The 115,343-nt window shown below is 36.9% G+C and carries 121 protein-coding genes, 2 tRNA genes, 1 riboswitch and 1 other annotated feature (1 of these 125 running past the window's edge); of the genes, 17 read left to right on the forward strand and 106 right to left on the reverse strand.

Annotated elements, in window-relative coordinates; genetic code table 11:
• Window positions 1-2 precede the first annotated feature (2 nt).
• Both GA0061074_RS03085 and GA0061074_RS03090 read left to right on the forward strand, forming a co-directional pair.
• A tRNA-Glu gene (locus tag GA0061074_RS03085) sits at window positions 3-74 on the forward strand.
• 85 nt (window positions 75-159) lie between these two features.
• Window positions 160-248 (forward strand) — tRNA-Ser (locus GA0061074_RS03090).
• Between the two features lie 212 nt (window positions 249-460).
• Here the strand turns inward: GA0061074_RS03090 and GA0061074_RS03095 are convergent.
• The 4 genes from GA0061074_RS03095 to GA0061074_RS03110 form a co-directional block, all read right to left on the reverse strand.
• The gene (locus GA0061074_RS03095) at window positions 461-661 is read right to left on the reverse strand and encodes a hypothetical protein (protein ID WP_092461771.1); all 201 of its coding nucleotides are present in this window, start codon (window positions 659-661) and stop codon (window positions 461-463) included.
• Window positions 662-740: 79 nt separating this feature from the next.
• Entirely contained in the window at window positions 741-1,049 is a 309-nt protein-coding gene (locus GA0061074_RS03100; RefSeq protein ID WP_240005857.1) for an ArsR/SmtB family transcription factor, read from the reverse strand.
• A 16-nt stretch (window positions 1,050-1,065) separates the two neighbouring features.
• The gene (locus GA0061074_RS03105; RefSeq protein WP_092461775.1) at window positions 1,066-1,629 is read right to left on the reverse strand and encodes a cadmium resistance transporter; all 564 of its coding nucleotides are present in this window, start codon (window positions 1,627-1,629) and stop codon (window positions 1,066-1,068) included.
• 108 nt (window positions 1,630-1,737) lie between these two features.
• Window positions 1,738-2,577, reverse strand: a complete 840-nt coding sequence (locus tag GA0061074_RS03110) for an SDR family oxidoreductase (protein WP_092461777.1) — start codon at window positions 2,575-2,577, stop codon at window positions 1,738-1,740.
• A 164-nt stretch (window positions 2,578-2,741) separates the two neighbouring features.
• Between GA0061074_RS03110 and GA0061074_RS03115 the strand changes: the two genes are divergently transcribed.
• Window positions 2,742-3,347: an NAD(P)H-binding protein gene (locus GA0061074_RS03115; RefSeq protein WP_092461779.1), complete on the forward strand. Its 606-nt coding sequence runs from the start codon at window positions 2,742-2,744 to the stop codon at window positions 3,345-3,347.
• 89 nt (window positions 3,348-3,436) lie between these two features.
• The gene (locus GA0061074_RS03120; protein ID WP_092461781.1) at window positions 3,437-3,832 is read left to right on the forward strand and encodes a MerR family transcriptional regulator; all 396 of its coding nucleotides are present in this window, start codon (window positions 3,437-3,439) and stop codon (window positions 3,830-3,832) included.
• Window positions 3,833-3,910: 78 nt separating this feature from the next.
• Here GA0061074_RS03120 and GA0061074_RS03125 read toward each other — a convergent pair whose 3' ends face one another.
• From GA0061074_RS03125 to GA0061074_RS03140, 4 genes are read right to left on the reverse strand one after another with little or no spacing between them, the layout of a single operon-like run.
• Window positions 3,911-4,780 carry an aldo/keto reductase gene (locus GA0061074_RS03125; RefSeq protein WP_092461782.1) on the reverse strand — a complete coding sequence of 290 codons (870 nt, stop codon included), beginning with the start codon at window positions 4,778-4,780 and terminating at the stop codon, window positions 3,911-3,913.
• Window positions 4,781-4,798: 18 nt separating this feature from the next.
• Window positions 4,799-5,485, reverse strand: coding sequence for a dihydrofolate reductase family protein (locus GA0061074_RS03130; protein WP_092461783.1), 687 nt, complete (start codon window positions 5,483-5,485; stop codon window positions 4,799-4,801).
• Window positions 5,486-5,503: 18 nt separating this feature from the next.
• Entirely contained in the window at window positions 5,504-5,917 is a 414-nt protein-coding gene (locus GA0061074_RS03135; protein WP_092461784.1) for a cupin domain-containing protein, read from the reverse strand.
• Between the two features lie 32 nt (window positions 5,918-5,949).
• On the reverse strand, window positions 5,950-6,267 hold the full coding sequence (locus tag GA0061074_RS03140; RefSeq protein WP_092461786.1) for a carboxymuconolactone decarboxylase family protein: 318 nt from the start codon (window positions 6,265-6,267) through the stop codon (window positions 5,950-5,952).
• A 146-nt stretch (window positions 6,268-6,413) separates the two neighbouring features.
• Between GA0061074_RS03140 and GA0061074_RS03145 the strand changes: the two genes are divergently transcribed.
• The 3 genes from GA0061074_RS03145 to GA0061074_RS03155 all read left to right on the forward strand — a co-directional run bounded on the left by GA0061074_RS03145 (window position 6,414) and on the right by GA0061074_RS03155 (window position 8,883).
• Complete coding sequence (locus GA0061074_RS03145) at window positions 6,414-6,848, forward strand: MerR family transcriptional regulator (RefSeq protein ID WP_092461788.1); 435 nt, start codon at window positions 6,414-6,416, stop codon at window positions 6,846-6,848.
• Between the two features lie 118 nt (window positions 6,849-6,966).
• The gene (locus GA0061074_RS03150) at window positions 6,967-8,286 is read left to right on the forward strand and encodes an ABC transporter permease (RefSeq protein WP_092461790.1); all 1,320 of its coding nucleotides are present in this window, start codon (window positions 6,967-6,969) and stop codon (window positions 8,284-8,286) included.
• 15 nt (window positions 8,287-8,301) lie between these two features.
• Complete coding sequence (locus GA0061074_RS03155; protein WP_159426646.1) at window positions 8,302-8,883, forward strand: TetR/AcrR family transcriptional regulator; 582 nt, start codon at window positions 8,302-8,304, stop codon at window positions 8,881-8,883.
• A gap of 74 nt (window positions 8,884-8,957) precedes the next feature.
• Here GA0061074_RS03155 and GA0061074_RS03160 read toward each other — a convergent pair whose 3' ends face one another.
• The 3 genes from GA0061074_RS03160 to ccpA form a co-directional block, all read right to left on the reverse strand.
• The gene (locus tag GA0061074_RS03160; RefSeq protein ID WP_092461794.1) at window positions 8,958-10,298 is read right to left on the reverse strand and encodes an aspartate aminotransferase family protein; all 1,341 of its coding nucleotides are present in this window, start codon (window positions 10,296-10,298) and stop codon (window positions 8,958-8,960) included.
• A 33-nt stretch (window positions 10,299-10,331) separates the two neighbouring features.
• Window positions 10,332-11,804 carry an APC family permease gene (locus GA0061074_RS03165; protein WP_092461796.1) on the reverse strand — a complete coding sequence of 491 codons (1,473 nt, stop codon included), beginning with the start codon at window positions 11,802-11,804 and terminating at the stop codon, window positions 10,332-10,334.
• Between the two features lie 421 nt (window positions 11,805-12,225).
• Window positions 12,226-13,230 (reverse strand): catabolite control protein A, encoded by a 1,005-nt coding sequence (gene ccpA, locus GA0061074_RS03170; RefSeq protein ID WP_092461798.1) that lies wholly within the window; start codon window positions 13,228-13,230, stop codon window positions 12,226-12,228.
• Window positions 13,231-13,487: 257 nt separating this feature from the next.
• Here ccpA and GA0061074_RS03175 point away from each other — a divergent pair, with 257 nt between their 5' ends.
• Window positions 13,488-14,588: a M24 family metallopeptidase gene (locus GA0061074_RS03175; protein WP_092461800.1), complete on the forward strand. Its 1,101-nt coding sequence runs from the start codon at window positions 13,488-13,490 to the stop codon at window positions 14,586-14,588.
• Between the two features lie 77 nt (window positions 14,589-14,665).
• Here GA0061074_RS03175 and GA0061074_RS03180 read toward each other — a convergent pair whose 3' ends face one another.
• The 12 genes from GA0061074_RS03180 to GA0061074_RS03235 all read right to left on the reverse strand — a co-directional run bounded on the left by GA0061074_RS03180 (window position 14,666) and on the right by GA0061074_RS03235 (window position 24,413).
• Window positions 14,666-15,229, reverse strand: a complete 564-nt coding sequence (locus tag GA0061074_RS03180; RefSeq protein WP_092461802.1) for a prolipoprotein diacylglyceryl transferase — start codon at window positions 15,227-15,229, stop codon at window positions 14,666-14,668.
• Between the two features lie 24 nt (window positions 15,230-15,253).
• Window positions 15,254-15,652 carry a DUF948 domain-containing protein gene (locus GA0061074_RS03185; RefSeq protein ID WP_092461804.1) on the reverse strand — a complete coding sequence of 133 codons (399 nt, stop codon included), beginning with the start codon at window positions 15,650-15,652 and terminating at the stop codon, window positions 15,254-15,256.
• A 117-nt stretch (window positions 15,653-15,769) separates the two neighbouring features.
• Entirely contained in the window at window positions 15,770-17,587 is a 1,818-nt protein-coding gene (gene pepF / locus GA0061074_RS03190; RefSeq protein WP_092461806.1) for an oligoendopeptidase F, read from the reverse strand.
• Between the two features lie 97 nt (window positions 17,588-17,684).
• Complete coding sequence (locus GA0061074_RS03195; RefSeq protein WP_092461808.1) at window positions 17,685-18,695, reverse strand: competence protein CoiA; 1,011 nt, start codon at window positions 18,693-18,695, stop codon at window positions 17,685-17,687.
• 143 nt (window positions 18,696-18,838) lie between these two features.
• Window positions 18,839-19,597 (reverse strand): adaptor protein MecA, encoded by a 759-nt coding sequence (locus tag GA0061074_RS03200; protein ID WP_092461810.1) that lies wholly within the window; start codon window positions 19,595-19,597, stop codon window positions 18,839-18,841.
• Between the two features lie 164 nt (window positions 19,598-19,761).
• A complete protein-coding gene (gene spx / locus GA0061074_RS03205) occupies window positions 19,762-20,160 on the reverse strand; it encodes a transcriptional regulator Spx (RefSeq protein WP_092461812.1) in 399 nt (132 codons plus the stop codon).
• 134 nt (window positions 20,161-20,294) lie between these two features.
• Window positions 20,295-21,314 carry a toxic anion resistance protein gene (locus GA0061074_RS03210; protein ID WP_092461814.1) on the reverse strand — a complete coding sequence of 340 codons (1,020 nt, stop codon included), beginning with the start codon at window positions 21,312-21,314 and terminating at the stop codon, window positions 20,295-20,297.
• A gap of 83 nt (window positions 21,315-21,397) precedes the next feature.
• Entirely contained in the window at window positions 21,398-21,868 is a 471-nt protein-coding gene (locus GA0061074_RS03215; protein ID WP_092461816.1) for a phosphate-starvation-inducible PsiE family protein, read from the reverse strand.
• A gap of 207 nt (window positions 21,869-22,075) precedes the next feature.
• A complete protein-coding gene (locus GA0061074_RS03220) occupies window positions 22,076-22,582 on the reverse strand; it encodes a hypothetical protein (RefSeq protein WP_092461818.1) in 507 nt (168 codons plus the stop codon).
• A gap of 68 nt (window positions 22,583-22,650) precedes the next feature.
• Window positions 22,651-23,379, reverse strand: a complete 729-nt coding sequence (locus GA0061074_RS03225; protein WP_092461820.1) for a CPBP family intramembrane glutamic endopeptidase — start codon at window positions 23,377-23,379, stop codon at window positions 22,651-22,653.
• Complete coding sequence (locus GA0061074_RS03230; RefSeq protein WP_092461822.1) at window positions 23,366-23,572, reverse strand: hypothetical protein; 207 nt, start codon at window positions 23,570-23,572, stop codon at window positions 23,366-23,368. Before GA0061074_RS03230 ends, GA0061074_RS03225 begins: the two co-directional genes overlap by 14 nt.
• Window positions 23,573-23,576: 4 nt before the next feature.
• Entirely contained in the window at window positions 23,577-24,413 is an 837-nt protein-coding gene (locus GA0061074_RS03235; RefSeq protein ID WP_092461824.1) for a Cof-type HAD-IIB family hydrolase, read from the reverse strand.
• A 163-nt stretch (window positions 24,414-24,576) separates the two neighbouring features.
• Between GA0061074_RS03235 and mscL the strand changes: the two genes are divergently transcribed.
• Together mscL and GA0061074_RS03245 are read left to right on the forward strand one after the other, a co-directional pair.
• Window positions 24,577-24,966, forward strand: a complete 390-nt coding sequence (gene mscL / locus GA0061074_RS03240) for a large conductance mechanosensitive channel protein MscL (protein ID WP_092461826.1) — start codon at window positions 24,577-24,579, stop codon at window positions 24,964-24,966.
• A gap of 194 nt (window positions 24,967-25,160) precedes the next feature.
• Window positions 25,161-25,796, forward strand: coding sequence for a deoxynucleoside kinase (locus GA0061074_RS03245; RefSeq protein WP_092461828.1), 636 nt, complete (start codon window positions 25,161-25,163; stop codon window positions 25,794-25,796).
• Between the two features lie 65 nt (window positions 25,797-25,861).
• Here GA0061074_RS03245 and GA0061074_RS03250 read toward each other — a convergent pair whose 3' ends face one another.
• The 8 genes from GA0061074_RS03250 to rimM all read right to left on the reverse strand — a co-directional run bounded on the left by GA0061074_RS03250 (window position 25,862) and on the right by rimM (window position 33,607).
• Window positions 25,862-27,319 carry a C40 family peptidase gene (locus GA0061074_RS03250; RefSeq protein ID WP_092461830.1) on the reverse strand — a complete coding sequence of 486 codons (1,458 nt, stop codon included), beginning with the start codon at window positions 27,317-27,319 and terminating at the stop codon, window positions 25,862-25,864.
• 228 nt (window positions 27,320-27,547) lie between these two features.
• Window positions 27,548-29,059 (reverse strand): glycerol kinase GlpK, encoded by a 1,512-nt coding sequence (gene glpK, locus GA0061074_RS03255; RefSeq protein WP_092461832.1) that lies wholly within the window; start codon window positions 29,057-29,059, stop codon window positions 27,548-27,550.
• A 118-nt stretch (window positions 29,060-29,177) separates the two neighbouring features.
• On the reverse strand, window positions 29,178-29,363 hold the full coding sequence (locus GA0061074_RS03260) for a 2-hydroxymuconate tautomerase (protein ID WP_092461834.1): 186 nt from the start codon (window positions 29,361-29,363) through the stop codon (window positions 29,178-29,180).
• Window positions 29,364-29,373: 10 nt separating this feature from the next.
• A complete protein-coding gene (locus GA0061074_RS03265) occupies window positions 29,374-30,339 on the reverse strand; it encodes a YitT family protein (protein ID WP_092462024.1) in 966 nt (321 codons plus the stop codon).
• Window positions 30,340-30,513: 174 nt separating this feature from the next.
• On the reverse strand, window positions 30,514-31,800 hold the full coding sequence (locus tag GA0061074_RS03270) for a dicarboxylate/amino acid:cation symporter (RefSeq protein ID WP_092461836.1): 1,287 nt from the start codon (window positions 31,798-31,800) through the stop codon (window positions 30,514-30,516).
• A 91-nt stretch (window positions 31,801-31,891) separates the two neighbouring features.
• Window positions 31,892-32,245 (reverse strand): 50S ribosomal protein L19, encoded by a 354-nt coding sequence (rplS, locus tag GA0061074_RS03275; RefSeq protein ID WP_092461838.1) that lies wholly within the window; start codon window positions 32,243-32,245, stop codon window positions 31,892-31,894.
• 108 nt (window positions 32,246-32,353) lie between these two features.
• Window positions 32,354-33,097, reverse strand: coding sequence for a tRNA (guanosine(37)-N1)-methyltransferase TrmD (trmD, locus tag GA0061074_RS03280; RefSeq protein WP_092461840.1), 744 nt, complete (start codon window positions 33,095-33,097; stop codon window positions 32,354-32,356).
• A gap of 3 nt (window positions 33,098-33,100) precedes the next feature.
• A complete protein-coding gene (rimM, locus tag GA0061074_RS03285; RefSeq protein WP_092461842.1) occupies window positions 33,101-33,607 on the reverse strand; it encodes a ribosome maturation factor RimM in 507 nt (168 codons plus the stop codon).
• A 128-nt stretch (window positions 33,608-33,735) separates the two neighbouring features.
• On the opposite strand from rimM, the gene GA0061074_RS03290 reads away from it, so the two are divergent.
• Complete coding sequence (locus GA0061074_RS03290; RefSeq protein WP_092461844.1) at window positions 33,736-34,398, forward strand: histidine phosphatase family protein; 663 nt, start codon at window positions 33,736-33,738, stop codon at window positions 34,396-34,398.
• A gap of 43 nt (window positions 34,399-34,441) precedes the next feature.
• Here the strand turns inward: GA0061074_RS03290 and rpsP are convergent, their stop codons facing one another.
• The 54 genes from rpsP to GA0061074_RS03555 form a co-directional block, all read right to left on the reverse strand.
• Window positions 34,442-34,714 carry a 30S ribosomal protein S16 gene (rpsP, locus tag GA0061074_RS03295; protein ID WP_042493385.1) on the reverse strand — a complete coding sequence of 91 codons (273 nt, stop codon included), beginning with the start codon at window positions 34,712-34,714 and terminating at the stop codon, window positions 34,442-34,444.
• Window positions 34,715-34,804: 90 nt separating this feature from the next.
• Complete coding sequence (ffh, locus tag GA0061074_RS03300) at window positions 34,805-36,253, reverse strand: signal recognition particle protein (RefSeq protein WP_092461846.1); 1,449 nt, start codon at window positions 36,251-36,253, stop codon at window positions 34,805-34,807.
• A gap of 4 nt (window positions 36,254-36,257) precedes the next feature.
• Window positions 36,258-36,599: a putative DNA-binding protein gene (locus tag GA0061074_RS03305; RefSeq protein WP_092461848.1), complete on the reverse strand. Its 342-nt coding sequence runs from the start codon at window positions 36,597-36,599 to the stop codon at window positions 36,258-36,260.
• Between the two features lie 4 nt (window positions 36,600-36,603).
• Window positions 36,604-37,791 carry a signal recognition particle-docking protein FtsY gene (gene ftsY, locus GA0061074_RS03310; RefSeq protein ID WP_092461850.1) on the reverse strand — a complete coding sequence of 396 codons (1,188 nt, stop codon included), beginning with the start codon at window positions 37,789-37,791 and terminating at the stop codon, window positions 36,604-36,606.
• 12 nt (window positions 37,792-37,803) lie between these two features.
• Window positions 37,804-41,358 carry a chromosome segregation protein SMC gene (gene smc, locus GA0061074_RS03315; protein ID WP_092461852.1) on the reverse strand — a complete coding sequence of 1,185 codons (3,555 nt, stop codon included), beginning with the start codon at window positions 41,356-41,358 and terminating at the stop codon, window positions 37,804-37,806.
• A 9-nt stretch (window positions 41,359-41,367) separates the two neighbouring features.
• A complete protein-coding gene (gene rnc, locus GA0061074_RS03320; RefSeq protein WP_092461854.1) occupies window positions 41,368-42,066 on the reverse strand; it encodes a ribonuclease III in 699 nt (232 codons plus the stop codon).
• 188 nt (window positions 42,067-42,254) lie between these two features.
• Window positions 42,255-42,497: an acyl carrier protein gene (gene acpP, locus GA0061074_RS03325; RefSeq protein ID WP_092461856.1), complete on the reverse strand. Its 243-nt coding sequence runs from the start codon at window positions 42,495-42,497 to the stop codon at window positions 42,255-42,257.
• Between the two features lie 47 nt (window positions 42,498-42,544).
• The gene (gene plsX / locus GA0061074_RS03330) at window positions 42,545-43,579 is read right to left on the reverse strand and encodes a phosphate acyltransferase PlsX (protein WP_092461859.1); all 1,035 of its coding nucleotides are present in this window, start codon (window positions 43,577-43,579) and stop codon (window positions 42,545-42,547) included.
• Between the two features lie 97 nt (window positions 43,580-43,676).
• Entirely contained in the window at window positions 43,677-45,713 is a 2,037-nt protein-coding gene (gene recG / locus GA0061074_RS03335) for an ATP-dependent DNA helicase RecG (protein WP_092461861.1), read from the reverse strand.
• A 126-nt stretch (window positions 45,714-45,839) separates the two neighbouring features.
• Window positions 45,840-47,534 carry a DAK2 domain-containing protein gene (locus GA0061074_RS03340; RefSeq protein ID WP_092461863.1) on the reverse strand — a complete coding sequence of 565 codons (1,695 nt, stop codon included), beginning with the start codon at window positions 47,532-47,534 and terminating at the stop codon, window positions 45,840-45,842.
• A gap of 24 nt (window positions 47,535-47,558) precedes the next feature.
• Window positions 47,559-47,921, reverse strand: coding sequence for an Asp23/Gls24 family envelope stress response protein (locus tag GA0061074_RS03345; RefSeq protein WP_092461865.1), 363 nt, complete (start codon window positions 47,919-47,921; stop codon window positions 47,559-47,561).
• Between the two features lie 135 nt (window positions 47,922-48,056).
• On the reverse strand, window positions 48,057-48,257 hold the full coding sequence (gene rpmB / locus GA0061074_RS03350) for a 50S ribosomal protein L28 (RefSeq protein ID WP_003609111.1): 201 nt from the start codon (window positions 48,255-48,257) through the stop codon (window positions 48,057-48,059).
• Between the two features lie 119 nt (window positions 48,258-48,376).
• Window positions 48,377-49,045, reverse strand: a complete 669-nt coding sequence (locus GA0061074_RS03355) for a thiamine diphosphokinase (protein WP_092461867.1) — start codon at window positions 49,043-49,045, stop codon at window positions 48,377-48,379.
• Complete coding sequence (gene rpe / locus GA0061074_RS03360; protein ID WP_092461869.1) at window positions 49,045-49,704, reverse strand: ribulose-phosphate 3-epimerase; 660 nt, start codon at window positions 49,702-49,704, stop codon at window positions 49,045-49,047. Before rpe ends, GA0061074_RS03355 begins: the two co-directional genes overlap by 1 nt.
• A 26-nt stretch (window positions 49,705-49,730) precedes the next feature.
• Entirely contained in the window at window positions 49,731-50,645 is a 915-nt protein-coding gene (gene rsgA / locus GA0061074_RS03365; protein ID WP_092461871.1) for a ribosome small subunit-dependent GTPase A, read from the reverse strand.
• 23 nt (window positions 50,646-50,668) lie between these two features.
• Window positions 50,669-52,627 carry a Stk1 family PASTA domain-containing Ser/Thr kinase gene (gene pknB / locus GA0061074_RS03370; RefSeq protein WP_092461873.1) on the reverse strand — a complete coding sequence of 653 codons (1,959 nt, stop codon included), beginning with the start codon at window positions 52,625-52,627 and terminating at the stop codon, window positions 50,669-50,671.
• Window positions 52,627-53,367, reverse strand: coding sequence for a Stp1/IreP family PP2C-type Ser/Thr phosphatase (locus GA0061074_RS03375; protein ID WP_092461875.1), 741 nt, complete (start codon window positions 53,365-53,367; stop codon window positions 52,627-52,629). The genes pknB and GA0061074_RS03375 overlap by 1 nt, the downstream gene beginning before the upstream one ends.
• Window positions 53,368-53,405: 38 nt before the next feature.
• Window positions 53,406-54,779 carry a 16S rRNA (cytosine(967)-C(5))-methyltransferase RsmB gene (gene rsmB / locus GA0061074_RS03380; RefSeq protein ID WP_092461877.1) on the reverse strand — a complete coding sequence of 458 codons (1,374 nt, stop codon included), beginning with the start codon at window positions 54,777-54,779 and terminating at the stop codon, window positions 53,406-53,408.
• A complete protein-coding gene (gene fmt / locus GA0061074_RS03385; protein ID WP_092461879.1) occupies window positions 54,772-55,722 on the reverse strand; it encodes a methionyl-tRNA formyltransferase in 951 nt (316 codons plus the stop codon). The genes rsmB and fmt overlap by 8 nt, the downstream gene beginning before the upstream one ends.
• A gap of 66 nt (window positions 55,723-55,788) precedes the next feature.
• Window positions 55,789-58,209, reverse strand: coding sequence for a primosomal protein N' (priA, locus tag GA0061074_RS03390; protein WP_092461881.1), 2,421 nt, complete (start codon window positions 58,207-58,209; stop codon window positions 55,789-55,791).
• A 148-nt stretch (window positions 58,210-58,357) separates the two neighbouring features.
• A complete protein-coding gene (locus GA0061074_RS03395; protein WP_092461883.1) occupies window positions 58,358-59,545 on the reverse strand; it encodes an acetate/propionate family kinase in 1,188 nt (395 codons plus the stop codon).
• A gap of 106 nt (window positions 59,546-59,651) precedes the next feature.
• A complete protein-coding gene (locus tag GA0061074_RS03400; protein WP_092461885.1) occupies window positions 59,652-60,659 on the reverse strand; it encodes a class I SAM-dependent methyltransferase in 1,008 nt (335 codons plus the stop codon).
• A gap of 65 nt (window positions 60,660-60,724) precedes the next feature.
• Window positions 60,725-61,021, reverse strand: a complete 297-nt coding sequence (locus tag GA0061074_RS03405; RefSeq protein WP_092461887.1) for a hypothetical protein — start codon at window positions 61,019-61,021, stop codon at window positions 60,725-60,727.
• On the reverse strand, window positions 61,014-61,406 hold the full coding sequence (locus GA0061074_RS03410) for a hypothetical protein (RefSeq protein ID WP_159426647.1): 393 nt from the start codon (window positions 61,404-61,406) through the stop codon (window positions 61,014-61,016). The genes GA0061074_RS03405 and GA0061074_RS03410 overlap by 8 nt, the downstream gene beginning before the upstream one ends.
• Window positions 61,407-61,414: 8 nt before the next feature.
• Window positions 61,415-61,624, reverse strand: a complete 210-nt coding sequence (locus tag GA0061074_RS09065) for a hypothetical protein (protein ID WP_143699429.1) — start codon at window positions 61,622-61,624, stop codon at window positions 61,415-61,417.
• On the reverse strand, window positions 61,599-61,991 hold the full coding sequence (locus GA0061074_RS03415; protein ID WP_092461891.1) for a type II secretion system protein: 393 nt from the start codon (window positions 61,989-61,991) through the stop codon (window positions 61,599-61,601). The genes GA0061074_RS09065 and GA0061074_RS03415 overlap by 26 nt, the downstream gene beginning before the upstream one ends.
• A gap of 1 nt (window position 61,992) precedes the next feature.
• Window positions 61,993-62,325 carry a competence type IV pilus major pilin ComGC gene (locus tag GA0061074_RS03420; protein ID WP_092461893.1) on the reverse strand — a complete coding sequence of 111 codons (333 nt, stop codon included), beginning with the start codon at window positions 62,323-62,325 and terminating at the stop codon, window positions 61,993-61,995.
• Window positions 62,322-63,317, reverse strand: a complete 996-nt coding sequence (locus GA0061074_RS03425; protein WP_092461895.1) for a type II secretion system F family protein — start codon at window positions 63,315-63,317, stop codon at window positions 62,322-62,324. The genes GA0061074_RS03420 and GA0061074_RS03425 overlap by 4 nt, the downstream gene beginning before the upstream one ends.
• The gene (gene comGA / locus GA0061074_RS03430) at window positions 63,289-64,206 is read right to left on the reverse strand and encodes a competence type IV pilus ATPase ComGA (protein WP_092461897.1); all 918 of its coding nucleotides are present in this window, start codon (window positions 64,204-64,206) and stop codon (window positions 63,289-63,291) included. The genes GA0061074_RS03425 and comGA overlap by 29 nt, the downstream gene beginning before the upstream one ends.
• A gap of 101 nt (window positions 64,207-64,307) precedes the next feature.
• Window positions 64,308-65,759, reverse strand: a complete 1,452-nt coding sequence (locus GA0061074_RS03435; RefSeq protein ID WP_092461900.1) for an NCS2 family permease — start codon at window positions 65,757-65,759, stop codon at window positions 64,308-64,310.
• A gap of 248 nt (window positions 65,760-66,007) precedes the next feature.
• Window positions 66,008-66,730, reverse strand: a complete 723-nt coding sequence (locus GA0061074_RS03440) for a YebC/PmpR family DNA-binding transcriptional regulator (RefSeq protein WP_092461902.1) — start codon at window positions 66,728-66,730, stop codon at window positions 66,008-66,010.
• Window positions 66,731-66,782: 52 nt separating this feature from the next.
• Window positions 66,783-69,320, reverse strand: coding sequence for an SF1B family DNA helicase RecD2 (gene recD2, locus GA0061074_RS03445; protein WP_092461904.1), 2,538 nt, complete (start codon window positions 69,318-69,320; stop codon window positions 66,783-66,785).
• Window positions 69,301-69,969 carry a tetratricopeptide repeat protein gene (locus tag GA0061074_RS03450; RefSeq protein WP_092461906.1) on the reverse strand — a complete coding sequence of 223 codons (669 nt, stop codon included), beginning with the start codon at window positions 69,967-69,969 and terminating at the stop codon, window positions 69,301-69,303. Before GA0061074_RS03450 ends, recD2 begins: the two co-directional genes overlap by 20 nt.
• 17 nt (window positions 69,970-69,986) lie before the next feature.
• Entirely contained in the window at window positions 69,987-70,649 is a 663-nt protein-coding gene (locus GA0061074_RS03455) for a histidine phosphatase family protein (RefSeq protein WP_092461908.1), read from the reverse strand.
• A gap of 95 nt (window positions 70,650-70,744) precedes the next feature.
• Window positions 70,745-73,537: an isoleucine--tRNA ligase gene (gene ileS / locus GA0061074_RS03460; protein WP_092461910.1), complete on the reverse strand. Its 2,793-nt coding sequence runs from the start codon at window positions 73,535-73,537 to the stop codon at window positions 70,745-70,747.
• A gap of 285 nt (window positions 73,538-73,822) precedes the next feature.
• On the reverse strand, window positions 73,823-74,470 hold the full coding sequence (locus tag GA0061074_RS03465; protein WP_092461912.1) for a DivIVA domain-containing protein: 648 nt from the start codon (window positions 74,468-74,470) through the stop codon (window positions 73,823-73,825).
• A 14-nt stretch (window positions 74,471-74,484) separates the two neighbouring features.
• On the reverse strand, window positions 74,485-75,270 hold the full coding sequence (locus tag GA0061074_RS03470) for a YlmH family RNA-binding protein (RefSeq protein WP_092461914.1): 786 nt from the start codon (window positions 75,268-75,270) through the stop codon (window positions 74,485-74,487).
• A gap of 8 nt (window positions 75,271-75,278) precedes the next feature.
• On the reverse strand, window positions 75,279-75,542 hold the full coding sequence (locus GA0061074_RS03475) for a YggT family protein (RefSeq protein ID WP_092461916.1): 264 nt from the start codon (window positions 75,540-75,542) through the stop codon (window positions 75,279-75,281).
• Between the two features lie 11 nt (window positions 75,543-75,553).
• Window positions 75,554-76,003: a cell division protein SepF gene (locus GA0061074_RS03480; protein WP_092461918.1), complete on the reverse strand. Its 450-nt coding sequence runs from the start codon at window positions 76,001-76,003 to the stop codon at window positions 75,554-75,556.
• 11 nt (window positions 76,004-76,014) lie between these two features.
• A complete protein-coding gene (gene ftsZ, locus GA0061074_RS03485) occupies window positions 76,015-77,274 on the reverse strand; it encodes a cell division protein FtsZ (protein ID WP_092461920.1) in 1,260 nt (419 codons plus the stop codon).
• Window positions 77,275-77,303: 29 nt separating this feature from the next.
• Complete coding sequence (ftsA, locus tag GA0061074_RS03490) at window positions 77,304-78,692, reverse strand: cell division protein FtsA (protein ID WP_092461922.1); 1,389 nt, start codon at window positions 78,690-78,692, stop codon at window positions 77,304-77,306.
• A 108-nt stretch (window positions 78,693-78,800) separates the two neighbouring features.
• Entirely contained in the window at window positions 78,801-79,784 is a 984-nt protein-coding gene (locus GA0061074_RS03495; RefSeq protein ID WP_092461924.1) for a cell division protein FtsQ/DivIB, read from the reverse strand.
• A 30-nt stretch (window positions 79,785-79,814) separates the two neighbouring features.
• Entirely contained in the window at window positions 79,815-80,912 is a 1,098-nt protein-coding gene (gene murG, locus GA0061074_RS03500) for an undecaprenyldiphospho-muramoylpentapeptide beta-N-acetylglucosaminyltransferase (protein WP_092461926.1), read from the reverse strand.
• 11 nt (window positions 80,913-80,923) lie between these two features.
• Window positions 80,924-82,276 carry a UDP-N-acetylmuramoyl-L-alanine--D-glutamate ligase gene (gene murD, locus GA0061074_RS03505; RefSeq protein WP_092461928.1) on the reverse strand — a complete coding sequence of 451 codons (1,353 nt, stop codon included), beginning with the start codon at window positions 82,274-82,276 and terminating at the stop codon, window positions 80,924-80,926.
• Window positions 82,277-82,338: 62 nt separating this feature from the next.
• Window positions 82,339-83,334 carry a phospho-N-acetylmuramoyl-pentapeptide-transferase gene (gene mraY, locus GA0061074_RS03510; protein ID WP_092461930.1) on the reverse strand — a complete coding sequence of 332 codons (996 nt, stop codon included), beginning with the start codon at window positions 83,332-83,334 and terminating at the stop codon, window positions 82,339-82,341.
• A 35-nt stretch (window positions 83,335-83,369) separates the two neighbouring features.
• Complete coding sequence (locus GA0061074_RS03515) at window positions 83,370-85,553, reverse strand: penicillin-binding protein (protein ID WP_092461932.1); 2,184 nt, start codon at window positions 85,551-85,553, stop codon at window positions 83,370-83,372.
• Between the two features lies 1 nt (window position 85,554).
• Complete coding sequence (gene ftsL, locus GA0061074_RS03520; protein ID WP_092461934.1) at window positions 85,555-85,944, reverse strand: cell division protein FtsL; 390 nt, start codon at window positions 85,942-85,944, stop codon at window positions 85,555-85,557.
• Between the two features lie 23 nt (window positions 85,945-85,967).
• Window positions 85,968-86,912 (reverse strand): 16S rRNA (cytosine(1402)-N(4))-methyltransferase RsmH, encoded by a 945-nt coding sequence (gene rsmH / locus GA0061074_RS03525; RefSeq protein WP_092461936.1) that lies wholly within the window; start codon window positions 86,910-86,912, stop codon window positions 85,968-85,970.
• Window positions 86,913-86,951: 39 nt separating this feature from the next.
• The gene (mraZ, locus tag GA0061074_RS03530; RefSeq protein WP_092461938.1) at window positions 86,952-87,386 is read right to left on the reverse strand and encodes a division/cell wall cluster transcriptional repressor MraZ; all 435 of its coding nucleotides are present in this window, start codon (window positions 87,384-87,386) and stop codon (window positions 86,952-86,954) included.
• A gap of 280 nt (window positions 87,387-87,666) precedes the next feature.
• The gene (locus tag GA0061074_RS03535; RefSeq protein WP_092461940.1) at window positions 87,667-88,047 is read right to left on the reverse strand and encodes a hypothetical protein; all 381 of its coding nucleotides are present in this window, start codon (window positions 88,045-88,047) and stop codon (window positions 87,667-87,669) included.
• Window positions 88,048-88,066: 19 nt separating this feature from the next.
• The gene (locus tag GA0061074_RS03540; RefSeq protein WP_092461942.1) at window positions 88,067-88,810 is read right to left on the reverse strand and encodes an RsmE family RNA methyltransferase; all 744 of its coding nucleotides are present in this window, start codon (window positions 88,808-88,810) and stop codon (window positions 88,067-88,069) included.
• Window positions 88,810-89,763 carry a 50S ribosomal protein L11 methyltransferase gene (prmA, locus tag GA0061074_RS03545; RefSeq protein WP_092461944.1) on the reverse strand — a complete coding sequence of 318 codons (954 nt, stop codon included), beginning with the start codon at window positions 89,761-89,763 and terminating at the stop codon, window positions 88,810-88,812. Before prmA ends, GA0061074_RS03540 begins: the two co-directional genes overlap by 1 nt.
• Window positions 89,764-89,942: 179 nt before the next feature.
• Window positions 89,943-91,364, reverse strand: coding sequence for a pyruvate kinase (gene pyk / locus GA0061074_RS03550; protein ID WP_092461946.1), 1,422 nt, complete (start codon window positions 91,362-91,364; stop codon window positions 89,943-89,945).
• A gap of 253 nt (window positions 91,365-91,617) precedes the next feature.
• Window positions 91,618-93,093, reverse strand: coding sequence for an amino acid permease (locus GA0061074_RS03555; RefSeq protein WP_092461949.1), 1,476 nt, complete (start codon window positions 93,091-93,093; stop codon window positions 91,618-91,620).
• 93 nt (window positions 93,094-93,186) lie between these two features.
• Window positions 93,187-93,365, reverse strand: a riboswitch (Lysine riboswitch).
• Between the two features lie 192 nt (window positions 93,366-93,557).
• Here GA0061074_RS03555 and GA0061074_RS03560 point away from each other — a divergent pair.
• Window positions 93,558-94,205: a phosphatase PAP2 family protein gene (locus tag GA0061074_RS03560; protein WP_092461951.1), complete on the forward strand. Its 648-nt coding sequence runs from the start codon at window positions 93,558-93,560 to the stop codon at window positions 94,203-94,205.
• Between the two features lie 63 nt (window positions 94,206-94,268).
• Here the strand turns inward: GA0061074_RS03560 and GA0061074_RS03565 are convergent, their stop codons facing one another.
• The 5 genes from GA0061074_RS03565 to mreD all read right to left on the reverse strand — a co-directional run bounded on the left by GA0061074_RS03565 (window position 94,269) and on the right by mreD (window position 99,139).
• A complete protein-coding gene (locus GA0061074_RS03565; RefSeq protein ID WP_092461953.1) occupies window positions 94,269-95,930 on the reverse strand; it encodes a formate--tetrahydrofolate ligase in 1,662 nt (553 codons plus the stop codon).
• A 121-nt stretch (window positions 95,931-96,051) separates the two neighbouring features.
• Entirely contained in the window at window positions 96,052-96,885 is an 834-nt protein-coding gene (locus GA0061074_RS03570; RefSeq protein WP_092461955.1) for an amino acid ABC transporter substrate-binding protein, read from the reverse strand.
• The gene (locus GA0061074_RS03575) at window positions 96,882-97,532 is read right to left on the reverse strand and encodes an amino acid ABC transporter ATP-binding protein (protein ID WP_092461957.1); all 651 of its coding nucleotides are present in this window, start codon (window positions 97,530-97,532) and stop codon (window positions 96,882-96,884) included. Before GA0061074_RS03575 ends, GA0061074_RS03570 begins: the two co-directional genes overlap by 4 nt.
• A gap of 11 nt (window positions 97,533-97,543) precedes the next feature.
• A complete protein-coding gene (locus GA0061074_RS03580) occupies window positions 97,544-98,188 on the reverse strand; it encodes an amino acid ABC transporter permease (protein WP_092461959.1) in 645 nt (214 codons plus the stop codon).
• A 53-nt stretch (window positions 98,189-98,241) separates the two neighbouring features.
• Window positions 98,242-98,470, reverse strand: a binding site (T-box leader).
• A gap of 48 nt (window positions 98,471-98,518) precedes the next feature.
• On the reverse strand, window positions 98,519-99,139 hold the full coding sequence (mreD, locus tag GA0061074_RS03585) for a rod shape-determining protein MreD (protein WP_092461961.1): 621 nt from the start codon (window positions 99,137-99,139) through the stop codon (window positions 98,519-98,521).
• A gap of 150 nt (window positions 99,140-99,289) precedes the next feature.
• On the opposite strand from mreD, the gene GA0061074_RS03590 reads away from it, so the two are divergent.
• Window positions 99,290-99,916, forward strand: a complete 627-nt coding sequence (locus GA0061074_RS03590) for a carbonic anhydrase family protein (protein WP_092461963.1) — start codon at window positions 99,290-99,292, stop codon at window positions 99,914-99,916.
• A 71-nt stretch (window positions 99,917-99,987) separates the two neighbouring features.
• Here the strand turns inward: GA0061074_RS03590 and mreC are convergent, their stop codons facing one another.
• The 3 genes from mreC to GA0061074_RS03605 form a co-directional block, all read right to left on the reverse strand.
• Window positions 99,988-100,833 carry a rod shape-determining protein MreC gene (gene mreC / locus GA0061074_RS03595; protein WP_092461965.1) on the reverse strand — a complete coding sequence of 282 codons (846 nt, stop codon included), beginning with the start codon at window positions 100,831-100,833 and terminating at the stop codon, window positions 99,988-99,990.
• A 188-nt stretch (window positions 100,834-101,021) separates the two neighbouring features.
• Window positions 101,022-102,026, reverse strand: a complete 1,005-nt coding sequence (locus GA0061074_RS03600; RefSeq protein ID WP_092461967.1) for a rod shape-determining protein — start codon at window positions 102,024-102,026, stop codon at window positions 101,022-101,024.
• Window positions 102,027-102,110: 84 nt separating this feature from the next.
• Window positions 102,111-102,545, reverse strand: a complete 435-nt coding sequence (locus GA0061074_RS03605) for a JAB domain-containing protein (protein ID WP_092461969.1) — start codon at window positions 102,543-102,545, stop codon at window positions 102,111-102,113.
• Between the two features lie 111 nt (window positions 102,546-102,656).
• On the opposite strand from GA0061074_RS03605, the gene GA0061074_RS03610 reads away from it, so the two are divergent.
• Window positions 102,657-103,001, forward strand: coding sequence for a VOC family protein (locus tag GA0061074_RS03610; protein ID WP_092461971.1), 345 nt, complete (start codon window positions 102,657-102,659; stop codon window positions 102,999-103,001).
• Window positions 103,002-103,075: 74 nt separating this feature from the next.
• On the opposite strand, the gene GA0061074_RS03615 is transcribed toward GA0061074_RS03610, so the two are convergent.
• From GA0061074_RS03615 to nrdH, 9 genes are all read right to left on the reverse strand, one after another.
• Window positions 103,076-103,903 (reverse strand): hypothetical protein, encoded by an 828-nt coding sequence (locus GA0061074_RS03615; RefSeq protein WP_092461973.1) that lies wholly within the window; start codon window positions 103,901-103,903, stop codon window positions 103,076-103,078.
• Between the two features lie 103 nt (window positions 103,904-104,006).
• A complete protein-coding gene (locus GA0061074_RS03620) occupies window positions 104,007-104,375 on the reverse strand; it encodes a fluoride efflux transporter FluC (protein WP_092461975.1) in 369 nt (122 codons plus the stop codon).
• Window positions 104,363-104,752 carry a fluoride efflux transporter FluC gene (locus GA0061074_RS03625; RefSeq protein ID WP_092461977.1) on the reverse strand — a complete coding sequence of 130 codons (390 nt, stop codon included), beginning with the start codon at window positions 104,750-104,752 and terminating at the stop codon, window positions 104,363-104,365. Before GA0061074_RS03625 ends, GA0061074_RS03620 begins: the two co-directional genes overlap by 13 nt.
• A 12-nt stretch (window positions 104,753-104,764) precedes the next feature.
• The gene (locus GA0061074_RS03630) at window positions 104,765-105,535 is read right to left on the reverse strand and encodes an ABC transporter ATP-binding protein (protein WP_092461979.1); all 771 of its coding nucleotides are present in this window, start codon (window positions 105,533-105,535) and stop codon (window positions 104,765-104,767) included.
• Window positions 105,536-105,541: 6 nt separating this feature from the next.
• Complete coding sequence (locus GA0061074_RS03635; protein ID WP_092461981.1) at window positions 105,542-106,429, reverse strand: ABC transporter permease; 888 nt, start codon at window positions 106,427-106,429, stop codon at window positions 105,542-105,544.
• Window positions 106,430-106,436: 7 nt separating this feature from the next.
• Window positions 106,437-107,423 (reverse strand): tryptophan ABC transporter substrate-binding protein, encoded by a 987-nt coding sequence (gene trpX / locus GA0061074_RS03640; protein WP_092461983.1) that lies wholly within the window; start codon window positions 107,421-107,423, stop codon window positions 106,437-106,439.
• Window positions 107,424-107,734: 311 nt separating this feature from the next.
• Entirely contained in the window at window positions 107,735-108,694 is a 960-nt protein-coding gene (nrdF, locus tag GA0061074_RS03645; RefSeq protein WP_092461985.1) for a class 1b ribonucleoside-diphosphate reductase subunit beta, read from the reverse strand.
• 32 nt (window positions 108,695-108,726) lie between these two features.
• Entirely contained in the window at window positions 108,727-110,898 is a 2,172-nt protein-coding gene (gene nrdE / locus GA0061074_RS03650; protein ID WP_092461987.1) for a class 1b ribonucleoside-diphosphate reductase subunit alpha, read from the reverse strand.
• Between the two features lie 84 nt (window positions 110,899-110,982).
• Window positions 110,983-111,219 (reverse strand): glutaredoxin-like protein NrdH, encoded by a 237-nt coding sequence (nrdH, locus tag GA0061074_RS03655; RefSeq protein ID WP_042493263.1) that lies wholly within the window; start codon window positions 111,217-111,219, stop codon window positions 110,983-110,985.
• 262 nt (window positions 111,220-111,481) lie between these two features.
• Between nrdH and GA0061074_RS03660 the strand changes: the two genes are divergently transcribed.
• The 3 genes from GA0061074_RS03660 to GA0061074_RS03670 are packed head-to-tail and all read left to right on the forward strand — an operon-like array spanning window position 111,482 to window position 112,871.
• The gene (locus tag GA0061074_RS03660; RefSeq protein ID WP_092461989.1) at window positions 111,482-111,934 is read left to right on the forward strand and encodes a class Ib ribonucleoside-diphosphate reductase assembly flavoprotein NrdI; all 453 of its coding nucleotides are present in this window, start codon (window positions 111,482-111,484) and stop codon (window positions 111,932-111,934) included.
• 11 nt (window positions 111,935-111,945) lie between these two features.
• Entirely contained in the window at window positions 111,946-112,599 is a 654-nt protein-coding gene (locus GA0061074_RS03665) for a hypothetical protein (protein WP_092461992.1), read from the forward strand.
• Window positions 112,600-112,616: 17 nt separating this feature from the next.
• A complete protein-coding gene (locus GA0061074_RS03670) occupies window positions 112,617-112,871 on the forward strand; it encodes a hypothetical protein (protein ID WP_092461994.1) in 255 nt (84 codons plus the stop codon).
• Between the two features lie 94 nt (window positions 112,872-112,965).
• Here the strand turns inward: GA0061074_RS03670 and GA0061074_RS03675 are convergent, their stop codons facing one another.
• The 4 genes from GA0061074_RS03675 to GA0061074_RS03690 form a co-directional block, all read right to left on the reverse strand.
• Window positions 112,966-113,640 (reverse strand): LysM peptidoglycan-binding domain-containing protein, encoded by a 675-nt coding sequence (locus tag GA0061074_RS03675; RefSeq protein ID WP_092461996.1) that lies wholly within the window; start codon window positions 113,638-113,640, stop codon window positions 112,966-112,968.
• A 451-nt stretch (window positions 113,641-114,091) separates the two neighbouring features.
• Entirely contained in the window at window positions 114,092-114,433 is a 342-nt protein-coding gene (locus GA0061074_RS03680; RefSeq protein WP_092461998.1) for a cysteine desulfurase, read from the reverse strand.
• Window positions 114,434-114,462: 29 nt separating this feature from the next.
• Window positions 114,463-115,158 (reverse strand): 5'-methylthioadenosine/adenosylhomocysteine nucleosidase, encoded by a 696-nt coding sequence (locus GA0061074_RS03685; protein ID WP_092462000.1) that lies wholly within the window; start codon window positions 115,156-115,158, stop codon window positions 114,463-114,465.
• Window positions 115,159-115,180: 22 nt separating this feature from the next.
• On the reverse strand, window positions 115,181-115,343 hold the 3' portion of the coding sequence (locus tag GA0061074_RS03690) for a hypothetical protein (protein ID WP_092462002.1). The gene runs 116 nt beyond the window's last position; the window shows 163 of its 279 coding nt (coding positions 117-279); its start codon lies off the right edge, out of view; it ends in the stop codon at window positions 115,181-115,183.

Below are 115,343 nucleotides of genomic sequence, written 5' to 3' on the forward strand. Positions count from 1 at the left end.
ATGGCTCATTGGTCAAGCGGTTAAGACTTCGGTTTTTCACACCGACATCCAGGGTTCGACTCCCTGATGAGCTATAATTTATTACTAGGGTATTTGAATACCCTAGTTTTTTTATGCTTGAAATACCTTTTAAATATCGGTATAATATTTAGTTGTTATGGAGCTATGGCAGAGTGGTAATGCAGCGGACTCGAAATCCGCCGAACCGGTGTTGAGCCGGCGCACGGGTTCAAATCCCGTTGGCTCCTTATTGTGTTTTTGAGACTTTCTTTATAAACGCAAAAATACCCCTATTCAACTTTTGTAAGTTGTTATCTCCATATTATTGACAAGAGAAAAATTTATCTTGTCAATAATATGGCTTTTTTATAGCATAAGATACTTTGATTATCTAAAAACACATGACTAATTTCTAAACTCAAAAAGCGCTGCTCATCATCGAACAGCGCTTTTAAAATCTTTATTTTTTGTGTCTAACTATTACCCATAAAATTGAAAATACAATCGACAGCATTAATGACCAACCAAAAATTCCATGAATACTATTATGTGCAATAATTGGTGTCAGTCCCCATAAATCATGATGCATGAAAGCATTTATAAAAATACCAATTGTAACCACCCACAAAATTATAGATAAGATGGGCAAAATTTTTTTCACCGTTAATCTCCTTCCTAGCTAATCAAAAGTTATTATTTCTCCTATAAATTAATGAATATCCTTTTGCGTTCTTTAGAAATCATTCACCATGCTTTTTACCTCGTAACACATGATCCGCATGCTCAAAAGTCTCATTAATCACATCCAAAATATGCGGATCATTTAATCGATAATAATTATATTTACCAATTCTTTCACTTGTCACCAACTGGTGATGACGTAATAGAGCCAAATTGTGAGAAACAACCGATTGCTCAATGCCTAATATTTCACTTAATTCTTTTACATTTAGAGTCCTATCCTCTAAATAATACAGCATATTGATTCTAATACGATTACTTAACAGTTTCATAATGCTGGTCATTTCCGTCAAATGTTGATCGTCCATCACACACCGTGCTCCTTTATAAATATGATAAAACATGATGAATTAAGCCGCTATCCCAAAATACATATAGGCCAATTAAAATATAGCAAATTTTCATCATGATTTCGCCATATCTATTCATTAATTTTACAATAGATTTAGTCGTTAGCAATAATTTAATTATAAAAATAATCAGAACAGTCAGTACTGCGATCGTCAAGATAGTTAATAATAATTCACGAATACTTTTACCAATCAAAATCGGTAAAAAAATTGCTAATACACACCCGGAACATACTGATAAGTAAGTCAATAAGACCATTACAATAGGTTGCTTGCGCCATTTAGGTCCGCCGTCATCATCATTATCATGAAAAGCCATATATATCGGTAGTATTCCTAACAGACCCAAAAGCCACTCTGGTAAAAATATGCCTAATGTTGCACCAACTAAATAACTACCCACTAATAACAGCATAACACCTACTAGATAGCCTACTAAAACTTCCACCACATTATATTTTTTTAGTAAAAATAACAACATGAAGAAAAAATCTATATTAACCCCTAAAAACGTTATAACGATAACACCTATATTCATTTCAGCCTCCAACAAAACATATGTTATTTTTGACATATGTTTTATATTAACATGTTCTAGATAACGCACACAAAAAAACACCAATTATAAAAAATTGGTGTTTTATCATTATTCTTCAGGTTGTAATGGACCATAATAATATGATGCCGTTGCTCCACCATCAATTAAAAAGGTTGAGCCACTGATATATTGTGCTCGCTCACTCATAATCAACTCTGCAACATCCGCAACTTCATCTGCAGTTCCCGGCCGTCCAGCTGGAGATTTCGCAAACATATTTTTATAAAAGTCACCTCGTTCACCATTAAATTCATCACGTGCTAATGGTGTCACAATAATACCCGGTGCAATGTCATTCAAACGTGCTTGGCGTTCACCCCACTTAACAGCTTCATACATTGTTCGTTTTTCATTGCAGCGTTTAGCCAACTGATAAGCATGCAATGAATCTTTAATATTTTCAGGCTGTAAGAAATCCAAATCCAACAACTCTTCAGTTGGTGCCATTGCTAATTGACGATCCTGTTGTGGCGTTAATGCTGGCATTCTAAAACCAGATTGGCTGGAAATAACAACACCGACACCACCTGGTGCAATAACTTGACGAACTTCTTCTAACAAAACTGCCGTACCATACAAATCAACCGCCAAAATTGTTTCAATTGATGCTTGGGACGGTAAAACACCTGCACCATTAACTAGCATTTTAATTTGCCCAAAATTTTGTGCAAATTCAATCATGCTCTTAATAGATTCACGAGATGATAAATCCATCTGATAAGTTGTCACATCAAAGCCAGCATCTTGAAGTACTTCACTGATTATTGCTAAATTTTCGTTGCTACGATCACCCAAAATAATTTTCTTACCATAACCAACTCTACGCGTAATAGCTAGTGACAATTGGCCAGCGCCGACAACTAACATAACATCTTTTTGTTGTAACATTTTCGCACCTCCCTTATGTTATTTTTACTATAAGGCTTGGAGTGCACTTCAAGTCAAATCAGTTTGCGTTAAAGTTCACTCCAAGGTGTATATTAAATACAATCTTTATATGAGAAACGGGTTATTTAACACAAACAGATAACTAGAAAGAAGGGTACAATTTTATGAAAAACGTTCTGATTATCGGTGCCACCGGAACAATCGGTCAGGCCACTCGCCATCTGTTATTAACAAAAACAGACTATCATTTAACTTTATTTGCCAGAACTGCTAACCAACTAACACTCAATAATGACAGAGAAACCAGCATTAGTGGTGATCTCAATCATACAACGGAATTATTTAAAGCAATGCAAAATCAAGACGTTGTCTTCATTGCATTAAGTGGTGATTTGCCAAAGTACGTTAAAAACATCATAACAGTTATGCAAGAAGTACAAGTTATGCGCATTATTTTTATTGCATCAATGGGTATTTATAATGAAATACCTGAAAGCATTGGTATAAGTGGTAATCTTCAACACAATCCATATTTAAAGAAGTATCGTCAAGCCGCTGATTTAATTGAAGCATCATCGTTGGCTTATACAATTATTCGACCTGGTTGGTTTGAACACGGTTCAGAAACATATGAGATTACAACTAAGGATGAGCCTTTTGGTGGCCATGATATCGCCATCAATAGCATTGCAGATTTTGCTGTGAAATTAATAACTGATGATTCACTTGGTATCAATCAAAATTTTGGTATTAATCGACCAAATTCATAAACAAGATTAAAGCAAAACAAATAACCACAGTCACTTGTCTTGGAGCTGACTCTAAGGTATAGAATAATTAACATTAGGAGGATGGTAAATTGAACATTAAACAAGCAAGTGAAATCAGTGGTCTTTCGGCGGATACCATCCGTTATTATGAGCGAATCGAAATTATACCGCCCATCAAACGTCATGAAAATGGTATTCGGGATATTGATGAAGAGGACCTACGTTGGCTACAATTTAGTCGTCAAATGCGTGATGCTGGTGTCTCCATTGAAGTGTTAATTGAATATATTAAGCTATTTCAAATGGGTGATCAATCAATCCCTGCTCGTATCAAGCTATTAAACGAGCAAAAGGAACAATTACAAGCAAAGATTAATACTTTATCACAAGCAAAAGATCGTTTGTCTTATAAAATAGACAATTATGAAACCCACACTATCCAAGCTGAGGATAAATTGCGACCTTTTCCTGGTAAAAATGATTAAATTTTTAATATTTGATAATTCAAAAAGCGTAGCGCCAAAATTTATTGCGCTACGCTTTTAATTTACTGCGATATTGTTTTACTTATCGGTCTTATCATAAACTGGGAATGAATCTGACTCCCCGTAATTATCAATGTGATCAACCTGCTTTAAAGTGGCCATATCGCTATCACTGATTGTGAATGCTAATTCAGTATTACTAATAATATGACTTGGTGTTTCTGCCTTTGGCAATGGTAGCATCCCCAACTGCAAGCAATATTGCAAGCACAATTGTGCAACACTAACACCATAGTTATCAGCCATCTTTTGTAATTCTGGATTATGCAAAATTTCACCATGAGCAACTGGTGAATATGCTTCAACTAGTACATCATTATCCTGGCAATATTTAATTAAATCAAATGGTGTATTAGATACATGCGCCAAAATTTGGTTAACGGCTGGTTTAATGCGACCATTTTGTAAAATGTTATCTAAATCAACTTGTTCGAAATTCGAAACACCGATAGCCTTAATTTTACCAGCATCATAAGCCTCTTCCAAAGCTTGCCATGCTGCTAAATTACCTTCAAAATAATGTTCAACATTTCTAAAATCAGCCCATGGTTGTGGAGCGTGAATAATCATCATATCCACATAATCTAACCCTAAATCTGCAAGTGACTGATCAACGGCAGCGACGGCTTCGTCATACGACTTAATTTCAGCCGCTAATTTAGTTGTCACAAAAATATCTTCACGTGGTACTGAAGACTGACGTAGTGCCAAACCCACGCCCTTTTCGTTACCATATGCTTGCGCTGTATCAATGTGTCGATAACCAGCATCAAGCGCTACTTTAACGGGTTCAACGACCTTATCATTATCAATTAACCAGGTACCAAAGCCCAACTTTGGAATTTTGACACCATTTGATAATGTAAATGTTTCATCTAAAACTGTCATTTAATCCTCCTTTTATAACTACCGTTTATTTTTGAAAATTAAGTGGACACCACCATCTGACAATTTCTTTGCTTGATCAAAAACAAATGTATCATCAACATATTGACCCACTGTTTCAAAACTGGCTTTTTTCTTTTCATCCCCATTAACATGAGGTGCTACAACTAATGAAATCTCATCCACAACATGTGCTTTCAAAAAAGCACCATTAATCATGGCCCCACCACAAACTGCCAAAGTTTCAATATCAAAATGTGCACGTAATTTTTCTAATACCATTTCAAAATCAAATTCTGTTTCACCACCGATAATATATGGAATGTTCATTGATTGCAAAAAGGCTAAATAGGCTCGACTTGCTTGTTTCGTAACAATTTCAATGGCATGCATTTGATGCCCATTGTACTCAAAATAATTTCTAGTCCAACCACACTTACCTTGACGATCAAATGATACAGACCAGGTATCAGATACAATTTCTGGTAACCAATCTTCATACGGTACTTGTGTATCTTCAAAATCACTTAAATCAGGAGTTACAGGAGCTGCATACATCTGAATTGTCTCGCGCCCATTTGCATCAGCGTTACTCATTCTAAATAATTCATCCGAATAGTATGCACTTGAGACTCCACTACCATGCGGTCCATCGATTTTTCCATCGATTGAAACATACATATGAATAACCACTTTACTACGCATCATAACTACCTCTTGTGAATCTTATTTTTCTAATTGATTATAAACATCGTCTTCAACAGGTTCTAGCCATTCTGACTCGCCAGTCGTAATTGCCAAATGACTAAACCAGCTATCTCTGGTTGCACCATGCCAATGCTTGACACCGTCATGAGCAATAACAACATCACCAGGATTTAATAGTTGTGCAGGCTTTCCCTCTTCTTGATACCAACCTTGTCCACCAGTAACCAACAAAATTTGACTACCATTGTGATGAATATGCCAATTATTACGACATCCTGGTTCAAAGGTCACGTTACCAACTGGTACACTCACATCGTCTCCTGGCGTAACCAATGTTTGATTGTAACTTTGACCAATAAAATATTGTGCGAAAGCATCATTAGTTGGGCCAGTTGGAAAAACACCTGGTTGTTCAACTTTTTGATTTGTCATATTATTTTCTCCTTAATTCTAAATAATCTAATTTATTGCCAAATTTCTTTAGCACGATTAAAAGCTGACCATGCTTTAGGCCAACCAACATAAAATGCAAGGTGTGTAATCTCAGCTACAATTTCTTCCTGCGTAATACCATTAGTTTTACCAATTTGTAAGTGCGTCGCTAATTGTTCAGTATTTCCCATTGCAATAAGTGCTGCAATTGTTACTAGTGAACGATCGTGTGCACTTAATTCATCTTCTTTATCCCAAACTTCGCCAAACAAAACATCATCATTTAAATGAGCAAATTGTGGTGCAAACTCACCTAACTGCTCTTGCCCCGCCGTTTGTTTCTTAGCCATAATGGCGCCTCCCTAATTAATATTTATTCAACAAATTTATTGTAAGACCTAAAGTGCACTTTAAGTCAAATATTTCGCTTAATATTACTTAGATATATTTTTTCTGTATAATAATACTTAAAGTTAACTATAAGGAGAATCTATTCATGCCAATTACTCAAAAAACTTATAATATTGGTGAATTTAGTCAATTAACCGGCATTCCGACATCAACTTTACGTTATTATGAATCTGAAAACTTGATAAAACCACAACGGTCAGCTAATGGTCATCGTTACTACACTAGTGATGACTTTGATTGGTTACGTTTCTTAAATCATCTCAAGGGAGCGGGGATGAGTATCGCCGATTTAAAACAATACATCACCCTACGCGAACAAGGTGATCAAACAATTCGACAACGTCTATCCCTCTTAAAAACAACCAAAGCCAATTTCTTAAAAGAGTTAGCAGAAATTCAACAACATCTACAAATTTTAAACGATAAGATTAACTGGTATGAAGCTAAAGATGCTGGCATTATTTCTGAAAGTGAAAAATTCAAAACCTATCTAGAACACTTAGGTCACGAAAATTATTAACTACCCAAAAATTTTCTATTATTAGGAAATTTGCACTTCACAAAAAGCAAGTGCTTGCATGCATTTTGCGTTAGCCGTATAATAACCACGTAAATAAAATCATGCGGAGGTTTCAATAATGAAATTTAAACAATTTATCTCAAGTAAAGGCCCTATCCTAGCCTTAGTAGTCGGATTACTATACGGTATCATCGTTTTCTTTATTTACTATTCAGGTTATAGTGCTGTACCAAATAATGTAGATGAACTTCCTGTTACAATGGTTAATCAAGATCAAAAGAGTAATACCTTAACAAAACAAATTAAAAAAGCCTTACCTTATAAGCACATCAAATCAACAACCAATCTATCCAACGCAAAGAAAGCATTAAATAATCGTGATACCTTCTTAATTATTAATATTCCCAAAAATTTTGCTAACGACATTTCAGCAAATAAACAGCCAAATTTGAACTTTTATATTAATGAGTCAAATCAAACTTCAGTAGTTAGCGCCATGAAATCAACTGCTACAACTATCGGTAACACTGTTCAGCAACAAATTGGTGTTCAAAAAGGTACTTTATTAATTGCTAAGCCACAATTAGAATCCTTACAGCAGCAACTTAAGCAAGATCAAGCAACTGCTAAAGCTAAAATTAATCAGCAAAAACAAGTAATTAGCACTGCTCCAGCTGAACAGCAGGCAGCATTGACGCAAAAACTTGAAGAGCAGACTAATCAAGCACAGGTTAAAGCACAACAAACGGCTACTGAGAAAAAAGATAAAATTATAAGTAATGCACAGTCTCAAGCACAACCATTAATAAATAACATCAATATTAATATTGAACGTCAAAACAAAGTTGATACTGGCTTAAATAACTCACTAGCACCATTCTTTGCTAACTTGTCAATTTATCTTGGATCTCTAATTGGTGCATTAATTCTCTATAATACTTATGCTAAATTCGCTCCGCAAATTGGTCGTTTTAAAGCTTTTGCCAATCTTGAACTCACTATGTTCCTTGAAGCAATCATTATTGCAGGTGTCGTTTCTTGGGCAATTTCAGCAATGATTGGTACTGGTAATTTCGGTGAGCTTTGGTTATCACATCTATTAACTATCTTTGCGGCTTATAATTTTAATTCAATAATGCTACTAATACTCGGTCAGGTTGGAACTGCATTAAATATTTTCCTAACAATGTTACAGGTTGTGGCCGGTGCCGGTATGGTCCCAGTAGCGACAATGAATACTTTCTTTAAATCAATACATAGCTTTACCCCTATGTATTATGGTATTACAAACGATTTTAACGCTATGTATGGTGGCACAACAACATCATCACTATGGTATAGCTTTATCGCCCTAATAGTTGGTATCATAGTAATTAACCTGATCATTGTTACTTTCAAGAAGCAACAAACGATGTTAAGATTTGATAAACTGGGTTAATGGAGGTTTATACTCGTGTCAAATGACAACCACGTTCAAGAAACAATTTTAAAAGCATTTTCAGACCTGATTCGCCAGTATGGTTATCGGGGCACAACAACTAAAAAAATTGCTGCAGTTGCTAATGTTAATGAGAGTACAGTTTTTAGACATTTTAAAAATAAAGCTGGTATCTTAAAAGCGTTAACACAAGACTATCTACTTGATGTGAAACAGGCAGCAAACGATTTTGAATTTCATAATGATATTGAAACAGACCTAGTGCAAGCTGCCAGTATTTATCAACAATTCATTAAACAGCATCAATCAATCTTTCTACTTTCACTACATGAATCAGCAGAATTTCCAGAAATTGAATCAGTAATAAATCAGTTACCACAGTATTTTCACGACTTATTAATGGACAAATTCCGTGAGTTGATGCAAACAGGCGAAATAAGTGCCGAAATTGATATTGCCACTGAAGTTGATAGTTTTGTCACTCTCTGTTTCGGTAATGCTGTGGCATCGTTCGTCTATCCTAATTCAGCGTTATTCATTAAATCTGAACAGTTTTTAGAAAACAATATCCGTACTTTTGCCAAACACTTAAAATAAAATTTACTATAACAGTAAAAAAATAGCAGGTTGCCGGTTCAACAAACGGCAATCTGCTATTTTTATAAATTCATTTACCAACCAATGTGATGGCGACCATTCGGTTCTGACAACTTACCTTTAGCAAAATCATCAAATACCTGGTGCATTATTGTAAACGCACGTTGTAAATCATCTTCCTCAATAACTAGAGGTGGTTGAAAACGCAATGTACTTCCACGTAGTGAAATCATTAACACCCCATTTTTGAACAAGTTATAAATAATTGTATTTGTTACTTGTTCATCGCCTAAGCCTGTTTGAGGATCCACAATGTCGATACCACCATTTAACCCATACAAGCGGACGTCCCCAATAAAGTCAAATTGCTCTTTTTCATGATTAAAGAACTTTTGGGCAACTTCACCTAACTTTGCAGAGCGTGCAACTAAGTCTTCTGACTTAATAACGTCCAATGTTGCCAATGCTGCTGCAGCACTCACAACATTTCCAGCTGTCGTATAAACATTTGCTGGGGCTTCCAGACTCTGCATGATTTCACGTCGACCTAAGACTGCACTTAATGGCATTCCCGAAGCCATTGACTTCCCCATTGCAATAAGATCTGGTTCCAAACCAAAGTGCTCGAATGACCAAAATGTTCCAGTACGGCCATAACCTTGATTAACCTCATCAACCGCTAATAAAATACCATGCTCATGAGCAAATTCTGCAACCTTTTGCCAATAGCCGGCTGGTGGCGCCATAATACCGCCATCCCCTTGAATTGGTTCAACCATAATAACAGCTGTTTCTTCAGCCGGTAGATAATTTTCAAAAGGTTCTTTAAAAGCTACAAACATCCGCTCTACAAAGTCTGCGTCACTTTCACCTGCTAGACGCTTCTCTGGTGATGGAAATGGCACTTTATAAAATCCAGGCAACAATGGTCCTATTTTACGACTCATATTTAGACTAACCGCGGAGGCAGAAATTGAGCCATAAGTTGATCCATGATAAGCGCCCACAAACGATACAACATTTGGTCGTCCGGTATAACCACGGGCAAACTTAATAACTGCGTCATTTGCATCCGAGCCCGAATTACCATATACAACCATCCAATCATCTGGATTACCTGGTGCTAACTTAACTAGTTCGTTAGCTAATTTTGCTTCCGTAGCAGATGCAAAATATGCAGCCGTATAGTGAACTAGCTTTTCAGCCTGATCCTGAATTGCCTTAACAATCTTAGGATGCGCATGACCTGTATTAGTAGCACTAGCACTAGCTAATAGGTCAATATATTCATTACCATCAACATCTGTTAAGATAGCACCTTTTCCTGAATCAATGACCACATCAAAATAGTAAACACGACCTGCACCAGCAAAATGTTGCTCCTCTTCACTTAAAATTTCATCATTTTTAACCATAGTTATTTTCTTTCCCCCTTAAAAAAATAACAATTAATTGTTTGTCTTCTTTCTTAATACTGAATGATTTGCCCCATATGCAAAGTAGACAATAATACCGATGATAAACCAAACTAGTGCGTAAATCTTAGCTTCTGCACTTAGACCCCAGAAGACCCAAGCTGACAAAATTGCACCAATAGCTGGTGTAACTGGATATCCTGGCATTTTAAAGCCTGCTTCAGGCAAATCTTTACCTTCACGCTTATGTAGGCTATACATTGCCAATGACACGAAAATAAAGGCAATTAATGTTCCAGCAGAAATCAATTCTGATAAGAATGAGAATGGGAAGAATGATCCAACAATAATGGCAATAATAGTCAAAATAAGCAAACCACGATTTGGTAATCCCTTATCTGGCGTTACTTGACCTAACCACTTAGGAAGCATACCATCACGACCAAATGAGTAAAGAAGTCGTGAACCAGCCATCATCATTCCAATTAGAGCTGTTACCATTCCAATAACCGCAATCGTTGAAGTTACAGCGGCAACAATTGGATGACCTGATTGACGCAATGCCCAACCAACTGGTTCAGCATTATCAACATATTGTGTGTATTTAAACATACCAACCAACACAATTGAAACACCAACAAACAAAACAACCGCAATTAACAATGAACCCAAAATACCACGAGGCATTGTCTTTTGTGGATTAACGGCTTCAGCTGAATTAGAAGCAATTGAATCAAATCCAACATACGCTAGGAAAATACCAGAGACACCAGCCCAAATTCCTTGGAAACCACCCATTGTCGCACCACTTGGATTATATGCTGGTACAAATGGTGAATAGTTTGCTGGGTGAATAGCCGTCAAACCAACAAACATGAATAGTAGAATAGCAAATACTTTAACAACAACTAAAATAACTTCAATACGTGATGCCTCGTGCACCCCGCGTGATAGTAACAAAGCAACCAAAGCAATCGCAATAAAAGCGACAATATCAATCACACCACCTTTAGGACCACTAACTGCTTGTGACCAACCAAATAAAGTATGTGTATCTAATGCTCCAGATAATGAAGCTGGTAATTGCACGTTAACTTGCGACAATAAACCTCTGAAATTCGCAGATAAACCGGACCCAACAAAGGCAACGGCAATAATATACTCCGCCAACAAAGCCCAACCAGCAATCCAGCCGAATCCTTCACCGAACAATACGTTAATCCATGAGTAAGCAGATCCAGCAACTGGTAAAGTTGATGCCATTTCAGCGTATGCTAATGCCACAAATCCGGCCACAATTGCTGCCAACAAAAATGAAAAGACAACTCCAGGCCCTGCGTATTTAGCTGCCACAACCCCCGGCAATGTGAAAATAGCTGTTGAAACAATCGTCCCAACTCCTAATGCCAAGAAATCCTTGGTATGCAAAACACGTGGCATTTCCGAATCTTTACTAATATATGTTGAAGCGTCTTCGCGCTCCATAAATTTTGACCATAGCCCCATATAATTACTCCTATCTTGGGTGACCTTATTAATAACCATAATCGATTAATTTATTAACTGTTTTCATCTAACAATTAAAAACAACGATAAAACATAATAAAACCGATTCAAAAATTATTATTTTATTCTCTATAATTGCATTAATAAACTCTATAAATGACAGAAAAATACAATAATCTAAAAACCAGTTATTATCCATAATATCTTATTAGTTATAAAAGTCAATATTTTTCTAATTTTTTTATCATTTAACGTGCTAAAGCACTATTATAATAGGGTTAAAAAATAAAATAAAAAGACGTTAGGGTACAAAAGATGTCCCCAACGTCTTTTAGTTAAATTTGCATTAATTATAAAGCTGAAAGTTTTACCGCATAAACGACTTTTGTCTCGTTCTCTTATCAAACTTTATTTTTAACGTTTATTTTTTTGTTGACTCACGATCAATGTAACCATGAGGCAAAATAATATCATTAGCGGCAAGTTCTTCACGATTCATTAACTTTGTTAACATACGCATTGCTACCGCACCAATATCATAGATAGGTTGCGTAATTGATGACAACTGTGGTCGTGTAATAACTGTCAATTTTGAATCATTACTTGTAATCATTTCAAAGTCGTCAGGAACACTAACACCAGCATCTGTTAATCCATTTACTAATCCAGCGGCCATTTCATCGTTAGACACGACTGCGGCAGTCGCATTTGAAGCTTTTACAGCCGCAGCTAGCTCATAACCAGATTGGTAATCATAGTTGCCTTGGAAGACAAGTTTCTCATCATATGGAATATCATATGTTGCCAAAGCATCTTGGTAACCTAGCAAACGATGACCTTTGTTCATATAATGATTCAAATCACCTGTAATAAAGGCGACATTTTTGTGTCCTGCCTTTAATAAACGAGTCGTTGCGTCAGTCATTGCTGCGCGATAAGCGATATTTACTGATGGCTGTTCTTCCTGCTCATCCAATAAGCCAGCCAAAACAACCGGAACATCTGCCTTCTTAAATTCATCACGAATCACGTCGTTAACAATATTCCCCATAAAGATAATACCATCAACTTGCTTTCCCAAAAGATTTTCCATAACTTGAACCTCTTTGGTATTTGATTCATCTGAATTTGCCAAAATAATTTGATAATGATACATTGCAGCAACATCATCAATTCCACGAGCTAATTCTGCAAAATAATGATTAGTAACATCTGGAATGACAACGCCAATAGTTGTCGTGCGACGCGATGCTAATCCACGCGCAACTGCATTTGGTCGGTAGCCAAGACGCTCAATAACAGCCTTAACTTTATCTTTCGTTTCTGACTTAACATTAGCATTTCCATTAACAACACGTGAAACGGTAGCCATTGATACCTTCGCTTCCCGTGCAACATCATAAATTGTAACTGTTTGCTTATCCATTACTATTCTCCTGTCGATACAAATATATTCAAGTTCCATTACTAACAAAGTTGCTTACGCTAACACACTACTAGTAAAAAACACGTGCATTATGAAACCGCTTTCGAAGTGATTGTACCATGTTTTCATGATTTGTTTCATCTTTTAATAATAATTTCACACAATGATTAATTGTAACATAACTTTTCCGCATAGATAGGCATTTTTTAAAAATGAGCGTACAATTAATCATATAATTATTAAAGGAGAATTTTTTAATGACTGATAAACTTACTTCAATCCAAAATTGGCTTGATGAACAACAACTTGATGTTGCGTACTTCTCAGACTTCCATTCAATTGACTACTTAACTGGATTTAATTCTGACCCAATTGAGCGTGTCTTAGCATTGTTTGTCTTCCCAGAAGATGAACCATTTATTTTCGCCCCTGCTCTTGAAGTTGAGGCCGTAAAAAATTCTGGTTGGCAGCATCCTGTATATGGTTACCAAGATCAAGAAAACCCTTGGGCCTTGATTGGTGAACATCTACATGCACACACAACTCATACTGAAAAGTGGGCTGTTGAAAAAGACCAATTAACTCTAAACCGTGCTTCATTTATTCAAACAGCAGTACCCGAAGCAAAGTTTATTGGTAACTTATCACCTTTGATGACTGAAATGCATCTTATTAAGACTCCTGACGAAATTGTTAAACTACATAAAGCAGGACTTGATGCCGACCGTGCTTTTGAATTTGCTTTTGCTGCACTTCAAGAAGGTGTTTCTGAATTACAAGTCATGGCAAAGCTAGAATATGAGCTAAAATCTTCTGGTGTTACAGGTATGTCTTTTGAAACATTAGTACAATTTGGTGCCCACGCTGCTGAACCTCATGGTGACACTAGCAACAACACACTAAAATCTGGTGATTTAGCCCTATTTGACTTAGGTACAATCTATGATGGTTATGTTTCTGACGCTACTCGTACAGTTGCTTTCCAATCAGTATCTGACCACCAACGTGACGTTTACAACGTTGTTTTAGATGCACAATTGACTGCCCAAAACGCTGCTAAGCCTGGTATGACGGCTGGCGAATTGGATGGTATCGCTCGTGACGTTATTACTAAGGCTGGTTACGGTGAGTACTTCGTTCACCGTTTGGGTCACGGAATTGGTTCATCTGTTCATGAATCAATCCAAATTGCTCAAGGTAATGATCTTGTTTTGCAACCTGGTATGTCATTCTCAATTGAACCAGGTATCTACATTCCTGGCGACTTGGGAATTCGTATCGAAGACTCAGTTATCGTTACTGAAAACGGTGTTGATCCATATACGCATTCATCTAAAGAACTACGAATCATTGATTAATATTATTAACAATAAAAGCGCTAGCCTGATACATTTCATATCAAGGCTAGCGCTTTTATTAATACTAATAGTTTATTTTATTTTTCAGAAAGATCAGACAATCCCTTTTCACCTGTTTGTGATAACCCAACATTTGGGTTCAAAACTTCAGGTTCTGCAGATGCTTCTTCTGTTAATTCTTCAAATGTTTCTGAATCCAAAGCATCATCAGCTGGTGATAGAACAATATCTTCTTCTGTCACTTCCGCTGCGCCTGACTTAGCCTTATTCTTCAAATCATTGGCTTGACTACGTAAATCATCTGCTTTTTCCTGTGCTGAGGCAATTAAGTCATCTGCCTTTTCACGCAACTCAGCTGACTTATCTTCAGCTGAAGACTTCAAATCAGCTACCTTTGAATCAAAAGCATAACTTTTATCTGAAACAAAATCATCTGCCTTTTCACGGACAGAAGCAACCGCATCAGTGGCTGCATAACTGTAATCAACAACCTTATCACGTACGTCTGCAATAGTATCATCAAACTTAGCCTTTAAATCAGCTTGTTGTTCAACCGTCATCATCTTGTAATAACCATATCCGGCTGCGGCTACTAAACCACCAAAGATCGTTCCTGCTAAAAATCCTTTTGTTTTTGACATAATCTGACCCTCCTATTTTATCAACTATTCTGCTGTTTTATTTGCTTTCTTATTTTTCTTATGGTTCTTACGTGCTGTATTAGCAGCAAAGACAGCGGATGCTACCTTTGTCGTATTAGAGCTTGCTGAGCCCTTGACTTTGCTAGTCAAATTAGCTGTTGCCGCATTCAAATCTGAAACTGACGTTCCCAAGTCAGCAATTGCTTGGAAAGCAGGATCAATTGTTGCAACTTTACCGTTAACATCACTTAATAGTGTATCAACATTAGCCAATATATCATTAGCGCCACGAGCAATTACATCAACATCCTTTGTTACCACACCCAAAGTTTGCGTTAATTTAACTAAGAACAATCCGATAAATAGAACTAATAACAATACAGCAATTGCTAAAATTATTAGTGCAATTTGTCCACCTGACATATATTCATTCCCTCCTATTTCTCCGTATAACCTTTATTTTACAGTTTTATAACGATACTGGCAATTATCATACTTTAATTAATCATTATATATGGAATATATTCGCTTTTGAAATATTTATTTATCCAATGATAATTCGTCAACTAATGCTTCAAATTCATTCAATCGTTCTTCAAAGACTGCAAAGGTTTCGCGTAAGTAATCGGGCTTTGTCATATCAACACCTGCCTTCTTCATTACATCGATTGGAAAGGCTGATGAACCAGCCTTTAAGTAATCTTTGTAATCATCAACAGCCGTGGTTCCTTCATGCAAAATTTTATCCGCTAACGCTGTAGCAGCTGCAAAACCTGTACTATATTGGAAAACATAATAATCGTAATAGAAGTGTGGAATACGTTCCCATTCATGTGCGATTTCTTCATCGAACGTTAATGCCGGACCGTAATAACGTTTGTTTAATTCTCCATAGGCTTCATTCAAAATATCTGCCGTCAAAGGTGTTCCTTGTGCGTCAGTTTCATGCATCCATTGTTCAAATTCTGCAAACTGTGTCTGGCGGAACAAAGTTCCCTTGACACCATCCAAGTATTGATTCAATACATAAGCCTTTAACTTTTTATCTTCTACTGTACGTAACAAATAATCAGTTAATAGGTTTTCATTTGTTGTTGATGCAATTTCAGCTAAGAAAATTGGATAATCACCATATTGGTATGGTTGATTTTCTCGTGTTAGATATGAATGGACAGAATGCCCCATTTCATGAACTAGCGTACTTAAGTTATTAAGGTTATCAACCCAATTTAACAAAATATATGGATTTGTGTCATATGCACCACCTGAATATGCACCGGAACGCTTACCTTTATTTTCGATAACATCAATCCAACGATTATCAAATGCTTTTTGTACAATATCAAGATAATCTTCTCCTAATGGTGCCAAAGCCTTTAATGCCTCTGCTTGCGCACTAGGATAATCAATATCATAATCAGGTTCCCCAAGGATTGGTGTGTATAGGTCATATGAATGTAGTTCTGATAAGCCCAATAAGCGCTTACGCAAAGCCATATAACGATGCAACAATGGCAAGGCCTTATTTACCTCTTCAACCAATGTATCATACACTACCTCTGGTACATTATTAGCTGCTAATGCTGCTTGTCTTGCTGAATCATAATGATGTACATTTGCTAAATAGTTATGTCCTTTAACATGACTACCAATCAAAGAAGCAAACGTATTATCTAAAGCCATGTATGATGCATAAAATGTCTTAAATGCATTCTTTCGAACTTCAGGTTTAACAGACTCTAACAAACGTGAATAAACACCATCTGATAATGTTTCTAATTCGCCCTCGTCATTTTCCACTGCATCAAAAGTAATATCAGCATTATCTAACATACCAAAAGTACGTTCAGATGCACCAAAAATATCACCAGCTGCAGCCAAAAGTTTCTCCTGATCTTCTGACAAAACGTGTCCCTTTTGCGTTAGAATATCTTCAAAATAGTGCTTATATTCTTGCAAACGTGGTTCTTCCTCGAAAAAGGCCTTTAATTGCTCTTCAGAAAGTGACAAAACAGCAGGATCAAAAAAAGCGATTGCAGCAGATACCTTAGCTGCCAATGATTCCGCTTTGTTATTTAGACCTTGATAAAAGCCATTTGCCGTATCCTGATCTGATTTCATCGATGCATACACGTATAAAGTCTCTAAGTCACGCATAAGACCTAAACCATATTGCAATGCATTATAAAGTTCTTTACCTGAATTGATTGCAGTTTGTGCAAAAAAATCAGCAGTTACTAGTCGTTCATTTAACTCATCATACGCTGCTTGCCAATCGGCATCACTTGCGAAAATTTTTGATAAATCCCAAGTGGCTGATTCTGGTAAGTCATCGCGTAAAGGTAATTCTTTTGCCATCATTTTTCCTCATTTCAGTCTAATATGTTCTTCATTTTAACATATTTCTAGCACGTTATCAGAAAATTTCATACTATTCACTTACTGTACTAGTAAGTTATGGTTTTAATTGTAATTTTTCTTGATATGTCTCATACCATTCCAGAGGTTTAACTAATACCATTTTATCGGCTACTTTCTTTAACAACTTGTTTGACATCAAATCAGCTAATAAGTAGTTTAACCACATTTCTTGCACTGCCTGAATTGAAACACAACCAAATTGTCGCCAAGTCTGCTTCGTTAAAATTATTATCAATTGTGCGATGGTTAATGGTTGTTTTTCTAGTGCTAACAAAATATAAACAATAACTTGCCATTGTGCACATTTCAACCCTCCAGGTAACGGATATTGTGGGTGACACGCCCATGGTATACCAATAACAAATCGTTTCATATGATAAAGTTCATTCTGAATTACACGAATTTCTGGTTTTGATTGTATAATCGCTTGTTGTAATTTCAATAATTGTTGCTCTTGATTATGAATTACTTGTCGCTTTAAAAGTTTCGTTTTACCATCAATTTGCCACCAAGCATGCCAGATAATGCCTTTTTCTTGTTGCCAAAAAGCAATTTGTAGCTGTCGTTCGCGTATGACTGCAAATTTAGCAAGCGTTCCCGCCTGCAGCCGCTTTTTTTGATAAGGTTCACCCAAAATCCAAATAACTTTAAGTTTTAACTGTTGATACCCTTTTGTACGTTTCTGAACGTTCTTTATTGAAATAGTTGCACATTGAAATTCAATAACAAACCACTGATTTCCTTTTCTGAGCATTAAGTCTGGTCGTTGCTTAATTTTAGACAGCCATGGTTCTAGCCTAACCTCATCATATTGTTTCCTAAATAACTCAAATAATGCTAATTTGCCTTGCAAATGAATGCTTGTTTCCCCTTCTGAACTAGCACTACAGAAGCTTCCAACTATATGTGCAAAGTGCGGAACATTAATCTCACCTTTTTTTAAACGCACACGCTCATTGCAAGCCGGACAATAATAGCTTTGTAAATGGTTTGCTTGTGTTGCTTCAATTAAGTGGTTATCCTCTTTAGTTTTGGCAATAAACATCTTCAAAAACCTCCATACAATAAAGAGTATTTAAATAACCATTATGTCCAAAAGATACTAATATGCGAAACTACTTTTATACGCATCAAAAAAATCGTAAATCCGACAAAATTATGTCGAATTTACGATTCTTTATAAATATATTAGCCAAAATAAGTAACAACATTAGTCATTGCATCATTCTTAAAAATCATCTGACCATGTTCGATCAAAACATCAGGTGAAATATCAGCAGCTTGGGCAAATTCATAAGCCATTGCCTTTAAATCCGCCATTGTATAGTTATATTCCAAGAAATTGCCATCAATATTGACAATGTAGAAAAACTTACCTTGATACTTAACTAATTTACTATCAAGCGCAAATTGTTGTTTTGACATGCTTAATGAAAACTGAATAACAGCTTCAAAATCATCAAACTGCAAAACTAAACTTTGATCAGCCGGCGTTTTTACAAAGCCCGCAGAATCAGAAAGATTTTGTTGTTGTGTAGCTTTAATTGACTGTGCCTCTCCATTCGTCAATTTTTGCGTATTACGTGATTTAGAATCATCGTTGTCTAACAATGCATCTAGAATATCATCTGATACATCATCCTCAGCATCACTTACATCACGTTTCCCCAAAACTGAATTAAGCATTCCCTCCATAACTGATTTATCATCAATATTTTTAGAAATAAACAATTCTAAACCATTTTGATTAGGTAACACCTGGAAAGTTACTGCTTCATTATTTTCAAAGTCACCCTCAATATCAATTTCTTCTAAAATGCTATAAAAGAATTCCTCAATTTTATCTTGGTTGCCCAACAAATCAACAATTGAAATATCCCGCTCTGCTAAATCATCATTGGTGACCACAACTCGGATTGTATCATCATTTATTCGTTCCATTTCCATAATGGGCACCCCTTTCTTCTCACTAAGATGAGAACACTTCCTAATAAGACATTATACCAAATTCTCACTATTTTAGTTTAATACATTAGAAAAAAGTTGATGTATTTATTATTACATCAACTTTATCCTAAATTATTATCATATATTATAAAATAACGTGTTTACTATAAATCAACCATAGCAGTGACACGGGCCAATTCTTCTTGGCGCATTTCGTGTGGTAAGAAACGACGAATTTCGTCTTCATTATAACCAACTTGCATCCGCTTTTCATCCATAATCAATGGTCGCTTCAACAATGCAGGCTCTTCATGTAATAAATCAATTAACACACTTAATGACATATCGTCTAATTTAACGTCTAATTTAGTAAACAACTTCGATCGCGTCGAAATGATTTCTTCCGTTCCGTCCTCAGTCATCCGTAAAATATTCTTAATTTCATCTCGTGTTAATGGCTCTTTAAAGATATTTCGTTCTTGATAAGAAATTCCATTTTCTTTTAGCCATGCACGGGCCTTTCGGCATGAGGTACAACTAGGTGATGTATATAACGTTACCATAATGGCCTCCTCTCGGCACTACAATGATTCGACTATTCCTTATAGACCTATTATAACGGTATCACCCTCAACATGTAACCCTTTTTTGTTAAATTCCTGTAATAAATTAAAAAAATCTCATTATAACAGACAAACTATGCATCAATAGTATTATTATTTATCATTTCATTTAGTTGTTCATTCAAATCATGCATTTTTCTTTTGATTAATTTTCGCTTTTTATTACTATTTCTTTGATCAAGTAACACAGCTGAAATAATTGCTAACAAATGCTGTTGTATCTGTTGCAGTTGCTTAACATTTTCTATACCTTCAGATACTTGTATCAAAGCATCTTTTTTATGAACACGCCCTGTTTGTTTTCGATTAAACGTTGTTAACGTTAAAATAAATTGATTCTGCCATGCAGCCAAGCCAGTATTAATATTAACGTTAATTTCATCAATCAAATTTTGATTATTAATTCGTAACGACTGTAAGTTATCTTCTTGCCACATAATTACATTTTCCGTTAACTCTAAGTCCTTCACTCTTGAAAAGAGTAACTGTTTAAATTGTGCTAAATTTTGAATTTTAACCTGATCTTGTGAAACACCAGTCACTTTAACAGCGAGTGGTAATTCTCTTTTTTCAACATCTGCTAATTTCATATTCGCACCGGCTTGATACATACTCATTTCTTGAAAAAATAATTCGTTTTTTTGTGATAGATTATACAGCCATTTATTTTCCTTAATTAAAGTTTCACGTAAATCTTGTAGTTGGTCCGAAAGTTCTGCGATTTCACCACTTACTTGTTGATAATTAGCAGTAAGATTTTCAATCATTGACTGCATATTATTAAAAATATGGGCAAACCGGTTCTGCTGAACAGGTATTAACTTATCCGGATTGACCTGTTCCAAGGTTGGCTTTAATGCATTTAACGTGTCATTAACTGCCGCTCTAATCTCTTCTACTTGACTATGTTCTAGGATTTCTTGATAAAAACGAAATAATTTCTGCTGTGTTATAAGCCCATATACCGATATTGTTTTTTGATTATCAACATCTAAATATTGTGCTAACTCCAACGCTTTAACCCGTTCTTTAGGTGTTAAATTTTTATAACTAACAGCCCCATCTTTTATTGGTGAGGAATGTTTTTCCAACATACTTAACCCCCACACCTTATGCTATTTAACCCAATAACACTGGGTTATTTTCTATCTTTGCTTTACCAATTACTGATAACGGTTTAGTCGTTATCTATCTTTTTACTTATTGCATGTTCTTCAGCAAATATATATTCTGTTCGCTCTTCTTGATGCTCTAAATCTGCCAAATGACGACGTGACCAACGATATGCAATCAAAACTAAAATCATCAATCCAATAGCAACAGATTGAATCAGTATACCAATAGTATCATCATGATAAACCAACAGGTTACGTAACATCGCTGTAATACCAATATACATAAAATTTTCTAATGAAATATGGTTTTTCAAAAAATATTCCTGTGTCAAAACAACAAATTCAAAAAACAAAAAAGTTTCCAGAATTAAACGTGTGATGGCATAAAAATTATCTGTTAGATTGGCTGTCCACAGTAATTGCGCTAACTGCCATACGTCTTTCAAAAAAAAGCCAAACATAATAATGCCCAGTACTAACATCCCTGCACCTAACACGACATTATAACTCTTTTCAAGATGATTATTTTTCATTGCACAACCCCCGTTGTTTATTATTTTATACGATCAAACACCAGCGTTTTGTACTACTACAATCCTGACCAAACAAAAACTCTAGTGTCCTTTATGTTAGGGTACTAGAGTCATCAAGATGTCATTTATAGCAATCCATCTCAGTTGATACTAATATCAACTTCCAACTGCCTTAATTATATCAGAAAAGTTTGATTAAAATCTAAATTAAATGTTTTGTTTTGTAAAAGCAGCAAAACTTAATTGCTTTGTTCTTAGATTGTATTGACTATGTTCATAACGCTTTAATGAAAAGTTACTATTTGCTTGCCAATCGGTCCAATTTTTCTTTAATTGCCACGTTGATAAGATAACAATTTCATGATTATTATCAGCTCGTTGTAAAACATACGAACTAATGAAACCTTGCGTACCAATAGCAAATGTTTCATTATTATAGCGACGTAAGAAGTTATCTCGCTCTAAATCATTTAAAGTAAGCGAAGTAAAGTTCATCCATCCACGCAATTCCTCAGTTTCGCCATGACTTGAAAGTATTTTATAAGTAGTTGGCATTGCAAAAACTGATTGTTCATCCGTTGTTTTTTCCAATAACTCATATCGTTGACGATCTGCATCATCACGCATCAGCAATAATTCCCGTTGTAAATTTTGATTCCTAATATTCTGTAGCACTGCTCGAGATCCAAAAGTTTCGTGTATATACTCAGTCATGATAATTTCCCCCTGTCATCATTTATTATATGACATTTCTAAACGTTAGTATCAAAAAAATTAATCAATTATGCTCCTAGTGCAATATTAATCAGTCCAATTGCTGCAATACCATTATTTAGCATATGTAGAGCCATTGAATACTGAATTTGCTTAGTCTTTTTATAAACGATTGCCAAGGCGACTCCCATCAATGAATACTGCAAAAGTGCAAACCATTGAAATTCTTGAAATACATGGAAATACCCAAACAAAAGGCCAGACAATATCACATTTAGCCACCAAGGCCCCTTCTTAAAAAAGTAATTAAGCACAACCCCTCTAAAAATAAGTTCTTCTACTAATGGTGCAACGAATACCGCTAATACAACAACAAATACTAATGCTGCACCACCTTTACCAGCCATCTCTTCCAATTCTGCTTGATTACTAGCGGTCATTGATTGATGTGTTATAAGCGTCTGTAACGCTAACGTCAATAATCCTGCCCCTAATATCATCAAATATCCATAACCTACCCAAACTAATTTATCTGCTCGGAAAGGATGTAAACCCGTTTTAGGAGATTTTTTTCTGACAGCATAAACTAATATTTTTACCGTCAAAATAGTTAATATCGCTGCAACAACAACCATTGTAATAATTCCTAATGGATTATTACGGTCAACGTGTAACCAGTTTACTACGCCTTGTTTACTATAGGTACTAGCTAATTGAATAATAAAATCTAAAATTATACCAACTATTATCCAGATAATTCCCATTATAAACGTACTAATTCCTTCAATCTTCTTCATCTTCATCCTCCCGCTTTTTATTTTGTAAGGCTAAGGATAAAGCCGTTATCAATCCAGTTGCTAATATAAATAATATAAACAGTGCACCGTAAGTCAACCATGTTGGCCAATTAGCAATTTTAGCAAGCCAAACAAAACCAACAAAAATAAATATAACAATTACGCTAGCACCAATTTGAATTACAAACCGCATTTTATCATTCACCCATCAATACAAATTGGTTTAATACCTCAGCTATCGCACCTTCATTGTTTGTACGCGCTGTAACCACATCAGCTGCCTCTTTTATTGCGGGAATACCATTGGCAACACTAATGCCAAGTCCTGCGGCCTGTATCATCTTTAAATCATTATTATTATCGCCGATAGCCATAATCTCGTCTTGTGTGATGCCTAGTTTTTCACCTAACAATAATGAAGCAGTTCCTTTATCAACACCCTTGAAATTAAATTCAACATATCGATCAGAAGAATAGGTTGCTTCGACTTGATCAGCGCCCACACTAGCAATAACAGCATCATGAATTTGATGACGTACTTGCATATCCGGATGTTCAAAAATAACCTTCATAATGGGTTGTGCCGTATCTAAAAACGATAAATCATCAGACCTTAGATTCTCATAAGTAGCCCCACGTGTTTCTAAATATTTTTTATCTGAATCACTGACATTATAAATAAATAATTGATTAAGGGTGTAAATATGCACATCAACAGCATCATTAATCAATCCAGCTGCAAAGATCTGCTTTGCCAGGGATATTGGCATATCTTGCGTTGCAATAACACGATTATTTTTATTCTCAACAATTGCTGAACCGTTAAACGAAATAACATATTGGCCAGCCTGATTATATAAGTCCAGTTTCTTTAACATTTCCTGCACAGATTCAAACGAACGCCCCGTATTTGGTACAAATTTAAATCCTTGGGCCACGGCTCTTTTTACCATTTGAACATTTTCTTCATGAATCGTTCCATCATCATTTAAAAATGTTTCATCTAAATCTGATACTAACATTTTATAAGTCATTGGTTTCCCCTTCTTTTATGCATGTTGTCTTTATTTTAACAGAAAAGCTTATCTAACCAATAATTATATTTTTTTTAAATTGTTTTGCATCTATTTCTTATGTTTTGACTTCATTAGTAACCTATGTCAGTATATATACAAGTTTAATAAAGGAGATAGTTTTATGCGTAGTTTTATAAATGAATTCCGTGATTTTATCATGCGCGGTAATGTAATGGATCTTGCAGTTGCTTTCATTATGGGGGCTGCTTTCCAAACTGTTGTTAAATCAGTTGTTGATGACTTGATTATGCCATTAATTGGTATTGTTACGGGGTCAATTTCATTTTCTAATATCGTCTGGCATGTTGGTTCAGCAAACATTAAAGTCGGTGCATTTATTGGTAGTTTAATCACATTCTTGTTGACTAGCCTTGCCATTTTCATAATTATTAAGGCCATTCATAAAGCACAAACTATTGTGCACAAGGATGCTGAAGAAGAAGCAGTTCCTGAAACTGAATTGGTTGTCCTACAAGAAATTCGTGATGCCTTGGCTGAAAAGAAAAATTAATTATCTGTATTTATTAGGTAAAAAGAACGCACTTATATCAGCATTTGTTTGAATAAGTACGTTCTTTTTATTTTGTCAACCGTTGAATTTATTCCCGATATTGGCTAATATAGTTATCAGCTGATAAGCTCACTCATGTACTTTATAAGATGAGTATTTAGAGAAAATATAATCCTGAAGGAAGAAGGACTACCATGGTGATTATCACAGCTGGTATGATCGGTGTTGGAAAGACAACACTAACTGATTTGATTGCAAAACATCTTAACACGCAGGCCTTTTTTGAACCTGTTGGTGAAAATCCCGTGTTACCCCTTTATTATGCGGATCCCAAGCAATATGGTTTCCTATTACAAATTTACTTTTTAAATAAGCGTTTCGCCATGATAAAGAAAGCTTTATCTGACGATAACAACGTATTGGATCGTTCAATCTACGAAGATGCTTTATTTACACAAGAAAACCATCGTGAAGGTAATATTTCTGATGCTGAATTAAAAGTTTATATGACTTTACTAGACAATATGATGTCTGAAATTCAAACAATGAAAAAAGGACGTCCTGATTTGATGGTCTTTGCTAACGCAGACTTTGATACGATTCTATATCGTATTAAAAAACGCGGCCGTGATTATGAGCAGTTCGAAGATAACGCTGAACTACGTCAATACTACTTTAAGATGTGGTCAGCTTATCAAAAATGGTACGAAGAATACGATGCATCACCTAAGATGACTATTGATCTACAAAAGTATGATTTAGAAGATGCTGAGAGTCGTAAAATTGTCCTACAGCAAATTGATGACCGCTTAGCAAGCTTATCTGAATAATAATTTTATTAGTATATAAAAAAGTCGAGGAACAATTAAAATTGCTTCTCGACTTTTTTGTGTAATTATTTGAAACTATACTCACCAACAAAATTAGGCAAAACATCAGTGTCCGAAAGAGACATGATTTCTGTTCGTTGATCAGCTTGCGAAGCGATTGCATATTGATCATTACCAATATATATAGCAACTTGCCAAGATGCACCATGACCACCCCAGAAAAGCAAGTCTCCAGGCTGTGCTACTTGCATGACATCAGCATCCGATTGAACATCTGTTGTTGTCATATGTGCTTCTTGCGAAACAGTATATCTTGGAATATTAACGCCTGCATCATGGTATACTCTGGCAGCCAAACCAGAAGCATCCAAACCAGTAACGTTCTTACCACCCGATACATATGGAACTTGTTGCGTTGCATACTTTTGGGCAGACGAAACAATACCAGCACGCTGGTCAGCCGTTAATGACGTTGCTGTCTTAGTTTGAACAACTTTTTGTGTATCAGAATTAGTCTTATCCGCTGAGTTGTTATTGTTTTGCACTACCGTATCATCCAATGAATTTAAAACAACATCCCCATTAGACATTATCGTTGCCTGCGAGTCCTGCTTAGGTACTGCAGTGCCCAATGACTTAACGGTTGCTTTACCAGTTGCACGATTCAAAGTAGCATCCTGCATTCCCACCGTTGTATCACTAAAAGATTGTTGTACAGGTTCACTAGCAATCGACTGATCAGCCACACTATTACTATCAGTAGCATACGTTGCTGTACCGTCAAAAGTCTGCGGCGTCTGATCAGTATAATTTTGGTCAGGCACAGCAGTTGTTGCATCAGCACTTGTTGTTGTGTCAGCAGCCACTGTATCCGTAGTTGTCGTATCCGTATTAACGTATCCACCACCAGGTATCGACAATGACTGACCAATAGTCAACATTGTTGTATCAGCATTGGGGTTAGCAGCCTGCAAATCAGCCACTGAGACCCCCGTATTAGCTGCAACAGTCGCTAATGTATCACCATCTTTAATGGTGTATGCGCTCATTGCATCATCATTCTTATTAGCTGCGTCTGATTCAGAAACAACTGCATCCTCAGCAGGTGTAGAAGACTTATCAGTATCTGCTGATGTAGCAGAATCATCATAATATGCAGATGTCTCTTCTGTAGCATCTGACTGCACATTCGATGCACTAATAGCGTCTGTCATTGCATTAGACGCAACGGTATTAATATCACCCTTAGACTTTTTTTCTCGTTTCGTGTCTTCTTTAAAAGTTGCCAACTTTGAATCCTTCGTGTGCTTTTCACGTAGAATATCTGATTTAAGTGTTACTTCGCTAGACTTATTATGAATAAACGTTGCGACATTAGAAAATTTCCCAACTTGCTTTCCATTAGGTGTTACATTAACTGCTGCATTAACAGCGGCTTGCACATCAGGGATTTGTGTTGTTGCCACGACTCCTGCTGCACCAGCAATACCAGTGAAAAACAACTTAGTTGAAGCCTTTACCATAGGTCCAACTCCTCTCAAATTATACTTGTTAAAAGCTAATCTAAATACACATTCCCCAATTTATATTTAAATGAACTTAACAGTTATATCATACCTTATATTTATCTAAATTTTTAGGGGAACGTACGTTCTTTTTTAAAATAAAACAAAAAATCAAAATAACACTAATAAAATTAGCTAATTTATCAATAATATTTTGATCTCTATTTTTTGATTTCAAGTATTGAACTACGCTTCATTTAACGGAAAAAGACGTGTTGCTTTCACTGCACGTTGCCATCCCTTATAAGCTTTTTGTACTTGTTCACGATGTTGCGTAATTGGTTGCTTTACTTCCAAATTATTTGCTGCTGGCAAACTAGCCAAATCTGACCAGAAGCCAACACCCAATCCTGCTAAGTATGCGGCACCTAAAGCTGTAGTCTCTAATTGCTGAGGTCGCTTAACCGGTTGATTAATTAAATCAGCCTGGAATTGATGAATATAATCATTAGCAGCAGCACCACCATCAATAACTAGACTTGTAACTTCAATATTTGTATCATCTTGCATGGCCTCAAGTACATCACGCGTTTGATAAGCAATCGATTCTAGTGTAGCACGTACTAAATCGCCTTTAGTTGTGGCACGTGTTAAGCCAAACATCGCTCCGCGAGCATTTTGATCCCAATAGGGTGCACCTAATCCCGTAAACGCTGGTACTAGATAAACAGGTTCAATATGTTGTTCACGTGCAATTGTCGCAATCTGTGCTGTTTCTTTGGCATTATTAATTAATTGTAATCCATCTCTTAGCCATTGAATAGCTGCGCCTGCCACGAAAACAGACCCCTCTAAAGCATATGTCACCTGACCATCAATACTATACGCAATTGTCGTTAATAAGCCATTGGTTGAACGTGAAATATCCTGTCCTGTATTCATAACAATAAATGAACCAGTACCATAAGTATTTTTAACATCACCCTTATTAAATGCTTGGTGTCCAATTAAAGCTGCTTGTTGATCACCTGCAATTCCAGCAATAGGTACTTGTAATCCAAAGAAAGCATATTCAGCTGTATATCCAAATATACCAGATGAATCGCGCACTTCAGGCAGTAAGGAAGCTGGAATATTAAATTCAGCCAGTAAATCCTTATCCCATTCTTGCGTATGGATATTAAAGAGCATCGTACGTGATGCATTTGAATAATCTGTCGCATGCACTTGACCGTTGGTTAATTTATACAATAGCCAACTATCAACCGTACCAAACAACAATTCTCCTTTTTCAGCCCGCTCGCGGGCACCAGGAACATTGTCTAGTAACCACATAATCTTCGTTGCCGAAAAATAAGCGTCAATCCACAAACCAGTTTTTTCATAAATATAACTGGTTAACCCTTTCTTTTGTAGATTTTCTGCAATCTTATCACTCTGTTTAGACTGCCACACTACAGCTGGTGCAATTGGTTCACCCGTTTCACGATCCCAAATAATTGTCGTTTCACGCTGGTTAGTCAAACCAATGCTAACAACCTTATAAGGGGGTATATTTGCTTGTATAACTACTTGTGAAATAAGTTGACGTGCATCATCCCATATAGCCATCGCATCATGTTCTACCCAACCCGGATGCTTAAAAATTTGTGGCAATTCCTTTTGCGCAGTTGCTACAACTTGCCCTTTTTCATCGAACAACATGGCACGCGTACTTGTTGTTCCTTGATCAAGCGCCATTACATATTGATCAGTCATGTTTCTCCATAAACTCCCACTATTATATTTTGAATATTATCAATTTATGCCCGATAATACTCAAGATTTGATACAAAAAAAGACGGAACGTCAATTGCTCCATCCCTCTCATGCAAAACTATTTTTCAGAACGTAGAACGCCGCCGTCCATAAAACGATTAGGTTCCATTTCATTAACAACCACTTTAACATTTTCACGTGGCACACCGATGTGCTTTTCAAGAGCTGTTGTGACATCCGTCATCATCGCCTTCAATTGCTCATCACTACGGCCAGCTACTAAATCAATATGAACTAATGGCATTTTAGTTTCCTCACTTTTTTTCTTCTTTACTTATATCAATTTTATCAGCTTCTGCATCGATATTCAACGCATCAATAATTTGGTTCTTTGCAACCACACGTTCACGTTTAATTTGTGACTGTAAATCTTCATTCCAAAAATTATTAGATACTTCAATTGTGCTGACAATATTAATGAATGAATCTTTATCAACTGACTTAACCAAATTTTGCATTTCCGTCAATTCATAACGTGACAATACCATCATTAACGTCGTATTGGGTTCCTGTGTAAAGGCACCACGTGAAGGCAAAACCGTAATACCACGTACCAAAGCTTCCTGTAATGCCTGAATCACTTCATCAGGATGTGTCGTCACAATAAAGGCTGTTAGCTTCTGATGGCGTGTATGGATTGCATCCACCGCTGCTGAAGTTGCATAGATACCAATGATTGTGTACATTGCATTTTGCCAACCAATAAAGGCCCCTGCAACGACCACGATAAAGACATTGATAAACATGTTAATCGAGCCAATTGACTTACCCGTAGTTTTTTGGACGATCATCGCAACAATATCCATACCACCTGTTGAAAATCCAACTTTAAATGTTAATCCTATCGATATTCCTAACAATAAACCACCAAATAATCCAGCCAAAATTGGTTCATGAGTCACTAGCGTTGTTTTAGGTAAAATAATTTGCATGAATGATGCCGCAAAATTATTTAGAAAAGACAAAATTGTAAACTCACGTCCAGCATATATCCAACCAGCTATTGCTAATGGAATATTACTAGCCATAATGATGGCACCGACTTCAACGTGTAACCCAAAAACTGAATCAAAAAACAAACTAATTAACTGGGCTACCCCGTTAAATCCACCAGAAAAAATATTATTAGGAATAAAAAAGTTATTCATCGAAATAGCTACTAAGACAGCTGCTATAACGAACACAATCGTTTTGATACTATATTCCTTTACTCGCTCCATTGCCAACATTCATGCCTCCAATCCCAATCCAAAATCATTTTATTATTATCACATAAACAAAAATATTATTCTATATAAATTCAAAATTTCAAATGTTTCTTTACTTATTTTATAAAATAATGGTCGCATATCGATATTAATTACTATCTATACACAACCATTATGTGAGCTTAATTATTTAATACTTTTTAAATATGCTGTATTTTTGCTATCATCAAAGTCATGCTCGGATTTCGCAATGACAATCGATGCCGTTGAATTTCCCACAACATTAACAACAGTACGTCCCATATCTACCAAACGATCAACACCTGCAATGAAAGCCAGTCCTTGTGCAGGAACACCAATTGTGGCAACCGTTGCTAACAGAACCACGAATGAGGCTCCTGGCACACCAGCCATTCCCTTAGAAGTAATCATTAACACTACCAAAAGGGTTATTTGTTGTGCCAATGATAAATGAATATTATAAGCTTGCGCCATAAATAAAGCACCAATTGCTTGGTAAATTGCTGAACCATCCAAATTAAACGTATATCCAGTTGGGACAACAAATGATACAACTCCTTGGCTTACACCAAATTTTTCCATTTTGCTAACAATTCGAGGCAACGTTGCTTCAGAAGAAGCTGTTGTAAACGCCAAGATAATTTCTTCACGTAAAACTCTAAATAGATCAAAAATATTAGTATGATAAATCTTTAACACAATTCCCAAAATAACCACGATAAAAATAATCATTGTCAAATATGCCACGAAAATAAAATAACCTAATGACTTTAATGAACCTAATCCCATTTGAGCAACAGTGGCACCAATTAGGGCACCAACGCCAATTGGTGCTAGACGCATGACCCAATTAGTTACTTTAAACATTACTTCTGCAATAGCATCTAGCAAATCAATGATGACCTGTCCTTTAGGTCCAATGGCAGCTGTTCCTAAACCAAAGAACACTGAAAACAAAATAACTTGCAACATTTTATTCTCAGACAATGAAGAAAATATATTTGTTGGTACAATGTCCATAACCGTTTCCCAAAGGCTACCTGTACCAGCAGACTTAGCAGTTGAAAGATAACTACTAATATTAGTTGCCTGAAGATTATGAATATTAACATGCGCTCCTGGTTCAAAAACGTTACCTGCAATCATACCTAAAACAATCGCAATAGTTGATAAAATTTCAAAATAAATCAGTGTTTTTAACCCAACTCGACCCAATTTACGCATATCACCCATCTTTGCAATACCAACTGTCAAACTAGAAATTACAATTGGTAAAACAATCATTTGGATTAAGCCAATAAACATGGTTCCAATATTTTGCATTGCTGTAATGGCCATTTTATTTTTATAGAAAATAACCCCAAGGATAATACCCACAATTAATCCAATAACAATTTGCCAACCTAAACTAAGTCTATGCTTTTGCTTACTGGTCTGACTAACCGAACTCATTTTTAAAATGCCCCCTAAAAATTATTTATATACAATAAAAAAGCCAACCGCTCCTATGAGCGGTTGGCTTTTTACTAACAGTTTACCCTTGTTAGCGGCGTGCTTCTTGGATACGAGCAGCCTTACCGTGCAATGCACGCAAGTAGTACAACTTAGCGCGACGTACACGACCATGACGGATTACTTCAATTTTATCAACACGTGGTGAGTGCAATGGGAATGTACGTTCCACACCAACACCACTTGACATCTTACGAACAGTGTAAGTAGCTTGGATACCAGTACCCTTACGCTTAATTACAACACCTTCGAAGATTTGGATACGTTCGCGTGAACCTTCGACGATACGTGCGTGAACACGAACTGAATCTCCGGCACGGAATTCTGGAATATCTGTACGTAATTGGTCAGCAACCAATTTTTCTAGCAAAGCGTTTTGACGCATAATTAATTCTCCTCGTCGACAATCAATTCACCACTCGGCCAGCGGATTATCGGATTTTATTTAGTACCCTTGGGCACTAAACAGTATATTAACACAATATCACGCGTATCACAAGTTATTTTCTCTTTCTTCTTGCTCAACTTCTTTTAACAATTTCCGCTCATCCGCAGTGAATTCATAATTTTTTAACAAATCAGGTCGGCGTTGATAGGTACGGCGTAAGGCCTCTTTTTGTTTCCAAGTAGCAATATTGGCATGATGACCTGATAACAAGACGTCCGGTACTTTCAAACCTCTAAAGTCAGCAGGTCGCGTATATTGTGGATACTCTAACAAACCAGTCGAGAATGATTCATCAACTGCAGAACGATCATCACCCAATGCTTCATCAAGTAAACGAACTGTCGCATCAACAACTACCATTGCCCCTAATTCACCACCAGTTAACACGAAGTCTCCTAATGAAATTTCATCATCAACTAATGAGCGAATACGTTCATCGTATCCTTCATAATGTCCTGCAATAATCGTTAAATGTTCTTCTTTTGCTAACTCCTCAGCCATTGGCTGATTAAAAGTCTTACCAGCTGGATCCATTAAAATGACCCGACCACGATTACCTGCCTCTTTTTCAACAGCATCCATTGCATCAAATAATGGTTGTGGCATCAAAAGCATTCCTTGACCACCACCATAAATTTCGTCATCCACTTTATGATGTTTATTTTCCGTATAATCTCGAAAGTCGGTAACATTAAAATCTACCAAACCACGTTCAACAGTTTTACCAATAATTGATTCACGCATGGGCGCAAACATATTAGGAAAAAGACTCAATACATCAATTCGCATATTTTAAATTTCCTCTAACAAATTAACTTTTGCAATACCTTGTTCTAAATCAACTTCAACTACCACATCTTCAATAAATGGCAATAAAATATCGTCATGACCTTTAGCTTTAATTACCCAAACATCATTGGCAGGCATTGGTAAGATTTCACTAACTTTACCAATAATTTCTTGCGTTGCATTATCAACAATTTGTAATCCAATAATATCATGGTAATAGAATTCGTCATTAGGTAACTCTTGTTGTAAGTCATCGGCAACCATTAACTCACAGCCTTTAAACTGCTCAACATCATTAATATTTTGCATATTAACAAAACTTATTAAAATGAATTGCTTATGCTCACGTACGGTAGCGATTTGAACTTCAATATTGCTAGGCTTTGCCGCAATAATTAACTTATTATTTTTTTTGAAGCGTTCCATAGGAAAATCAGTTGTAGGTACAACTCGCACTTCACCTCGAATACCATGAGTATTCACAATTTTACCAACTTTATAAAGGGGCATGTTTTCTTCCTTCTCATTTATTATATTAATTGTAAGTATACCAGTAAAATAAAGGCAACTAAATAGGTTTTCATATTGTTATCTGATAAAATTTAACGTATAACAATTCGCATATAGGAGAAAACTTTATGAGCATTAATTTATACATTGTGCGACATGGTCAAACTTACATCAATAAGTATGATCGTGTTCAGGGCTGGACAAACGCACCATTAACACCTAAGGGAATTAACGATGGCGAACAGGCTGGTGAGCGCTTAGCTAATCTTACCTTCAATAACGTCTACAGTTCCGATTTAGCACGTGCTGTTGAAACCGCTAATATCATATTAACTCATAATGATAGCACTGCCCAATTACAGACTTTAACCGATTTTCGTGAATTTTTCTTTGGCTACTTTGACGGTATATCAAATAGTGTTGCAGCTAACGCCATTGCTAAGGATCGCCAGCTACCGGCTGACATAACATTTAATGAAATTTCCGACACGATGTCACCATTCGCTTTAATGGATGCTATTCATGATGTTGATCCGACTGGGGATGCTGAATCAGCAGACATTTTTTGGCAACGTTTAATGCACGGTTTTGCTACTATTGCTCAAGAAAATAATGACGGCGACAATGTTTTATTGATTGCTCATGGACAACTGCTTAGTATTTTAGGGCAACATTTTGCCCAACTGACAGCTTCCCAATCAGAGCCTAAAAATGGTTCCGTAAATCTTTGGCAACTAACGGATAACCAATTGGAGTTAAAAGCGTTTAATGATTTAACAACTTTCTGGTAATAAAAAAGGAATCCAATAATGGATTCCTTTTTTTACTATCAAATTACTTTGAGTACTTTGCAGTATGGTACTTTTCCATGATGCCAGCGTTTGACAACAAGTTCTTAACAGTATCTGATGGTTGTGCACCATTGTTCAACCATGACAAAACTAGTTCTTCATCTAGCTTTACTTCTGATGGTTGTACTAGTGGGTTGTAAGTTCCCACAGTTTCAATAAAACGACCATCACGTGGTGAACGTGAGTCTGCAACAACGATACGGTATACAGGGTGCTTCTTTGAACCCATGCGCTTTAAGCGAATTTTAACTGCCATATTTTTATAATTCCTCCAGTCGATTTCTACATGTATTACTATAACAAACTATTCAATTGCTGTAAAGTGTTTTCCCTTTACACTTTACAATTAACGTCTCTTCTTTTTGTTTTTTCGCATTTTACGGGCCATCTGCTTCATGGCAACATTAGCCATTTTACCCTTCATGCCGCCACCAGGGAAGCCAGCACCACTGCCGCCACCCATAGCATTCATCATTTGCTCCATGCCAGCCATGTTACCGTTCATCACACCGCTCATCATCTTCTTCATTTGATTAAATTGCTTAACCATGCGATTAACTTCAACAATTGGACGACCGGCTCCTGCAGCTAGACGACGCTTACGTGAAGGATTCAAAATATCTGGATTTTCACGTTCAGCGGGTGTCATTGACATGACGATTGCCTTAATATGTGCCATATCTTTAGGATCAATTTTAACGTTCTTCAAAGCTGGATTATTAGCCATCCCCGGAATCATCTTCATGATTTCTTCCATTGGCCCCATATTTTGCAATTGATCCATCTGATCAATAAAGTCGTTGAAATCAAAGGTATTTGATTTCATCTTTTCCATGGTTTCAGCGGCTTGTTTTTCATCATAATCTTTTTGGGCTTTTTCGATCAAAGTCAATAGGTCACCCATACCAAGAATACGACTAGCCATACGATCTGGATAGAAGATATCCAAATCGGTCATTTTTTCACCTTGACCAACAAACTTGATTGGCTTACCGGTTACAGCACGAATTGACAAAGCAGCTCCACCACGTGTGTCACCATCTAACTTAGTCAAAACGACACCCGTAATATCAAGGCGATCATTGAATCCTTCTGCTGTCTCCACCGCGTTTTGTCCGGTCATTGCATCAACAACCAACAAGATTTCGTCAGGGTGAGCAATGGCTTTAACATCAGCTAATTCTTGCATTAGCTCTTCGTCAATTTGTAAACGTCCAGCCGCATCAATAAAGACGTAATCCGACTTTAATTCAGCCGCTTTTTCCATTCCGGCCTTAACGATATCACGTGGATTGACATCCGTTCCCATTTCAAAAACAGGAACATCAATTTGCTCACCTAATGTTTTCAATTGCTCAATGGCTGCTGGACGATAAACGTCGGCCGCAATCATCAAAGGACGAGCATTTTGTTCATTCTTCAACTTAAGTGCTAATTTACCAGCAGTCGTTGTTTTACCAGCACCTTGAAGACCAACCATCATAATAACAGTTGGAATTTTAGGTGATTTATTTAATGGTGCATCTGACTCCCCCATCATTTCTGTCAATTCATCATTAACAATTGACACAATTTGTTGGGCTGGATTCAAGCCATCCAGTACCTTAGCACCTGCTGCTTTTTCACGAACATTGCGCACAAAGTCTTTTACAACTTTAAAATTAACGTCGGCTTCTAGTAATGCCAAACGAATTTCACGCATCGTTTCGCGCAAATCAGCATCTGTAACTTTTCCTTTACGTCGTAAACCACTTAAGGCTTTCTGTAGTCGATCTGTTAAACCTTCAAAGGCCATTGCTTTACTCCTCTTCTAATGTGACTAAATGCGTTGCTAAACGAATTAATTTATCGTCATTAGGATATGTTTTTTGAATATACGTATTTAAACGATCAGCCGCTTGCTGCCTATTTTGATAATCATCATAAAGGTGCAATTTTTCTTCATAACTTTCTAAAAGTTGCGTACTTCTTTTAATATTATCATAAACAGCTTGGCGTGAAACCTGATGTTCTTCGGCAATTTCACCTAAAGAATAATCATCAGCATAGTACAACTGTAAGTAATCATTTTGTTTTGCTGTTAATAACGGTTCATAAAAATCACACAGCATATTCAAACGCATGCTTTTTTCTAATTCCATGATATTACTCCGTTAATAAACTACCAAACAAACTCTTGGCAAAATCATTTGCCTCAAATGGTTGAATGTCAGTTACCTTTTCACCTAATCCAACCCACTTAACTGGTAAATGAAGTTCATTACGAATAGGCAAAATAATACCACCCTTAGCAGTACCATCCAACTTAGTCAAAATAATACCAGTGACATCCGTTGAATCCTTGAACAGTTTAGCTTGCTGAACCGCGTTCTGACCTGTAGTTGCATCAAGTGCCAGCAAAACTTCCTGTGGTTCATTTGGCAACTCACGCGTAATAACACGCTTCATCTTTGCTAACTCTTGCATCAAGTTGACGTTGTTTTGCAAACGACCAGCTGTATCAACAAACAAGATATCAGCTTCTGTGTCGATAGCTGTTTTAACACCATCAAATACAACTGAAGCAGGATCGGCCTTTGCAGCACCTGTTACAACTGGCACATCATTACGTTCACCCCAAGCAACTAATTGCTCAGTAGCTCCCGCTCTAAACGTATCAGCAGCAGCCAAAACTACTTTCTTACCAGCATTTTTATAATAAGCTGATAATTTACCAATCGTTGTTGTCTTACCAACACCGTTTACACCAACAAGCAAAATAACCGTTGGTCCTTGTTCTGCAAAATGCATTGAAGCATCTTCATCAATTCCTTGGCTGCGATACAACTCAACTAACTTATCAACAATAACCTTTGAAATTTCTTGCTTGTTTTTAGCGTTTTTTAACTTAACCTCATCACGCAATTCTTCTGTTAGCTGAATAGCCGTCTGAGCACCAACATCAGCGCCAATCAAAGTTTCTTCTAAGTCATCAAAGAAGTCTTCATCAACGGAACGGAAGTTAGCCATAAATGAATTCCAACGCTCTGACCACGTCTTCTTCGTTTTAGTTAGACCTGAATCTAATTTTTGACTAGCATCCTCTGTTTCTGTTTCTGTTTCTGTTTCTGTTTCTGTTTCTGTTTCTGTTTCTGTTTCTGTTTCTGTTTCTGTTTCTAAAGTATCGCGGCTTGGCAAGACAATGTCAATTGCTTGACCAGGTGTTGGTTGCAAAACTTCAACGGTAACCACTTTGATTGGTGGCACACCATTTTCCCAGCTACTTGGGTATAATACTTCAACCTCAACTGTCTCCTCAACAGACTTCTTTTTAAAAAAATCAAATAAACCCATACTTGTCTCCCCTTAATTTTCTATGAGTGTTTCATCCAAGTCGGTTAAATTAACTGACACCATTTTCGAAACCCCTGGTTCTTGCATTGTCACACCATAGAGAACATCTGCATGCGTCATTGTTCCCTTACGGTGCGTAATCACAATAAACTGTGTTCGCTGGTTAACTTCATGCAAATAATTAGCAAAACGATCAACATTTGCTTCATCCAACGCCGCTTCTGTCTCGTCCAAAATCGCAAACGGAACCGGACGAACAGCTAAAATTGCAAATAACAAACTTATTGCTGTTAACGCCTTTTCACCACCTGAAAGCAAACTCATTTGTTGGAATTTTTTGCCAGGCGGTTGTGCCTGAATATCTATTCCACTAGTTAACAAATTGTCAGGATCTGTTAAAACTAATGAGGCCCTTCCACCACCAAACATTTTGACAAATATTTTTGAAAATTGCTCTGCAATTGCATCAAAAGTCGTTTTAAAGCGTGTTGCAACTTCCGTATCCATTTCAGACATTGTCTCTTGCAGATTATCTTTAGCAGCAATTAAATCATTTTGTTGCCGTGTTAAGAAGTCATAGCGTTCTTTAACATCTTGGTATTCCTCAATCGCATGTATGTTAACATGGCCAATCTCAGCTAAGCCTTGCTTCAATAATTTTAGCTTAGTGCGAATAGTCGTGATATCCAAATTAAGTAGTTCTGACTTAGCAAATTCAAATGATGTATCGTAAGTCGTTTCCAAAACATGTTCATTATTATTAATTAACGACTTTAATTCACCTAAACGACCATTAAGTTGTGAAACTGTCGTCATAGCATCATTCAAAGTATCTTGGATGGTATTTAAATCATCATTTAAATCAGTTTGCGTTGACTCAACACGTTGTAATTCTGCTTGAATATTAGCTAGTCTCTGTTCAGCGGCTTGCTTCTTTTCCTGATGTGAATTGATTTGTTCGACCAAACGTTGTTTTACATCATCCTCATCTTGGGTAAAATCTTCAAGTTGTTGCTTAAAGTCAGCTATCTGCTTTTGCTCTGCATTCTTTTGCGCCAATAAATCTTTTTCACGTACCTGTAATGAAGATAACAACGCCTCCGCCTTAGATAGCGCAGATTTATCATCACTCAATTGCTGGTCTGCTTGACTAATTTCAGATTGCAAATGCGTTTGCTCTGCTAAAGCATCATCTAGTTGTTGCTGCAAACGTTGCTGTTTGTCAGTCAAATCAACAATTGCTTGCTCATTTTCTGCAACCATAGTTTGTTTATCTTGTTGATCAGCAGCTAGATGATAATCATATTGTAGCGCAGTTTGCTCTTTATTTAACTGTTCAAGATTTGCTTGAGCCAATTGCAAATTGGCTCTTTGTGTTTGTGCTTGCTCATTCAATGTTAGTACTTGCTGCTGGTAGTCATTAAATGTCGTAGTTGCTGATTCTAAACTTTGATCGATTTGCTTAACTTGAAGCTCTAATGTTAGCACTTCTTGATGCAACTCTTTTTCTTGGTGCGTTAATTTATCAATCTCCGTTTTTTGTGACAGCAAGCCGTTACCATGTTGCCGATTAGCACCACCTGTCATTGACCCGCCGGCGTTCATCACCTGACCATCTAACGTTACCAAACGAACCCGATGTTGCAGCTGCTTAGCAATAAAAATTGCTGCGTTCATGTCCGTTACAATTACAGTAGTTCCTAACAAATTTGCGACGATATTTTGATACTCAGCATCAGTGGTTACCAAATCTTTAGCAACTCCTACCACACCATCTATATCTGATAGCGTTGCTAACTGATAGTCTGATAAATGACGTCCTTTAATTGTCGATTGTGGTAAAAAGGTAACTCTACCCAATCGATGTTGCGCTAAATAAGTAATTGCTTTTTTCGCGACTTGCTCATTGGTAACAACAACATGCTGCAAGGCAGCACCCAAAGCCGTCTCAATGGCAATCTTATGTTGCTCTTGCACTGTAATTAAATTAGCGACAACACCTTGAATACCAGAAAAATTATTCTGTGCCTTCATCAGGTTTTTAACACCTTGATAATACCCATCATAATTTTCAGCAACATGTTGTAATGATTGCAAACGGGTAGTCAAGCGTTGTTCCTGCGCCATCTTGGTAAACCAAGTTTCCCTAGCATCATGACGTTGTTGCTCTAATTTTTGGCCTGTTTGCTTAGCCTTTTCAAAAGATTGCTGTGCTTCTTGTAAAGCCTGCTCACTTTCTGTGGCTAGATGCTTTTTCTCATCAACTTGGGCTGTTAATTCTGCCAAACGTTGTTTAAGTTGCGCAGCGCGTTTGTTTAGTCGTAATGATTCCGCATCACTACGTTCACTTTCTTGTGCCAAATAATTTTTTTCATTTTTAGCACTCGTCAATGCCTGCATCGTTTCAATCAAGGCTTGTCGTTTTTGTTCTATATCCGAATCAAGACCATTTAATTTTGTACGGGGATGTGTCTCGGTTGCTTCTTTAATTACCTCTTGATAATGCTTATATTCTGCTTTTTGAACTGATAATTCATGTAAGCATTGCTCATAAGCTTTATCAATATTAGCTAATCGTTCAGTTGATATTGCCAAACGTTCTTGCAAATCTTTAGTTGTTTCAGCCCGATTTTTATGCCGCTCAACTTGTAGATTTTGCTTACCTGTCAATTGTTCAACTTGCTGAATATGATTTAACAAATCTGCTTGCGTTGTTTGCTGTTCTTGATTTAAAGCAATCTGTTGTTGCCTCAACTGCTCAATCGCTTCATTCTTATCACGCACGAGCTTTTTTTGTTGGTCATAATTTGCTTGATTGTCTGTTATTTTAGTAGCTAAAGATTCTTTTTCCTGATACCAATCTAACAACTCTAATACAATTCGAGATTGATCTAATTTATCATACGACGCTTTAGTTGAAATGTAGTCCTGCGCCTTAGCAGATTCTTGGGCTAATGGTTCCACACGTCCCTGCAATTCATATAAAATATCAGCTACACGAGTTAAATTATCATGAACATCAACCAATTCTTTTTTGGCTTTGTCTTTATTTTGTTTATACTTATAAACACCCGCAACGTCTTCAATGATGCTGCGTCGTTCAACCGGTTTTTCACTAAAAATACTCTCTACCCGGCCTTGCGAAATAATTGAAAAACTTTCACGACCTAAACCAGAATCCATAAACAATTCATGTACATCTTTTAGTCTGACATTAACACCATTAATCTGGTAATTTGAATCACCATTTCGATACAGGCGCCGAGTAATTGTGATTTCTGAATAGTCTGAATGCAAGTAATGATCAGTATTATCAAATGTTATTGACACTTCAGCTCGATTTAATGGTGCTCGCTGTGTCGTACCACCAAAAATGACATCAGCCATTTTATCACCACGAAGCCCCTTGGCTGACTGTTCACCCATAACCCAGCGAATTGCCTCAATAATGTTTGACTTTCCTGATCCATTGGGACCAACAACCCCGGTAATACCTGGCATAAATTCAATTTTTGTTCGTTCGGCAAACGACTTAAAGCCAGTTATTTCCAAAGTTTTTAATTTCATTTTATATTCCTAATCGTTCATTAAAGATTGGTAAGCTTTACGTGCAGCCATTTTTTCTGCATCTTTGGTAGACTTACCAGTACCAGTTGCCAACGGTTCGCTATCAACAGCCACTTGAACTGTAAAGATTTGTTCATTATTTGAAACAGGCTGCTCATCTAACTTAGTATAAGTAATCTTAACAGAACCATCTCGTTGCAAATATTCTTGTAATTTTGACTTATAATCGATAAATTGATCATAGAAGCCTTCATCAATTTTTACAAACATGATATCTTCCAAAAAGCGCATAACCGTGTCTTGACCTTGATCCAAGAATAGGGCACCAATAAATGCTTCCCACAAATCTTCTAACAACGAATCACGATTACGTGCACCAGATAATTCTTCTCCACGTCCTAATTGCACATATCGATCTAGATGCAACTCACGTGACAAAGCTGCGAATGCTCGTGTCTGGACCATTGAAATTCTCAACTCTGTCAATCGACCTTCATCCCAATTTGGAAAACGTTTAAATAAATAAACAGCGGTTGACTGTTGCATAACCGCATCCCCTAAAAACTCAAGCCGTTGATAATCATTACCGGTATAGCCAGGATGTTCATTGATATAATTAGCCTGCGTTAAAGCTTCTTCTAACAGTTTTATATTATTAAAGTGGATATGATGATCCGCTTCTAAATCTTGTTGTAGTTGTTTAAACATATTCCTACCTTCTTTTTTGTATACACTAATCTATTATACCAGACCATTATCCTTCTATATTAGTTTTTAGGATAATATTAAAAAAAGAGGATGGACAAAAAATATCCCATCCTCTTTTTTATTATAAACTTACAAGTTTTGTAGCATAAACGCATTCCAAAACGACTTTTGTCACGCCCTGCTCTTTTTTACTTAGTATGTGAAGCAATATAATCAACAGTATTATTAACTGTAATCAATTTTTCAGCATCTTCGTCTGAGATTTCAGCACCAAATTCATCTTCCATCTCAAGTACTAACTCAACAAAATCAATTGAATCGGCATCAATATCTTTGGTAAGGTTTGTTTCACCTGTAACCTTGGCTGGATCTAATTCAAAATGATCTGCAACTAGTGTAATAACTTTATCCAAAATTTCTTGTCGTTCCATAACTATCTAACTTCCTCTTCTAAAAATGATAACTTTAAATAATTAATTTAGTCAGCCGACTTTGACAAATCAGCTTTATGTTCGGCAACGAACGCTTCCGTCTTCGCAACCAAGTTAGTCTCTAACATTGTATGAATCTGCTTCATTGTATTAGCAACAGCGCTTGCTCCGGCTGAACCGTGTGTCTTAACAACAGGTGCCTTAACACCAATAACAACAGCACCACCGTGTTGAGAATAATCTAGACGTGATTGAATATCCTTCATAGCTGGCTTTAGCATTAACCCAGCTAACTTTGTTTTGATATTACCATCTAGAATTGTGTGCTTAACCAAGCGTAGCATTGACAAAGCAGTTCCTTCAGTGGCCTTTAATGCTGCATTACCTGAAAAGCCATCTGCAACAACCACATCAGCTGGTCCTTGTAAAATGTCACGAGATTCAACATTACCAATGAAGTTAACGTACTTCTTCTCACCACCCTGCTTTAACAACTGATGAGCTTCCTTGTGAACTGGGTCACCTTTATCTTCTTCAGTACCGTTATTTAGCAATCCAACACGTGGACTTTCATAGCCAAGAACTTCTTGGGCATAAAATGACCCTAAGATACCGTATTGATATAGATGTGTTGATCTGCTTTCAGCATTAGCACCAACGTCCATCATTGCAAAAGCATCATGCGGACCATCTAAAGCAGGCAAAACAGTCAACAAAGCCGGACGATCAATACCACGAATACGTCCTACAGTAAAAATACCAACTGCTAACAATGCACCAGTATTTCCAGCTGAGAAAATTGCATCTGCTTCGCCGTCTTTAACTGCTTGAGCTGCCATTACTAATGAACTTTGCTTTTTACGACGAATAGCTTTAACTGGTTCTTCACCCATTTCAACTACTTCATCAGATTGGATTAAAGTTAAGCGTGTTGTATCTTTTACTAATGGCTTTACTTTATCAAGTTGACCAAATAGTAAAAATTCAGTATCAGGCATATTATCGCGTGCCTGTTCAATACCAGCTACAATCGCTTCTGGGGCGTTATCGCCACCCATTGCATCAACAGCAATCTTATACATAATTAACTCCCTTACGGATTTTTTAAACTTTTTCTATAATTGCAATACTATAAAATGTAACACATTTTAGCAATTTGGTAAAAACTTATCTGTCATTTTAATCAAAATTACGATAACGATCCATGGTTTCAGACAACATTTCTGCCAATCCTGCCATTTCAGGTGTTTTGTCCCAATCTGGCGTATCAACAATTTCAATAGCCTCTTCCTGTGCAATATTCATCATTGTTAAATCAGCGACCGGATCACCCACTCTAAATTCTGGTACACCTGACTGCCGATTTCCTAAGACATCACCCGCACCACGTAGTTCCAAATCTTTTTGCGCTAGCACAAATCCATCTGTTGTCGCCACCATTGCTTCCATACGATCAATACCATATTGCGTTTTTGGATCACTAACCAAGAAAGTATATGCTTGGCGAGATCCTCTACCAACTCGACCACGTAACTGGTGAAGCTGTGACAAGCCAAAACGATCAGCGTCTAAAATCATCATTGCCGTTGCGTTAGGAACATCCACACCAACCTCGATTACTGTCGTTGCCACCAACACCTGAAATTCATTTGCTTTGAACGCTGTCATGATACTATCTTTTTCATCATTTGAAAGACGCCCATGTAACAAACCAACTTTAAAATCAGGCGCAAAATATGCTGACAACTCTTCATAAACAGCTTGCGCATTTTGAACGTCTAACGTTTCGGATTCTTCAATTAATGGCGTAACCACATATGCTTGAACACCACTTGTTAGTTGTTTTTTAACAAAATCAATCGCTTTTTCAAATTGATTATGGCGTAACCAATACGTCTTAACTTGTTTACGTCCCGCAGGCAACTGATCAATAATTGAAACATCCATTTCACCATACGCTGTAATTGCTAAGGTTCTTGGTATTGGTGTTGCTGTCATCGCTAAGATATCTGGATTCATACCAACTTGTCGTAATGCTGCACGTTGTTGGACACCAAAACGATGTTGCTCATCGATAACTGCTAATCCCAAATTATGAAAAGCAATATCAGGTTGAATTAACGCATGTGTCCCAATGATAATATCAATATCACCCGCCACCAAATCCGCTAATATTTGCCGACGTGCTGCTGCCTTAGTAGAACCCGTTAGAATCTCCACTCGAACTTCATTTGGATCAAAAAAATTACCGATTGTTTGGGCATGTTGTTGTGCCAAAATCTCAGTTGGTGCCATCAGTGTTGCTTGCATACCTGCTGTAATAGCAGCATACATCGCTAAAACCGCTACAACAGTTTTACCAGACCCCACATCTCCTTGGAGTAAACGATTCATGTGAACCGGTCGACGCATATCACGAACAATTTCATTAACAACTTTCTTTTGCGCATTCGTTAATTCAAACGGTAACTTCTTAATAAACGCTTTTAATTGATCGTTATCATAAGTAATTGCACGTCCCTGATTATGTCGATCCATTTGTTTAATTACCTGCAAACGCATTTGAAAAATGAAAAATTCCATAAATGATGCCGTTCTTCTTGCGGCTGCAGCCACTTGCTCATCAGCAGGTGCATGCATACCAAAAATAGTATCATGATAATTCATTAAACGATAACGTCGCCGAATGTCTTCAGGAATAATTTCTTGTGATAATGCATCTTTATATTTACCCAAGGCTTGTAAAATTAAATCCTTAATCGTGCCCGCCTTAATTTCTTTAGAAGATGGATAGATTGCCTCTAACTCATCTTCACTATTTTTAGGCATCATCTTAATGGCAGCTAAGCTCTGTCGCATTTTACTATATGTACCATAAATCGCAACTTCATTACCTACTTCAATATTTTTACCGAGCCATGGTTGATTGAAAAAGGAAACTTGAATTGTGTCATGTTCAACGGTTAATCTAAAATTTAAACGAGTTTTTTTGAAACCCATACGACTAATTACAGGTGGGGATGTTACCAATCCCTTAAAAGTAACCTTCTCACCATCTAATGTTTGTGAAGGTAATTTTTGTGCTAAATCATTGTAACGACGTGGATAATAAGTTAGTAAATCACCAACAGTAAAGACGCCTAATTTATTTAAGGCTTGTTCTCGTTTTGGACCAACACCTGATAATTCTGCAATACTATCAAGTAAACTAGGCATACTTTCCCTCCAATCACTTATAACTTAATAAAAGGTCTCTAGTAGCTAAGCACTAAAGACCTTTTCATAATTCTGACATACTTTTGTAGCTCATTTATGTCAATGTGCTAACCCACGTTAGAACTTTTATTCAACTGAAATCAAAATTGGATATAGTGGTTGTCCACCATCATGAATTTCAAATTCTAATTCATCATCCAATGACTCACCAACTTGTTGTAATGCTTCAGCATCTGCAACAGTAGCATCTTGACCATAGTAAATTGTGACAAGTTCTGAATCTTCATCTGTCATCTTGCCAAGCAATTCCGCTGCTGCTTGATTAACGTTAGCATCTGGAACAGCAACCACAATTTCACCATCTAACAAACCGATAGCATCCCCTGCTTGAATAGCAAGACCATTAATTGTTGTGCTACGGACTGAAGTCGTCACAGATCCTGACTTAACGTCAGCCAATACTGAACCCATTGCGGAAACATTATCATCAAGTGACTTCATTTGATCATATCCTAGAACTAATGCCGTTAGTCCTTGCTGAATTGTCTTAGTTTTAACAACCTTTACTGGTACGTCAGCTAGCTCAACAGCTTGTTCCGCCGCCATTACGATATTACCATCGTTAGGTAGAATAATTGCCGAAGATGCGTGGCTATCAGTAACTGCCTTTAGTAAATCCTGCGTTGAAGGCGCTTGTTGACTACTATCGATAACTACGGTTGCACCAGTAGAAGCAAAAATTTCTTTAATACCTTCACCAGCAGCTGTCGTAATAACAGCTACCTCTGGTGCTGACTTTGTTGCTTTTGCATCATCACCATTTTGTGCTTTTTGCTCAGCAGCAACAGTTGCAGCTTCTGCTTGTTGATTACGCATATTATCAACTTTTACTTTACGAAGTGAACCGAATTGCGTTCCCCAGTTAATAACATTACCTGGGTCTTCAGTATGCACGTGCACCTTAACGACATCGTCATCATTAATGACAAGCAAAGAATCACCTAATTTAGCTAAATGATCATAGAAAGTATCATAATCAAATTTTTGCGTATAGGTTGTTCCTTTAGCAATATCTACCATGATTTCAGTACAGTAACCATACTTAATATCATCAGGATTCAATTCACCCTGGACACCTGCATTGTGCAATGACAAAACCATGGCATCTAAGTTAGCATTATCTAGTTCCGTTTTAACTTCTTGTCCTGATAGAACAGCATAAAAAGCACTTAAAACAATAACTAGTCCTTGACCACCTGAATCAACAACGCCAACCTCTTTTAATACAGGCAATAAATCAGGTGTAGATGCCAATGCCTTTTCAGCAGCTTCCAAAGCATCTGCCATAACTTGAGTTGCATCATCAGTTTTTTTGGCTGTACGATTTGCCGCAGCAGCAGCCTCACGAATAACTGTTAAAATAGTTCCTTCAGTAGGCTTCATAACTGCTTTATATGCTGTTTCAGCACCACCCATTAATGCATCTGCTAAATCACGTGCTGACAAATTTTCTTTATCGGCAATTTTAGCAGCAAAGCCACGGAAAATCTGTGACAAAATAACACCAGAATTACCACGGGCGCCCATTAACAATCCTTTAGCAGTTGCCTTAGCTAATTCACCAATGTGCGTATTAACTTCATTACGCTCATATTCAGCACCACTTGCCATTGACAAAGTCATATTTGTACCGGTATCACCATCGGGAACCGGGAAAACATTTAGTTTATTAATTTTTTCCGCATTACTTTTTAACGCATCAGCTGCTGCGTTAATCATTTTACCAAATTCAACATTGGTAATTGTCGTTACAACTTCCACTGTATTCAACTCCTTATAACCAGGCTAATCTCCTAGCATACGCACGCCTTGAACGGTTACATTAACACTGCTAGCAACAATACCTAACATCACGTTCAAGTCATTTTTCACTCGTGCCTGTACACTCTTTGAAATTTCGGAAATCTTCATGCCATACCCAACAATAATATGAACATCTACTGTGACGCCACCATCTTGTTGACGAACAACAACACCCTTTGAGAAGCTATCACCATTTAATATTTGATTTACACCGTCACGTAACGGATTTTGACTAGCCATACCAACAACACCATAATTATCAGTTACTGCTCCGCCAACAATCGTTGCGATAACATCATTTTCAATTTCAATTGCACCCTGTGCTGTTTGGATCTTTACTGTCATTAGAATGACCTCCACATTAAGCTATATACCATTCTACCACATGCTGCGCGCCAAAATTTGTTTGCTAATCATGTTTCTTACATAATATAAAGGCTATATAAAAGAAAAAAGCCACCAACCGGTAGCTTTAAATTCTTATACACGCTCAATTGAACCGTTCTTCAAACCAGCCTTCAAAGTACGAGCTGATAGGTACACCTTCTTAGGTGCTGAACCATTAATCTTAACCGTCACTTTTTGCAAGTTTGGCTTCCAGCTACGACGACTTGAGTTAAGGGCGTGTGAACGTTGGTTACCGAAACGAGTACGCTTTCCATTGACTGCATCAACTGCCATATGTTTACCCTCCAATCTTAAGCTCTTTTAATTCAGTGCTTTTATTTACTTGAATAATAATACCAAACCCTCACACAATAAGCAAGGGTTTTGTGTAAAGTATTTTTACTTTACACTTTTTATTGCTCAGCTGTCTGACCAATTAAGTCCCGACTTTGTATTGCAGCAACAATACCACTTTGAAAAGAAAAATGATTCTCTTCCCCTACAAATTCATTAGATGAAAATGAAAATGGGTTACCTGACCAATCCTTTAAGTGATATTTTTCATCAATTAAAGTTAAACCGGTAACAGGTGTTAATGGCATAAAGCCGAGATACTTCATAGTCTTATCTTTAACAATTTTATGCATGCCTGGTAGATAAAAGTCAATACGATTAATACGATCTATAATCGTTACCTTCTGAACGATGTCTCTAAATCTAGGTTGCGTAAAAATCCAAATATTAGATAATAGTTGATCAATACGGCCCCCAGTAGCGCCATAAATTTCAATTTTGTCAGGATTATATTGTTCTTGAATCAAAGTTAGTAATAATTCAGTATCCGTATCATCCTTTTCTGGTTTAACACTAACAATATTTGACAATTTTTCTATCACATCCTGACGTTCCTTTGGCGTAACAGAATCGAAATCACCGACTGTCAAAATTGGCGTTTGCCCCAAAGCCAATAATCGTAATGAACCTCGATCTGCGGCCGCCCATGGGCCATCTAATTGACCATTTTTTAAGTCATCAGGCCATTCAGAAATTGGACCACCAACTAATAAACGCACACGTTCCATTAATCAGTTGTAACTTCCTTTAAACGGGCAATTTTAGCTGCTGGATCAACCTTATCGTAAACATATGAACCAGCCACTGCAACAGTTGCACCAGCATCATAGGCTAGCTTAGTAGTCTCATCATTGGCGCCACCATCAATTTCAATATCAAAATCATAACCTTTTTCAGCCTTAATCTTTGCTAATTCAGCAATCTTAGCAACTGTTTCAGGCAAGAATTTTTGACCACCAAAGCCTGGATTAACAGTCATAACTAACACTTGGTCAACCATGTGCAATACCGGCTCAATCAACGCAACAGATGTACCTGGGTTAATAACAACTTCAGCCTTAACACCATGTCCTTTGATTTGTTGTAATGCACGATGGATATGATTAGTTGCTTCATAGTGAACACCGATAATATCTGCTCCAGCTTCAGCAAATTCATCGATATAGCGTTCAGGATCAACAGCCATTAAATGAACGTCTAATACCAAATTAGTTTTTGGACGTAATGCTTTTACCCAATTAGGACCATATGCAATTGATGGCACAAACAATCCGTCCATAACATCAATATGTAACAATTCTGCCCCAGCTTCTTCAACTGTATGGACATCACGTTCCAAGTTTAAATAATCTGCAGCTAAAATTGATGGCGCTACCTTAATTGTCATAACTAATTCCCTCTTTAACTTATTGTTTAATGTTTTTTATCATGTTTATTATAAACCGGGCGACGACCTGCAATCAAATCATAAAACAATTTATAATTTTCATAACGTGATGGCATTATTTTTTCTTGTGCCACAGCTTCCTTAACAGCGCAGTTAGGTTCATTTAAATGAACACATCCTCTGAAACGACAATCACTGGCGTAATCATTTATTTCTCGGAAATATTGACCTAACTCACGTGCAGGCATATCAAATACCTCAAAAGCAGAAAATCCAGGCGTATCGGCAACTAGACCGCCGTACAAATCAATTAAGGATACCTGTCGAGTAGTATGTTTTCCACGACTTAAAGCTTGTGACACTTCACCCGTTTCTAAATTAAGTGATGGTGAAATATGATTCAAAAGCGTACTTTTACCAGCACCAGTCTGTCCCATCAAAACCGTCAATTTATCTGCTAATTGACTTTTAATAGCATCTAAGCTTTCATCATCAAATGCTTTCTCTGGCCAAATAACTTGATAGCCAATTTCTCGATAGCCAGCAACTATATCTGAAAAATAGTTAGACTCTGCTTCCGTTAATAAATCTGTCTTCGTAAAATAGATAACAGGCTCGATATTTTTTTCTTCCAAAGCAACTAATTGACGATCTAACAAATTGCTTGACCAATCTGGCATTTTAACTGCCGTCACAACAATCACTTGATCCACGTTTGCAACAGGTGGTCTTACAATACTATTTTTGCGTTGTTCAATTGACAAAATATAACCCTCATTAGGGGTATCAGCACTAAAAGTAACCCAGTCACCAACTAAAGGTTTTAAATCTTTTTTTCGAAAATTACCTCGTGCTCGTGTTCGAAATAGTTTACCATCAGTTGTTAAAACATCATAAAAGCCAGCTAATGCTAACTGAATTTGTCCATGGTATTGTGCCATCAATTCTCCTATTCTAAATACTTTTAATCATCATCTTTTTCAGTAGAACTAGACGATTGTGAGGCTGATGATGTCGATGTGCTGTCTTGTTCAGCTTCAGATGACGTTTCACTGCTTTGTGAAGATTCGCTTGACTCTGATGGCTTTTCCTCATCATCATCGTCATCATCAGAACTTGTTGAAGATGGCTTTGACGTTGATGAATGTCCACCCTCAGATTCTGAAGGCTTTTCTTGTTCTGAACTTGGTGCTGCCACAGGTCCTTGCGATAAGGTAACCAACATCGTCTCATTTTTAGCTACCTTAGCGCCTGGCTCAATTGATTGAGAAACAACGTTACCACTTGGGATGCTATTAGAATTGACAGTATCAAAATTAATCATCACACCATTATTTTGGGCCCATACCAAAACTGCATTTTGTGATTTACCAGTAAAGTCAGGAACGGTATGCTTTTTAGGACCTTTTGAGACACTAAACTTAACCTTTGTTTTACCCGGCACAACACGATCTTCTGCATTAACATTTTGTTCAACAATATAGCCCTTAGGGACAGTATCATCAGCAACTTTCTTTTGTGATACCTTATACCCCTTGTCACGCAATTGCTCACGAACAGAGCTATACTTCTCATTTACATAATCGCCAAAACGAACTTTAGCCGAGCCTTTAGAAACAACTAAATTAATCACTGTATCAGTTGGTACAGATTTATTTCGCTTAGGGTCAGTTTTAACAACTTTTCCTTGCTCAATCGTATCAGAACGTGTCTCAGTGACTTCACCAACCTTTAAACCATCTTCACGAATAGTTTTTTTAGCATTAGCTTGCGACATCCCTGTTACGTCAGAAACATGTACCATATCTGGTTGCATAGCCCCGTAAACAAAAAATCCTACTAATAATGCTAAAACAGCAACAATCGCTGCAATCAAATAGCGTCGCTTTTTCTTACCTTTTTTGGGCTTTGGTGTAGTCTCAGCTAGCGTTGCTTGTGACTTCACTGGTTTCTGCTGAGCCGTCGTGCTTAAATCAGACTCACTTGTTTCAGCAGGGCGTTGATCAGCCATTGCTTGTATATCTGCTAATGGAATAACCTTTGTTGCCGTATTATCTTCTGCGGCAACGTTTGAATCATGCCAACGAGGTTCGTTAATCCGATTTGCAGACAATGCCGTTGCTAAATCTTCTGACATTGCTTCTGCAGATGCATAACGACTCATTGGATTTTTAGCCGTTGCTTTAAAAATAACATTTTCTAAAGCTTGCGGTACACGTGGATCAACGTCACGTACTGATGGCATTGGACTCTGTGTATGCTTAACTGCAATCGCAACGGCCGTTTCACCATCAAATGGTACATGCCCCGTAATCATTTCAAACAACATAATTCCTAATGAATAAATATCACTACGATTTGAAGCAGAATCTCCACGTACTTGTTCTGGCGCCATATAATGAACAGACCCAATCGCTGTATTTGTCTGGGTCATCCCAAACGAACTTTGAGCACGAGCAATTCCAAAATCAGAAACTTTGGCTTCACCATCGGTACTAATCAAAATATTCTGTGGTTTTAAATCACGATGAATAATACCTGCCTGATGTGCAACAGCTATTCCAGCTAAGATTTCACGCATAATATCAATTATCCGGCTTACCGGAATAGGCCAATTTTGCGCGATATAGCGCTTTAAATCCATACCCTCAACAAATTCAGTAACTAGATACTGTGAGCCGCCTTCTTCACCATAATCATAAACTTCAATAATATTAGGATGTAAAATTGACGAAGTCGCAGCAATTTCATTACTAAAGCGACGACGCGTCTTTTCATCATCACGCATGTCGAAACGCATCAATTTCAAAGAAACATCACGATCCAAAATAATATCATGTGCGCGATATACATTAGCCATGCCACCTTCACCAAGTGGTTCAATAATGCGATACCGTTCACCAATTAACTGACCATTTCGCATTAGTTATCCTCACTTTCTTGATGACCAATAAGCACAGTGACATTATCTGACCCACCAGCTTCATTAGTAAGCGTAATTAATTGAGATACAGCCTGTGAAATATCCGGTGCTGATAATATTGTTTGCAAGATTTTCTCATCTCGAATATGCTTTGGCATGCCATCCGTTGTCATTAAAATATAATCCCCCGGATAAATGTTAATCGCAAATAAATCTGCTTTTGAGTCATCAGTTACACCTAGCTGTCTTGTAATCAAATGGCGTCCTGGATGAGTAATAGCTTCATCCGGCGTAATCGCTCCTTCTTGTAACAGTTCATTAGCTAAATTATGATCAACTGTTAACTGCCGCATTTGATGCTGACGAATTACATAAGCTCTCGAATCACCAATATTGGCAACTACCATTTCATTAGCAAAGATAACAGCTACGACTAAAGTAGTCGCCATGCCATTTAAAGTACGATAGCGATTGGCCGTTTGAACGATTGTATCATTTTCACTATTAATATGATCTACCAACCACTGCTTGACGTCATCTACTGAATTGATGCTTGACTGTTCCCATTGATTACCAATATGTGATACCGCCATCGTAGCGGCAACATCACCGCCATTTTGACCACCAACACCATCAGCAACAATTGCTAGTTGTGTTCCAGATTGATTAATAAAAACACTGACATAATCTTGGTTGTCGGTACGCATACGCCCAGTATCAGATGCATAAGCTATTTTCATATTTTATCATCCCTTCGTAAATACACTAACCATCATCATTATTGCTTAACTAATGTTGCAACGAAAAAGCCATCAGAACCAAAATCATCTGGATAGATGTGCAACATACCACGAGCATCTAGTACGTCCAAGTCAAATGATGTTTGCGTTGGCACTAATTTAAAATCATCATGATCTGCTAAAAACGCATCAATAACATCTTCGTTTTCAGTCTTCAGTATTGTACATGTACCGTATACTAAACGACCATCTTTTTTTAGTTTACTTGCAACGGCATCTAAAATATCCTTTTGTATTTTTTGTAACTGATAACTATCATTTAGTGATTTTTCATATCTAATTTCAGGCTTTCGTCTTAGCAAACCAAATCCTGAACATGGTGCATCTACTAAAATACGATCAAAAGTTTCATCAGTAAATTTTTCATCAACTTTTCTTGCATCCAAAACTTGAGTTTCAACCCGATTAATAACATGTAATCGCTCAGCATTCTCTCTAATCAACTTTGCCTTGTGATCATGAATATCTAAGGCCGTTACCTTACCACCCTGTGAGTTATCTAAATACGTTGCAATTTGCGTTGTTTTACCACCAGGTGCAGCCGCTGCATCTAATACTTGATTAAATGGCTCTAATGCCAAGCTAGGTACCATTAACATAGCTGATTCATCTTGCAAGGTTAACAACCCATCTTTAAATAATTGTGAACTTGCAACATGCCCACCTGACACCAATAATGCGTCTGGCGTAACCTGCGATGGCACTACAGTAAAACCTGCATCTGTTAATTGACTTGTAACATCATCAACTGTCGTAACTGCCTTGTTAACACGAACTGATTGTGCAGGTGCTTCATTAACTGACTTAGCAATTGAGACAGTTTTCTCCCAACCCAGCTGATCTTGTAACGTCTGAACAAGCCATGTTGGCAATGATGATTGCACTGACAATTGTTCAACCGGATTATCAATCTCTTTAAAATCTAACGACAAACCTTGTCGTTGAACAGTATGTAGAACACCCGTGACAAACTTACGAATACCATCGTGACCACGACGCTTGGCAATATTAATTGCTTCATCAAAAATAGCATGGTCTGGAATTTTATCTAAATATTGCAATTGGTACAAAGAAATAAACAACAATTCGCGCACCCAAGGCTCTAACTTTTGCGGACGTTTAACAAAAGGTGTCAACCAATATTCAATGGTTAAACGGTGCTGAATCACACCATAAACCATTGTCGTCATCAAATTAACATTCTTCTCTGATAGACTAGATTGCTTGATAACGCTATTTAATTGTAAATTAGAATAAGCACCGTTACGAACCTTTTCTAGTACACGAACAGCTAAAGCGCGGGGATTCGTTTGCTCCCAGTTCGCGATTTTTTGGTTAGTTTTCTTACTCATGTGTAATTACTTGATCTCCTTGTGCAAATTTAGCATGCCCATTTAAATAAGCTGTAATTGTCATTTTAGGTTTACCCGCTGGTTGAAGTTCATCGATAGCAATTACTTTACCATCCCCTGCAGCTAACCATAATTCATGTTTACCTTTTTTAACCACCGTGCCTGGTATAGCTGACGTCGTCTCATCTACCAAATGTGTTTGTTGAATTTTTGTTCGGACACCGTTAATCGTTGTATGTGCAATTGGAAATGGATTCAATCCACGAACATGGTTATGAATTGTCTGTGCAGACTTGGTAAAGTCCAGCACTTCCTCTTCAGGTTTAATATTAGGTGAAAATGTAACTTCATCTGGGTTTTGTGCGATTGGTTTAATTTTACCAGCAATCAAATCAGGCAAAGTTTCTAATAGTAAATCACGACCAACAATACTCAACTTATCAAATAATGTTCCTGTATTATCATCTGCTAAAATTGGTAACTCTCTTTGCGAGATAATATCACCAGCATCCATTGCCTTAACCATATACATAATCGTGACACCTGTCTTCTCATCACCATTTAAGACAGCGTAATGAATAGGTGCCCCACCACGGTACTTTGGTAATAACGATGCGTGTACATTGATTGCCCCAATCTGAGCAGCATTCAACAATTTAGTTGGTAAGAATTGACCATAAGCAGCAGTAATAATTAAATCAGGTGCCAAATCAATAATTTGCTGCATTTCTTCTGAACCAGATAGTTTATTAGGTTGCAAAACAGGAATACCCGCTTTTACAGCAACTTCTTTTACGGGTGTTGGTGTCAAAACGTGCTTACGTCCCACTGGTCGATCTGGCTGTGTTAATACTGCCTTCACATCATATTCAGCATGATCTACTAGGCTTTGTAAAATTGGGGCTGAAAAATCAGGTGTTCCCATAAAAACAATACTTGTCATTTTTTAAACTCCTCTGTTATATGTATGATAATACCATTTCATTAATGCGTATTACCTTATTTTTACTTACATAAAATTAGTTGGTTCACGGTCAATCATAAGTGTTACGCCTTGTCGCTGTAATTGTTGCCCTTTATGCATTAATTCAGTCAACGCCTGCATTAAATTCTGGTCATAACGATACTTAATAACGACACGATAATAATATTTATTTTTGATTCGTGAAATCGTACTAGGCGCTGGTCCAAGCATAATAGTTTCTTTATCTACAATATTCTTCAACCAGTTAGTCGTTTCAAAAGCAATTTTTGCCGCCTCATTAACCTGCTCATGAGCAAATTTTATTTGTACAGTGAAATAGTATGGTGTATAACGCCAAGCATGTCTAAGCGACATTTCCTGACGATAAAATGCTTCATAATCTTGATCCTTTGCTAACTGAATAGCATAGTGCTCTGGATTAAAGGTTTGCAAAATCACATTACCAGGCTTGTCCGCACGACCTGCACGGCCTGAAACTTGCGTTAATAACTGAAAAGTTCGTTCAGAAGCTCTGAAATCAGGCAATGTCAAAGTTGTATCAGCATTAAGGATACCAACTAAAGTTACATTTGGAAAATCCAGTCCTTTTGCAATCATTTGCGTTCCCAACAAGATATCAGCTTTATGGTCGCCAAATGCTGTCAATAACTTATCAACAGACCCCTTTTTACGTGTCGTATCTACATCCATTCTTAGCACGCGAGCTTCAGGTAAAATTTCATTCAAATGCTCAACAACTTTTTGAGTACCTGTTCCAAATTGACGAATCCGCTTAGATCCACAAATTTTACATTGTCGTGGAATAGTTTCACTGTAGCCACAATAATGGCAAACCAATCGACCGACATCTTTGTGAACGGTTAATGCAACATCACAATTGACACATCGCGGCGTATAACCGCAATCACGACAAATAATAAAATTTGCATAACCGCGACGATTTAACATCAACACAATTTGTTCTTGGCGTGCTAATCGTTCCTGCATACTAGTTAATAATTGCGGTGACAACACATCATCGTTATTATATTTTATTGCCTCACGCATATCCACAATTTCAGTTGTTGGTAAAGCCCCTCGTGTCGCACGTTGCGTAAGTGTCAAAAGTTGGTAAACACCCTTTTGCGCACGTGCACGACTTTCTAATGATGGTGTTGCTGAACCCAACAACAAAGTAGCATTATGATAGTCTGACCGCCATTGAGCAACATCCCGCGCATGATATCTTGGATTATCATCTTGTTTATATGAAGTTTCATGTTCTTCATCGATAATAATCAAGCCTATATTTATAAGTGGTGCGAAAACTGCCGAACGAGCCCCCACAACAACGTGTACTTCTTGACGTTGAATGCGACGCCATTCATCATAACGTTCGCCATCAGATAAACCAGAATGCATAACAGCAACATCATCGCCAAAACGACTTTTCACGCGACGTACCATCTGAGGCGTTAAGGTAATTTCAGGAACTAGCATCAAAGCTGTTTTTCCAATCGATAACGCCTTCGCAATAGCTTGTAAATAAACTTCAGTTTTACCAGATCCAGTAACACCCTCTAATAAAAATGTTCGTTTCTCTGGTTCAACGATATTTGCTGTAATGGCATCATATGCCTTTTGTTGTTCAGCATTTAATTCTAGCGGTTGACTAGGTTGAACAGGTGTCTGCAATTTAGGAATACGATATGATTCCATCTGATCCTGCACCAACCATCCTTTAGTCTCAGCCTGATTAATAACCGCATAATCCAAATTATAACGTTTAATAACATCTTTTACAGGTACAAATTTTGATGGTGCATGCATCAAAAAGGATAATAATCGGGCTTGTTTAACAGCCGAAGAACGTAATTTTTGTAGTTGTTCTTGGTAAAAACTCATGTCCTTAATTGATTTTAAAACATTTACCATCTTTACTTTGGCTCGATTTTTAACCAAATAACCAATTTCAATTACATTTTGTTTTTGTAATTTCAATAATTGAGGTAGTAACTCATGATCGACATTATCATTATCAAAAGGAACTTCCTTACGATCAGCAAACATTAATGCCACTTGTGGCCAATCACGTAATTTTTCAGGCTCTAATACACGTAACACTTTGCCATATTTTGCTCGCATAACATTTGGTAACATCGTTTGCAGTACACTAATTTGAAAAGCAAAATTATAATCAGCCAACCACGCTCCTAATTGCAATAACTCTTCATTCAATACTGGTTCAATCTCAACTACTTGAATAACTTCTTTTAATTTTTCTACTTGCTCTGCATTTTCTTTAATAGCAACAACAAATCCTTGCACCAATCGATTACCTTTACCAAAGGGAACAACCACGCGCATACCACGTTGTAATATTTCTTTCATGGCTGCGGGTACACGATAAGTATATGGTCGATTGGTTTGCATTGTTGGCACATCAACAATTACTTGCGCATACATAGATAGTCTCCTTTCCTAAAAATAACTGACTCAAAAGAAAATCACATACTTCATTTTACCAGAATTATTGATGTCATGGCTTTTAAATACCCCAAATAAAAAGCCAGAACTTTTCAGTTCTAGCTTTAATTGTTTATAAATTATCTACTTATTTTGCTTGTAGTGCTTGTACATCACGAGCAATCATCAATTCTTCGTTAGTAGCAACCTTCAAAACCTTTGCAGTTGAATCTTCAGATGAAATAATTACTTCATCATCACGTAATTCATTTTGCTCAGCATCTAACTTAATACCCATAAATGCCAAACGATCAATAATTGCTTCACGAACGTTAGCTGCGTTCTCACCAATACCAGCAGTAAATGTCAAAGCATCAACACCACCCAATTCAACATAGTATTGACCAATGTAACGAACAACACGATCGATAAACATTTCAATGGCAAGTGCAGCATGATCATTAGTATCTTCAACTTCTTCCAAATCACGCATATCTGAAGAAATTGTTGAAATACCTAGCAAACCTGACTTCTTATTCAAAATATCAAGCATTTCATCGTTTGATAGTCCTTCACGGTTTTGAATATAGTAAACAAGAGAAGGATCAATATCACCCGTACGAGTAGCCATAGTTACACCGGCCAATGGTGTGAATCCCATTGAAGTATCAAATGACTTACCATCTTTAATTGCTGTTACTGATGCACCAGCACCCAAGTGTAGTGTGATAAGCTTTAGGTCTTCTAACTTCTTACCAAGAAGATCAGCTGTACGTTGTGCAACATACTTATGTGATGTTCCGTGTGCACCGTACTTACGTGCTCCATACTTTGTGTAGTACTCATATGGCAATGAGTAAAGGTAGTTCTTCTTTGGCATTGATTGGTGGAATGCTGTGTCAAATACAGCAACTGACAATGCATTAGGCAACAACTTTTGGAATACGCGGATTCCAAGTGCTTCAGAAGCATTGTGCAAAGGTGCATAATCAGCTAAACGCTCAATCTTGTTAAGAACCTCGTCATCAACAACAACTGACTTGTTAAACCATTCCCCACCTGCAACGATACGGTGACCAACACCAGTGATTTCTGCAAGGTCTGCAATAACTTCGTGTTCTTTCAATTGAGCAAGCAAAAGATTGATTGCAGCTTCATGATCCGCAATATCTTGCACAAGTTCAAATTTTTCTCCATTATACTTCAAAGTAAAGATTGCATCGCTCATACCGATACGCTCTACTTGTCCTTTTGCAATCACATTTTCTTCTGGCATTTCAAATAATTGAAACTTTAGTGATGATGATCCAGCATTAATCGCCATTGTCTTAACCATGTACAGTTATCTCCTCTTCCCTAACGGAACTCATAATTATCTTATATTGAGTATATCATAAAATTACCCAATTCGTTAAGAATAACATTAACAGAAAACCCTGTTACTAGTGCATGTAGAGATGATTTGCTTTCATCCAAGCTGTCAATTCTGTCACAAAGTTTTTATTTTCTGCACTCTCAGATAGTGATGGTGCTTTAGCTAACATGACAGGTTTAGCTTGACGTGAATTTTCACCCGACCGTTGCAATACCAATATTACTTTACCCATTTTAGGATCTTTAAATAGATTACTTGGTAGTTGAATTAATGCTTGGAAATACACATTGTCAGTTTGTAAATAACGTAACAAAGATTTACTCTGATCACTTTCAAATAAATTAGTAGGCACAGTTAAAATAACTAAACCATCCGGCTTCACTGCAGCAATACTTTGCTCAATTAACAAATGATGGACAAATGTTAATCCCTCAGTAACACTCGTTTCAAATTTTTCAGAAGCAGTTTTTGGATAATATCCAATTGGTAAATCACCAATAACGACATCAGCATCGTCTTGCATTGATGTTGCAACACTATCAGCTAATGTAATATGCCAATCTTCTTCTAATAATGCAGCAACACCACTGGCAACCGTCAGCATTGTATCATCGTTTTCAAAACCAACGACTTCTATATTCTTATTATTTTCTTGCAATGCTTGGCTAACCGTTGCCACCAAATTTCCAGTTCCAAGAGCTAAATCTTTAATGCGAATATTGTCTTTTTGGCCAACAAAAGCATTTGTAATGAATGTTACCCACATGCCAATAGCATCTGGCGTTACCTGATAATTAGCTTGCAACCCATCTTGATGGATTGTACCTACAAGTAAAAATTGTAAAACTTGTCGTTTGTCTGTTTTACTCAATGTATCAAAATCGGCCATTTTGATATCAGCTAATACACTTTGCTTTTGTTCATCTGTCAAACTTTCTACATCTTCATCAGTTTGACCTAACATAATTTCAAACAAGATAATTAAAGCTTCGATTGATGCACCATCAATAAACTCTATTATTTTTTGTTGCGCAGTTTGCAAGCTCTTTACGCTATTTTCAATTGCTTCATACATTTAAATTACCTCATCTTTCATACAGAGACTAGTTTAGCTAGTTTCTCACGGGCTGACAAGGTACATTAATTACTTAATTTTGGCACTCTTACAATTTGATATTCACTAACCCTGACATAATAACCTTTATCCTCAATCCTAATGACCCTTGGAAAGGTCTTTCCCTGCCTATCAACTTTCAAATTTTTAGTAGTTCGTACGTAATGAACAGCTTGCGATTTACGTAACCAAAAGAGATACTCACGCTTTTGCATCGTCTGATAGTGTACCTGACTACCCATCCAAAGCATTGTTGCACCAAGCAGTCCAAAGCTTAACACTACAATTTGACTAAGAATAAATGCCCGACGTTGTTTATTCATTAATATATATTTCTTCCTTGAATACTGCTTCATTAGTGAATTTTAGCGTTATTTGATATAAATGCGGCGCGATTTCCTTAAAATTAAGATACTTAACACGCAATAAGTAAGATATAAATTTACCATCTGAACGATACAAACATAAACAGTATCCTTTCAAACCTAGTAAATAATGTTTGTTAGTCCTAGTATTAAATATTGCTAATGCATCCTCGCTAACCCCTGTTACGCGATAATGATGGGCATCATTTTCTAAGCGCTTTATAAACTGATTAACTAAAATTACTTGCGTATCATTTTCTTGCTGTTGTTTAACACGTTGCAACCCTTGCGATGAAATAGCAAAGGCGAGCAAAATACCACTAAAAACAACTAAAGCAACCATACACTCTACTAGTGTAAATCCTCGCCGTTTAACCATGCCTTTTGTTCCCGATAGTATTTTTGTTTAACTTGAGCAATACTTTCTTCATTCTGATGACTTTGTTGTTGAACTGCTTCAATGATGCCTAATAAAATCGTAACCATCCCCACAACAATCGTCAGACCAACCATCGCCTCCACTAACAAAAAACCTTTACGTCGTAAAGCGATATGTGCCACCCCCTAATTGGAAAATCAAACTAGCTTTTTCCCGCGTCTTTATATTCACAAATCGAATGGTACCAGCAGTGACGTATGATTTCTGCCACCGAATATTGCCATAATTACACGCTTGCCAATCAGCAGGTAGCACAACCTCTTCATCACCAACATAAATTGATTGTTGCCAACCGCGTATAGTGAATTCGGAAAAATATCCTAAATTAACCTGTTGTTGTTTTAATAAGTATTTTTGTTGGAACTCATTTTTCACCTTTTGCCAATCACGCTCCGAGTCCTCATGCGTGAGTGTAAATGGCATTGAAATTACTAATCCTATTATTAAAACGACCATTGTTTCTAGTAAAGTTATCCCTTTACGAATCATTTTACTTACCTTGAATTACTCGATCACCTTTTATTTCAAAATGTGCGCGCGCCATTTGTTGTGCTTGCGTAGTAGTTAAAAAACCATTATTCATTAAACTTGAAATTGTAATTTCCTGTTGCCTTGCTTCATCGTGGGCAATACGATACATATTCACCTGATTTTGCAGTGTATTAAATAATACCGTTTGTTGCTTTTCTTCAGCCATTTTACGAATACTAAAAACATTTGGATAAATCAAAACTACTAATAGCCCGACAATAAATAATGTTGTAACAACTTCAATTAATGTAAATCCCTTGCGCTTACGTACATTACGGTTTTTTTTAATCATTGAATGATATCTCCCATATTTTGATACATTGGTACAAGTGTTAAATAATACATACCAATCACTACCACCCCAATTACAGCAAAACAAATTGGCTGAATGAACGTCATATACTTTTGAATTAGTTCATCAAGTACTTGAAATTTACGTTGTGCTAATATCTGAAATTCTTCGCCAACCTTATGTTGTGGCTGACCACGTGTAAACAACAGCGTACATTCTTTCGGAAGCAATTCTAAATCCATAATAAATTGATCGATTGTTCGTCCATTATTCAATGCTTTCCACGCCTTGTTTCCGATATAAGCCGTTAACTTATCCTGCGTTGACTGACGTGCTCGCTGAACGATTGTTGATAATTCAACACCGCTGGTCAACAATAAACCAAGCTGTAAACAAATGTAATATTCAATACTTAGTTTAACTATTTTACCAATTAACGGCACTTTCATTAGCAGTTTTAAGCGTTTATACCACGATTGTTTTTTTAGATAATAACAGCCTCCCACAATAACAATTAACACAAAAACAAGTAAATAATACCAACTAATCTTAGCGTCTAATAATTGTAAATTGACACCCAATTGGCGTAATTCTGGTAATAAAAAGACCAAAAAGCCAACTAACATGAACCCCAATAAAATTAATAAGACAACTGGGTATAACAACACTTGTCGTAATTTACGATATTGAAACAAACGTTCTCGTTCACGTTTACCTAACGCTTCTAATAAGTTGACCAACCTACCGTGTACAGTAGCAAAATCTAGCTGTTGAATTAACTCTTCCCTGACATACGGTGTCATTACCTTTGAAAAAGTAGCACCTGATTCTAGTGCCGCTAAAATACTCATCATTTGTTGGTTCGGTAATTTTAATAATAGCTGCACCATTTTAAGTGCATTTTCTAAATCATACCCGACGGATAATAAATAACTTAAATTTTCAAAGAAATCCGCTTGATGCTTACGAGACCACATTACTTTCTTCTTCATGCTTTAACTCCGTTAGTAATCGATTCATTTCTTGCCCGCTAGATATTTCTAATGCAACATAAGGCGTTGCTGCTTGATAAACCATTTTTTGGTAACCTAATCCAATTAAAATTTGCTGTAGAATATCTGCTGCAATACCAAATGAACGCAATCGATACCAAATACCAACAATTGACATAGCGTGAACTGTACTCAAAATTAGGTGACCACTCAATGCCGCTTGTGCAACAATTTTAGCGGTCTTAGCATCACGAATTTCACCGATAATTATGACATCTGGATGATGTCGTAAAGCTAACTTCAATAATTGTTCATAACTCATATCGGCTGCGTCATTAACTTGTAGTTGTAAAAAATGTGGTTCCACTAATTCAACAGGATCCTCAATTGTTAAAACCATCTTATTTTTCAAATGTTTTGTCGCTGCGTGATACATTGTGGTTGTTTTCCCAGAACCCATTTGGCCCGCCAACAATATTAATCCTTGTTTATGTTGTATTAGCTCGCCTAATTCTGCAAACGCTTCTGCCGGTTGCCATTTTAAAATATCGTCTTTTATATTATAAATTAAGCGAATAACAACTGATTCACGATTTAAAAAATCTGCTACACTAGAAATTCGTAAATATAATGATTGCTCATCCAATAAATAATGCCAACGTCCTAACTGTGGTCGTCGAATTTCACTAATATCCATGCAAGCTGAAAACTTGATATGCCTAATTAACGCTTCACCACGTTCATTCTCTAATTGACCAATATTTTTTAATCCGCTAACGGCATAAGTTAATATCTGAAATCCATTTTGAATAGGCAAAATATAAATATCACTAACGCGAGCCTTGGCTGCTTGTTCAAGTATGCTATAAAATGTCTGTTGAATTTGCACGCTTCTTAACCTCCTAACACATACAAAGACGTTAGGCTAATAAAAATGTCCAAAAAAAATTTCTCAAAGGCTTTTACACCTTTGAGAAATTACAAAACTATTTAATTTAGCGCCAATACAACAAAATTCAAAATGAATAATATTGAGACGAACCACAAAATAATACTAATTTCGTTAAACTTACGCTTAACACTCTTGATCAAAACAAAGAAAATAAATCCAGCGGCAATACCATATGAAATTGAATATGAAAATGCCATAAATGCTGCCGTGAAGAAAGCTGGAATAGCAATTTCAATATCATCCCAATCAATCAACTTAAACTCATTCATCATCATAATTCCAACAACAACTAAAATCGGTGCCGTTGCCGCACTTGGAATTACATTAACCAATGGTGCAGCCACAATTGAGCATAGGAAACCAATTGCAACAACTACCGCTGTTAGTCCAGTACGACCACCGGCTTTAATTCCAATTGAAGCTTCAATAAAGGTCGTTGTATTTGAAGTTCCAAAAATACCAGCAAACATCGTTGCAAAAGTATCAGCAACTAAACCGCGATCCATCTTTGATTTAAAGCCTTTGTTCTCGTAGAATTCCTTTTGATCTGCTGCTGAAAAGATACCCGTTGAAATACCAGTTCCAATAAAGGTTCCAATTGCATCAAACAACCCTGAAAGTCCCATTGAGAATACCGTTAGAACAACAATTAAAATATCTTTTGGTGATGTAAACATTGACCATAATCCATGGGTTCCTAAGGCTTGACCAAAAATCGAACCAAAATCATGGAAAGTTGTTGAAAATGCTGACATACCACTAATATGTATATTCGTAACACCCATTGGTATACCGATTAAAGTTGTTACAAACACTGAAATCAAAAATGAACCTGGTACATTAGCGATAACCAGCAAAACCAATAAAATTAAACCAATTAATGCCAACAGAACAGACGGACTAGTAAATGTCGTTAGTTCTGGGGTTGTACTACCATTAGCCGTTAAGGTTTCAACTACCTTTGCCCCACCGCCATTAAATGGCTTATTGTTCAAAGAAATAATATTTTGGCCATCAACTAAAAAGTTAATGAAGCCGGCATTTTTTAAGCCAATATAAGCAATATATAAACCAATACCAGCAGCAATAGCATGCTTTAATTGCACCGGAATCGATTTAACAATTAAGGAACGTACTTTTGTTAGCGTGATAATAACATCAACCAAACCAACTAAAAACACCATCCCCAATGCTTGCTGCCAAGTATATCCCAAGCCAAACACTACTGTATAAGTAAACATGGCTTGCATACCAATTGAAGGAGCTAAAGCATAAGGCAAATTAGCAAACAATCCTGTAATCAACGTACCCGTTACGGCCGTCAAAATCGTTGCCAAGAAAACACCCTGATTAGGCATTCCCGTCAAGGCAAGCACTGATGGATTTAGAAAAATAATGTAAGCCATCGCCACAAAAGTCGTAATACCCGCAATAATCTCGGTACGTACTGTTGTGTTGTTTTCCGACAACTTAAAGAAACGTTCCAACATAATAAGTTTTTCTCCCTAAAAAATCATGTTAACGTAATTCGCAAACATGACCCAACCAACTAAAAGCTCTTAATATAGACAGCTGTATCATAATACATTTATCTACTACTCTCTTATGTTGAAGTCTGTGGCAAAACACGTTAACGACTCTATTCAAATAGTTTTAACGATATATCTAATTTAGCAAATAGTCAATCTATTTTAGAAAAATAAAAAAGAACTTGCTCTAATAGCAAGTTCTTTTTAAATTATTCAGCTGTTGTAAATACAGCTTGAACGTCATCATTTTCTTCAAGCTCTGCAACCAAGCCTGCCAATGATTCTTGCTTATCCTCAGGCACTGCCATTGGGTTTTGTGCAACCATTGTAACTTCGTCGATACTGAATACATAACCCTTTTCTAGTAATGCATCACGCACTTCTGGGAAAGCCTTTGGTTCAGTATAGATTTCGAATTGATCATCAAATGTCTTCATGTCATCTGCACCAGCATCTAACATATCTTCAAACAATTGATCTTCATCAATTTCAGTATCTTCATCACGTTCAATTTCAAGGTATCCCTTGCGATCAAATTGGAACGATACTGATCCTGATGTTCCTAATTCACCACCGTAGTGCTTGAAAGAAGAACGTACTGATGAAGCTGTACGGTTAGTGTTGTCTGTCAAGGCTTCAACCAAAACAGCAATACCAGCTGGTCCGTAACCTTCATAAGTTAATTCTTGATAGTTAGCACCATTTGCACCAGAAGCCTTATCTAGAGCACGTTGGATGTTATCCTTAGGCATATTAGCTGCCTTTGCTTTATCGATAACCAAACGCAAACCTGAGTTTGAATCTGGATCAACGCCACCTGCTTTAGCTGCCGTGTACAAATCACGAGCTAACTTTTGGAAAATCTTACCACGCTTCGCATCTTGGGCGTTCTTACGTCCTTGGATGTTATGCCATTTACTATGTCCTGACATTTCAGAAACCCCTTTTCTATCGAAAATTTATCGTCTTATTTTACCATATATTTTAAGTGTTCGCCAGTTTTCCATGACTATCAGGCATAAAATCGTATGGTGTGACACCTTCTAAACCAATATTTGGATCAATACTACCCTGTGCAATTAAATCCATCGTCAATACTGTTTCTAACGGTGCAGCCTCTTTTTGGATAACCGTTTCTTGCTCTTGCTGCGGATTTTCAACCGTATCTGGAGCCGGTTCATTCATTTGTAATGTTTCCTGTTGTGCGAGCTTCTTAGATTGATTATCTGGTGCTTTACCAGTCGCATATTGTAAAATACGTGCCTGCAAATTGGTGTGTCGGTTAACACCCAAAGTCACAACAGCAGTTTGATAAGCGCTCAATTGTCCAATCAACACCAATGACTCACTTGCCCGTGTAAGACCTGTATACAATAAATTACGCTGCAACATTCTTGAAAAAGCATCCACTAACGGCATAATGACTAGTTTATATTCTGTCCCTTGTGCTTTATGAATCGTGGTTGCATAAGCTAATGTAATATTTTGCCAATTTTCACGTGTATAAATGACCTCGCCTGTATCAAAATCAACCACAATTTTATCTTTTTTATCAGTATTTGATTTATCCTTGGCTAATAAGACACTTGTAATATAACCAATATCACCATTAAACACATTATTTTCAGGGTCATTAGCCGTCTGCATTACCTTATCCCCAACACGATAGTTAAATGCTTGTTTATCTTTTTTAATGGTGATAGATTTTTTCTTACTCGTAGCTGGATTAAAAATATTTTGGACGATCTCATTTAAATGATTAACACCAGCAGGCGTACGATACATTGGTGCCAATATTTGCATATCAGCAACTGAATTTCCTTTATTTTTCCAGCTTTCTGCAATTTTTTCAACCAGTTTTGGCACAGTATTTACATTAGCAGGGAAAAATGAACGATCAATTTGTTGCTCAGTAAAATCTGCTGGTAAACGACCATTTTTTACTTCATTTGCTAATGAAATAATAGTTGACCCTTTTCCCTGACGATGAATTGTCTCTAATTCACGATAATTTAATAAGCCACTTGCTAATAAGTCATAAAAAACACGACCTGGACCAACTGAAGGAAGTTGATCTTTGTCACCCACCAGAATTATTTGCATATCAGCCTGAACAGCGGATAATAATGTTGCAAATAACTGTGTATCAACCATCGACATTTCATCAATTACCAATAAATGACCCGTCACCTCTTCAATGTCAACGTCATTAATATTAGCTTCACGTCCGGTAATACCTAACAAATGATGAATTGTCGTTGCTAACATTCCCGTTGATTCTTGTAATCTTTTAGCAGCACGTCCTGTTGGTGCTGCTAAATGAATACTATCATCAATCTGGTCTGATTTTAAACCATCAGCTCGTAATAATTTCTTCAAAGTAGCAACAACACCACTGATAATTGTTGTTTTACCAGTTCCAGGACCACCAGTTAAAATAAATAATTGATTTGTTAATGCTGCAATAATAGCGTCTTTTTGGGTTGCATCATAGGTGAAATCATTAGCTTTTTCCACTTCATCCAATACATTTACAACTTGCTTACGAGAATACGTTGCCTTACTTTGTTGGGTTAAATTAATTAACCGTTCGGCAATTTGATTTTCTGCTTCATAAATTTCTTGAATATAAAAATAACTACCATCAACAACCACAACACCTTCACTCGTTAATGTCAGTAAAGCTTTTTTAATCATGACATCAGTTACAACAGCGCGTTGACCTTTTTCTAACAAGGCTTTCGCATCACGCATTAAATCAGGTAACACCATATAAGTATCACCCGAATTAAACGTTTGATTATTGATAGTTTCAATAACGCCAGCTTTAATCCGTCGTTCATCTAAAACATCAATACCTTCTTGTAATGCGAATTGATCAATCCGCTTAAAAGATACCCCTTCAATATCAATCACCAATTGATACGGGTTATCCTTTAATATTTGTAAAGTGCTCTTTTGATACTTTTGATATATTGCCATTGATAATGTTGACCCAAAGCCAAAATCATTCAAGGCAATAATTGCACGTTCCATACCATCAGCTTTAGATAATTTATCAACAATAACCTGTTGCAATGCCTGAGAAATATTTAGATTGTTTAATACTTCAGCATTATCTAAAATCAACTCAATGGCATTAATTCCAAGTTCGTCGACAATTTTAGTCGCAGTAGTTTTTCCGACACCTGGAAAGTTATCACTAGCAAGATATTTTACGAGCCCTGATGTTGTACTTGTTGCCTGACGATGATAGTTATGTGCAATAAATTGTAGCCCATAGCGGGGATGTTCCTTTAATTGACCTGTAAACTCATAACTAGAACCAATTTGAATATCTCCGAAACTCCCAGTAACCGTTATTTCATCCTCATTAAATTCAAAATTCTTATCAATAATTTCAATTCGTAACACTTTATAAAACGAATCTGATGCCGAAAACAAAATTGTTTGAATCTGACCAATTACTTGAGGTGTTAGGTTCACATCATCTTCCCAGAAATCATTCTGACTCGGATCCATTATCTTGTCCCCCTAACATAACTGCAATTAAATCATCTAAACGAGCAGCATCTGTTTGATATTGTTTGCTATTAACTTGCTTGGCTTTCATTAACCATGGATTATTTTTAGGAGCACTAACTTGTTCAATCAAGCCTCGGCCAAAATTAGCTGCATAGTCTTGGTCATCTAACTTAATAGCAGCATTAAATGCAGACTTAGCTTTTACTAGGTCTCCCAAACTTAACCAAATATTACCCAATAAGACTTGAGCTTTCACATCTTCATGATTTTGTTGTACGGCAGTTAACGCAAACACCAAAGCTTGTTTAAATTTATTTTGCGCATAAAAACTTTGTGCTTGCATTACAATAGCATCATATTTCAATTTTGTATCTGTAATTTTATCAAAAAAAGTTGCCGCACGACCATAGTCAGCTGCAACGTAATAGACATTACCTGTTGCATATAACAATTCTTGTTGTGCGTGATCATTATCTTTAAATAACGATAGGCTTTTTAGTGCTAAATCTTCAGCTAATACTAATTCACCAGCAACCGTTAGTAAACTTATCAAATCAACATATGCCTGCCAATGATCCGGATTTTTAGAAATATCTTGAACTAAATCTTTTATATCTTGTTGTACCTTATCATCTACCTTAGACATTTGTTTTCTCCAATCAATTAAATTGTGTTTGATTCATCAGCTAACTCATCTAAATATTCCGTATCATTACGCAACAATTCAGTAAAGTGCTCACCATCTGTCGTCTCCAAAATTGAAGTACTAGTATTACCTAACCCACCGCGGTCACGCAAATGAGCAAGCGGAATATTTAATAGGCCACCCATTCCCGTGGTTAACGCTGATCCATGACTAAAGAAAATTAGGTTCACATCTTCCCCGCCATACATATTAACGGCTTCTTGCACCGCTTTTTTAAAGCGTATTTGCACTTCTGGAAAAGTTTCAGCACCTGGAACTAAAGATGCATCAAATTTTTCTGGATGATGTCGTGAAGCTTCATACATATCTCCCCAGTGTTGCTTAACTTCTGAAAAAGTTTTACCTTCCCACACACCAAAGGAGAATTCTTTTAATCCTTCTTGTACTGTTAATTCAGGTTTGTGATCCAAGTAGCCTAATGTTTGTTCAGCAGTATCAACTGCACGTTTAATAGGACTCGTAAATGCGTGTTCGAATTCAATATGGCGCAAGTGTTTGCCCAACTGTTCAATTTGATGAATTGATTCTGGTAACAATGGTGAATCGCCGCCAGATCCTTGAAAACGTCCTTCAGCATTCCAGACGGTCTTTCCGTGGCGGATAAAATATAGTTTCGTCATGCAGTGATTCTCCAATCAAATTTTAGGTTATTATCTTCCATTATAATAAAAAAAACGATTAGAAACAAAAAAGTTCTAATCGTTTTACTTATAATTTATTCTAATCCTTCTGTTAATGCTTCAGGGAAGTTCTCACGCACAATTTGTGCTTCGTGAGCTGATAACATAGGGAAATCTTTATCTGTACCTAAATCAGTGTGATACATACGGTCACGAGGAGATACCTCACCAACTGCATGTTCAACCTTCATTTGGTAACCATTATAATTTTCTGAATCTGCTGGTGCATCAGCAACATTTTCTAGATGTAATTGAGATACAAGCAACAAGACACGAATATCTTGATTTAGTGATTCAACCATCTTAGCTTGCTCATCAGTCAAGTATAACGTCAAAGCGGCTTCAGCAGGCTTACCAATTAACTTAGCATTACGAGCTACTTCTAATGCCTTGTTAGCTGCATCACGAAGTGTCATAAAGGCATCCCAATTAGCAAACAATTCCGTATTATCTCCCAAGTCTTCCACTTCAGGCATATCAGTTAGATAAGCAAAGTCTTCAGTTTCGTATGGAAGATACTCAAAAATTTCTTCTGCTGTGTGTGGCAAGATTGGCAAAATCAATTTATCCAGTGCAACAACAATCTTGTACAAAACTGTTTGCAATGAACGACGCAAGTGACCATCTGGTGCTTCAACGTACAAAATATCCTTTGCGAAGTCCAAATAGAACGCTGACAAATCAACATTAATAAAGTTAATCAATAACTTGTGAACGGTTTGGAAGTCATACTCATCATAAGCTGCTTTAAATTCACCAATTAATTGATTGAAACGTGCATAGAAATATTGATCAACAGCCGTCATATCGTCATAAGCGACTGCATTTTCATTAGGATTGAAATCCGAAGTATTTGCCAACAAGAAGCGCATCGTATTACGAATCTTACGGTAAGTTTCTGAAGTTTGTGACAAAATATCCATCGAAACACGTACATCAGCTGATGTATCAACAGCTGAGACCCACAAACGAATAATTTCAGCACCCATTTGCTTAATAACTTCATTTGGCTCAATTGTATTACCAATTGATTTTGACATCTTCTCACCATTACCATCCAAAGTAAATCCTTGTGAGACAACTTGCTTATATGGTGCCTTACCAGTAACAGCAACAGATGTAATTAGTGATGAATTAAACCAACCACGATATTGGTCAGAACCTTCCAAAACTAATGTTTCGGGGAATTCTAACTCCGGACGCGTTGCCATAACACCTTGATGAGAAGTTCCTGAATCAAACCAAACATCCATAATGTCTGTTTCTTTAGTAAACTCACCATTTGGTGAATGCTCATTTGTATAACCATCAGGTAACAATTCCTTAGCATCACGTTCAAACCAAACAGTTGAACCATGCTCAGCAACTAAATCAGCGACATGATCAATAATTTCTGGATCAACAATAGCTGTTCCATCTTCAGCGTAAAAAATTGGTAGTGGTACACCCCATACACGTTGACGAGAAATAACCCAATCACCGCGATCACGAATCATGTTGTAAAGACGCTTCTTACCCCATTCTGGCTTAAATGTTACATCATCTAAGGCATCCAAAATTTCTTGACGGAAATTATCAATAGAAGCAAACCATTGTGGCACAGCACGGAAAATAACTGGCTTTTTAGTACGCCAATCAAATGGGTAACTGTGTGTAATTGGTTCTGATTTAACCAAAGCATCTACGTCACGCAATTTTTGCAAAGAAATTTCATTGGCATCATCATAAAAGACACCTTCGAAATCTGGACCTGCTTCAGCCGTCAAATATCCACGATCATCAACATTCATAATTGGCTTGATATCATAACGTTGACCAGTCATAAAGTCATCTTCACCAAATCCTGGGGCTGTGTGAACCAAACCAGTTCCAGTGTCATCAGTAACATAGTCAGCCAAAACAACTAAAATATCACGATCCATATATGGATGCTTAGTAACCATATATTCTAGGTCTTTACCTTCAAACGTTGCCAAGACATTAACGCCTTCCCAACCAAACTTTTCAGAAAGTGAAGGTAACAATGATTCAGCAATTAAGTACTTCTTTTCTGAACCATTAGGTTGAACTTGAACATACTTAAAATCAGGATGTACAGCAAGTGCTTGTGAAGCTGGTACCGTCCATGGTGTCGTTGTCCAAGCAATCATGTACGTGTCTTCATCAAGTAAGCCTTTACCATCCTTTACTTGCTCAGTAATAAAAGCAGACTCTGAAGTAACATCATGATATTCAATTTCGGCCATTGCCAAAGCAGATTCTGAAGACCATGACCAAAAGACAGGCTTCTTACCACGATAAATCAATTGACGCTTGGCCATACTTCCGAATACACGTAGTTGTGCTGCCTCAAACTCAGGTTGTAACGTTAGATAAGGATTATCCCAATCTGCTGAAACACCTAAACGCTTAAAATCAGCCATTTGCTTCTTAACTTGTTTATGAGCAAATTCATCAGCCATTTTACGCCAAATAACTGGTCCAACCTTTTTACGATCCTTACCTGCTTTGGTCAATTGTTGTTCAATTGGCAACCCATGAGTATCCCATCCAGGTACATAAGGTGCATAAAAACCATTCATTGACTTATAACGAACAATAATATCTTTTGAAATTTTGTTCATCGCATGACCAATATGGATATTTCCATTTGCATATGGAGGTCCATCATGAAGCATAAATGAGGGCTTTCCTTCATTTAATTTTTGGCGACGCTCATATACTTTATTTTCAAACCAAATATTTTCGCGTTGTAATTCTGTTTGTGGTAAATTACCACGCATTGGAAACTTAGTCTTACCAAGATTTAGTGTCTTCTTGATTTTCATAATTATTTCCTTTCCTTTCTATTGCACAATATTTTTTGCTATAAATTATTACTGTAATAAAAAACGTCCTACATTAGTCAAAATAACTAGTGCGGGACGTTTTTTACGTGGTACCACCCGAATTTACAGTTTAACAATCTAAACTGCCTCTTCAAAATATGTGTACTAATTTTCTGCTGATAAATATAATTCGTTACTATCTTAGGCTTTCACCACATCCTAAGTCGCTGGTTAGAATAAATTATACAGTTTGATCAGAAACTTTATGTTATCTATAATAGCTAATTACTTATCTTTATTCAAGAAATTTTCTGAATCTTCGTCATCTTCAGGGAAAATAACAACCGTTTCAGTATCTTGGCTTACCTCTTCAGGCGCTGGTTCTTCTTCTGCTTGTTCTGAAACAGCTGCTGCTGATGGCTCTTGATATGCTGCTGGTGTTTGGAAAGCGTTCCATTCATCCGTTTGTACCATATCTAATTGCGCACGTAGCAAGCCCTCGATTTTAGCTTTAAAGGCACCCATTTCTTGATCCAAACCTTCTTTTTCAGCAACTAATGTTTCATTTTTAGTTTGTGAATCTGTCAATAGTGCATTTGCTTTTGCGTTAGCTTCCATCACAATTTTTTGTGCTTCTGCTTGTGCTTGTTGCAAAGCAGCCTCAGCTTCTGCTTCTGTTTGCTTCTTCAAACGATCTGCAGCTTCTTGTGCAATCAAGATTGATGAATTAACTGATTGTTTCATTTCTTCAACTTGCTTTGCATTTGCATCGGCTTCAGCTAATTGTGTTTTCAAAGTTTGATTCTCTTGCAACAAAGAATCAAAATCATCCACAATACGATCTAAAAAGTCTGTAACTTCCGCTTTGTCATACCATTTGTTACGACTAGTCGTAAATTCTTTTGCATGAATTTCCTGTGGGGTTAATGTCATGAGATGTCTCCAATCTATTTTTTAATTACTGCCATTGTTAAACGCCATTTATCTTTTTTTGTTAAACCATTAAGTTCATCAAGCTTTAATCGTCCATAATGTCGCACAGAAACTAAATCATTAACTGCTAAAACATAATCTGGCTTATTAATTGTTGCCCAATTAACTTTAATTAAATCATGTTCAATCATTTCTTTAGCATGGCTTCTAGAAATATTATACCCATTTGCGACAATACTATCTAGTCGCAAAGAGCTAACTGTTGTATTAATTATCACCCATTCATCATCAAGAACTGTCATATCATTTTCAGCAACTTCTTGAAAACGTACTTTTGTTTTGCCAATACGATCTAAATGACTCAAGATGAAAGTTCCCATCGTTTTAGTAGTACTAAAATACCACTTCTCAGACTCACCTTTAATGATATCACCTATGCTTTGGCGCGCAATACCATTATGCATAAAAGTACCCAAAATTGTACTATGATGCAACACAGTAAATTTTTCAGGATACTTAATTTGAATCAACATCAGTTCAAAATCATCCATATCCGGTTGATAATAACTAGGTGCAATTAATAAACGTTTATTTTCTGCACCAGAATATCCACCAAATTCAAAAGTTTTAAGATCATCTTGCTGATTAACGAGTGTTTTTACAATATAAATTTCTCTTGGGTTCAAAAAATTCGTCAGAACTGGACGATACTCATCCAATACCTGACGAACCAAACCCTCCGCTAAGTTAAGAAACGTGGTTTCATTAGGGCGGAAATGTTGTGCTACATTATCAACCATAAATCTCTCTATATCATTGTCTGAGCAATAGCTCGCAATCCCATTTCAGCTGCTTGTAGTAAAATCAATCCTACCAAAGGGGTAAAATCAATTATACCAACTGCTGGAATGAAACGACGCAACGGGTTTAACACTAATCCGGCAATCTTTCCTAGTAGTTGACCAAATGACGATTGTTGTGCCCCAGGTAACCAAGACATCAACACCCAAATCACAATCACAAATTCTAATGCTCGAAGTAGCAAATTCAATAATCCAAGGATTGTTGCCATATTACCACCTATTAATTAAATTGCTGGCCAAGATTCTGAGAAATAGTACCTGAAATCTCAAAATTATGTGGTGTTGCTAAAAAGATACGTTCACCAACACGCTCGATAGTTCCGTCCACTGCAAACGCTGTACCACCTAAATAGTCCAAAATACGCTTACCAGTATTTTCATCAATTGAACCTAAGTTAACAATAACCGCTTCACCACCAAGTAATTGCGTTGCAATTGTTTGCGCATCAGCATATGTACGTGGTTCATACAAAGCAATTTTAGCTGGCTCACCTCTTGAACCATCCATTTTAATAACATTTGCCCGACGTTCGTTAGTTGGACGAGTGGCATTGTTATTAGATTCAGTAGCGTTAGACTTTTGTTCTTCTTGGCCCTCTTCAGACTCTTCGTCTTCATAGTAGTAACTATCGTCACCACCAAAAATATAATCTTTAAATTTAAATGCCATAACCAGACTCCTTACTTGTCACCACGTTTCATCCAATTAAAGTAAGCTGGACGTTCAATCTCTTCATCAGCTGAACTTGATTGGGCAGGGGTTGACTGTTGTGCAGGTTGTTGTGATGGCGCAGCTGATTGAACAGGTGCACTTTGTTGAGGTTGTACCTTGTCGTTTGGTGTACCCCAGTCAGCAAATGGGTCATTATTAACAATTGGTTGTTGCGCCTTTGGTTGTTGTTGAACAGGTTGCTCAGGTGCTACAGACTGAAATGGGCTAGCTTGTTGTGTTGATCCCAAGTTAATCTCTGGACGTGGTGTTTCTGGACGGTCAATGCCAGTTGCAATAACTGTAACCACAAGGTCCCCGTCCATTTCCATATCAATTGTCGTACCAAAGATAATGTCAACATCAGTACCTGAAGCTTGCGCAATAGTCTCTGAAGCTTCTTGTGCCTCAAACAATGACATGTCTGCGCCACCCTTAACAGATAGCAAGACGTTTGTTGCGCCTTCAATTTTAGCTTCCAACAATGGTGATGCAATTGCCTTACGAGTCGCCTCAGCAGCACGGTTTTCACCAGATGCAGAACCAATTCCCATCAAGGCTGTACCTTGTCCGGCCATGGCTGTCTTAACATCGGCAAAGTCCAAGTTAATAATTCCTGGCTTGGTAATCAAATCAGAAATACCTGAAACTCCTTGCTCCAAGACATCATCAACCATCTTAAAGGCTTCCATAATCGGAGCCTTCTTATCAACAATTTGTAACAAGTTGTTGTTGGCAATAACGATTAATGTATCAACATTTTCCTTTAACTTTGCTAATCCTTCACTAGCTGATTTACCACGGCGAGGACCTTCAAAAGAAAATGGACGAGTCACAACACCAATTGTCAACGCACCAGAATCTTTAGCAATTTTTGCAATAACAGGAGCTGCACCAGTTCCTGTTCCACCACCCATACCAGCAGTAACAAAGACCATATCAGCCCCTTGCAAGGCTTCAGTCAATTCTTGTTCGCTTTCCTTAGCTGCAGCTTCTCCAACTTCAGGACGAGCACCAGCACCCAATCCACGAGTAGCTTTTGATCCGATTTGAATCTTGTTTTCTGCTGAAGAACGCTCAAGAGCTTGTGCATCAGTGTTGGCAACGATAAATTCAACGCCTTCTACGCCATCAGTCACCATTTGGTTAACGGCATTACCACCACCGCCACCAACTCCGATAACTTTAATTGTTGCACCGTATTCTTGGTTCATGTCCATTTGAAAATCCATATTGAACTCCTTTTTTATTAATTTATGAATTAGTCAAAGAAATCCTTAAAGAAAGTCTTAATTCGATTTTCCTTCTTAGGTTGTTCTTCATCAGTAAACTCAGTCGGTTCAGCCGCTTCATTCTCAACTTGAGAATCAGGTTGCTTTACGACCTTCTGTTGTTGTTTTTGTTGTCGTAACCTTGGCTTTGGTTTCTCAACTGCGTTTTCATTAGTCATTGCTGGGGCTTGATTTTGTTGTCCCAAAACAACTAATGGCAAACCATACAAAGCTTGCTTAACAATCAATTGGATAGGTGTTTGTTGTGCTGCATAATGAACTAACGCCCATGAACCAGCATAACCCGGATGACGTAAGCCAATATCATCAGGTGCAAACAACCTTGTTTGTACTTTATAGGTTGAATGGATTGCTTCCGGAATACCACGCAATGCGGCACCACCACCGGTTACAATCACACCACCTGGCATTTGAAAAGCTCCGACCATATCAAGCTTCTCACCAAGCTTACCTAATATTTGCATAACTCGTGCTTCAATAATTTGTGCTAGAAGTTGCTCTGAAATTTGTTCAGGCTCCTCTGCACTAATTTTCTTAATTACTAATTGATTGTCTTCTTGTGATAACTCTGAAAGTGCAAAACCAGAATCTAGTTTTAGCATATCAGCATCATGTAAACCTAATTCAAGAACTGCACTAATATCACGTGAAATGTTATCACTTCCAGCTGGGAAAGATGATAAGAATTTCAATTGGTGTTCATGAACGACTGTTGCCGACGTTTGACCAGCTCCCATATCCAGTATAATCGTACCAAATTCTTGCTGACCATCATCTAACAATGTTTTACTGTATGCTAATGGTGCCAAAACGAAATCACGTAGTCTTAGTCCCGCCTTACTAATTGCAAGACGTAAGTTTCCCATAACATTCCGTGGTGCAGTATATGCGATACCATTCATCGCAAGACGCATCCCCACCATATCATTTGGATCTTGAATACCATCAAAATCATCAACGACAAATTCCGTTGGAATTAACTCAACAACTTCACGATCTGCAGGTAATTGGATTTTCACTGCTTCTTGAACAGTGTTAGCAACATCTTCATATGAAATATGTTGACTATCCTTAACGGTTACAGTTCCTTTAACATGTTGAATTTGAATATTACTTGCGGGTAAACTTGCAACCACTTCTGTAATTGGCTGTTCAGTTTGCTCATTTATTTGTGCCACTGCTTGACGAATATCAGTTGCTGTTGCATCAATATCAACAACAACACCCTTCTTGACACCGTGTGAAACAGAACGACCAACCGCTACAATATTAGCCTGTTGATCTCTAACATCTGCTGCAAGCACTTTAATGGTGTTAGTCCCCACATCAAGACCAACAATTAATCCATGGTTGGCCATCTTAATTCCTCCTTTTGACTACCATACAAAATGTTCATTTTAATAAACAATTCTTTAAGAATAATACCATACTTTAGGGTCAATCTTCCAGACCTGGGCTTAGTTTTATTACTTATATGGCCTAAAATAAGCACCAACTTGTAAATCTGCTTGCCCGGTTTGCTTTAATTGCGCCACCATTCCTGGATAATACTTCATTTTTTTCGATAATTCATTTGCACTAATCAAAACTTCATTACCATCGTTCATATAAATTAATAAACGTTGATTATTCTGTTTTGTTGGTGACCAAACAATTTCAGAAACAGCGTGACGCAAAGGCGTTGATAATTTACCAAATTCGGACAATGCCTTATGTAATTGTTTTGCAGATGTAAAGCCATCATAAAGGGGCAAACCACCTATCTGCTGGTCACTCACTTCGTGATTTAGCATATCACCATTTTCTAAAATGGGATAATACTGATTACCTGCTTTTACATAGCCAACTTTAACAATTTCATCAACTTTAACTTGTAATGTATTATCTGACTTTAAAGTTAATTTTAAATGATTAATTTGTGGATTTTTACTTTTAGCTTCCTTACTAAAATAATCACTTTGATACAAAGTTGTTAAAAGAGGTTGTCCTTTTTGTAAACCTGCTGCTTTTAAAACTGCTTTATTAGATAATTCTTGGGTACCAACAACATCATATTTCTGCACCTGACTAGCTGGTGAAATTAAATAAATTAAGCCAGCCGCTACAATTAGTAATACAATAATTGCCTTAACCGCCCGCCATTCGTGTGGAAATAATAATTGTTTCCATCCAATCAACCAATGACTACCAGATTTTTTACCAACGTTTTGATTTTTATCTGTTTTCTCTTCAGTCGATAACGCTTTTTTATCAGCTGATTCAACCGGCCTCTTTTTATCCGCTTTAATACGTGCCCTTTTTGACGGCTTTTTGACTTTACTAGTCTTTTTTGACAACTTAGGCTTCGATGACTTGCCGTCCCCAGATAACAGTTCATTTAAATGAGCTTGAATATCTGAAGAATTCGCATTGTCTTGTTCATTATGCGGATTTTCCTTTTTCTCAGTCATCGCAATCTCCTACAATATTCCACATTCAGTCTACTTAATAACACTTTTGATTAAGGCAATAAATTGATCAGCGGCATCAGGAACCCCCATCTTCATCGCTGCATTAGCCATAATTTGGCGTTTATTCTCATCAGTCATTAATTGATCAATAGTTGCAAATAGTGTCGTTCCAGACAATGAATCTTCCGTAATCATCTCCGCTGCACCTGCACTAGCCAAGCTACGCGCATTTTTAGTTTGATGATCATTAGTAACATACGGACTAGGAATTAAAATCATTGGCTTTCCCAAAGCAGTCTGTTCAGCTAAACTTGTTGCTCCCGCGCGACCGACAACTAAGGATACTCTAGGCATTAGTTGTGGCATATTGCTGATATATGGTACGACAGCAATATTTTTAGCAACGTTAATCTTACGGTCAATCATTTGTTGTTTGACATCCTCATAACGCTTAGCTCCTGTTACAAAAATAACTTGGTAAGGCTTCTCAGCAAAATCATTTAACGTAGCGACCATTGAATCATTAATCTTAATGGCCCCTTGTGACCCACCGAACACTAATACTGTTGGTACATTAGCACTTAGGCCAAGTTCATCCCAATTAAAGCTACCTTGACCATCCACAACTTCTTGTGCCCTAGGATTACCAACAACAGTTGCTAAGTTATCTTTAAAAGCAGGCAAAGCCGCTGGAAAAGCAACACCCACCTTTGTAACTTTACGAGCCAAAAACTTATTCGTTACACCAACAACTGAATTTTGCTCATGTATAACTGTTGGAATTCCCATCTGTTGCGCTGCATATAACACAGGACCTGAGACATAACCACCAGTTCCAACAACAACATCAGGTTTAAAAACTTCTAAATACTTCTTAGCCTCACGAGTTGCTTTTAAAAATAAGTAAATAGTCTTGAAGTTATCAAGTGATAGTGAACGGTGAAAGCCTTGCACACGCAAAGACTTAAAATCAAAACCAGCTTCCGGAACAATGTTTCCTTCAAGGCCACGCTCACTACCGATATACAACACTTTAGTATCGGGTTCTAACGCCTTCAAACGCTTAACCGTTGCCAAGGCAGGATAAATATGACCGCCAGTTCCACCACCAGATACAATAATACGCATGTTGAATCCTCCTAGTCTTTTTCTTGTGAATGTGCCACTTTTTTAACGGCATCAACAAACAAATTACCACGTGTTTCAAAATTAGGGAATTGATCCCAAGATGCTGCTGCAGGTGACAACAAAATTACGTCATCAGGTTCACTCTGCAAAAATGCAGGTTTCACAGCATGAGGGGCATCTTCAGCATAGGTAACGGGAATATTCAACTGCTTACCAACTTGTGCTAGTTTATCCGCCGTCTCACCAAAAACAATTAAAGATTTTACATGTTTTTTCAAAGCTGGTAATAAACGCATTTGATCATCACCACGATCTAATCCACCAGCTAATAATACAACCGGCTCATTAAACCCAGATAAAGCCATTTCAGTCGCTTCAATATCCGTTGCTTTGGAATCATTATACACTTTTCGGCCATCAAAATTACCAATATATTGTAGTCGGTGTTCAACCCCCGAAAAAGCGCTTAGTGTTTGGGCGATATCAGCCGTAGGTACTGACATCAACTTACCAACAGCAATTGCTGCCAAAGCATTATCAATATTATGTTCACCAGGAACACCCAACTGGGCTGCACTCATAATACGTTCTTGTTGGTAATACAAGTTACCTTCTTTAAGATATGCACCTTCTTGGCTATTCCCTTCACGTGAGAATGGTACCACTTGTGCTTCTGTCTGTTTTGCTAATTGACGCCACTCTTCTGTATCATAATTAACAACAAAATAGTCTGAAGGCATTTGATGTTTTGTAATATTCATTTTAGCAGCAATATAATTTTCTCTACTACCATGAAAATCCAAATGTGATGAAAAAATATTCGTCAAAACAGCTATATGCGGCTTAGGTTGTGACATCCCCATCAACTGAAATGATGACAATTCTGTAACCATAACATCATCTTGTGTCATCTTAGGTGCTACTTCACTAACGGGTACACCAATGTTACCAGCAACTAGCACATGACTGTTTTCATTAGACTTTTTCCGTAATACAGCAGCAATCATTTCAGTAGTTGTTGTTTTACCATTAGAACCAGTCACAGCTACCCAATTATCTGAAATATATTTTTGAGCTAATGCAACTTCAACAACAATTGGAATTTGTTGTTCCTTTGCCGCAACCAAGACCGGAATGGTATAAGGAATACCAGGGTTTTTAACAACTAAATCAATGCCTACTAAAAGTTCATCAGATTGTTCGGTTGTAAATTCAACACCTTGTTGTTTTAATGCAACAACTTTAGCATCACTATCATCTAACTTAGGATCTGAAACAGTTACGTGCGCCCCTTCTTTTAGTAACAAAGTTGCAGCTGCTGCACCAGAACGAGCAAATCCAATAATTAATACATTTTTATTCATTATTTAGAACCCCTTTTTAGATATGTATATGGGGAAAATCCCCATGTTATTTTATTATGTGTTTAATAGAACCAAATAAGAAGGTAAATAGCGGCCATCACTAACCCAATTCCCCAAAAGAAGAAATTAACTTGCCATTCATTCCAAGGCTTATCTGTATTACCGGTTAGTCCACCTTTTTCAAAGCTATGATGAATTGGTGTCATCAAAAATACACGCTTCTTAAAGAAATGAAAACTTGTAACCTGAATAATGACACTTAATGTTTCCATCATGAAAACAAACCCAATAATCAATAACGACCACTCATGATGCAATACCAATGAATTCATAGCTAAGCCAGCACCTAACGCTAACGAACCAGTATCGCCCATAAAAATGGTTGCTGGGTAATGATTGAAAAATAGGAATCCTAGTAAGGCCCCAATCATCAAGGCATCTAACAGAACCATTGTTGTATCACCCTGAACGACTGCAATTACTAAGTATGCAACATAGGCAATAATTGCTGTTCCTGAGGCAAGACCATCTAATCCATCGGTTAGATTAGTTGCGTTTGACCAACCAACTAACCAAAAAATCGTAAATAGCGTGTAGGCAACTACATTGTGCCATTCTCCCAACCCAAATGGTAGTGTTAAGAAAAAGTCAAACTTACCAACTGCCAATACAATTACACCTAAGATTGCAGCAGAAATTTCAGAAAATAGTTTAGGTAAGAAACGTAGCCCTTCATCACGGTGATTAAAAACTTTAATACTATCATCAAAAGCACCAACGATTGCAAACACAATAATTGCAATCAAAGTTGCCCAACCTGTTGGTGCAGCATTTTTAGTAACTAACGATAATAAAACAAAACCGATTACCACTACTGGGATAAAGGCAGCCCCACCCATTGTTGGGGTTCCTGCTTTCGCAGCATGATCAGGTTCATGATCCCCTGTTCGCATCACCATTTGCGCAACTTTGATTTTCTTAAACCAATCGCGTAACCGTGGTACTACCAGCACCGTAACAATCAGACTAAAAGCTAGTCCTAGTAAAAAAGTCGACATTCGACTACTCCTCTCACTCACATGTATTTCTTTATTTATTCATTTGGCTTTTTAAATTCAACTGTAATATCGTGATATCCGTCAGACAACGACGTTCCTTTATTTAACGACTGAGTTGTAACAAAACCGTTACCTTTAATAACTGCCTTAACATGCGCCATTTGTGCCCAAGCTAATACATCGCTCTTTGCCCAACCATGCATATCTGGTACTTGAATATTTTTACCCGTATTCAAAAAGATACGTTGGTTAACTATTGATTCATCACCAGCCGTTAACGACTGTTCCTTCACTGTATCACCATCACCCATAATAACAGGGTTTAGACGATTAGCTTTAATTTCCTTACGTGCATCACTTACTGAACCACCCACAACAGTCGGTACTTTAACTTGTTGATTTTTACTTACAACAACTTTATTATCACTGTCTGACATTTCTAAAGCTTGTTCCATATTCGTCTTAAATACTTCCGACATATCTGTTGAGATATTTTCAGTATTCTTTTGCGGCTGTTTTGTAACAATATACATTAGATAACGTGGATTATTAGAAGGCGCCATTCCCATCCATGAATGAATTTCATTACTATTCTCACCGGGTGCCGAATAACCAAGTGCAGTTGCAATTTGGGCAGTACCCGACTTTCCTGTTGTTCTAACATTCGGAATAGCATAATCTTTTCCTAGACCATGTTGTGAATAAATAACATCTTCCAATTGTTTACGTGTCGCCTTAGCCGTCGCCTTACTAATTGGCTTACTGATAACATCAGCCTTTGATTGTGAAATAACTTTCTTTGTATTTGGATCAACAATTTTTTCAATAATTTGTGGTTTCAATTCCTTACCATTATTTGCAATGGCTGAATAAGCTTGCATCATCTGCAAAGGTGTTACTGAAATTCCCTGTCCAAATGCCGTATTAGCTTGTTCAATGGGATACTGAAATTGCATATTTCCAACTGCTTCATCCTGGAATCCTGAATTAGTTGACTTTAAAAACTGGAATTTATTTATATATTTTTGCCACGTTTTGGCTCCCATTTTTTGTTCAGTCAAGGCCATTGCGACGTTGGAAGATTCAGCAATTCCGCGGGCATAAGTGATATTTCCCCATCCTTGACCATTATTCCAATCAGTAACCTTTTTATTACCAATTTTAAGAGTTCCTGATTTATAAAGGGCATCTGGATTCCAATTATCGGTATCAATCGCAGCGGCTAACGTAATTCCTTTAAGAACAGAACCAGGTTCAAAAGCCGTACCATATAATTGATTTGTCCACAAATCACCCAGCCCTTCACCTGTTGATGCATTAAAACTTGGTCGTTGCGTTGTCGCAACAATCTTACCCGTTTTAGTATCCATTACAACAGCAATAGCCGCCTTTGGCTTCATATCATCTGATAACTTCTGCATACTTTTTTCAAGTGTTGACTGTAATTTCATATTAATGGTCGTATAAATATCATATCCATTTTTAACAGCCAAATTTTTCTTTGACACACTATGGTCAGTTGTATCGGTTGAAGTTGTTTTAACACCATTACGACCTGTCAATTTTTTATTCCAAGATTGTTCAATACCTGATACACCAGAAATTGTCTGTGCACCATCACTATGCTCTTTTTTAGTAATACCAATCAAGTCTGACGCAAACGTCCCATTTGGATACATTCTTGATTCGCTACTTGTAAAAGTTAATCCTGCAATATTCAAAGCCTTTAACTGCTTATACTTGTCAACACTCAAGTTAGATCCGGCTGTTCCAAATTGAACCTGTTGTAACTTACTTTTTCTACCATTTTTTATGGATGTTTCATAAAAGCTTGCCTTACCACCAAGTACTTCAGCTAATTTCTTGCTAACTTTAGCCTCCTGACTTTTCTTAACATACATTGGCTTTCCTTTTGCTGACTTTTGGTTTTTATCTAATACAGCCGCCAATGTATAAGTGGTCGACGATTCTGCCAATGGATTCCCCACCGAATCAAAAATTTCGCCTCGTTTTGCAGGAATATCATTTTGACTTTGATAGATTAATTGAGCTGCTTGGCCTAACTTATGGCCCTTCACCTCTTTTGTGATTGAGATACTAGAAAAACGGATTCCTAACACAACCAACACACCTATCATCAATATAAGCAAAAGTTTACCTGTATTGCGACTATTTTTATCCGCTTGGTTACGTTTTGGCATCCGTTGTTTTTTTACCATGCTACTTTACGTTCCTTATATTCTTATTCTTAAGTGTTAGCCCACTTTTATCTGCAATATCATTTAATCGTTTAGGACTTGATAAATCACTAACTTGTTGTTTCAATGTGTTGTTTTTATTACGTACTTGTTCTAATTGTGCTGAAGTTGCTGCTAATTGTGTATTCGCTGTTGTACTTTTATTAGCCATAAAAATCACAATAAATAACGCTGCAATAATTGTAATTGTTACGGCACCCACCATTGCCAAATCCATAGCATTCCACTTTGGTTTAGTTAACTTTATTTTCCTAACTCTACTACGGTTATTGGTTTTGATTTTTGGTTGATTAATTGGTTTACTAACCACATTATTATTGTAGTCATTACGGTATTTTGGCAGTCCATCCATAATAAGCCTTCCTCTATCACTTTTTACTTGATTCTTTCAATAACACGTAACTTCGCAGAATGTGCTCGGCGATTCATCGCTAACTCTTCTTCAGAGGGAACAATCGGCTTCCGTACGACTAATTTAAAATCAGGTTGCATTTCTTCTGGAATAATTGGTAAACCAGACGGTAAATCTGGAATAGTAACTTTTTCTTTAAACATCGTTTTAACTAAACGATCCTCTAAGGAGTGAAAAGTAATCACTGCAATCCGACCATTAACGTTTAACATTTCAAGTGCTTGTGCTAGTGAGTCTTCCACTGCTCCTAATTCATCATTAACAGCAATTCGAATTGCTTGAAAAGTTCTTTTTGCAGGGTGTCCACCCTTTCGACGTGCTGCAGCGGGAATAGATGCTTTAATAATATCTACCAATTCAAACGTTGTTTCAATTGGTTTAATTTCACGTTCATGCTCTATTTTACGAGCAATCTGCTTAGCAAACTTTTCTTCACCATAACGTGAAAAGATACGTAATAGCTCATGAAATGACCATTCATTAACCACTGTTCGAGCCGTTAATTCTTGTGACTGGTCCATACGCATATCAAGTGGAGCGTCATAATTATATGAAAAGCCACGTTGCCCATCATCAAATTGTGGAGATGAAACGCCCAAATCATAAACAATACCATCAAAGGATGATACGCCATTTTCAATTAATGCATCATGAAGGTTACGGAAATTAGTCTGAATGAAATCAACTTTACCTTCCGCTAACTCCGTTGAAAGATGATCGCGATTAAAGGTAATTGCTGTTTCATCTTGATCAAAAGACCACAACTTACCCGTTGTTAATTTACTTGCTAATAATTGTGAGTGACCGCCACCACCCAGTGTTGCATCTACATACACACCATCTGGTTTTACGTTCAACGCATCAATTGCTTCTTTTAATAACACTGTCACGTGTTTAAACTCTGTCATTGGCTTTTCTTATTCCCTTCAAACCTTTTTAAACTAGTGTTAAAACCCCAGTTCTTCCAATCCATCTGCAATATCATCAAAATTTTCTGCAGTGTTATCTTCATATTCTTGCCACTTTTCAGTACTCCACAATTCGAAGATATCATCACCCATTCCAAAGACCGTTACACTTTTTTCAATTTTGGCATAACTACGCAGTGTTGGTGAAAGATTGATACGTCCTTGTTTATCAAATTCAACTTCAACAGCACCCCCAAAAACGAAACGCTTAAATTGTCGTGCCTTAGCATTTGTTTCAGGTAATGCATTAATTTTTTTTGAAAAGTTCTGCCATCCTTCAAGGGTATAGGCACGTAATGAGTGATCCATCCAACGTGTAATCACAAAAGATTCACCTAATTGATTACGAAATTTAGCCGGAATAATTAGCCGATTTTTAGTATCTAACACATGTTGGAAAGTTCCCATGAACATCAGCCAATCCTCCTTTATAAAAATCTGTATTATTAATGAATTCAGTTCACCACTTTATTTAACAATTCAATACTCTTAATTTACCACAATATCCCACTTTCAACCACCTTTCCCCACCATTATCCACCACTATTTTCAATAGATTCACCTACATAAATATTGATATGTCGGGACGTAATCGTTTTTTTAACATAATTCTTACAATTATAGGTATTTTTCAAAACAAAAGCGTAAAAAAAGCGTAATCAGAAAATCCGATTACGCTTATAGAAAATATAAATTAAACTTCGCGAAAGCCACCATCAACTGGTATTTGTTTTTCAACATCTAATTCTTCTTCTTGACCACTTGTAAAAGCAAAAATTTCAATAACTAAATAAAGAACTGCCAAGTAATAACCATAAAAAGCTGAATTAATTTGTAACCAAACTGATATCAAATAAACAATCGGCCATACTAATAATAGTGCCCAATTTGATCCAGTTTTACGTAAGAAAATTCCTGCCAATACACTAAACAGCATATTAACGATGAATAAAGAAAAAATTATTTTAAAATTCACCGTCAATGCCGTTTTATTAACAATATAGGGCAACATTATGCCCAAGATTGGCATCAAAATCCAAAATCGCCAATCAAAAGTTTTATTAAATTTTTTCATTTAAAGACCTCGATATTCATTATTTATTTAATTCCATAACGTAACTTAAGGCACTTAACGCATACATTGGTGCTGTTTCTGCTCGTAAAATTCGCGGCCCCAACCCAGTAGGTACAAATCCATCCGAAACTAAACTATCAATTTCTTCTGGGGCTAGTCCACCTTCAGGACCAAACAAGAAACAAACTGCATCATTAGGTTGTAATTCTTGTAATTGTTGCACTAAACGACTAGCTTCACCTTTTTTCGCACTCTCTTCCCATGCCACTATTTTAGTCATGTCTTTGGGTAGTGACAAATCCGACAATTTAGGCACGTATGTAACATCCGGTACTTTTAAACGATGTGATTGCTCTGCTGCTGCAGCTGCTATCTTATTTAAACGTAATATTTTTTTAGACGCTTTTTGTCCCCAATGCGCCACCGACCAATTTGTTTCAACAATAATAATATGATGCGCACCAAGTTCTGTTGCTTTTTGTACAACAAATTCTGATTTATCACCCTTAGCTAACCCAATTATAATTGTTGTATCTACTGGTAATTCAACCGCCAAGGTTTGCCGAGATAAAATTGTCATAACTACCTGTTCATCATGTAATTCCGTTATTTCAGCAGTCACTACATCTTGACTATTTGGTAAGACAAACTCAGCTTTTGCACCTTCACGACTACGCAAAACCGTTATAAAGTGATGTGCTACTGTCTCAGGTAATTCAAACTGTTCACCAAGTGGCGTTTCGTCTAAAAAATATCTTTGCATTAGTCATCCTCGCTATCAAATTTAGCAATAATACCATACCAATCGCCTAATTTCATTGATTGCTCAACAATCATACCATTTGCTTCTAAATCAGCAATCATTTTATCACGCTTATCGTAGTAAATACCAGATAACAACAAATGTCCCTTAGGTTGTAAAATATTACCAACTTCTGGAATTAATAAATCTAGCACTTCCGCCAACATATTAGCAATTACGATGTCATATTTTTTATTAGGAACATCTTTTAACAAGTCACTAACAATAAGCTGCATATCTGCAGCTTTCGGATTAAGATCGACGTTACCTTGTGCTGACGCTACAGCAACATCATCAATATCAGTTCCCAAGATATCGCCTGCACCTAACAAACGTGCTGCAATTCCTAATACACCAGAACCTGTTCCCACATCAATTACCGTTTCACCACCGCGTACAACTACTTCTAAAGCCTGAATCATTAACTTAGTAGTTGGATGTGTTCCAGTACCGAAAGCCATCCCCGGATCCAAGACGATTACTTGTTCATCATCTTGTTCTGGCTCATAAACCTCCCACTTTGGTACAACTGTAATATGTCTTGTAACACGTACTGGATGATAATATTTTTGCCATTCAGTTGCCCAATCGTCATCAGCAACTGCTTGAACTGTCACTGTCCCAGGATGAGCATCTAGACCAAAATTGCCTAATTCTTCTACTGACGTCTTTATTTTACTTGTTATTAATGCTAAATCTGCTTCGTTAGCAAAATAGCCACTTACCGCAGCTCCCTCTATACGATGAACAATCTCTTCCTCTTTAACCATCACCGTTGCATCAGCCGGCTGATAATGAGCTAATTCAGCAGAATCATCAATCTCAACACCTTCTGCGCCATTAGTCATTAAGATATTACTAATTGCTTCAATTGATTCTGTTTGTGTTTCCACAATAATTTTTTGCCAACTCATGATCTTTCTCCAATTATATTAATTTAGTTAAGAATACCACAAATTGATATCATCGCCCAATATTATTGGCAATAAAAAAACACCCATACCCTTAGATAATCAAACTTTAATCACTAGACGTTTACCGTCAATCATTACGTTATAAGTTACCTAAAACCATGAATGTTTTTATTTTAAAATTAATCGATTGTAACGATAGTCATCAAGTTAGTTGTACCTGAAGTTGTAACAGGAATTCCAGCAGTAACGATGATTGTATCACCCTTGCTTGCTAGTCCTGACTTAACAGCTTCTGACTTAGCCATATCGATCATATCATCAGTGTTGCCCATTGGTTCAGTGATCATTGGTTGTACACCCCAGTAGATGCTTAACATACGTTCAACATCTTCTGTAAATGTTAATGCCAAAATATCAGCATTTGGACGGTACTTAGAAATCATCTTTGCGGTATAACCAGAGTTAGTAGCAGCAACGATAGCCTTGATGTTCAAATTACCAGCAGCAGTTGCAACAGCAGCTGCAACTGATTCAGTTACATCAGTTGCATCGAAGTGATCGTCATGACGACCATTCATAACCAATGAAGTTTCTGCTTTTTCATCAATACGAGCCATAGTAGCAACCGCTTCAACAGGGTATGCACCATTAGCTGACTCTCCTGATAGCATTGTTGCATCAGTACCATCAAACACAGCGTTAGCAACGTCAGATGCTTCAGCACGTGTTGGGCGTGGATTCTCTTGCATTGAGTCAAGCATGTCAGTAGCAGTAATAACTGGCTTACCAGCAGCATTCATCTTACGAATCAAGTTCTTTTGTACCAAAGGCACATTTTCAGCTGGAATCTCAACACCCATATCACCACGAGCAATCATCAATCCATCAGAAACTTCTAGAATTTCATCAAAATTATCGATTCCTTCTTGTGATTCAATCTTTGGGAAAATCATAACTTCTTCGTGATCTGCTTCAGTTAGCAATTCACGAATTTCAAGAACGTCAGCAGCCTTACGTACGAATGAAGCGGCAATATATTGAATACCACTCTTCAAACCGAAGCGAATGTCATCGGCATCTTTTTCAGTAATACCTGGCAAGTTAATTGAAACACCTGGTGCGTTAACACCCTTACGTGATCCCAAAATACCATGATTTTGTACTTCAGTTACCAATTCTTTGTTGGCATCATCCTTTTCAGTGATGACCATATCCAACTTACCATCATCAAACAAAATGTGACCACCAACGTGAACATCATCGTACAATCCTGGGTAAGTTACGGCAATCTTCTCTTTAGTTCCTTCAATTGTATCGTCCATTGAAATACGAACAACATCACCAATGTTAAATTCAATCTTACCTGGCTCTTGTACAGTAGTACGGATTTCCGCACCCTTTGTATCCAACAAGAAACCAACCTTCTTGCCAGCAGCTTTTTCAGCCTCATGTACGGCATTCATTCGTCCTAAGTGTTCCTCATGATCACCATGTGAAAAGTTGAAACGGACAACATTTGCGCCAGATTCGATTATCTTAGTAATCGTCTCCACATCAGAGCTGGCTGGTCCAAGCGTTGAAACAATCTTGGTCTTCTTCATGATTAAAAATTTCTCCTTAGTAAAAGATATTGGTATTTCTACTATCTGCAATTATTGTACTATTTATCACTATCTTTGTATACTAGTTCAACTTATCATTTGTTGCATTGTTAGAACAGTTAGCTTTTTTAAAAAAATAAAATGCACTTGTTATCACAATTAAAGCGCTATCATAAAATAGAATTATTTTTGTACAGAATGGCATATAAAAAAGATTAGAACAAAATGTCCTAATCTTTTAATAACAATTCATTTATTTCAATGGTCGTGTATCAGAATCTAAATCAATTTCAGTTAACTTACGTAACTTTGTATGATGTTTAATCTTATAACCTAAGTACAAAACAACAAACAATGGAATTGCCATATAAGTTGTCACAATCCCTGGCCAATTCCAATCAAGAATGGCACCCTTGAATGAAGTCGTATCCTGACCAATAACAACAATAATTGACAATGCCAATGCAAGCAATGGTCCAACCGGGAACCACTTTGCCTTGTAACGTAACTTGTTAACATCACGATTTTGTGCCACAAATGCACGACGGAAACGGTAATGTGAAATAGCAATTCCAATCCATGCGATAAAGCCAGTTAATCCAGATGCAGCTACCAAGTAATAGTACAATCCTTGACCAAAAATCGATGTTACAAAAGTTAGCAACCCAACAACAACAGTTGCAATAACAGCAGGAACTGGAATTCCCGACTTAGGATTAACCTTCTTGAAAATCTTAGGGGCCATGCCATCAACAGCCATCGCATAAAGCATACGCGTTGAAGCATAAAGACCTGAGTTAGCAGATGAAACAACAGCAGTTAAGATAACTGCATTCATTACTGAAGCTGCGGCTGCTAATCCAGCAGACTTAAATACCAACGTAAATGGTGATACCGCAACATTTGTTTCACTAGAACGCAATAAGTTCGGATCCTTGTAATAAATAATTGCTCCAATAATGAAAATAGATAGAATATAGAATAACAAAATACGCCAGAAAATTTGCTTTACAGCTGCAGGCACTGACTTTTCTGGTGTTTCAGATTCACCAGCCGTAATACCAACCATTTCAGTTCCCTGGAATGAAAAACCAGCTACCATAAAGACAGCTAAGATACCACCAAATCCACCAATGAATCCATGGTGACCACCGGCAGACAAATTGTGCGCAACGTCTGGTTGATGGAAGAAAATTCCCAAAATAGTTAATAGACCAACTAACAAAAAGGCGATAACTGCAATAATTTTAATCATTGCCATCCAGAATTCAGTTTCGGCATATGCTCGTGCTGACAACAAGTTAATAGTTGTAATTAGAACTAATACCGCTGCAGACCAAATCCAACTTGGGACGTTTGGTAACCAAAATCCCATGACAACGCCAACCGTTGCAGCTTCAACGGCAACAGTAATTGCCCAGTTAAACCAATAATTCCACCCCATCGCAAAACCAAACGCTGGATCAACGAAACGGTCAGCATAAACCGAAAATGATCCGGAAACTGGCATATAAGTTGCCATTTCACCTAAACTGGTCATTAAAAAGTAGACCATAACACCAATCACAGCATATGCTGTTAATGCTCCGAATGGTCCAGCTTGTGAAATTGTTGCTCCTGAAGCAACAAACAAACCAGTTCCAATAGTTCCTCCCAAAGCAATCATTGAGAGGTGACGAGTTTTCATCGTTCTTTTCAGATGACCCGTCTCTTGTTGATTCTCAGTCATAATTCCTCCTAAAAAAGGCCTAACGCATTATAAAAACAAAAAATCCTAGTTTACACATCTATCGTATAAACTAGGAACTGATTAGTCTTTAGTATTGTCGATAGCTCTCCGCGACCGACTATTTTTGTCGCGACAGTCTGCCCATTATTCATGTACACACCAACAATGATTACTGTCATAACCATCATTTCGGCAATCGCCCCTTTTATCTAACATCCTAACTTACCAGCTCCGTTAAACGACTTTTGTTGATTGCAACCTCTATGTATTATTTAATTTCGAAACTAATTTTACTTTATTCATATATAACATGTCAAGTATCAGTTCAAATAAATGAGAATAAACTAAAAAAGTTCTTAAATATCTTACGCAAATATGTGTTTTGTATACCTTCGTGTTAAACTTAAATAAATAAACGCAATAAGTATCTTAGATTACCAAGGATACAAAAAGGAGTATCGCTTATGATTATTGCTAAATCGCGAACCCGTTTTTTAACGATGGTGGCTAGTCTAGTCTTTTTTATAATCATTTCAATTCTGACATACCACAATAGTGGCTTTTTAAATGCGCTTATGCAATTAGATCATTCTATTGCTCAAACGGTTATTCCAAATTGGTTAGAAAATTTCATGAAGCCCTTCTATTTTTTTAGTCATGGCTTTGGCTTATTCTTTATCACATTTTTAATTATTTTCTTTCTATGGGGTTTTAAATTTAAAATTCCGGCAACTTGGATATTAATTACGAGCATTGGTGGGTGGTTAATCATTAACATTGCTTCTCTCCTATTTAAGCACACAATTAATGGTACACAAATCTTGTACCCTGCAAAATCAACATTTTATATGACCCTTTTAATTTCATATTTCTTATTGATTATTGTCCCTGAAATTTATCGTGGTAGCTTACAATTCCTGTTACAAACTATTTTAATATTAGGTTGGGTGGCTACTTTTACCACAACATTATTGTTACCAAATCACAACCTGGCCTCAGCGCTTGCGGGCTGGTTACTAGCACTTGTTTGGTTACAGTTTTCTGAAAATGGTTATCGTGTCTATGCACCGGACTTTTATCGCCGAAAAGGATTTAGTAATTCATGGTATTAATTTAATAATTAAAAAATAAGCTGAGACGTTAAACGCGTCCCAGCTTATTTTATTAGTGTTAAACTAATTTAACCCAACGATGTGACCATCATTATCAATATCAATATCCAATGCTGCAGGATGCTTTGGTAATCCAGGCATTGTTAAGACTGAACCAGTTAACGCCACTAGAAAACCTGCCCCTAATTTAGGTATAAACTCACGGATATGAATATCAAAATTATCAGGTGCTCCAATTTTCTTAGCATCATCAGATAGTGAATACTGTGTTTTTGCCATAATTACTGGCAATTTATCCCAACCATACTTTTTAAACGTTTGTAATTGTTTAGTAGCCTTATCTGAAAGTTCAACACCACGACCCCCATAGATATCATGGACAATATTATTAATTTTAGTCATTGCCTCATCATCTGCCTGATAAAGTGGCTGAAAATCTTTTGATTCATCAGTTGCTGCAACAACTCCAGTAGCTAGCGACTGAGCACCATCCCCACCTTGACCCCAGACATCCGCTACATACGCTGATACATCGAAACTAGCGGCATACTCTTTGACCAAATTTAGTTCTTCAGTTGTATCCGAAGTGAATTGATTAATGGCAACAACAACGGGGACACCATAGCGTTTCATACTATTTAAGTGACGTCCTAAATTAGGCAATCCTTTTTGTAAAGCCTCAATATTTGGTGTAGTCAAATTTTTCTTATCTTCACCACCATGCATTTTAAGTGCACGAACAGTCGCAACAATCACAATTGTATCAGGTACTTTTCCTAGCAAAGGCACCTTAAAATCTAGGAATTTTTCGCCACCTAAATCAGCACCAAAGCCGGCTTCTGTAACAACATAATCAGCTAGTTGCAATGCCGACTTAGTTGCTAAAATGGAATTCGTTCCCTGTGCAATATTTGCAAAGGGACCCCCATGAATTAATGCTGGTGTATGCGCCAAAGTCTGTACCAAATTAGGCTTAATAGCATCCTTTAATAAAGTTGTAATGGCCCCTTCAAATCCTAAATCGGCTACAGTTACAGGTTCCTTGTCATAGTTATAACCCACAACAATCCGTGAAATACGCGCTTTCATATCCGCCAAATCTTTTGACAAAGTCAAGATTGCCATCAATTCAGACGCAACTGTAATATCAAATCCATCTTCACGCGGCACACCAGACGTTGGTCCACCCAAGCCAATCGTAACATGACGTAAGGCACGATCATTAACATCCAAAGCACGCTTCCAAAGCATACGACGTAGATCCAAATTTAACGGATTTCCTTGATAGATACTATTATCAATTAAAGCTGCCAACGTATTATGTGCACTAGTTAATGCATGAAAATCACCAGTAAAGTGCATATTAATATCCGCCATCGGTACAACTTGTGAATAACCACCACCGGTTGCACCACCTTTTAGTCCCATTACTGGTCCTAAAGAAGGTTCACGCAATGCAACCATTGTTTTATGATTTTGTGAAGCCAAGGCATCAGCAAGTCCAACAGTTACAGTTGATTTCCCCTCACCTGCCGGAGTTGGATTAATCGAAGTAACTAAAATTAACTTTCCCAAATCATGTTGTTTTGTTTGATCACTCAATTTAATTTTTGCCTTGTCACGACCATATGGCTCCCACTCTTCTGTGTTTAACCCTATTTCATCGGCAATTTTTTCAATCGGCCAAATATCAGCAGCTTGTGCAATTTCAATATCTGTTTTCATTGCGTTCCTCTACCCTCATCGTATTATTTTAATCATTATATCATTTTCAATCTTTCTTTATCCCATCTGAATAATAAAAAGTCTATTAATGAGATGTAATCCCATTAATAGACTTTTCTAACTACTTATTATCTACCCCAAAATACTTTTGTGATAGTTTATCGATGGTACCATCTGCTTTAGACTTAGCTAGTGCTTCATTAACTTTCTTAATTAATGTCACATCACCTTTACGCATACCAACTCCGTAAGAATCTTGACCAAAATTAGTATCGATAGTCTTAAATGCTTGTGGATCTTTTTCATGAGCAATATAGTAACCAGCATAATCAGCATCAATTAATACCGCATTTAAACGACCTACTTGTAAATCGTTCAAAGCCTTATCAAAGGTATCATATGGCTGCGCATCAGAACCGACTATTTTTTTCAACTTATTTCCTTTTTGATCATAAGTTAATAGCCCTGAAGAACCAGTTTGAGCACCTAGTTTCTTACCTTTCAAATCACTCAAACGATTAATTTGTTGATTTTTCATCGATACAATAACTTGTTTATCATGGTGATAAGAATTTGAAAACGCAACTTTTTTAGCACGGTCTGCATTCTTTGTATAACCATTCCAAATCATGTCAATGTGTCCGGTCTTCAATTCCGTTTCCTTCATCGACCAATCAATCACTTGGAACTTAGCTTTCAAACCAATCTTTTTCAAACTCTGACGGGCCAATTCAACATCATAACCAACTAATTTACCATCTTTATTGCGGAAACCCATTGGTACGAATGTATCATCAATACCAACAACTACTGTTTTATCGGCCGTAACTTGCCGCCATGTATCTTGACTATGAGCTGTTCGATACCAGAAAAAGCCACCAATCAGAGCAATAACAAGAAGTACCAAGCCATTACCAATTATCTGACGACGCCAATTTATCTTCGGTTTAATCATAGACTTCCTCCTCGATCAACATCAACTCCAAAGTCGAATGTTTGATCAGCAACTGCCTGCGCAAATGGTAAATCGTGTGTCACAATTAATTGCGTAACCCCTTGTGTTTTTAACTGCTGAATGACTTTAATAACTCGCTTAGTTGATTCCGCATCTAATCCTGATGTTGGTTCATCATAAGCTAAAATTCCTGGTTTCATTGCTAATGCTCTTGCAATAGCAACACGTTGTTTTTGACCACCTGACAATTGGAATGGATATTGATTCATTTGTTCAACTAATCCCAGGTTCTTCAACAATTCTTCAGCCTCTTTTTCAGCTTCCTTTTTAGCCACTTTTTTTACCAATTGCGGTGCCAAAGCAACATTTTGTTTAACCGTATAATGAGGAAATAAATTAAAATCTTGAAAAATTACACCAACCTGTGCTCCTTGACGATTACCGGTAATATCTAATGACTCATTATCTAAAATTAGCTCACCTTGATCTGCCGGTAATAACCCTGCCAAAATACGTAAAAATGTTGTTTTTCCAATCCCAGATGGACCCACAATACTTAAAACCTCACCATCATTTATCGTTAGGTCCATTTCTTTAAAAATAACACGTTCGCCAAATACTTTAGCTAAATTTTTAATTTCTAACATATTTTCACCCCTTAACGATAAAAGTTCATCTTTTTCTCCATGCGACGTTGAATAAGCGTTGCTAGAGCAATTAAAATCAAATAGATTAACCCAACCAACAAATACGGAACTAACGTCACATCACGCGAAGCTGCAATATTACCAGCGCGCATTAAGTCACCTAGACCAATAACATAAACTAATGATGAGTCTTTTACTAAGTTAACAACTTCATTTCCAACTGAAGGCATAACGATTTTTGTAACCTGTGGAAAAATAATTTTCCACATCGTTTGAAATTTACTTAGTCCCAAAACTTGAGCCCCATCGTATTGTCCCTGTGGAATACTCTGAATACCACCACGGAATATTTCAGCGAAATAAGCAGCATAATTAAGAATAAATGTAATAACTGCCGCTTCGAATCGAGGCAACGTCATAATATTTGCAAGACTTAATCCGTAGTATACAAAAACAATTTGCAATAATAGCGGTGTTCCACGCATTACCCATACATATGCGTTCATTACCCACTTCAATAGATAAATATCTGAACGCAAGGCCAAGGAAATTAACATTCCTAATGGCACTGATCCGATTAGTGTTAGTACAAACACGCCAATTGTCATTTTTAACCCGTTTAATAAACTTGGCAAAATCTGCATCATATAATCCATATGTCGTCTCCTTAAAATTAAATAAAAAAGCCCTCAAGCAATTACATGAATTGCTTGAGGACGATTAATCGTGGTTCCACCTCAGTTTAGCTAATTATTACTAATTAGCACTCTAATCCCTTATGTAGCATCAAAAGGGATTCATGGATAACGTCATGACACGGGAACTATTAGGCTCCGATAATCTTGGGTGTGGTTCATCTAATATTTTGGTTACTTCTCAGCTTCAGCGTAACTCTCTAAACAAAATAGTTAGACTACTCTTCCAATCAAATCTTTTTATAATTACTGTTTACAATAATATAGATTAAAACAGCCGATAAGTCAATCTCATCTTTTCATATTTCTTTGCGTACGTGAATCTAAAATGATACGACCATTCAAATCTCTTGGTGCAACATCATAAGATGAAATATCTGGCTTCTTTGTGGCATTATACAAATACATGATAAGTTCATACACAACAATCAACAACATTAAGTTAACAATGATTGTTGGAAATAAGCGGAACATAATAAAATTCGTAATACTTAAATTAACTAAACTAATAATACCAAAAACAGCATAATCATAAATCATATAAACAGTTGTTGATACAAACCAAACAGCTAATGTTGATATCCAACTATAATCCAAATAACTTTGTATAAATTCCGTTAATTTCAAAATTAATAAAAAGCCAATTGCTGATGGCCCAATAATACCTGTATAAAAAATATCAATAACTAAACCTGCGAAAAATGCAATCGCATAAAGCCAATAAGGATTAATCTGTTTTGCATGCCCTGTCATTACCGGCATCATAACAACTATCAATGATAACAACGGTGTTGCTGCCATCGGTAGTTTAAATAGAATGGGTGCCAAATATAGCGATATACCACCATCAAGCATGATAGCAATAACCACTAAAATAAAATGGATCCATGTTGTACTAATATATTTGAGCATAATTATTCTCCGTAAAATGTTACAAAATTGGTAACTACATAATAGTAGCCCGTTTTGAATACCCCCGTCAACTGATTTTCCAAAAAAATTCTACCATAATGCGTTTTGACTGATACACTAGATATATGACATTTTATAAGGAGAATATCAATGGAGCATTTAGACTATTCAAATCAAGCAGCATGGACACGCGTATCAGGTGATAAACAGTCACCAGTTGCTTTATCAGATTCATTAGCTGTTAAAAATGATTTTGAAACTACTTTATCATTTAATTACGACCACACTGCTAGCTACGTTCGTGATACTGGCGCTGGTATTGAAGTTGGTTTACATGGAACCGCAAACATTGGCAATCGACCATTTAGTTTAAATCAATTCCATATTCACACACCTAGTGAGCATACAGTTAACGATAAATCATACGAAGCTGAAATTCATTTCGTACACGAAGCCAGCGATGGTCGTTTAGCCGTTGTTGCCGTACTAGTACAAAGTGGTGCTGCTAGTCAAACTTATGATGCTGTTCTAGCACACATGAACCAAAAGGAAACATTCGATATTCCAGTTGATGATATTATGCCTGAAAACAAAGCATACTATCATTATATCGGTTCATTAACAACACCACCACTAACTGAGAACGTTGAATGGTATGTTTTAAAGCAACCCGTTACATTATCAACTGAACAAATTAATCATTTGAAAACTTTCTATTCACACAACAATCGTGATTTACAAGCTTTAAATGATCGACCAATTATTTCATCAAACTAAATAACTTATAAAAAAGAACGAAACATTGCTATCAGTTAAAAACTGAAAGTTGTGTTTCGCTCTTTTTTACTTTAAGGTATTGCAACACTAACAACTGGGATGTTATTAAAGTCCGTAGCCGGCTTAATATAAATCTTCTTTGATAAACCATAGTTATCACTACCAACCCGCTCAACTTTACCAACATACAAACCAGAAGGAGTCACACCACCCAAACCACTAGTAGTTACCAAGTCACCCTTTTTAACTGAAATATCAGACGTAATTTGTCCCATCACAATTAGATTATCTGACTGATTAAAACTAGTAATAATACCATCAACTGACTCGCCAGCACTATTTTGAATACGAATAGCAAAGCGATCAGCTACTTGATTATTATCCGATAACAACTCAACTTTAGCATTAGTTGTATTAACTTCGGTGATTCTACCAATCAAACCACCAGAACCCATAACAGACAAGCCTTTCTTCAAACCAGCATTAGTTCCCTTATCCAAGATAAGTTGACTTTGCCAATTGCTTGGAGAACGTGATGTCACAACAGCATTTACAACTTTGTAATCTGTCAACGTATTGCTAATCTTTAATTGATCTTTCAACGCACGATTTTCCTGTTGTAGTACCTGTAATTGAACTTTTGTTTGTGCTAAATCATCGACTTTCTTAGTTAAGCGCTCATTCTCTTGATAAGTATTTGTTAATTTACCAATTGAATCATAACCACCATGAACCAGCTTTAGTGGTGCATTCACAACTTTAGAAGTCCAACCTGACACATCCGATACAACTCGAACTGGTAAGGATGGCTCTTCTTGTGAATTGTGGGCCTTAGCGCCCAATAGAATTACCCCAATTGTCGCAATAACAACAATTACACCAATTACTAATCGACGTGACGTAAAGATATTTTTCATCTTAAAATTGCCCTTCGTTTCTCTTACTTCATTATGCTAACAAGTCGTAGTCCCGTTTGATTTTAACTTATAATAAACTCCCCGCATTATGATTTATAATACGGGGCTTAAATATGCTGTAATAAAGATTGAAAATATAAATCAACATATCTTTTTACAACAGTTAATCGTAATTTACCACTTGTAGCCTAATTATTCTTTAAAACATCAATAGACTTTAGTGCCTCACCGGTACCAATAACTACTGCATCTAATGGTTCTGGTGCAACAAATACTGGCACTTTAGTGGCTTCAGCAATCACTTCATCCAAATGAGCAAGTTGTGCCCCACCACCTGTCAAAACGATACCGCGATCAATTACGTCAGCTGCAATCTCAGGTGACGTTTCTTCCAAAGTTTCTTTGATTGCAACAATGACTTCAGCAACTACATCCTTAATTGCATCAGCAACATCACTAGCTTTGATATCAATTGTCTTAGGTAAGCCTGTGACTAAATCGCGTCCACGGGCAGTTGTACCTTCCATATCCTCGGCAGCATCAACATCAGCCGAACCAACAGCCATCTTTAAACGTTCTGCAGTCTGCTCACCAATCAAGACTGAATACTTTTGACGAACGTATGTCATAATCGCTTCATCAATCTTATCTCCAGCCATTCGAATTGAACGAGAAGATACAATACCACCCAATGAGATAGTTGCAACGTCAGTCGTTCCACCACCTAAATCAACGACCATTGATCCAGTAGGCTCCATAACTGGCAACCCAGCACCGACTGCTGCTGCAAATGGTTCTTCAATAACATAAGCGTCACGAGCACCAGCAACACGAGCAGCATCAATTACAGCTCGACGCTCAACTGCCGTTACACCTGATGGTACACCGATCGTAACGTAAGGTTTTGCACCACGAGCACCTAACGCCTTACCTAGATAGTACTTAAGCATGGCAACAGTCGTTTCGTAGTCTGCGATAACACCATCACGCATTGGCCGAATAGCTGTAATTGAGCCAGGTGTTCGCCCTAGCATTTCCTTAGCAGCAGTTCCAACCGCAACAACCTCATTTGTCTTCGTATTACGCGCAACAACTGAGGGCTCACGAAGCACAATTCCTTTACCTTCAATATAGACCAACGTATTAGCTGTTCCTAAATCTATTCCAACATTTCGAGTTCCAAATGAAAACACAGCATTTCCCTTTTCTTTATTTATTTTGATAATTCTACTAAACGTACTTTTAACAAAGTACCATATAATTTCTTATTAATTTTATCACATGTTATCAAACTTAGTCCATAAATCAATCAGTGTTTCTAGGTCCACTTTTGGCAATAAATTTTCACTACGATAGCTGCGATAACCTTGGGGTGAAATAATCATAAAATCCAAAAAATGAAACTGCATCAACTGCCCGCACATTGCCATTTGAGACATCGCTAGGCAATCAGCTTTTGATGCAGTTAAATTACCACTGGGATGATTATGACATAAAATAAAACCATACGCATTTTTTGCTACCAAGTGCCGAAATACATCTCGTGGATGAATATTAACACTGTCTAATGTCCCTAATGCAACTTGATAAATATCAATAATTGTCATTTGTGTCGTCAGCGCAATTACCCAACAACTTTCCTGAGGTGATTGTGCATACCGTTCTAATAATAAATCTCCTAACTGCCCAACTGATGTAATTTTAATCGTCATAGTTTACCTCCGCCAATAAAGACGCAGTACCACCAATTTTTATCATCATTGTTGTATTTCTTGGCGTATAATAGATAACTGAATAATTTATTGAAAATGAGGTAGCATAACATGCGAGTTAGAAAATTCAGTCCCCTACAAATTCCAGCAAATAACGTACCTAACACTGTCCGTTTTTATCGTGAAGTCTTCGATTTACCAACCGAATTCGGCATCAATGAGGCTCGTCATTTATATTTTAATAAGCAGTCAATTGTCTTTAATGAGGCGCCAGATGCTGACCCTATTACTGTACAAGTCGTAGTTCGTGACCACAAAGATACTGTCATCAACCACTTCATTAATTACGAAGTAAAACAAGCAAAACCTGCAACTGAAAGTGAAGATAGTCGTCACATTGTTTTCCACATCGATGATATTGATGGTAACCATATTGAAGTTATTGCTAACAAATAAATTAGTTACTATATTTTACATAATATAACCAAAAGGACATCAAGGCTAAATTTAGCCTGATGCCCTTTTTTAAATTATATCTTCTTTTGCCACACAGTAGCTAAAGTATCGCCATACTCAAACATATTCTGCATTTGTAACTGCTTAGCCATCATAACTGCCTCATGGGCAGCATCCCAATTTTGATTAACTAATTGTTCAACCAAATTAGACCACCATGCAAAACCCATTGCATCACGCGGTTGTTCAATCATCCAAGCAGCAACTTCCTCAAAAATTTCTTGTGGACGACTAGGCTCATTTAACAACATAACCAAAAACTGTGCAGACATCGTATTAACAATTTCCATTGTATGATGTGACCATTTTTTGGCCCAAATAACCGTCAAATAATCCGCAGCCTTTTGAATTGGTAAATCAGTAATAACAGGTGCTAACAATGCAACATCCATCTCTCGCCAAATTGCTACCGCCTCAAAAGAGTCAATCAATATCTTTTTAGCAATTTGTGAATGTTCATTAGGAATTATTTGGGCATGTAATACGTCTGCCAAACTGGCAACCCGTAAATACCCTCGCGCCATCGTATTACGGAACAAATGATAACCACGACGACTAATATCTTTTATCTTACTTGCATCATGACTTTTATCAGCCTCTTGTAGTGCATTAATTAATCCCTCAACAGTATCCAAGGCATTTACCAGTTCTGTATTCACTTCATTTCCAGTCAGTAATAAATGACTCATCAATGAGATAAATCCTTCAGCTGGCAAATCATTCTCATCATTCAAATAGCGATAGTATCGATTACGACTAATACCAATATTGGCTAGCTCACGAACCGGAATGTCATTAGCTTGACGAATGGCATTAATCCGATCACGATCAATTAAACTCATATGACTATCCCCTTACATTTCTCATAAACCTATATTAATGAGTTTAACATTTGGGGGGTATCCATTCAACAAAGATTATTTTAAAAAAGTATCACAAATTACTTTATAGTAACCACGTACCGACACAAGTTCCAAACCACAAAACAACCAAGCCACCGACAAATGTCAACAATGTTTTAACCAACAATAATCGTTTGTCACCTGTATGCTTTTGAATTGCATCTGCAATATCGACAATCGGTGCCGAAAATGTTGACAATCCACCTAAAATACCAGGTGCTAAAAATGTATGCAGCCATTCCGGTGCAACCATAACCAAAGTCATCCCCATAAAAAACGCTGCCAATAAATTGATAACGACAACCATTAATTCAGATAAATTACCAAACCAACGGGGTGCAACCGTCAACAATCCAAAACGAATTAATGATCCTATTACGGCCCCAATACCTGTTAAAATTATTTCTGCCATCTCAATACCAGCTTATTTCCTAGATAACGACTCAAAATTACCATCAACACACCACCTACAACACTAATAACAATATAAATCAGCGCCATTAATACTGACAAATGTACCATATCTGATAACGCCGTTGAATACGTCGTATACGCACCCAAAATACCAACCATAATAAAATCAGAAGTTACTTGCTTCAGGTTTACAATTTTACTAAACAAAACAACTAGTAATGCTGAAACAAACGTACCACTCAAATTGACAATAACGGTTTCCCAAGGAAATGCATTGTTGTGAAACAACATCATCATACTTGCTCGTAATGCACCACCTATAAAGCCACCACTACCAACTGCTAAAATTTCTAACAATAATTGTTTTCTACTCATATCACATACCTATTAATAACGGTTGAAATAATTTAATAAATCGGTAACCGTCAATTTTTTCTTTTCTTCACCACTAACATCTAATGAAATTTTACCTTCTGACATAATGATCAATCGATTACCATATTCAATTGCATCTTCTAAATGATGCGTAATCATCAATGCTGTTAGTTTTTCTTCGTGAATGCGTCGATCTGATACCTGCATCAATTGCGTACTAGTTTTGGGATCTAATGCCGCAGTATGCTCATCTAACAATAAAACTTCTGGACGTAGCTGCGTTGCCATCAAAAATGACAAAGCCTGTCGTTGCCCACCAGATAAATCACCAGCAGCCATGTCTAAGCGATCTGATAAACCATTTCCCATCGTAGCCGTTACTTTGGCATATTCCGCTCTCTTAGCTTCAGTTAAGCCACGATTTTTTAATCGACGGCGCAATCCACGGCGTTCAGCCAATAACATGTTCTCTACAACTGTCATCCGAGGTGCCGTGCCCAGTTTAGGATCCTGAAAAACACGCGCTAAAAACTTTGTTCGTTGTGCTTCATTCAAATGTGTCACATCATGTTCACCTAAAAAAAGGCTACCACTCGTTAATGGTAATGATCCAGCGATAACATTAAATAACGTTGACTTTCCTGCCCCATTCGATCCTAAAACTGTCACAAAATCTTCCGGCATTAATGTTAATGACACATCATCTAAAATTGTCTTCTCACCTGGTTGTCCCTGATTAACAATGACAGTTGCATGATCTAATCTTAATTTTGTCTCTACCATATTCCATCATCCTCGCTTTAAAAACGTACTCAACCGTAACTTTGAGCGTAATCTAGGTAACATAAGTGCCAATCCAAGAATAATAGCACTAACTAACTTCAAGTCATCAGCATTAAAGCCAATGTACAAGACAATTACTAATACAAAGCGATAGAAAATTGAACCAATAATAATTGTAATCAAACGTTCAGGTAAGGTTAGTGTATCAGTAAAAATCACCTCACCAATAATAATTGAAGCAAGGGCGACCACAATAGTACCAACCCCCATATTAACGTCCGCAAAACCATTATTTTGTGCAACCAACGCGCCACCAAGTCCAATTAGTCCATTAGCTACCATCAACCCTAAAATTGTCATACTATCAGTATTGATTCCTAAAGACCTTGCCATTTTAGGATTATCACCCGTTACAATAAATGCTTGCCCCAATTCTGTCTTTAAAAACTGTGCTAAACAAATTGTAATTAAAATTATAATGACAACACCAACAACAATGACTGGAAAGTTTTGTGGTAATCCCTTCAAAAAATTATATGAAAATAAATTTGTCTTTCCTAATAAAGAACGATTAGCTTGACCCATGATACGTAAATTAACCGAATAAACTGCAGTCATGGTTAAAATACCTGCTAATAAAATTGGAATTTTTCCTTTAGTATATAGCAAACCAGTAACCAATCCTGCTAGGCTTCCTGCTAAAGTTGCTACTAACGTTGCAATAATTGGCGACATACCATTTGAAATTAAAGTTACTGCAGTTGCAGCCCCTAGTGGAAACGTCCCTTCAACGGTCATATCCGCAACATCCAAAATTCGAAAAGTTAGATATAATCCAAATCCCAAGGTTGCCCAGATTAAGCCCTGACCAATGGCTGATATTAAAATACCCATAATTGCCTCACTTTACAAATTTTGCTTGATTATATTCTTTTGGTAACGTCAATCCAAGACGTGATAATTGCGCCTTATTCACCACCAAGTCGCCCTTTTTGATAAAGCCAACTGGAATATCTTTCGGTTGTTTACCATCTAAAATTCTAGCAACTTGTTTACCAGTTTGAACACCTAACTTCTTTTGATTAATTGATTCAGCAGCTAAGCCACCATCTTTTACCATCGTGTCAACAGTTGGAAATACAGGTACACCGGCAGCATTTGTACTATCGATCAACGTTGGCATCGCCCCGGCAATCGTATTATCAGTAGGTACAAAAACTGCGTCAACTTGACTATTAGCAACCATTTGTTTAGCTGTTTGATTTAAATCGTTCGAAGAAGAAATCGTATAAGGTTTAACTTGCAAACCAGCTTTTTTAGCTAAATTCATCATTTGTTTAGCTTGAATTGATGCCGAATCATCTGAAGAAGTATAGATTACGCCTAAATTCTTCAAATTAGGTACAAATTTTTTCATCATCTTTAATTGAGCGGCTAGTGGGGCCTGATCCGACACACCAGTAACATTACCACCTGGGTGGTTATAACTTTTTACTAACTTTGATTGAATTGGTGTCGTTGATGCCGCAAAAACAACAGCCTTGTCAGTAATTGTATTTGCCAAAGATACAGCTGCTGGCGTAGCTATTCCAACCGAAACATCAGCATTAGCATTTTCAAATTTAGAAGCCATCGTCTTTAAATTAGACTGATCACCTTGTGCATTTTCATACATTATTTTAACGTTCTTACCTTCGTGATACCCTGCCTGCGATAAGCCTTCATAAATACCTTTATTAATATCATCTAATGCTGGATGCTTCATAAATTGTAAAATTGCCACTTTAGGCATCGCTTTATGCTGACTTGTTTGAACTGACTCATGTACACCTGCAAATACTGTGAAAAGGGTTAATACACCAATTGTGCCCCATATTTTTTTATTCATTTACCTATCCTCGACTATTGTTATACAAAATAAAAAACACGAGCAGACACAACAGCATCTTCTCGTGTTTCACATGAAAAGAACTGCACGATAAGTCATGCAACCCTTTCCAATTATTTCGGAAATTAGTTAGCACAGACTCAATACATCTGCTCCCAAAGGAACTACGTACTGAATCTATGTTTTGCCATAGTTCGTACGCACTATCTGCGCCACCAACCATTAAATTTTAAAACAAAATTACTCATAACTAATTACCACCTTGTATATCATTTTCATAATAATAGCACTTTGCTCTCACTTATGCAATATTACCATTCAATATTGTAATCATCATCAGACATAGCTTCTACCTGACCTAATCGATAACCATTTCCAACTTGTGAGAAAAAGTCATGATTTGAAGTTGTGGTTGAAATACCATTCATAACAATTGGATTAACATCTTCCGCACCATCGGGGAATAATGGATCCTGTCCCAAATTCATCAATGCCTTATTAGCATTGTAACGCAAGAATGTTAATACAGAGTCAGTCCAACCTATCTCATCATAAAGTAATTTTGTGTAATTTTCTTCATTACTATATAAGTCCAAGAGTAAGTCATATAACCACATCTTTAACTTACCTTGCTCATCTTCACTAAGCTCATTAAATCCTAATTGGAATTTATAACCAATATAAGTACCATGGACTGATTCATCGCGCAGAATTAGTTTAATAATTTCTGCAACATTGTTCATCTTATTATGACCTAAATACCAAAGTGGTGTATAAAAACCAGAATAAAACAAGAATGTTTCTAAAAATACTGACGCTACTTTACGCTGTAACTGCGTACCTTCTTGATAAATCTGATTAATTCGATTGGCTTTGTATTGCAAAAATTCATTTGTATTTGTCCAATCAAAAATTTCATTAATTTCAGCAGGCGTATGCAACGTTTCAAAAATTGATGAATATGACTTAGCGTGAACAGATTCCATAAATTCAATGTTATTCAACACCGCTAATTCATGCTGTGTCCTCGTCGACTGCTTCAATGATGCCATACCATCTTGTGATTGCAACGTATCTAACAAAGTTAGCCCACCGAAAACATGGCCGACTAAATAGTGTTCTTCTTCAGTCATCTTGCGCCAGTCATCTAAATCATTAGATAAAGGAATTCTCGTATCAAGCCAGAATTGCTCTGTTAATTTTTCCCAAGTTGCCTTATCAATATTATCTTCAATTTCGTTCCAATTAATCGCTTCGTATGCTTTTGCCATTTATCTATCCTACCTTTTATCTGCACAGTGTTCTAAATTGAACAACTCTCGCATTCATTAACACCGAATTCTTCCATATCATCAGTATAAGTACGAATATAATAAATAGACTTAATACCCCGATTATGAGCATACAAACGCAGAATATTTAAATCACGAGTTGTCATTTTATTTGTATGGTTTTCTTTCCAATCATACAAATCATCTGGCATTGTTGAGCGCATAAATAACGTTAATGCCATCCCCTGATCAATATGCTGTTGCGCCGCTGCGTACACATCAATAACACGTCGCATATCCATGTTATAAGCTGATTCATAATATGGTAACGTATCTGTGTCCAAGTATGGTGCAGGATAATAAATCTTACCAATTTTCTTTTCTTGGCGTTCCTCAATACGGTTAATAATAGGATGTAATGAAGCTGTCGCGTCATTAACGTATGAAATTGAACCAGTTGGTGCAATAGCCATACGATAAGCATTATACAAACCATATTGCTTGACTGACTCTGCTAGTTCTACCCAATCCGCTTGAGTTGGAAAATGATGGACTGAAAAGATTTCTTTAACCTTATCCGTCTTAGGTGACCAATCTTGATTAATATATTTATCAAAATAAGAACCATTAGCATAATCTGATTTTTCAAACTCATAAAAACTCGTCTGGCGTTCTTTAGCTAGGTTGTTTGATGCAACTAAGCTATAGTAGTTTAGCATCAAGAAATAAGCATTAGTAAAATCGATTGCCTCTTCATCGCCATAATACATATGATTTTTAGCAAAGAATGCATGTAAGCCCATTGCCCCCAAACCAATTGCATGAGTTTGTTCATTTCCCAATCGTACTGATGGCACGATATCTAAGTCGGTTTGATCCGATACAAACGTCAAAGCTCGAATCATTGCATCAACAGACTTACCAAAATCTTTCGTTGCCATCATATTAACAATGTTAGTAGACCCTAAATTACATGAAACATCAGTTCCAAGTTCATCAAAAGTTTGCTCATTATTAATACGTGAAGGTTTTTGCACCTGTAATATTTCAGAACATAAGTTTGATGAAATTACCTTACCAGAAATTGGATTAGCTTTGTTAACTGTATCAATGTTAATAATGTAAGGATAGCCTGACTCCTGCTGTAACTTAGAAATTTCAGTCTCTAAATCACGTGCACGAATTTTTTTCTTATGAATATCAGCATTAGAAACCATTGCATCATACTCAGCAGTAATATCAATATAATTAAATGGTTTACCATAAACCTTTTCTACATCATAAGGTGAGAATAAGTACATATCCGCATTTGATTTAACCAAATCATAGAACTTATCCGGCACGGTTAATCCTAGTGACAATGTTTTCACGCGAATTTTTTCATCGGCATTCTCTTTTTTGGTTGCCAAGAAATTCATAATATCTGGATGGAATACAGATAAATACGTAACACCGGCACCATTTCGCTGACCCATTTGATTAGAATACGAAAATGAGTCCTCTAATAACTTCATAACTGGCACAACACCAGAAGCAGCATTTGCAATCCCTTTAATTGGTGCACCAGCTTCTCTCAAGTTGGACAAAACAATCCCAACACCACCACCAATTTTTGATAGTTGTAATGCAGAATTAACCACACGTCCAATTGAATTCATATCATCAGTTGCTTGTAAAATAAAGCATGATACTAATTCACCACGTCTTGAACGACCTGCGTTTAAAAATGAAGGCGTCGCTGGTTGATAACGTTGATGAATCATTTCATCTGCTAAATTCATTGCCAATTCTTCGCTACCATTAGCATAAAATAGCACGTTCATAACAACACGATCATTATAATTCTCAATATAATAATCACCGTTATTAGTTTTCAAGGCATACTGTGCATAAAACTTATATGCTGCCATAAATGACTTAAAATGAAAATCTTGTGTTTTTAAGTAAGCATATAGAGATTCAATAAATGACATTGAGTATTTGTTAATCATCTTCTGATCAACATAATCATTCTTAATAAGGTAATCAAAGCGCTCTTGAATAGTATCAAAGTGCAATGTATTTGGTTCAACATTTTCTTTTATAAATGCCTGTAATGCTTCTTGGTCCTTCTGTAATTGAATACTGTTATTTTTTGGAATGTTTAATTGATTATTCAAATCAAAATAAGTTACCTTATCCAAATCAAGTGTTGCTAATGACATATACTTCCCCCACGGATGTACCTATTGTAAAGCGGAACCACTATTTGGTTGCACCGACATATAGGTATCACTACTTTTATTTAATTACATTGCTTGGTTTAACTTTGCAAGCAAATCTGGTCTGAACCCATGAACCGGTTCCATATCTCCTGAAAAGACAACAGGAACTGACTGATAACCCTTATCCTTCAAAAATGCCAAAGCTTCTGCATCATTTTCGACATTTTTTTCTGAATAACTGATGCCATATTGTGTTAACGTCTTCTTTGTCATCAAGCATTGGATACAATTATTTTTCGTATATACCGTAACATTTTGCATATTTCCACCTAAACTTTCTATATTTATTTAACCTAACGCTTTGTTAATATGAAGTTGAGTATAAACTACTATGCTACCTATTTGCAAGAGATTAAATTAACTAAAAAAAGGCTTGACACAGGCTTTTTCGCAGTGCGAAAGCCTTTAAAGCGATTATTACAAAATGATTAAATAATAACATTCTGTTAGTTACCTAATTGCCAAATTCGTTATTTTTTTCTAGACTTAGTATTGTTGTCAATAATTAATGGAGGATCTTACGATGCCAATTAAACTCTTATACATCTCTATCTCAGGAAACACACGTTCGTTTGTTAAAAAATTAACGACTTTTGCCCAAGAGAAAGGTGATATTTCTTTTGAACCAATTGAAATATCCGATGCAACACCAGATGTTATTATGGATAGTCCTTTCTTTGTTCTCGTTCCAACCTATTTAGACGGAGGCAATGGTATCGGTAACGGTATTATTGAAATAATGACCGATGCTTTAGGCGAACAATTAGAAATACCAGAAAATACTCAAAACCTAATTGGCATTATTGGTAGTGGTAATAAAAATTTTAATGCACAATATATCTTAACTGCTCGCCGATACGCCGTAACATTTAACGCACCGCTCATTGGTAATTATGAATTACGAGGTAACAAACAAGATGTTGCTCGTATTTATGACCAAATTAAGCAACGCTTTAATGAATACAATCATCAATAAAGGACTGAATTATGGTTTCAAAATATCCAAAATCAAAAAAAGTCTCTTTAACAAAACAGCGGCGGCAAGAAACTTGGGCACAACTTTCGTCTGAGCAACAACTTGCTATTCGACGTCATATTCGTTATCAACAGACTTCCCTATTTATGAATTACGAATTAGTGGGCCACGGGCGCCACTGGTCTTTAACTGATTATCGAGAAAATTTGAATTATGACACACAACTTGGACCACAATTATATTGCGATTGTGGCCGTCGCCTAAAACATCAATATATTCTCGTTAATGATTTAGGTGATGAAATCAAACTAGGCATTACCCACTTTGCTGACCATATTGGCATTCCTGAGCAAGTTGCTCGTCAATTACAAGCTGAGATTCATCATTTAAATTTTGGATTAGATGAGTTGTTACAACGTGTTCGTCGCCATGCTGGTCTAAATACAGACATGCAACGTTGGTTTTTAAGCCATCAAGATTTATTTCCTGATGCTCCCGCTCACACAGCTGACTTCATCAGCAATAATTTACCCCCTGATCGCGATATTCAAGACGACATTGTCCGTAAATACAAAAAAGCTACTTACGTTAAAAAGCCTCGTACACACAAAAAAAGAGCCAAGCTTAGTAAAAATGCTTGGCAAGAAATTTTTCGTGATATTTAACCAACAAGGAGAACAATATGACTACGTTATACACTGCCCCCTCTGAGACGACAACCTACGCATTACTCGTCGATGACCAACGAGCCTTAGTTTCGCAAGTTTATGACTTACAAACACCTGTTTCATCCAAAGATACGCATACAACGGTGACTGATATGATGGCTTTACACACCAAGCAAACACAGTTACTAGCCAATGATAATTACTGGCTATGGCCTATTAACCCGACAATAAATTCATTTCCAACTGAAACTAATTACCATAAATTATAAATAAAAAAGCTGTATCCAGCGTCGTACAAACATATTTGTCAACGACTGACTAGATACAGCTTTTTATTAATTTAACTCACAAGGTGAGATTTTTTTACCACCAACCGTTAGCTGCACGGAATGAAATAGCGTTATCAATTGATCCATAACGTTCGTTAGCATAGTTTAGCATACCGGCAGTTTGTGTAGCTACTGATCCATGTCCCCATGATTGGTTAGTTTGACCTAAACCATGGTATTGACCGTTTGATGCATTAACATTTCCACCTGATTCAGGCATAACTACTGATTGCCACAATGCTGAAGTACCACCAGCAGCAATAAATTGGTCATAAGTTGAACCTGATGCAGATGCAGTTGAGGCATTTGAACTAGTTGAAGTATTTGAACTAGTTGATGCAGCTTGCGTTTGTGTTGCAGTTTGTTGTACAGGAGCTGCTTGTTGTGCAGATGCTGAAACTTGTTGTTGAACAGGTGCTACTTGTTGTACAGGAGCAACAGCTGCTTGTTGTTGAACAGGTGCTACTTGTTGTGCAGGTGCAGCAACAGCTTGATCATCTAACTCAACTTGCTCACCAGCAAAAATCAAGTTAGCATCTGAAATCTTGTTAACGCTAAGAATACGATCAACAGTTGTGTTGTGGTTAGTAGCGATTGATGACAAAGTGTCTCCTGACTTAATAGTGTATGTATCGGCTGATACATCTGTGGCCATTGCAGCAGTTGCAATACCAGCGACAGCTAATGCAGTTAATACTTTCTTATTCATTATAAATATCTCTCCTTGATGTTTACCTATATAGGCATTGACGCTTTTCTTAGTCCACTTCAACACGGATTTTACTCACTGCGTTGGGAACTCATGCTTTTAACAACAGATATTAGTTTAACAATCTCACAACTATATTCGTTACAATGGTGCGACAGAGCGTTACACCTGTATCACAAACAAGAATTTGTGAGAAATTTTACTGTAATATCAAAGGTCAGAATCGCCTAAAAGCCTGCTATAATAACTTTTCAAAATAATACTTAACCAGTTAAATAAGAAAAATATTAATTTAATTATTTGCAATGAAAGTTAATAAAGTCGTATTCAAGCTTTAAAACCTTTTATTAATTACGAAAATGTAACATTGTTAAAGTTAACTAAAATCTTTTTTATTTACTTTTTGGGCATAAAAAAAGCAAATTGGTGTAACCACCAATCTGCTTTTAATCTATTTTATAGTTATAATTTCACGCTCAACTAATTCATTTAAGTAAAAGCGATACATTTTTTCTAACTCTTCGTGTTGCTTATGCTTAAAAATATTAACTGTCGCATTACCACTAGGATTAACCGTCTTAATTTTAATACCTGTTAACGCCTTATCGACTACAACTTTTAACTTAATAGCGTTATCCAAGCCTTTTTCTGGCTCTAATGATCGTTTCATTACATATGAACCAGCATTATTTTTAACAAAGCCAGTATCACCTAAAGCATATTGCTTTAACTGTGGATTAAACTGATAAACAACATTATCACCTGTTACCTTAACGGTAGTTTCAAATGCCATGTTATTCTCCTTATACTCTGGTCTAATTTTTAAGCTTGCGCCTTGAAGAAGTTAATTAGTACTTGTGCTGACTGCTTACCAGCTTCAATAATAAATTCATCGAACGTCATGCCTGCTTCACCATTGGCGTTGTCAGAAATTGCACGAACCACAGCAAATGGTACATCAAAGTAGTGAGCTGCTTGAGCGATTGAAGCACCTTCCATTTCAGCAGATTGTGCATCTTTAAAGTGTGCCAAAATATTCTGCTTTTGTTCATCACTGGCAATAAATGAATCACTTGTTACAATTAGGCCGTTAACTAAGCGAGCGTCTGTTACAGTTGCATACGCTTTTGATAGTCCTTCCGCTAAATCAACATCTGCTTTAAAGCGTGCTGGTTGTTGCGGTACTTGACCATACTCATAGCCAAATGCGCGAGCATCCGCGTCAGCATAAGCTAATTCATCAGCAATCACAACATCCCCAATACGTAAATCAGCACCGACCGCACCAGCTGATCCAGAATTAATAACAGCATCAACTGCAAAATTAGTAATTAACAATGTTGTCGTTAATGCCGAGGCAACCTTACCAATACCAGATTCTACAACAACAACATCAACCTTACCAATTTTACCATGATGGAATAGCTTTCCTGCAATAGTTGATTGCTTTTCATCAGACATTGCCTCAACTAGCGCTGCCTTTTCCTCTGCCATTGCATTTATTACACCATATCGCATTTATTTATCTCTCCTTAATCTACTACAAAAAAAATAAGATGATATAAGTTAATACAATTAACCCAATCAAAACAACAATCGCTATATTTAAACGATGCTTTAGACGCGTCGTTTTACCATCGCTTGTTAACTTGCGTGTCTGTGGATCCAACTCATAACGACCATGTCGTGTTAATCGATGTTCT

The organism is Weissella bombi (genome assembly GCF_900094835.1).
In the GTDB taxonomy this organism is placed as follows: domain Bacteria; phylum Bacillota; class Bacilli; order Lactobacillales; family Lactobacillaceae; genus Weissella; species Weissella bombi.

Coding starts and splice junctions, on each gene's coding strand:
- GA0061074_RS03100 (WP_240005857.1), bottom strand. CDS start 1,049: ATGGACGATCAACATTTGACGGAAATGACCAGCATTATGAAACTGTTA.
- GA0061074_RS03105 (WP_092461775.1), bottom strand. CDS start 1,629: ATGAATATAGGTGTTATCGTTATAACGTTTTTAGGGGTTAATATAGAT.
- GA0061074_RS03110 (WP_092461777.1), bottom strand. CDS start 2,577: ATGTTACAACAAAAAGATGTTATGTTAGTTGTCGGCGCTGGCCAATTG.
- GA0061074_RS03115 (WP_092461779.1), top strand. CDS start 2,742: ATGAAAAACGTTCTGATTATCGGTGCCACCGGAACAATCGGTCAGGCC.
- GA0061074_RS03125 (WP_092461782.1), bottom strand. CDS start 4,780: ATGACAGTTTTAGATGAAACATTTACATTATCAAATGGTGTCAAAATT.
- GA0061074_RS03130 (WP_092461783.1), bottom strand. CDS start 5,485: ATGATGCGTAGTAAAGTGGTTATTCATATGTATGTTTCAATCGATGGA.
- GA0061074_RS03135 (WP_092461784.1), bottom strand. CDS start 5,917: ATGACAAATCAAAAAGTTGAACAACCAGGTGTTTTTCCAACTGGCCCA.
- GA0061074_RS03140 (WP_092461786.1), bottom strand. CDS start 6,267: ATGGCTAAGAAACAAACGGCGGGGCAAGAGCAGTTAGGTGAGTTTGCA.
- GA0061074_RS03145 (WP_092461788.1), top strand. CDS start 6,414: ATGCCAATTACTCAAAAAACTTATAATATTGGTGAATTTAGTCAATTA.
- GA0061074_RS03150 (WP_092461790.1), top strand. CDS start 6,967: ATGAAATTTAAACAATTTATCTCAAGTAAAGGCCCTATCCTAGCCTTA.
- GA0061074_RS03160 (WP_092461794.1), bottom strand. CDS start 10,298: ATGGTTAAAAATGATGAAATTTTAAGTGAAGAGGAGCAACATTTTGCT.
- GA0061074_RS03165 (WP_092461796.1), bottom strand. CDS start 11,804: ATGGGGCTATGGTCAAAATTTATGGAGCGCGAAGACGCTTCAACATAT.
- ccpA (WP_092461798.1), bottom strand. CDS start 13,230: ATGGATAAGCAAACAGTTACAATTTATGATGTTGCACGGGAAGCGAAG.
- GA0061074_RS03175 (WP_092461800.1), top strand. CDS start 13,488: ATGACTGATAAACTTACTTCAATCCAAAATTGGCTTGATGAACAACAA.
- GA0061074_RS03180 (WP_092461802.1), bottom strand. CDS start 15,229: ATGTCAAAAACAAAAGGATTTTTAGCAGGAACGATCTTTGGTGGTTTA.
- GA0061074_RS03185 (WP_092461804.1), bottom strand. CDS start 15,652: ATGTCAGGTGGACAAATTGCACTAATAATTTTAGCAATTGCTGTATTG.
- pepF (WP_092461806.1), bottom strand. CDS start 17,587: ATGGCAAAAGAATTACCTTTACGCGATGACTTACCAGAATCAGCCACT.
- GA0061074_RS03195 (WP_092461808.1), bottom strand. CDS start 18,695: ATGTTTATTGCCAAAACTAAAGAGGATAACCACTTAATTGAAGCAACA.
- GA0061074_RS03200 (WP_092461810.1), bottom strand. CDS start 19,597: ATGGAAATGGAACGAATAAATGATGATACAATCCGAGTTGTGGTCACC.
- spx (WP_092461812.1), bottom strand. CDS start 20,160: ATGGTAACGTTATATACATCACCTAGTTGTACCTCATGCCGAAAGGCC.
- GA0061074_RS03210 (WP_092461814.1), bottom strand. CDS start 21,314: ATGTTGGAAAAACATTCCTCACCAATAAAAGATGGGGCTGTTAGTTAT.
- GA0061074_RS03215 (WP_092461816.1), bottom strand. CDS start 21,868: ATGAAAAATAATCATCTTGAAAAGAGTTATAATGTCGTGTTAGGTGCA.
- GA0061074_RS03220 (WP_092461818.1), bottom strand. CDS start 22,582: ATGACTGAGTATATACACGAAACTTTTGGATCTCGAGCAGTGCTACAG.
- GA0061074_RS03225 (WP_092461820.1), bottom strand. CDS start 23,379: ATGAAGAAGATTGAAGGAATTAGTACGTTTATAATGGGAATTATCTGG.
- GA0061074_RS03230 (WP_092461822.1), bottom strand. CDS start 23,572: ATGCGGTTTGTAATTCAAATTGGTGCTAGCGTAATTGTTATATTTATT.
- GA0061074_RS03235 (WP_092461824.1), bottom strand. CDS start 24,413: ATGACTTATAAAATGTTAGTATCAGATTTAGATGAAACATTTTTAAAT.
- mscL (WP_092461826.1), top strand. CDS start 24,577: ATGCGTAGTTTTATAAATGAATTCCGTGATTTTATCATGCGCGGTAAT.
- GA0061074_RS03245 (WP_092461828.1), top strand. CDS start 25,161: ATGGTGATTATCACAGCTGGTATGATCGGTGTTGGAAAGACAACACTA.
- GA0061074_RS03250 (WP_092461830.1), bottom strand. CDS start 27,319: ATGGTAAAGGCTTCAACTAAGTTGTTTTTCACTGGTATTGCTGGTGCA.
- glpK (WP_092461832.1), bottom strand. CDS start 29,059: ATGACTGATCAATATGTAATGGCGCTTGATCAAGGAACAACAAGTACG.
- GA0061074_RS03260 (WP_092461834.1), bottom strand. CDS start 29,363: ATGCCATTAGTTCATATTGATTTAGTAGCTGGCCGTAGTGATGAGCAA.
- GA0061074_RS03265 (WP_092462024.1), bottom strand. CDS start 30,339: ATGGAGCGAGTAAAGGAATATAGTATCAAAACGATTGTGTTCGTTATA.
- GA0061074_RS03270 (WP_092461836.1), bottom strand. CDS start 31,800: ATGAGTTCGGTTAGTCAGACCAGTAAGCAAAAGCATAGACTTAGTTTA.
- rplS (WP_092461838.1), bottom strand. CDS start 32,245: ATGCGTCAAAACGCTTTGCTAGAAAAATTGGTTGCTGACCAATTACGT.
- trmD (WP_092461840.1), bottom strand. CDS start 33,097: ATGCGAATTGATGTATTGAGTCTTTTTCCTAATATGTTTGCGCCCATG.
- rimM (WP_092461842.1), bottom strand. CDS start 33,607: ATGCCCCTTTATAAAGTTGGTAAAATTGTGAATACTCATGGTATTCGA.
- GA0061074_RS03290 (WP_092461844.1), top strand. CDS start 33,736: ATGAGCATTAATTTATACATTGTGCGACATGGTCAAACTTACATCAAT.
- rpsP (WP_042493385.1), bottom strand. CDS start 34,714: ATGGCAGTTAAAATTCGCTTAAAGCGCATGGGTTCAAAGAAGCACCCT.
- ffh (WP_092461846.1), bottom strand. CDS start 36,253: ATGGCCTTTGAAGGTTTAACAGATCGACTACAGAAAGCCTTAAGTGGT.
- GA0061074_RS03305 (WP_092461848.1), bottom strand. CDS start 36,599: ATGGAATTAGAAAAAAGCATGCGTTTGAATATGCTGTGTGATTTTTAT.
- ftsY (WP_092461850.1), bottom strand. CDS start 37,791: ATGGGTTTATTTGATTTTTTTAAAAAGAAGTCTGTTGAGGAGACAGTT.
- smc (WP_092461852.1), bottom strand. CDS start 41,358: ATGAAATTAAAAACTTTGGAAATAACTGGCTTTAAGTCGTTTGCCGAA.
- rnc (WP_092461854.1), bottom strand. CDS start 42,066: ATGTTTAAACAACTACAACAAGATTTAGAAGCGGATCATCATATCCAC.
- acpP (WP_092461856.1), bottom strand. CDS start 42,497: ATGGAACGACAAGAAATTTTGGATAAAGTTATTACACTAGTTGCAGAT.
- plsX (WP_092461859.1), bottom strand. CDS start 43,579: ATGTATAAGATTGCTGTTGATGCAATGGGTGGCGATAACGCCCCAGAA.
- recG (WP_092461861.1), bottom strand. CDS start 45,713: ATGCCTAGTTTACTTGATAGTATTGCAGAATTATCAGGTGTTGGTCCA.
- GA0061074_RS03345 (WP_092461865.1), bottom strand. CDS start 47,921: ATGACAGTAAAGATCCAAACAGCACAGGGTGCAATTGAAATTGAAAAT.
- rpmB (WP_003609111.1), bottom strand. CDS start 48,257: ATGGCAGTTGATGCAGTCAATGGAAAGCGTACTCGTTTCGGTAACCAA.
- GA0061074_RS03355 (WP_092461867.1), bottom strand. CDS start 49,045: ATGGAACGTGTGCGTTTATTAGTTGGTGGTCCAATTTCTGAATGGCCT.
- rpe (WP_092461869.1), bottom strand. CDS start 49,704: ATGACAATTAAGGTAGCGCCATCAATTTTAGCTGCAGATTATTTAAAC.
- rsgA (WP_092461871.1), bottom strand. CDS start 50,645: ATGGCACAATACCATGGACAAATTCAGTTAGCATTAGCTGGCTTTTAT.
- pknB (WP_092461873.1), bottom strand. CDS start 52,627: ATGCGAAATGGTCAGTTAATTGGTGAACGGTATCGCATTATTGAACCA.
- GA0061074_RS03375 (WP_092461875.1), bottom strand. CDS start 53,367: ATGAAAATAGCTTATGCATCTGATACTGGGCGTATGCGTACCGACAAC.
- rsmB (WP_092461877.1), bottom strand. CDS start 54,779: ATGAGTAAGAAAACTAACCAAAAAATCGCGAACTGGGAGCAAACGAAT.
- fmt (WP_092461879.1), bottom strand. CDS start 55,722: ATGACAAGTATTGTTTTTATGGGAACACCTGATTTTTCAGCCCCAATT.
- priA (WP_092461881.1), bottom strand. CDS start 58,209: ATGTATGCGCAAGTAATTGTTGATGTGCCAACAATGCAAACCAATCGA.
- GA0061074_RS03395 (WP_092461883.1), bottom strand. CDS start 59,545: ATGGTTAAGACAATGGCGATTAATGCTGGATCATCATCACTAAAGTTT.
- GA0061074_RS03400 (WP_092461885.1), bottom strand. CDS start 60,659: ATGTATGAAGCAATTGAAAATAGCGTAAAGAGCTTGCAAACTGCGCAA.
- GA0061074_RS03405 (WP_092461887.1), bottom strand. CDS start 61,021: ATGAATAAACAACGTCGGGCATTTATTCTTAGTCAAATTGTAGTGTTA.
- GA0061074_RS03410 (WP_159426647.1), bottom strand. CDS start 61,406: ATGGTTGCTTTAGTTGTTTTTAGTGGTATTTTGCTCGCCTTTGCTATT.
- GA0061074_RS03415 (WP_092461891.1), bottom strand. CDS start 61,991: ATGATTCGTAAAGGGATAACTTTACTAGAAACAATGGTCGTTTTAATA.
- GA0061074_RS03420 (WP_092461893.1), bottom strand. CDS start 62,325: ATGATTAAAAAAAACCGTAATGTACGTAAGCGCAAGGGATTTACATTA.
- GA0061074_RS03425 (WP_092461895.1), bottom strand. CDS start 63,317: ATGAAGAAGAAAGTAATGTGGTCTCGTAAGCATCAAGCGGATTTCTTT.
- GA0061074_RS03435 (WP_092461900.1), bottom strand. CDS start 65,759: ATGTTGGAACGTTTCTTTAAGTTGTCGGAAAACAACACAACAGTACGT.
- GA0061074_RS03440 (WP_092461902.1), bottom strand. CDS start 66,730: ATGTCAGGACATAGTAAATGGCATAACATCCAAGGACGTAAGAACGCC.
- recD2 (WP_092461904.1), bottom strand. CDS start 69,320: ATGGATCCGAGTCAGAATGATTTCTGGGAAGATGATGTGAACCTAACA.
- GA0061074_RS03450 (WP_092461906.1), bottom strand. CDS start 69,969: ATGTCTAAGGTAGATGATAAGGTACAACAAGATATAAAAGATTTAGTT.
- GA0061074_RS03455 (WP_092461908.1), bottom strand. CDS start 70,649: ATGACGAAACTATATTTTATCCGCCACGGAAAGACCGTCTGGAATGCT.
- ileS (WP_092461910.1), bottom strand. CDS start 73,537: ATGAAAATCAAGAAGACACTAAATCTTGGTAAGACTAAGTTTCCAATG.
- GA0061074_RS03465 (WP_092461912.1), bottom strand. CDS start 74,470: ATGACATTAACCCCACAGGAAATTCATGCAAAAGAATTTACGACTAGT.
- GA0061074_RS03470 (WP_092461914.1), bottom strand. CDS start 75,270: ATGGTTGATAATGTAGCACAACATTTCCGCCCTAATGAAACCACGTTT.
- GA0061074_RS03475 (WP_092461916.1), bottom strand. CDS start 75,542: ATGGCAACAATCCTTGGATTATTGAATTTGCTACTTCGAGCATTAGAA.
- GA0061074_RS03480 (WP_092461918.1), bottom strand. CDS start 76,003: ATGGCATTTAAATTTAAAGATTATATTTTTGGTGGTGACGATAGTTAC.
- ftsZ (WP_092461920.1), bottom strand. CDS start 77,274: ATGGATTTTCAAATGGACATGAACCAAGAATACGGTGCAACAATTAAA.
- ftsA (WP_092461922.1), bottom strand. CDS start 78,692: ATGGCCAACCATGGATTAATTGTTGGTCTTGATGTGGGGACTAACACC.
- GA0061074_RS03495 (WP_092461924.1), bottom strand. CDS start 79,784: ATGACTGAGAAAAAGGAAAATCCGCATAATGAACAAGACAATGCGAAT.
- murG (WP_092461926.1), bottom strand. CDS start 80,912: ATGCGTATTATTGTATCTGGTGGTGGAACTGGCGGTCATATTTATCCT.
- murD (WP_092461928.1), bottom strand. CDS start 82,276: ATGAATAAAAATGTATTAATTATTGGATTTGCTCGTTCTGGTGCAGCA.
- mraY (WP_092461930.1), bottom strand. CDS start 83,334: ATGTCGACTTTTTTACTAGGACTAGCTTTTAGTCTGATTGTTACGGTG.
- GA0061074_RS03515 (WP_092461932.1), bottom strand. CDS start 85,553: ATGGTAAAAAAACAACGGATGCCAAAACGTAACCAAGCGGATAAAAAT.
- ftsL (WP_092461934.1), bottom strand. CDS start 85,944: ATGGATGGACTGCCAAAATACCGTAATGACTACAATAATAATGTGGTT.
- rsmH (WP_092461936.1), bottom strand. CDS start 86,912: ATGACAGAGTTTAAACACGTGACAGTGTTATTAAAAGAAGCAATTGAT.
- mraZ (WP_092461938.1), bottom strand. CDS start 87,386: ATGTTCATGGGAACTTTCCAACATGTGTTAGATACTAAAAATCGGCTA.
- GA0061074_RS03535 (WP_092461940.1), bottom strand. CDS start 88,047: ATGAAAAAATTTAATAAAACTTTTGATTGGCGATTTTGGATTTTGATG.
- GA0061074_RS03540 (WP_092461942.1), bottom strand. CDS start 88,810: ATGCAAAGATATTTTTTAGACGAAACGCCACTTGGTGAACAGTTTGAA.
- prmA (WP_092461944.1), bottom strand. CDS start 89,763: ATGAGTTGGCAAAAAATTATTGTGGAAACACAAACAGAATCAATTGAA.
- pyk (WP_092461946.1), bottom strand. CDS start 91,364: ATGAAGAAGACCAAGATTGTTTCAACGCTTGGACCAGCCAGCTCTGAT.
- GA0061074_RS03555 (WP_092461949.1), bottom strand. CDS start 93,093: ATGACTGAGAATCAACAAGAGACGGGTCATCTGAAAAGAACGATGAAA.
- GA0061074_RS03560 (WP_092461951.1), top strand. CDS start 93,558: ATGATTATTGCTAAATCGCGAACCCGTTTTTTAACGATGGTGGCTAGT.
- GA0061074_RS03565 (WP_092461953.1), bottom strand. CDS start 95,930: ATGAAAACAGATATTGAAATTGCACAAGCTGCTGATATTTGGCCGATT.
- GA0061074_RS03570 (WP_092461955.1), bottom strand. CDS start 96,885: ATGATTAAACCGAAGATAAATTGGCGTCGTCAGATAATTGGTAATGGC.
- GA0061074_RS03575 (WP_092461957.1), bottom strand. CDS start 97,532: ATGTTAGAAATTAAAAATTTAGCTAAAGTATTTGGCGAACGTGTTATT.
- GA0061074_RS03580 (WP_092461959.1), bottom strand. CDS start 98,188: ATGGATTATATGATGCAGATTTTGCCAAGTTTATTAAACGGGTTAAAA.
- mreD (WP_092461961.1), bottom strand. CDS start 99,139: ATGCTCAAATATATTAGTACAACATGGATCCATTTTATTTTAGTGGTT.
- GA0061074_RS03590 (WP_092461963.1), top strand. CDS start 99,290: ATGGAGCATTTAGACTATTCAAATCAAGCAGCATGGACACGCGTATCA.
- mreC (WP_092461965.1), bottom strand. CDS start 100,833: ATGAAAAATATCTTTACGTCACGTCGATTAGTAATTGGTGTAATTGTT.
- GA0061074_RS03605 (WP_092461969.1), bottom strand. CDS start 102,545: ATGACGATTAAAATTACATCAGTTGGGCAGTTAGGAGATTTATTATTA.
- GA0061074_RS03610 (WP_092461971.1), top strand. CDS start 102,657: ATGCGAGTTAGAAAATTCAGTCCCCTACAAATTCCAGCAAATAACGTA.
- GA0061074_RS03615 (WP_092461973.1), bottom strand. CDS start 103,903: ATGAGTTTAATTGATCGTGATCGGATTAATGCCATTCGTCAAGCTAAT.
- GA0061074_RS03620 (WP_092461975.1), bottom strand. CDS start 104,375: ATGGCAGAAATAATTTTAACAGGTATTGGGGCCGTAATAGGATCATTA.
- GA0061074_RS03625 (WP_092461977.1), bottom strand. CDS start 104,752: ATGAGTAGAAAACAATTATTGTTAGAAATTTTAGCAGTTGGTAGTGGT.
- GA0061074_RS03630 (WP_092461979.1), bottom strand. CDS start 105,535: ATGGTAGAGACAAAATTAAGATTAGATCATGCAACTGTCATTGTTAAT.
- GA0061074_RS03635 (WP_092461981.1), bottom strand. CDS start 106,429: ATGGGTATTTTAATATCAGCCATTGGTCAGGGCTTAATCTGGGCAACC.
- trpX (WP_092461983.1), bottom strand. CDS start 107,423: ATGAATAAAAAAATATGGGGCACAATTGGTGTATTAACCCTTTTCACA.
- nrdF (WP_092461985.1), bottom strand. CDS start 108,694: ATGGCAAAAGCATACGAAGCGATTAATTGGAACGAAATTGAAGATAAT.
- nrdE (WP_092461987.1), bottom strand. CDS start 110,898: ATGTCATTAGCAACACTTGATTTGGATAAGGTAACTTATTTTGATTTG.
- nrdH (WP_042493263.1), bottom strand. CDS start 111,219: ATGCAAAATGTTACGGTATATACGAAAAATAATTGTATCCAATGCTTG.
- GA0061074_RS03660 (WP_092461989.1), top strand. CDS start 111,482: ATGCCAATTAAACTCTTATACATCTCTATCTCAGGAAACACACGTTCG.
- GA0061074_RS03665 (WP_092461992.1), top strand. CDS start 111,946: ATGGTTTCAAAATATCCAAAATCAAAAAAAGTCTCTTTAACAAAACAG.
- GA0061074_RS03670 (WP_092461994.1), top strand. CDS start 112,617: ATGACTACGTTATACACTGCCCCCTCTGAGACGACAACCTACGCATTA.
- GA0061074_RS03675 (WP_092461996.1), bottom strand. CDS start 113,640: ATGAATAAGAAAGTATTAACTGCATTAGCTGTCGCTGGTATTGCAACT.
- GA0061074_RS03680 (WP_092461998.1), bottom strand. CDS start 114,433: ATGGCATTTGAAACTACCGTTAAGGTAACAGGTGATAATGTTGTTTAT.
- GA0061074_RS03685 (WP_092462000.1), bottom strand. CDS start 115,158: ATGCGATATGGTGTAATAAATGCAATGGCAGAGGAAAAGGCAGCGCTA.